Source organism: Lysobacter sp. F6437, from assembly GCF_052547215.1.
In genome coordinates this window covers 518860-632060 of record NZ_JBQWRB010000001.1, presented here as the reverse complement: position 1 = coordinate 632060, position 113201 = coordinate 518860, and the positions used below count along the sequence as shown (strand labels likewise).

Sequence of the window (113201 nt, the reverse complement as noted above, 5' to 3'; positions counted from 1 at the left end):
CGCGCACCGCCGCCAAGGGCCAGAAGCAGCACGTCTACATCGCGCTGAACAAGCCGGTTGGCGTGGTCTGCACCACCGAGTCCTCGGTCAAGGACAACATCGTCGCCTTCGTCGGCCACGAGCGCCGGATCTTCCCGATCGGCCGGCTCGACAAGGATTCAGAGGGGCTGATCCTGCTCACCAGCAACGGCGACATCGTCAACGAGATCCTGCGCGCCGAGAACAAGCTGGAAAAGGAATACCTGGTCGCGGTCAACCATGAGGTCACCCCCGAGTTCCTGCGCGCGATGGCCAGGGGCGTGCCGATCCACGGCCAGACCACGCTGCCGTGCAAGACCGGCAAGCTGGGGCGGTTCGGATTCCGGATCGTGCTGGTGCAGGGCTTGAACAGGCAGATCCGGTTGATGGCGGCCTACTTCAAGTTCCGGGTCAAGCAACTGGTTCGGGTGCGGATCGGCAACGTCAAGCTGGGGCGGCTCAAGATCGGCCAGTGGCGCAACCTGACCGATGCCGAGTTGCGCGGTTTGCTGCCCCAGCGCACCGACTGGTAAGCCGCCGCAGCCTGCATCCGGGCGTCACATCGCTGGCGATAAGGTCGGCCCATCCACAAGGGGTCGGTCCATGGAACTTGCGTTCGCGAAACGTCTCATTGCCGTCGCGGCGATGCTTGCCGCGGTGGCGGCCTGCGACCGCCCCGCCACCGGTAACGCCGACGCGGGGGCAGTCGCCACCACGCCTGCGGCCGTCGAAGCACCCGAAGTGGACCTGGGCGACGTCATCGAAACCACTTCCGACTACGTGATCGGCATCAGCTATCCGCAGTCGGCGGCCAAATATCCCAGGCTGGCCGCCGAACTGAAGGCGTATGCCGATGAAGCCCGTGCCGAGCTGATGCGCGCGGTCGAGGCACGCAAGCAGTCGCAACCTGCGGGCGAGGGCAGCGAAGGATCGGCGATGTACGACCTGTCGCTCACCTTCACCGAGGTCGTGGACACCCCGAAACTGGCGGCCTACGCGGCCGACGGCAGCATGTATACCGGCGGAGCCCACGGCATACCGTTGCTGGCGCGGTTTGTCTGGGTGTCGGAACAACAGCAGTTGCTGACCGCGGGGGCGCTTGTGCCACGGGCCGGGGACTGGGAGGCCATCGCAGGGTATGTGCGTGAACAATTGCACACGACCCTGTCCCAACGCATAGAGGCCGACGGGCTCGACCCGGCGGAACGCGCGGAACTCGCCCGGAGTGCCGGCCGCATGATCGATGACGGTACCGAAGTCGACCCGGCCAATTTCTCCCAGTTCGAACCCGTGGTGGGTGCCGATGGCAGGATCACCGCGATCCGCTTCGTGTTCCCGCCGTACCAGGTCGGGCCGTATTCCGACGGGATCCAGACCGCGGAGGTGCCGGCCTCGGTACTGCTGCCGCACGTGGCGCCCGGGTATCGCGGCCTGTTTGCCGAAGGTGCGGGCAGCGGCGGGGATCCCCGCACTGTGGCGGCTCCGGAGGATTCTCCGGCTTCCTGAGTCCCCTTCGCGGTCCTCCTGGGTGCCGCCACGAGCGTGGTTCCGGGAACGTTCCACCCGGCAATGAAAAAAGGCCGCCCGGATTGCTCCGGGCGGCCTTCTGTTACAGCTGCCTGCCGATCAGTTGGCGGGCTTTGGCGCGTCCTTCGGCGCGTCGGGCACCTTGGCATCGTCGGCGACCGGGGCGTTCAGGCCGCGGCGCTCCAGCAGCGGCTCGATCCGCGGCTCGTGGCCGGTGAAGTCGCGGAACAGCTGCAAAGCGTCCTTGCTGCCGCCCTGCGACAGCAGGCTGTCGCGGAAGTGGTCGCCGTTCTCGCGGGTCAGGCCGCCGTTGTCCTTGATCCAGGCCACGGTGTTGGCGTCCAGCACTTCCGACCAGATGTAGGCGTAGTAGCCGGCCGCGTAGCCGCCCATGATGTGGCTGAAGTACGGGGTGCGGTAGCGCGGCGGAACCGGCGCGAAGTCGGTGCCGTTGGCGACCATCGCCTTGGCCTCGAAATCCATCACCTTGTCCGGGGCGGGAATCGCGTCGGCGGCCAGCTGGTGCCAGCTCTGGTCGAGCATCGCCGCGCCGAGGTACTCGGTGGTGGCGAAGCCCTGGTTGAACTGGGCGCTGGCCAGCACCTTGTCCAGCAGTTCCTGCGGCATCGCCTCGCCGGTCTGGTAGTGCTTGGCGTAATTGGCCAGCACCGACGGCCAGTCGGACCACATCTCGTTGACCTGCGACGGGAACTCGACGAAGTCACGCGGCACGCTGGTGCCCGAGAAGTACGGGTACTCCACGTCCGAGAACAGGCCGTGCAGCGCGTGGCCGAACTCGTGGAACATCGTGGTGACCTCGTCCCAGGTCATCAGCGTCGGCTTGCCTTCGGCCGGCTCCGGAATGTTGAGGTGGTTGGCCACCACCGGCAGGTCGCCGGTCAGCCCGGACTGGTCGACGTAGGAGTTCATCCACGCACCGCCGCGCTTGGACTCGCGCTGGTACGGGTCGAAGATGAAGATGCCCTGCTGGCTGCCGTCCTTGTCGAACACATCGTAGACGGTGACGTCCTCGTGGTAGACCGGCAGGTCGGTGCGCTGCTTGAAGCTCAGCCCGTACAACTGGTTGGCGGCGTAGAACACGCCGTTCTCCAGCACGTTCTTCATCTCGAAGTAGGGCTTGAGCTGGTTCTCGTCGAAGTTGTACTCGGCCTGGCGGACCTTCTCGGCGTAGTACGCCCAGTCCCACGGCTGCAGCTCGAAGGTCGGCTCGCCTTTGGCGGCCTGTTCCTTGTCGATCATCGCCTGCAGCTTGGCGGCCTCGCGCTTGGCATTGGCGACCGCCGGCGGGGCGAGCTTCTGCAGCATGTCGTTGACGGCCTGCGGGGTCTGCGCGGTCTCGTCGGCGAGCACGTAGGCGGCGTAGGTCGGGTAGCCGAGCATGCCCGCCTTCTCGGCGCGCAGCTTGAGTACCTTGGAGACGATCGCGGTGTTGTCCCACTCGTTGCCGCGGCTGCCACGGGCGACCGATGCCTTGTGGATGCGCTCGCGCAGCTCGCGGTTCTCGAGGTAGGTGTTCGGCGGCTGGCCGGTGGTGTTCTGCAGCGCGATCACCCACTTGCCTTCCATGCCGCGGCTCTTGGCGGCTTCGGCAGCGGCGGTGATCGCCTGTTCGGACAGGCCATCGAGCATGGCGACGTCGTCGACCACGATCGCCGAGTCGTTGACCTCGGCCAGCACGTTCTGGCTGAAGGTGGTGCCCAGCGAAGCCAGCTCGGTGTTGATCTCTTTCAGGCGGGTCTTGTCGGCATCGGACAGCTTGGCGCCGGCGCGGACGAAATCGGTGTGGTAACGCTCGATCAGGCGCACGCCCTCGGGATCGAGGCCGAGGCCGTCGCGGCCGTCGTACAGCTTCTGGATGCGCGCGAACAGTTCCGGGTTCAGCGAGATGGCGTCGCTGTGCGCGGACAGTTTCGGCGCGTACTCCTCCTGGATCGCCTTGCGCGCGTCATTGGTATCGGCGCCGACCAGGCTGAAGAACACCGAGGCGGTGCGCGACAGGATCTCGCCGGACTTCTCCAGCGCGATGATGGTGTTGTCGAAGGTGGGCTCTTCCGGATTGGAGGCGATCGCCTCGACTTCCTTCAGGTGGTCGGCCATGCCGCGATCGAAGGCCGGGCCGAAATGGCTGTCCTTGATCTGGTCGAAGCGCGGGAAGTGCAGCGGCAGGGGGCTTTCGGTGAAGAACGGATTATCGGCCACGGCGGCGTCACCTTGGGAATCGGCGGCTTGGGCGTCGGCACTCTGGGTGCTGGCGTCGGTCTGGGTGCAGGCAACCAGGCCGGTGCCAAGGGCGACGGCAAGCGCAAGCGCGAGGGGATGCTTCATCGGACAGGGACCTCGTCGAGGGAATCGTTGGCGGAACCTCCAGCGTACCGTACGGCTGCCCCTGCCGCCCATGACGAAAGCCACGGGACTTCGCGGCGGGGTTCACGTGCCCGCCACCGCCGTCGCGGCAGGTTATGCAGTCTGTTCCCCCAGGAGTCCTCCATGAGCACGTCCCTGAGCAGTGTCATGACCCCCAAACCCGCCTGCTGCACCGCCGACACCTCGCTGGCCGAGGTCGCCAGGATGATGATGCAGAACGATTGCGGACAGATTCCGGTGGTCGAAAGCCACGAATCCGGCAAGCCCGTCGGCGTGGTCACCGACCGCGACATCGTCGTGCGGGTGGTGGCCGAAGGGCGCGAGGTCGGTTCAGCCACTGCCGCCGACTGCATGACCACGCCGGCCACCACGGTCGGGCAGGGCGCGTCGCTGGCCGATTGCTGCGCCGCGATGGAGCAGAACCAGATCCGGCGGGTGGTGGTGGTCGATGATGCGGGCGCGGTCTGCGGTATCGTCGCCCAGGCCGATATCGCCCGCACCGGCCGCGACGAGAAGACCGCCGAGGTGGTGCAGAAGGTTTCGCAGCCCACCAGTCACTGAGTCACGACCATGTCCAGCACGACCCCGCAAACCGTCCACGATTTCAGTGCCACCGACCTGGACGGCCAGCCGCGCACGCTGGACGAGTTCAGCGGCAAGGTGCTGCTGATCGTCAACGTCGCCTCGCAGTGCGGCTTCACCCCGCAGTACACCGGGCTGGAGAAGCTCTGGCGCGAATACGGCCCGCGCGGGCTGGTGGTGCTGGGTTTCCCGTGCGACCAGTTTGGACACCAGGAGCCGGGCGACGCGGACGAGATCCGGCAGTTCTGCTCGTTGCGCTACGACGTGAGCTTCCCGATGTTCGCCAAGGTCGAGGTCAATGGCGACGACGCCCATCCGCTATGGAAATGGCTGAAACGGGAGAAGGGCGGGATCCTCGGCATCGACGCGATCAAGTGGAACTTCACCAAGTTCCTGGTCGGGCGGGATGGACAGGTAATCAAGCGGTATGCGCCGAAGGATCCGCCGGAGTCGATGGTCAGTGATATCGAGGCGGCGCTGGCGTGACACGCCGTTGCGCGGGTCCGGCACCGCCGGCACGCCCTTGTAGGAGCGGCTTCAGCCGCGATCATGGAGTCGGCGCGCGCGACTGAAGGCTCACGGTTGTTGTAGGAGCGGCTTCAGCCGCGATCTGGAGTCGGTGCGGGCGCACGGTTTCCGATCGCGGCTGAAGCCGCTCCTACGAAAAGCCGCCCAATCGCGCTTGGTGATCAGGCGCCGCCTTTCGCCTTGGCGAATGCGGCGGCGAGGGCGTTGTTCGCTGGCGCAGCGGGCTGGCGGAGGTGGGGGCCTCGTGCGTTGCCGCGCCCACCGTCACGTGAACCACCGTCACGCGGCCTGCCATCCCGCGCTGCACCGTCGCGCGATCCGGTTCGGTTGTTGCGTGGGTCGACACGACCGCTGTCGCGGTCGGTGCGCTCGCCCCGCGGGGCCGGGGCACTGTCATCCAGCCGGCAGGTCAGGGCGATGCGTTTGCGCGGGATGTCGACCTCCAGCACCTTGACCTTGACCACGTCGCCGGCCTTGACCACCTCGCGCGGGTCCTTGACGTAGCGGTCGGCCAGCGCCGAGATGTGGACCAGGCCGTCCTGGTGGACGCCGATGTCGACGAACGCGCCGAACGCGGCGACGTTGCTGACCACGCCTTCCAGGAGCATCCCGACCTGCAGGTCCTTCAACTCTTCCACGCCGTCGGCGAAACGCGCGGCCTTGAACTCGGGGCGGGGGTCGCGACCGGGCTTTTCCAGTTCCTTGAGGATGTCGCGGATCGTCGGCACGCCGAACTTGTCGTCTGTGTACTGCTCCGGCCGGATGCTGCGCAGGAAGCCGGCATCGCCGATCAGCTGGCGCACTTCTCGGCCGCAGTCGCTCACGATCCGCTCGACCACCGGGTAGGCCTCCGGGTGCACCGATGAGGCGTCCAGCGGCTGCTCGCCGTTGGCGATGCGCAGGAAGCCGGCGCATTGCTCGAACGCCTTGTCGCCGAGCCGCGGCACCTTCAGCAGTTGCTTGCGGCTGGTGAACGCGCCGTTGGCGTCGCGGTATACCACGATGTTGCCGGCGACCGTCGACGACAGCCCGGACACGCGGGTGAGCAGCGCGGCGGAGGCGGTGTTGACGTCGACGCCGACCGCGTTGACGCAGTCCTCGACCCGGGCGTCGAGCGCGCGCGCTAGCCGGTGGCCGTCGACGTCGTGCTGGTACTGGCCGACGCCAATCGCCTTGGGCTCGATCTTGACCAGCTCGGCCAGTGGGTCCTGCAGCCGCCGGGCGATCGAGACCGCGCCGCGCAACGACACGTCGAGGTCCGGGAACTCCTTCGCGGCGAACTCGGACGCCGAGTACACCGACGCGCCAGCCTCGCTGACCACGATCTTCTGCATCTTCAGCTCGGGGGCGAGCTTGATCAGGTCGCCGGCCAGCTTGTCGGTCTCGCGGCTGGCGGTGCCGTTGCCAATCGCGATCAGCTCGACCGCGTGCTGCGCGCACAACTTGCGCAACACGTGCAGCGAGCCGTCCCACTGGTTGCGTGGCTGGTGCGGGAAGATCGTGTCGGTCGCGACAAGCTTGCCGGTGCGGTCGACCACGGCGACCTTGACCCCGGTGCGCAGGCCCGGGTCGAGCCCGAGCACCGCCTTCGGCCCCGCCGGCGCGGCCAGCAGCAAATCCTTGAGGTTGTCGCCGAACACCGCGATCGCCTCGGCCTCGGCCTTCTCGCGGGCCTGGCCGAACAGGTCCAGCAGCAGGTGCAGGTGCAGCTTGGCCTTCCATGCGAGGCGACAGGCGTTGAGCAGCCACGCATCGGCCGGACGGCCGGCGTCGCGGATGCCGGCGTGATGCGCGACCCGGCCCATCGCCTGCGCGTGGCCGGCCTCGGCATCGGCGCCTGGCTCCAGGTCGAGCACCACGATCTCCTCGCGGCGCGCGCGGAACAGCGCCAGCAGGCGATGCGACGGAATCTTCGCCAGCAGCTCGGCATGGTCGAAGTAGTCGCGGTACTTGGCGCCTTCGGCTTCCTTGCCCTCGACGACGCGGGCATGGATGCGGCCGACGTCCTGCAGCCATTCGCGCAACTCGCCGACCAGCGCCGCGTCCTCGCCCCAGCGCTCCATCAGGATCGCGCGCGCGCCTTCCAGTGCGGCCTTGGCATCGGCCACGCCCCTGTCGACGTCGACGAAGCCGGCGGCGAATTCCTCCGGCGTGAGCGAGGGGTCGGCCAGCAGGCCATCAGCCAGCGGCTCCAGCCCCGCTTCGCGGGCGATCTGCGCCTTGGTCCGGCGCTTGACCTTGTACGGCAGGTACAGGTCTTCCAGCCGCGCCTTGCTGTCGGCGGCCACGATGTCGGCGCGCAACTCGTCGGTCAGCTTGCCTTGCTCATCGATGCTCGCCAGCACCGCGGCGCGGCGGTCCTCCAGCTCGCGCAGGTAGGTCAGGCGGCCTTCGAGGTCGCGCAACTGGGTGTCGTCCAGTCCGCCGGTGACTTCCTTGCGATAGCGCGCGATGAACGGCACGGTCGCGCCCTCGTCGAGCAGGCCGATCGCCGCGCGGGCCTGTTCGGGTTGCGCGCCGATCTCGGCGGCGATGGTGCGGGCGATCTGGTCTGCCAGGGCGGCGGCGAGCGGGGCGGATTTGGACATTGCGATGTTCGACCTTGCGGAGTGCGGGGTCCCCGCCAGGCGGGGCCGGTCGATTGTGGCGATGCCGGACCGTGCCGGGAACCCGTTGACAGTCGCTATTTTTCGACGAACGCGCGTTCGAACACGTACTGCCCCGGCGTGCCGATCCGCGGCGCGGCGCTGAAGCCACGGCCATCGAGCAAGGCGCGGAAGTCCGCCAGCATCTGCGGGCTGCCGCAGATCATCGCGCGGTCGTGCGCGGGGTCCAGCGGCTCGATGCCGAGGTGCTGCATCATCTGGCCGGTCGCCATCATGTCGGTCATGCGGCCACGGTGGTCGCGACCCCCGTAGGTGAAGGCTTCCCGGGTCACCGCCGGGAAGTAGCGCAGCTTGTGGCCGATCACCTCGCCGAGGAACTCGTGGTGCGGCAGTTCCTTCTCTACGTAGTCGCGATAGGCCAGGTCGCGCGCATGGCGCACGCCCTGGCACAGGATCACGCGTTCGAAGCGCTCGTAGGTCTCCGGGTCCTTGATGATCGACAGCCACGGCGCGAAGCCGGTGCCGGTGCCCAGTAGGTACAGGTTGCGGCCCGGGTGCAGGTCGTGGATCAGCAGGGTGCCGGTTGGCTTGCGGCCCAGCAGGATGGTGTCGCCGGGCTTGATGTGCTGCAGCCGCGAGGTCAGCGGACCGTCGGGCACCTTGATGCTGAAGAACTCCAGCTGCTCCTCCCAGTTGGCACTGGCGATGGAGTAGGCGCGCAGCAGCGGCTTGCTGCTGCCGTCGGGCTGCTCGACCGGCAACCCGATCATCACGAACTGGCCGTTGTCGAAACGGAAGCCGGAGTCGCGGGTGGTGGTGAAGCTGAAGTAGTCGTCGGTCCAGTGGCGGACGTCGAGCACGGTTTCGGTGCCGAAGGCAGAGGACATGCTGGGTCGGGCAGTGCGGGGAACCGCCTATTTTAGCGGAGTGGCGGGGGAACGGCCGATGCCGGGCCAACGTCCCGTCGGGACGACCTTGCAATGGCGTCAGCGCGGCCCGCGTTCTTCGTGCGGCTTGGCGCGGCGGTCGCGCAGCAGGGCGCTGATAATGATAGTGATGCCCAGCCCCGCGCCGACCAGGAACAGCACCAGCGCGATCGCGGGGTAGCCCAGGAGGGTGGGGCCGGCGGTGTCGACCCGCATCATCATTGCCGAGGCGATGATCAACGCGGCGGTGACCACGCCGGCCGCGACCCGGTTGGCGATCTTCTGCAGCGCTTCGAGGATCTGCGAGTCCTCGAACCCGCACACGCGCACCTGCATGCGGTTGTCGGCCAGCAACGAGAGCACGTCCGACACTTTCCGCGGGGCCTCGCGCAGCAGCGCCTGCATCTCGATCAGTTCGCCGGCCAGGTTGGTTGGCGACAGCGACTTCTTCACTCGCGCGCGCATGACGTGTTCGAGGTGGTGTTCCACCACCTTCTTGACATCGAGGCCCGGGTCCAGCGCCAGGCACACCGATTCCAGTGTCAGCAGCGTCTTGCCCAGCAGGCTCAGCTCCGGCGGGGTGCGCAGGCCGCAGGCGGTGGCGATGCGGGTCAGGTCCAGCACCAGCCGGCCTTCCGACAGCGTTTGCGTGCCGCTGCGGATGGCATGGTGGGCGGCATAGCGGGAGACCAGCTGGCCGACCTCGCGCAGGTAGCTTTCCTCGTCGAAATCCTCCAGCCGGGTGCCCATCGCGATTGCTTCGCCGGCAACTTCTTCGCCGCGCCCGTCGACCGCCGCGAACAGCAGCTTCAACAACCGGTCGCGTTGCCGGGGCGGCACGTGCGCGACCATGCCGAGGTCGAAGATCGCCAGTCGCCCGTCGGGGGTGACCAGCAGGTTGCCGGGGTGCGGGTCGGCATGGATCTCGCCGTGCACGAAGGTCTGGTCGAGGTAGCCGCGCATCAGCGCTTCGGCCAGCTCGCCCATCGGCTGCTCGGTGCGGCGCACGCCGCTGATCCCGGTGACCTTGGTGCCGGTCACCAGGTCCATGGTCAGCACGCGCGTGCGGGTCAGGTCCCACACCGGGGCCGGCACCAGCAACTGCGGGTAGCCCTCGAAATGCCGGGCAAAGCGGTCGAGGTTCTCCGCCTCGGTGCGGTAGTCCAGTTCCGCCATCAGGGTCTTGCGGAACTCGTGGATCCAGTCGGCGAAGCGCAGCCGGCGGCCGAGGTCGGTCGCGTGGTCGACCCTGCCGGCGATCGAGGCGAGCGCGTCCAGGTCGGCGCGGATCTGTTCCAGCGCGTGCGGCCGCTGCACCTTCACCGCCACCTCGCGGCCGCCGCGCAGGGTCGCGCGGTGCACCTGCGCCAGCGACGCACAGCCCAGCGGCGTCTCGTCGAAGGTCACATAGGCCTGGCTCAGCCGCACGCCGAGTGCATCCTCGACGGCCTGGCGGATCACCGGGAAGTCGAGCGGGGCCACGTGGTCCTGCATGCGCTCCAACGCCGTCAGGTACTCGGGCGGAACCATGTCGGGGCGGGTCGACAGGGCCTGGCCGATCTTGACGAAGGTCGGGCCAAGGGCCTCCAGGTCGGTGACGAACTGCTCGGGCTTGCCGTCGGTCGGCACTGCGACGTCGTGCTCGACGGTCGCGGCATCCAGGTCGAGTCCGTTGAACACGCCGGCATTGCGGTACTTGAGCAGGAACTGCAGGATCTTCGCGGTACGCGCCATTCCGCTTTGCGCTGTATAGGCGTCTTTTAAGCGGGCGTCTTTTACGTATCCGTCGCCCGCGGGGCTGGAGTCAGTGGCGTCGGTGGCATGGGTCGGGTTCATCTCGCTCTGCACTCTGCTTTCCACGGGAATCACCGCAGCCTAGACGCAGGCGCGTCAACGTCGCTTCACTGCTCGTGCGGCACCATGCCCGCATGGCAACGGACGACACCGCCAAAGGCACGTTGTGGACCATCGGCCACTCCACCAGGCCGTGGGAGGTATTCCTGGACATGCTCGGCGACGCCCGCATCGGGGCATTGGTGGACGTGCGGCGGTTTGCCGGCTCGCGTCGCAACCCACAGTTCTCCGGCGAGACGATGGCGCGCGAACTGCCGACCGCCGGCATCGAGTATGTCGCCGCGCCCGACCTGGGCGGCCGGCGCAAGGCCGACCCCGATACCCACAACACCGCATGGCGAAATGCCAGTTTCCGCGGTTACGCCGACTACATGGAAACGCAGCCGTGGCAAGCCGCGCGGGATCGGTTGGCGAAGCGCGCCGCCGACAAGCGCGTGGCCATCATGTGCGCCGAAGCCCTGTGGTGGCAGTGCCATCGCGGGTTGATCTCGGACGACTTCAAGGTGCATGGCTGGGAAGTGATCCACCTGATGGCGCCCGGCAAGCAGGACACCCATCCGTACACCTCCGCCGCAAGGATTGTCGGCGGCAAGCTGGATTACTCGGCTCCCGAACCGCCGCAGCCTTCTCTGTTCTGAGGCACCGCAGCCGCGGATGCGCCGGCTATGGTGCGGCAATATTTCGTTGCGACCTGCGCATCTGCCCAGTCAAATTGATGAACGCGTGGAACCAATGCTTTCATCCCTTGCGGCTCACGGCTGCGTAACCGTGGCGGGCGTCTGCTAGTCGCATGACGCAGCACCCGCCGGTTCGCCGGCTCCCTCCCCCCAAGGAGTAACCACCGTGAAAAACCCGAACGAACAGAATGCTCCGCGCCAGGGCACCGGCCAGGACAAACAGCATCAGCAGGCCCAGGGCCAGGCCAGGGACCAGCAGCAGGGACAGGCGCAGCAGACTCGCGCCCAGCAGCAGGGCAACCAGAAGAACCAAGGTCAGCACGGACGCGACCAGCAACGTTGAGACAATCCACGCGGGTGGCTCGCTCGCGTGAGCAGATAGTTCTCCACAGGCGCCCCGGCCTTTCGACCGGGGCGTTGTTGCGAGCGGCGGTCCCGGGGCAGGGATGCAGCGTCGCAGGTCCGGCACCACAAATGGTCGGTCGCAACTCAAGCCGCCCGATAGCTGCGCCATCCCGACCGCAGCACCCGCCACGCCGATCCCAGGAACAACAACAGCAGCGCAGCGCCAATGAGCAGGTCCGGCCAGCCGGCGTCGAACCACCACACCCCGGCGGTTGCCAGCAGCACCGCACATCCCTCGTAGACATCGTTGCGCGAGCATTCCCACGCCGAAGCCATGTTGACGTCGCCGTGCCGGTACGGCGTCAGCATCCACAGGCAGACGCCATTGAAGGCGAGGTTGGCGAGCGCGGCGACGCCCATCGCCTCGAAGATCGGCACGCCCGGGTGCCTCAGTCGCCAGCCGATCTGCACCGCCACCGCTACCGCGGCCCCGAAGATCAACAGGCCCTTGAACAACGCGACCCTGGCCTTGGCGCGCCCACTGGCGCCGATGACCGCAAGGCTCAGCAGGTAGGTCAGTGCGTCGCCCAGATTGTCCAGGCTGCCCGACAGCAACGACGAGGAACCGCCGTAGATCGCCGCCGACAACATCATCGCGAACGTGGCGAGGTTGATCGCCAGCACGATCATCAGCACGCGGCGCTGCTTCGCCTGCATGGCGCGCAGGTCGACGGTACCGCTGCAGCAGGAATCGCCCATGTCAGGTCTCCAGGGTCTCGCGCGGCATATCCCCGTCGCGGTGCAGCCAACGGTACAGGGCGGGCAGCACCAGCAGCGTCAGCAAGGTCGAGGACACGATGCCGCCGATCACCACGGTTGCGAGCGGCCGTTGCACCTCCGAACCGGTGCCGACGTTGAACGCCATCGGCACGAAGCCCAGAGACGCCACCAGCGCGGTCATGAGCACCGGGCGCAGGCGGCCGAGCGCACCGTCGACGATGGCGTCGTCCAGTGGGATGCCCTGTTCGCGCAGTTTGCGGATGAACGCAATCATCACCAGACCGTTGAGCACCGCCACGCCCGACAGCGCGATGAAGCCGACGCCGGCGGTGATCGACAGCGGAATATCGCGCAACGCCAGGGCGACCACGCCGCCGGTCAACGCCAGCGGCACGCCACTGAACACGATGCCGGCGTCCCGCGCCGACCCGAACGCCATGAACAGCAGGCCGAAGATCATCACCAGCGTGACCGGCACCACGATCGCAAGGCGGTTTCTGGCCGAGATCAATTGCTCGAACGTGCCGCCGTAGCCGACCCAGTAGCCCTGCGGAATGTCGACTTGGTCGGCGATGCGCGTCTGCAGTTCGGCGACGAAACCGCCGAGGTCGCGGTCACGCACGTTGGCGGTCACCACCACGCGGCGCTTGCCGTTCTCGCGGTTGACCTGGTTCGGTGCGAGGACGGTCCTGATCGTGGCCACCTCGCGCAGGGGCACGGTCTGCGGTGGGTGGGTCGACCAGGCCGGATCGCGGCTGGACTCGTCGGCATTGGCCGTGGCGCCATCGCCGGGCAGGGGGATGGGCAGGTCAGCCAGCGCCGCCGGGTCCTTGCGCAGGTGCTCCGGCAGGCGCACCACGATGTCGAAGCGCCGGTCGCCCTCGAACAACTGGCTGGCGACCTGGCCGCCCACGGCCGTGGCGACGACCTGCTGCACGTCGCCGGGGTTGAGCCCGTAGCGCGCCAGTGCGGCCCGGTCCGGCACCACCGTCAGCAGTGGCAGTCCGGTGGCCTGTTCGGTCTTGACGTCCATCGCACCCTCGATCTGGCGCGCGACCGTCTCGATCCGTTCGGCGGTCTCCACCAGCGTGTCCAGGTCATCGCCGAACACCTTGATCGCGACATCCGCGCGCACGCCGGAAATCAGCTCGTTGAAGCGCATCTCGATCGGCTGGGTGAACTCGTAGTTGTTGCCCGGGACCTGCGCGACCACGGCCCGGATTTCCTCGATCAACTGCGTCTTGGGCTTGCGCGGGTCGGGCCAGTCCTCGCGCGGCTTCATCATCATCATGGTGTCGGCCACGTTCGGCGGCATGGGATCGTTGGCCACCTCCGCGGTGCCGATCTTGCTGAAGACCAACGCGACCTCGGGGATCTCCGCGACCGCGTTCTCCACCGCGATCTGCATCTTCACCGATTGCTCCATGCCGGTACCCGGAATGCGGATCGCGTGCATGGTGATGTCGCCTTCGTCGAGGCTCGGGATGAACTCGCTGCCCAGGCGCGTCGCCAGCAGGCTGCAGGCCGCCACCAGCACCAGCGCGCCGCCCAACACCCAGCCGCGATGGCGCAGCGACCAGCCCAGCAGCGGCGCATAGCGGCGCCGGCTCCACTGTATGACCCGGTTCTCCTTTTCCTCGACCCGGCCTTTCAGGAACAGCGCGATCGAGGCCGGCACGAACGTCAGCGACAGCACCATCGCACCGGTCAACGCCAGCACCACGGTGATCGCCATCGGATGGAACATCTTCCCTTCGATCCCGGTGAGCGCGAACACCGGCACGTACACCGCCGCGATGATGAACAGGCCGAACAGACTGGGGCGGATCACCTCGACCGTCGCCGCGGCGGTCAGGTCGGTGCGTTCCTCGTCGCTCATCACACGGCCGAGCCGGTGCTGCATGTCGCCAAACCGGCGCAGGCAGTTCTCGACGATGATCACCGCACCGTCGACGATCAGGCCGAAATCGAGCGCGCCCAGGCTCATCAGGTTGCCGGACACGCCGCCCCGCACCATGCCGGTCATCGTGAACAGCATTGCCAATGGAATCACCGCCGCGGTGATCACCGCCGCGCGAACGTTGCCGAGCAGCAGGAACAGCACCACCACGACCAGCAGCGCGCCCTCGACCAGGTTCTTGGAGATCGTCGCGATGGTGCGGTCGACCAGTTCGGTGCGGTCATAGACCGCCGTCGCCTCGACGCCCTCGGGCAGGCTGGCGCTGGCATTTTCCAGCCGGGTGGCCGCCGCTTGCGCGACCTCGCGGCTGTTGGCGCCGACCAGCATCGAGACGATGCCAAGCACGGTTTCCTCGCCGTTCTGGGTGGCCGCGCCGGTCCGCAGCTCCGGGCCTTCGCCGACGGTGGCGACATCCGCGACGCGGATCGGCAAGCCGTTGCGGCGATCGAGCACGATGCTGCCGATCTCCTGCAGCGCATGGCCGTCCGCTCCGCCGACCTGGCCGGGCACGCGCACCAGGTACTGCTGGCCGTTGCGCTCGATGTAGCCGGCACCGGTGTTCTGGTTGTTGGCCGCGACGGCCTCGACGATGTCCTGCAGGGTGAAGCCCAGCGCGACCAGTTTCGACGGGTCCGGGGTGATGTGGATCTGCCGCTCGTAGCCGCCCAGCGTATTGACCTCGGTGACGCCGGGGGTGTTGCGCATCTGCGGCCGGATCACCCAGTCCTGCAGCGTGCGCAGGTCGGTCGCGGTCCACGGCGTGCCGTCGGGCTTGCGCGCCTCCGGGTCGGCATCGAGCGTGTACATGAAGATCTCGCCGAGTCCGGTCGAGATCGGTCCCATCTGCGGCTCCAGCCCGTCCGGGATCTGCGCCTTGATCTGTTGCAGCCGCTCGGCGACCTGCTGGCGCGCGAAGTAGAGGTCGGTCCCGTCCTCGAACACCACCGTGACCTGCGACAACCCGTACCGCGACAGCGAGCGCGTGTAGTCGAGCCGCGGGATGCCGGCCAGCGCCGTTTCGATCGGGTAGGTGACGCGCTGCTCGGACTCCAGCGGCGAGTAGCCAGGCGCTTCGGTGTTGATCTGCACCTGGACGTTGGTGATGTCGGGGGTGGCATCGATCGGAAGACGGGTGAAGCTCCAGATGCCGATGCCGATCAATCCCAGCGTCAGCACCAGCATCATCCAGCGATGCCGGATCGAGAAACGGACGATCCGTTCCAGCACGCCGGCCTGGTGCGGGCCACGCTCAGTGCGCATGCTCGGCCCCTTCCTTCTCGATGTCGGCCTTGATCAGGTAGCTCTCGTCGACCACCACCTGCTCGCCCTTGCGCAGCCCGCCGGTGATCTGCACACGCTGCGCATCACGCGCGCCGAGTTCGACCGGCCGCGCCTGGTAAGTGTCGCCATCGCGCACGAACACGACTTCTTCGCCGTCCATGGTCTGCAGCGCCGACAGCGGCACCATCAGGTCCACCGGCTGCCGAGCGACCGTGATCCGCGCCTTGACCGCCGAGCCCGGCCGCCACAGGTCGTCGGCGTTGTCGATGGTGGCGCGGGCGACGGTGCTCTGGCTGGCGGTCGCGATGCCCGGCAGCACGCGTTCGAGTTCGGTTTCGACCGTCTTGCCGTCGCTCATGCGGGTGATCCGCACCGGCACGCCGGCACCGATGTGCTGGGCATCGGCGCCGAAGATGTGCAGGTCGACCCAAAGCTGCGAGAGGTCGGCGATCTCGAACAGCGGCATGCCCTCGGCCGCCAGACCGCCGACCGACGCGTGGCGCGCGGTCACCACGCCGGAGATCGGCGCGCTGACGGTGTAGTTGCTCAGGCTCTGGTTGCTTTCGATCGTCGCCAGCGGCTGTCCGGCGTGCACGGCGTCGCCGACGTTGGCACGCAGTGCACGGACCGGGCCGGCAAAACGCGCGGCAACTTCAGCCACGCGGCCGTCGATCGGCGTCAGCAGCCCCTGGACTTCGTGCTCGTCGGCGATCACGCCGGAGCCGACCGGAGCGACTTCGATGCCGGAGCGTTCGGCGATTGCGGCCGGGATGCGCGTGTTGGCGGCTTCGCCATGGCCAGCCTCTTCGTGGCCGTGTTCGTCTTGCGCTGCGTGCTCGTCGTGTCCGGCAGCCTCGACGTGGGCGTCGCCGTTGCCGCTCTCACCGCCGCAAGCGGCCAGCGCCAGGGTGAGCGCAAGCGCGCCGATCAGATGGACAGGCTTCACGGGTTGTCTCCTTGTTGGGGCTGCAGCGGGGTTCCGGCGATGAATGGCTGGCCGGTGAGCCGCTGGATTTCGATCAGGGCGCGCTGGGCTTCGAGCGCGGCGCCGAGTTGCTGCTTTCGCGCATCGGTGCGCTCAGCCTGCAGCGTGGCCCATTCCAGATAGCTGGTCGCACCGGCCCGGTACGCCTTCGCGGCGGCGGCTTCGGCTTTCGCCAGTCGCGGCAGCACATCCGCGCCGAGCCGCGTGACTTCCAGTTGCGCGACGCGGTAGCGGCCGTGGGCTTCGGCCAGCGTGGAGTAGAGCGACAGGCCCGCAGCCTCGCGCTCGATCTCCAGCGCGGCCAGTTCGGCGTTCGCGGAACGGATGGCGGGTGCGGCCCGGCCCGCGCTGCCCAGCGGGATCGAGATGCTGCCAATCAAGCCGAAGTCATCGCTGGCTTGCAGCCGGCGCACGCCGAGCTGCCAGTCGAGGTCCGGCGTGGCCTGGCTGCGGGCCAGTTGCAGCCGTGCCTCGCGGATGCGGCGTTCACCGACGAACTGCGCCAGCTCCGGTGTGCGCGACAGCCAATCGGCCAACACCGCGAACTCGGGCACCTCGGGCAGCGCCAGCGGATCGCTGTCCACCACCTCGAACGTGGGGGCACGTTCGCCCCATAACGCCGCCAGGTGCTGGCGGGCCGCCACTGCACGCTGTCGCGCGCGTGCCCGGTCGAGTTCGGCGCGGGCACGCGCGGCCTGCGCGGTGAACACCACCGACTCGGGCGAGGCGCCCGCCTGCAAGCGCTTGCGTGCCTCGGCGACAATGCGTTCGCGCTGGTCGATGTCGCGCTGCGCGATCGCGCCTTGCCGCCGAGCCGCGACGATCGCCACGTAGCGTCGCGCCACCTCGGCCAGCAGATCCAGCCGCTGCGCTTCGCGCTCGACCGCCAGCGTGTCGATCCGGCTTTGCGCGAGCGTCCGCCGCGCATCGAGCTTTCCACCGCGCTCCAGCACCGAGGCCAGGCTCAAGGTGATCTCGGCGCCGTCCAGGCCACTGGCTTCACCGGTGCCGAAAGCGTTCTCGACGCTGGCACCGGCGACCAGCGCCGGACGGAGTGAAGCACGGTCCAGCTCGGCTTGAAGCACTTCTCGACGGTTGCCGAACAGGCGCAGGTCGGGATGAGCCTCGGCGACGCGTTGCACGGCGTCGTCCAGGGTCAAGGGGTCGGCAGCGTGCGCGGGAAAGACCCCGGCACACACGGCGACAACCGCGGCGAGGGCCGCGAATCGAAAACGCATGGGGATTGCTCCGATTGTTCGATGTGACAGGTGCCGGCAACTGCCGGCGGCACGGTCACGCGGCTATCGGAGGCTTGAACGGCGAGGCGAGCCGCACCTGCGGCGGCATCGGTGTTTTCACGATCGCCAGGCGGCCATTCGCGGTTTTCGCGAGGATCGGCTTGAACACCTGCAGCAGGGCAGGGGTTGTACCGCAACAGTGGGCGAACTGCAGCAGCACGTGCAACGTCCTGTCCTCGCCGACGTCCTGCGCGCCAGTGGCTGCCGCATCCGCGTCGACGGCATCGGGCGCGTGGGCATGCGAACCAGCCGGGTCGTGCGCGAACTCGTGCATCTCACCGGCGGCCGCCATCACCGGTTGCAACACCAGGCCCAGCGCGAACATCCCCAGCACGACAACGCGCAGGAGCGGTAACCAGCGATGGGAAAGCAAACGGATCATCGCCGCACAGCGTACCCGCGGCCCGTCGTAATACAAAACTCCCTGACGGTGGCAACGGTTTGACAAACCAGCCTCGCAGGGCGGCTGCAGGCACGATATCGCCGGGCTTTCCGGTAGCAGAGGCCGCTTCAACTGATCTCGATCAAGGCGCGCTTCACCTGACGGCCGGAAGCTGTCTCCACCCCGGCACCGGCCGGGCATCGACAGGAGGCACCCCATGCTGTTTGAAGTGGAAGACATCAGCTGCGACAAGTGCAGCGACAAGATCGAGCAGGCCATCCGCGCCGCCGACCCGACCGCGCAGATCACCGTGAAGACCGACGAGAAGCGCGTGCGCGTGGAAGGGGTGCTGACCGCCGAGCAGGCGATGGCGGCGCTGGCGGCAGCGGGCTATTCGGCATCGGAGGCCGCGCCGCATAGCGGTGAGGGCAGCGAGTGCTGCGGCGGCTGCTCCTGAGTCTGGGAGCCTGACGTGTCGCGGCTGGCCGCACGCCGGCCCGACGCCGTGTTCCCCGGGGCGCAATGCCCCGGGCGGGGCGCCCCGTTAGAATGGCGACCCCACCGCCAAGCCGAAGCCAGCCGTGAGCCACACTGCAAGCCCGTCCGCCGTCCGCCAGTCCGTCACCATCCGGCAGGAGGACCTGATCCAGTCCATCGCCGACGCGCTGCAGTACATCTCGTACTACCACCCGGTCGACTACATCAAGAGCCTCGCTGCCGCCTATGAGCGTGAGGAGTCGGCGGCTGCGAAGGACGCGATCGCGCAGATCCTGATCAATTCGCGGATGTGCGCCGAGGGCCACCGGCCGATCTGCCAGGACACCGGCATCGTCACCGTGTTCCTCGAGATCGGCATGGACGTGCGCTGGGACGACGCGACGATGAGCGTGGAGGACATGGTCCACGAGGGCGTGCGCCGCGCCTACGCGCACCCCGACAACAAGCTGCGCGCCTCGGTGCTGGCCGACCCGGCCGGCAAGCGCATCAACACGAAGGACAACACGCCCGGCGTGGTCAACGTCAAGGTGGTGCCGGGCAACACGGTCGAGGTGATCGTCGCGGCCAAGGGCGGTGGCTCGGAGGCGAAGTCGAAGTTCGCGATGCTCAACCCGTCCGACTCGATCGTCGACTGGGTGCTCAGGACCGTACCGACCATGGGCGCCGGCTGGTGCCCGCCGGGCATGCTCGGCATCGGCATCGGCGGCACCGCCGAGAAGGCGATGCTGCTGGCCAAGGAATCGCTGATGGAGCCGATCGACATCACCGAGCTGCAGGCGCGCGGCGCGGGCAATCGCACCGAAGAGCTGCGGTTGGAGCTTTTCGAGAAGGTCAACGCGCTGGGCATCGGCGCGCAGGGGCTGGGCGGCCTGACCACGGTGCTCGACGTCAAGGTCAAGGATTACCCGACCCACGCCGCCAACCTGCCGGTGGCGCTGATTCCGAATTGCGCGGCCACGCGGCACGCGCACTTCACGTTGGATGGCAGCGGCGCGGTGATGCTCGACCCGCCGTCGCTGGAGGACTGGCCGAAGTTGACCTACAGCCCGCAGAACGCGCGCCGCGTCGATCTGGATTCGATCACGCAGGAAGACGTCGCGTCGTGGAAGCCCGGCGAGACCCTGCTGCTCAACGGCAACCTGCTGACCGGCCGCGACGCCGCGCACAAGCGCATCGTCGGGATGCTGGATGCGGGCGAGGCGTTGCCGGTCGACCTGCGCGGGCGCTTCATCTATTACGTCGGCCCGGTCGACCCGGTGCGCGACGAGGTTGTCGGCCCGGCCGGCCCGACCACGGCCACGCGCATGGACAAGTTCACCGGGCAGGTGCTGGCGCAGACCGGACTGCTGGGCATGGTCGGCAAGGCGGAGCGCGGACCGATCGCGCGCGAGGCGATCCGCGAGCACCAGTCGGCCTACCTGATGGCCGTCGGCGGCGCGGCGTACCTGGTATCGAAGGCGATCAAGGCCGCGCGCGTGGTGGCGTTCGAGGACCTCGGGATGGAGGCGATCTACGAGTTCACCGTGCAGGACATGCCGGTGACGGTGGCGGTGGATAGCACCGGTGCGTCGGTGCACGAGAGCGGGCCAAGGGAGTGGCAGGCGAGGATCGGGAAGATTCCGGTGGTGGTGGCCTGAGAGGCGCCGCGCTTTTTGTAGGAGCGGCTTCAGCCGCGATCGGATGGTTGGTCGCTCGTCCGACTCCCGATCGCGGCTAAAGCCGCTCCTACAATCGCTTCGCCAGGTCCTTCAGCTTCTTGCGGGTGGCGGCGTTTTGCAGGTAATCCGTAGCCAGTTTCTCCAGCGCGGCGATGTTGGTCGCGCTGACATCGTCGAGGTCGTCCAGCCCGGCCAGCAACTCGGCCTGCATGCGGAAGTAGCCGTCGCCGACCAGTTGCCGGGCGATGTAGTCGACCGAGTCGGTGTTGCCGTCGAACAGCACGTCGATGATCGGCACCGCCCATTCCAGCGCGCCCCATTCGCGCGCGGACTGCAGGCTGATGGGGCGGGTGCGCTCGCCGGTGCCGACCGACAGCACCACGAGGTCGCGGCTGTTGTCGACGCGGCGGTCCTTGCGCATCGCCTCCGCGATCGCGCAGGCGGTCGGGTTGTTGGCGACCACGCCACCGTCGATCAGGGCGTGGCCGCGGCCGCTGATCTTCATGGCGTGGGCGGGGAAGTAGGTCGGCGCGGCGCTCGAGGCGCGGCAGACCTCCCACACAGGCAGGTCGCGATGCGCGGCGTTGAAGTTCTTGAACATCACCGGCTTGCGCGAAATGGTGTCGTAGCTGGTGACCAGCGTCGGCATCTGCAACTGGCCGAACGTGGTCTTGCCGAAGACCTTCTTCAGTACCTTCTCCAGCCCCTTGGCGTCGTAGCGGGGCGCGGACGGGCCGGCGCTGAAGAACCGTCCGGCGCGCGACCACAGGCGTTCGGCCATGCCGGGGAATATCTCGTGGCGCTGGGCGCGGTAGAGCTCGCAGATGGTGGCGGGCGACAGGCCGATGCCGAGTCCGCAGGCGACGATGGCGCCGGTCGAACTGCCTGATACCAGGTCGAAGTTCTTCAGCAGGCCGGGCTTGCCGGCCGCGAGCAGGGCGTCCTCGACCCCGCCCAGCCAGATGCAGCTGACCAGCCCGCGGATGCCGCCGCCGTCGAGCGAAAGGATGCGTCGTGCCTGCATGGCCGCGTCTCCGTGCCGGGGGATGTCCCGAGCCTAGCGCGGCCGCGTCGCAGATGCCGGGACGCGCTGCCTAGAACCACTCCAACAGCGACACGCCCAGGCCGATGTAGGTGGCCCGGTGGTCGTAGTCGATCAGGCTCTCGCCGTAGCCGTCGAACACCTGCAGATGGCCGCGCAGGGTACGGGTGAGCGGGAAGCCCCAGTCCAGTTGCACCGCGCCGCGGGAGTCCTCGCCGCCGCGCAGCGAATGCCGCGCCATCAGCGAGAATTCGTGGCCGCCACGGGTGTAGACCAGGGTGGCGTCGCCGCGGCCGATGTAGTTCTCGATGCCGGGGTTCTCGTCCTCGTCGCCATCGGAAATGCGCCACCAGGGGCGCAGCATCAACGCCCAGTTGTCGCGGTCCAGACCGACGTTCACCACCACCCGGTTCCAGCTGCGCGAGAGCGGGTCGGCGCGGCCGTTGGACTGGTGGTTGATGCCCACGCCGAGCATCCGGCCGCGCCAGCCGCCCAGGCTGTAACCGTTGCGGAACACGAGCATGACTTCGGGCTCGTAGTTGGTTTCGCGGAACGGCCGGGAGTTTTCGCTGTTGTAGACCTGCCAGCGCGAGGTCTGGGTGTAGCCCATCCAGATGTCGCCGTTGTCGCCGAACAGGTTCTCCACCGCCTTGGTCTTGAAGCTCAGCTGGAACTTGGCCTCGACATCGCTCAGCGATCCAGTTTGCGGCGGCATGTCGGGGTTGGAGGAGGTGGGCTGTTCGTTGGGGTCGCTGTTCCAGAACGCGGGCAGCAGGTACACCGGCTTGTAGGCGCGGAAGTTGAACGTGCCGAGCTTGGAGTCCTTGGCCAGTTCCCAGCGGCTGTCGAGCAGGCCGCCCTTGCCGGCGTTGGCGATGCTGGCGTTGAGCGAGGCGGCCCCGTGCTCGGAACCGAACAGGTCGCTGACCACGCGACGGGCGCGTTCGCCGGTGGGCAGGGACTTGCGATCCAGCTTCCGGTACTCGGCGACGGCCTGCTTGAACTCGCGGGCATCGGCGGCCTGGGCGTCGGCCTGCTTCGGGCTGGTGCCCTCGCGCTTCATCGCGGCGTCGTAGCAGGCCAGCCGAGCGGCGTCGATTTCGACCGCGGTGCATGCCTCGACGGTCGCGGGCCTGGCTTCCTGGGCATGCGCCGGCGCGACCGCCAGCACCAGCACCAGCGCGGTGGCGACGGGAAGCAGGGGGAGCATGTCGGCGCGGTGGCGTGCAGGTCGTGTCATGCAGTCACCTTACAGCTGCGATTTGATCGGCAACAACACCCGCTCCGCGAGCTTCTCGGTCCACGGCCGGTTGCCCCATGTCTCGTAGGTGTAGCGCTTGGTGGACTCGAGGTCGCGTTCGAACACCGCGGTCATCTGCGCGGCGAACGCATGGTCGTAGATGTTGAGGCTGGCCTCGTCGTTGAGCCGGAACGATCGGATGTCGAAATTGGTCGAGCCGACCGACACCAGTTCCTGGTCGATGATCAGCAACTTGGTATGCATCATCGTCGGCTGGTATTCGTAGATCTCGATGTCGTTGCGCAGCAGCGGGCCCCACGTGGCCTTGGAGGACATCCGCACCGCGTCCGAATCGATGTGCTTGCCCGGCAGCATGACCCGGACCTTGACCCCGCGTTTACGGGCCGCGAGCAAGGCATGCATGATCAACTCGTCGGGCACGAAATAGGCGGCGGCAAGGTCGATGGACTGTTCCGACGCGGCGATCGCCATCAGGTACATCAGGTGCATGCTCTCGCTGCCGCCGGCGGGCGAGGCGATGAACAGGTGCGCGTCCATCTCGCCCACGGGCTGCAGTGGTGGAAAGTATTTCGGGCCGTTGAGGACCTCGCCGGTGGTCTTGATCCAGTTGTCGTTGAACGCGGCCTGGATCTGCGCCACCGCCGGTCCCTCGATGCGGAAGTGCATGTCGCGCCAATGGTCGGGGTCCTGCGCGTCGCCGCTCCAAAGGTCGGCGATGCCGACCCCGCCGGTGAAGCCGATCCGTCCGTCCACCACCAGCAGCTTGCGGTGGGTGCGGTTGTTCATGCGGCCCAGGTTGTACCAGTGCAGCGGACGGTAGCGCTCCAGCTCGACGCCGGCGTCCTCCATCTGGTCCAGCAGTCCCTGGTCCATCTTGATGCTGCCGACCCAGTCGACAGTGACGTGCACGGGGATGCCGGCGCGTGCACGTTCGGACAGGGCCTCGGTGAATTCCTCGCCGATCTCTCCGGACCAGTAGATGTAGGTCTCGAAGGTGATCGAGACCTGGGCGCCGCGGATCGCCTCCAGCATCGCCGGGAAGATCTCGTCGCCGTTGTCGAGGGCGGTGACCTCGTTCCCGGGCAGTACCGATGGCCCCATCATCACCGACATCTCGCGCCGGAATTGCGGGTCGCCGATCGCGTAGTGGTGGGTGACAGTGCGCTCGAGCTTTTTCTCGGGCGTGGCGAAGTTGATCGCGACCACCACCACCACGATGGTGGCAAGGATGGTCCCTACGATGATCCAGGTCATGCGCTTTCGACTCCAGCGTGGCATGGGCGTCCCCCGTTCAGGCCCGATACTGTCGCCGCGACGGCACGACAGCGATGTGAAAACGTGCGGTCTATACGAACCAGGCGAACGCGAACAGCCCCAGCATCGCGAACGCCAGCCCGATCTTCAGGACGGTGCCGAACAGGATCCCCAGCCACGTGCCGAAGCCGACCCGGGCGGCCTTGCGCACCTCGCGGCCATGGATCAGCTCGCCCGCCAGCGCCCCGATGAAGGGACCGGCCAGAAGGCCGATCGGCCCGAAGAACAAGCCCGCGAACGTCCCGACCACCGCACCCACCAGGGCCAGCTTGCTCGCGCCGACGCGCTTGGCGCCCATCGCGGTGGCCAGCAGGTCGATGCCGATCGACAACACGGTCAGCACGCCCAGCAGCAGCAACATCCAACCGCCGACCTGCTCGAAGCCGCCCGCCCAGGCCGCCAGCAGCATGCCGCCGAAAACCAGGGGCAGGCCGGGCAGGGCGGGCAGCACGGTGCCGGCCACGCCGACCAGGATCAGGATGCCGGCAAGTACGTAGTACAGGGTCTGGATGTCCAAGAGGTCAGGTCCGTTGAAGGGTGGTTCGGGCAATCCTATCCCCAATAAAAAACCGGCCCGCGTAAACGGGCCGGTCTTCGGGGTCAGTCAGGTGGCCAGCACTCAGCGGGCGATCACCTGGCCATTGGAGACGCGGACGGCGGAGCCGACCTGCAAGCCGTTGACGTTGTTCATGGTGACCGTGGTGGTCCGACCGTTGTCCATGCGCACCTGCACGTTGTACTTGCGCTGGTTGGCGTTCTGGATCGCGTTGCCGGCAACGGCACCTGCGACCGCGCCCGCGACGGTGGCGGTGTTGCGGCGGCCCTTGCTGTCGTCATCGGCCAACTCGCGGCCAGCGGCTGCGCCGACCAGGCCGCCAAGCACGGCACCGGTCGCGTTGGGCGCGCGGCTCTGGGTGTCGATCGGCTGGATGCTGGTGATCACGCCGCAGTCGTAGCAGCTGGCCGTGGTGTTGCCGTAAGAGTTGCCGGTACCGTAACCGGTGCCAGCCGAGCCGTAACCGCCGGTTGCGCAGCCTGCCAGCGCGAGCATGCCGGCGGCAGTGGAGGCGATTGCAAGCTTGTTGAAGCGGTGGGTGATGTTCATGCGGATCTCCTGTCGGGGCACGGTGGCGTGGTTGCCATGCGCGGAACGCTAGGCGGTGTCCCGTGAACAACCGATCAATCGCGGGCCGATCCGTTCAGCCCCGGAAATCCTGATGGCAGGCCTTGCAGGCCTCTCCAATCTTCTTTGCCGTCGCACCCAGGCCTTCGCAATTGAGTGGCGGTTGCGCCAGCGCGGCATCGAGCGTGGCGCGCATCTGACTGGAGTGCTTGACGAAGCGCTGGTCGTCGCGCAACTCGGGGAAGGCCGGCTCGAGGTCGTTGGCCATCGTGCGCAGCGTCTGCAGGTGCGGCAGGCTGTCGGTCGCGCCGCAGCGGTTCTGTTCGATCCCCGCCTTGATCTGGCCCATGTGCCACGACTGCACGTGCATCACGCTCTCGTGGAAGTGGTCCTTGCGCGCCTCGATCGCGCGCAGGGCCATGACCGTGCAGATGGCGCCGATCACCAGTCCGAGCAGCAGCAGGGCGATGTATTTCGCGCCGTTGCCGTGCGGCTGTGGAGCGTGGGACTGGGGATCGCTCATGGTCGGGTCTCCGTCGAAGTTGGCGGAAACATAGCATGTGGCCGGCGACACGCTGGCGGCCAGAAATGCGGGCCGCGCTTACAATGGACGGCATGGACACAGCCGCCCTTGACCCCATCCTGCAAGCGCGTTTCGCCGGTATCGACCGTCTCTACGGCGCGGGGGCGCTGGCGCGACTGGCCGGGTCGCGGGTTGCGGTGGTCGGCATGGGCGGGGTGGGCTCATGGGTGGTCGAAGCCCTGGCGCGCAGCGGCGTCGGCCACCTGGCGTTGATCGATGCGGACGACATCTGCGTATCCAACAGCAACCGCCAGTTGCCCGCGCACGAAGGCCAGTTCGGCCGGCCCAAGGTCGAGGCGATGGCCGAACGCTGTCGTGCGATCAACCCGCTGGTCGACGTGGTGGCGGTGCCGAGCTTCCTGGTCGCCGGCAACCTCGGTGAACTGCTTGCGCCGGGATACGACCTGGTGCTGGATGCCTGCGACAGCTTCCGCAGCAAGGTCGAACTGATCGCCTGGTGCCGGCGCCGCAAGCAGCCGCTGGTAGTGTGCGGCTCGGCGGGCGGGCGGATCGACCCGACCCTGGTCCGGGTACGCGACTTGTCGCGCACCGAGCACGACGCGATGCTGGCGCTGGTCCGCAAGAAGCTGCGCGGCGAGTTCAACTTTCCCAAGAGTCCGCAGCGCTACTTCGGCGTGCCGGCCGTGTACTCATTGGAAAACGTGCGCTACCCGCAGGCTGACGGCAGCGTTTGCGGCTTGCGCCCGCAGGTGGCGGGCGACGCGGCGCTGAAGCTCGATTGCGGCGGTGGGCTCGGCGCGGCGACGCACATCACGGGGGCATTCGCGTTCGCGATGGCGGGCAAGGCGCTGGAGTTGTTGCTGAAGCCGCGCATGGCGTCCGCGACACCGGAGGTGTGAGGCCGAACAGGCGTTCGGCGTTGGCGGAGGTGGCGGTGGCTACCTCGGACGGCGTGACCCCGCGTAGTTGCGCGATGGTTTCCAGCACCACGGCGAGTCGCGCGGGCTCGTTGCGCTGGCCGCGGATCGCCGCGTCGGGCTGGTCGGGGGCGTCGGTCTCGAGCAGCAGCCATTCCAGCGGCATCGTCGCCGCCAGTTCGCGCAGGCGGCTGGCGCGTTCGTAGGTCACCGGGCCGCCGAGCCCGAGCATGAATCCCTGATCCCACAACTGTTCGGCCTGCTGGCGGCTACCGGAGAAGCTGTGGACCACGCCGCGCAACGGGCCGATCTTGCGGATCGCAGCGGTCACCGCGTCCACCGCACGGCGTGCATGCACGATCACGGGCAGGTCGAACTCGCGGGCGAGTTGCAACTGGCCTTCGAAATAGATCGACTGTGCGGCGGGATCGAGGTCGTCGACGAAATAGTCGAGGCCGCATTCGCCGATCGCTACCGGGCGTTCGCGTTCCAACCATGCGCGCAGCTCGACGAGATGCGCCTCGTGGTGTTCGCCGAGAAACATCGGGTGCAGGCCGTAGGCCGGAAACAGGCCGTCGTGGTCGGCGCAGACATCGCGAAGCTTCGGCCACGACGCAGCGGTGACGGCAGGCACGACCTGTCGACGTACCCCGGCCTCGCGCGCGCGTTCGACCACCTTCAGACGGTCGGCATCGAATTCGCCGGCATCGAGATGGCAATGACTGTCGACCAGCAAGTCGACCGCTCCCGCACCCATCGACTCAGCGCCGCGGCTTGGTGCGGCCTGCTTCACCCTCGATCGGCTCGCGATCCGACCCCTTGCGGTCCTTGAGGTTGGCCAGCAGCAGGGTGCCCAGGCCCAACAGGATCTCGTCGACGAACGGGATCATGTCGGGCACGAACACATTGACCACGAACACCAGCGCGGTGACCTTGAACAGGGTGGGGTAGCGCAACTTGCGCGCCCAGCCGAGCAGCGGGAGCAACATCGGGTTGGCCATGGGCGGTCCTCGGTAAATGCGATGCCGATTGGGCATTAGTGATACGCCAATCACGCTAACACGGTGTGTTTGTTTACTCGGGCGACAGTGTTCGTTAAAAAATTGGCAACCCGTTCAGGTTGGCGGTGGTGCAATGCAGCCAACCGAAAAACCGGGCATTTCCCGCCGAGGAGGCTACCCATGAACAAGAACATGATTGCTGTTGCATTGGCGTCGCTGGTCGTTGGCGGCGTGGCTGTAGCCGCGTACCAGGGCTTCCAGAACGATCCACAGGAAAACGCGCCCGGTACCAACCCGGAGCTCGCTGCCGGCCTTGATGGTGACTTCGCCGCCGACGGCAGCATCGGTGGTGTCGAATTCGCCGACGTGGTCGGGGTCGAGCCGGTCAAGGAGGAGCAGGAGCTCTTCGCCACCGTGATCGGTACCGACCCGGTGCGCGAGACCAGCACCACCTCCACGCCGCGCCAGGTCTGCGAGGACGTGGTCGTGCAGGATCGTGCCCCCGAGCGCGATGGCAACGTCGGCGGCACCGTCGTTGGTGCCATCATCGGTGGCGCGCTGGGTAACCAGGTCGGCGGTGGCAACGGCAAGAAGGCCGCGACCGTGGCCGGTGCGGTGGCCGGTGGCTACGTCGGCAACCGGGTCGACCGCAACCACGTGGGTGGCCAGGTCACCCAGCGGGTCGAGACCAACTGCCGCACCGTATCTGACACGTCGCAGTCGTCCACGGTGGTGGGCTACGACGTGACCTATCGCAACCCGGACGGCACCACGGGCAGCATGCGTACCGGCAGCAAGCCGGGTGAGCGCATCTCGCTGGGCACCGAGGACCAGGTCGTCGGTTACGACGTGACCTACAGCTACAAGGGCCAGGAGCAGACCGTGCGTCTCGACGAGCGCCCGACCGGCGATCGCCTGCCGGTGATCGACGGCGAGGTGGTCACGCAGACCGCTTCGGCCGACGTTGACGCGACTACCAAGGGCTGAACCATCAGTTGATGTATCACGAGGGGCGGGTCTGATCCCGCCCCTTTTTTTGTCTGTTGTCGCGACGTCAGCCGGCGGTGGCCGTGGCGTCTTTTGTCGCCTGCGCAGCCGTCGCCTCCGAGTCGGCGATGAAAGCCCGCACCTGCGTCTCCAACACTGGAAGCGGCACCGAGCCGAGCGCCAGCACCATGTCGTGGAAGGCCTTGATGTCGAAGTCGGCGCCCAGTGCCTGTTCCGCCTCGCCACGCAGGCGAACGATCGCGAGTTCACCGAGCTTGTAGCTCAGCGCCTGCGCCGGCCACGAGATGTAGCGGTCGACCTCGGTGGTGACCTCGTGCTCGCTCAACGCGGTGTTGTCGCGCAGATAGGCCAGCGCCTGCTCGCGGGTCCAGCCCTTGGCGTGGACGCCGGTGTCGATCACCAGCCGGCAGGCGCGCCACATCTCGTAGGTCAGGCGGCCGAATTGCTGGTACGGCGTCTCGTAGATGCCCATCTCCTCGCCGAGCTTCTCCACATACAGGCCCCAGCCTTCGCCGAACGCGGAAATATAGGTGTTGCGGCGGAAGTCGGGCAGCGTGTCCTGCTCCTCGGCAAGCGCGCCCTGCAATGCGTGGCCCGGCGAAGCCTCGTGCAGGGTCAACGCCGGCAGGTTGTAGAGCGGACGCGACGGCAGGTCGTAGGTGTTGAGCCAGTAGGTGTTGCTGCCGCCGCGGCCGGCGGTCCAGAACGGCGCGATCGCCGGCGGCACCGGGACAATGGTGAAGCGCGCGCGGGGCAGGGTGCCGATGTAGTCGCCGACCACCGCGTCGACGCGCTTGGCGATCCATGCGGCGTGGTTGAGCAACTCCTGCGGCGTCTTGGCGTAGAACTGCGGGTCGGTGCGCAGGAAGTGCAGGAACTCGGGGAAGCTGCCTTCGAAACCGGTCTGCTCGATCACGTCGTCCATCTCGGCGCGGATGCGCGCGACCTCGTCCAGGCCGATCTGGTGGATCTCGTCGGGGCCGAGGTCGAGGGTGGTGTATTCGTGGATCTGCTGGCGGTACCAGGCCTCGCCGTCGGGCATCTCGGAAGCGCCCAGCGTAGTGCGCGCCTGCGGCACGTACTCCTCGCGGAAGAAGGTCAGCAGCTGCTGGTGGGCGGGGATGACGTGGTCGGCGATCGCGTTGCGGGCGTCGGTTTGCAACTGTTCCCTCACATCGGCGGGGATCGTCGTCGGAAGGTTCTTGAACGGTTCGTACAACTCCGAGGCGGTCGGGTCATCGAGTTCGGCCACCATCGCGATCGAGACATCGCGGCCGTCGAGTACCGCGCGCGGCACGCTGAAGCCGCGCGCCAGGCCGGCCCGCATGTTGGCGATCTGCTCATCGAAATAGCGCGGCACGTCGGCCAGGCGGTCGATGTAGGCGCGGTACTCCTCGGCCGACTCGAAGTCGCCGCGCGCCATGAACGACAGGTTCGACCAGAACGAGGAGTCCGAATTGAACGGCATCTCGTAGCTGCGGAAGCGGACCTCGGCAGCGAGGTTCTCCAGCTGCGGGCGGTACACCGCGAGGTGGATGCGGTTTTCCGGCGACAGCTTGGCCGGGTCGATCGCGTCGAGTTTGGTGAGCACGCTCTCCCACATCGCCAGCCGCGCGGCCTGGCTTTCGGCGTCGACCGCGGGCAGGTGGTGCAGCGGTGGTGCGTCGCTGTCCTCGTCGGCCATGCCCAACTGCTGCTCGCGCCAGGCCCATTCGCGCTCGTGGATGGCCTGGAAGCGGCGGTCGGTTTCGGAGAGGGTGGCCTCGGCGGCATCGGTTCCGGCGGTCGTGGCGGATGGCGTGGCCTGCCCGGAGGCGGCGACCGGTGCGGCGGCCAGGGCGAGGTGGGCGGCGATCAGGACGGACAGGACGGTCTTCACGGGCATCTCCACGGATGGAATTGCCGCATCTTCGCATCCCTGCCGCACGGGGCTCGTGCCGGAGTTGGTGGTTTCCATCGCCCCGGCTGTGCATGTCCCGCGTGGCGGGTGCCTTCGCGTCGACGACCGCCTTACAATGATCGTTTTCCCACGTTCGAGTCGACCATGGCCCTGCACCCCTACGATCTGTACGACGTCCGCTCCCTGCTCAGCGAAGAGGAGCGCGCGGTGCAGGACACGGTGGCGCGGTTCACCGATGAGCGCGTGCTGCCGATCATCGGCGACGCCTTCGACCAGGGCCGGTTCCCCAAGGAACTGGTGCCGGAGATCGCCGAGCTCGGCCTGCTCGGTTCCACCCTGCCGGAGGAGTACGGCGGTGGTGGGCTCAACGCGGTGTCCTACGGCCTGATCTGCCAGGAGCTGGAGCGCGGCGACAGTGGCATCCGCAGCTTCGTCAGCGTGCAGTCTTCGCTGTGCATGTACCCGATCTTCGCCTACGGCTCGGAGGAGCAGAAGAAGCGCTGGCTGCCCGACATGGCCGCCGGCAAGGTCATCGGCTGCTTCGGCCTGACCGAGGCGCACGGCGGTTCCGACCCGGCCAACATGAAGACCAACGCCAGGAAGGACGGCGGCGACTGGATCCTCAACGGCTCCAAGATGTGGATCACCAACGGCAACCTGGCCGACATCGCAATTGTCTGGGCACAGACCGACGAGGGCATCCAGGGCTTCGTGGTCGAGAAGGGCATGGCGGGTTTCGCCGCGCAGGAGATCAAGCACAAGATGTCGCTGCGCGCGTCGGTGACCTCGTCGCTGTTCTTCGACAACGTGCGCGTGCCCGAGGCCAACCGCCTGCCGAACGTCAAGGGCCTCAAGGGTCCACTCGGCTGCCTGACCCAGGCTCGCTACGGCATCACCTGGGGCCCGATCGGTGCGGCGATCGCCTGCCTGGACGAGGCGTTGAACTATTCGAAGGAACGCATCCTGTTCGACCGCCCGGTGGCGGCGACGCAATCGGCCCAGCTGAAGCTGGCCGACATGGCGCGCCGGATCACGATGGCGCAGTTGCTGGTCGTGCAGTTGGGTCGCCTGAAGGATGCCGGCAACATGGCGCCGACCCAGGTCTCGCTGGCCAAGTGGAACAACTGCCGGATGGCGATCGACATCGCCCGCCAGTGCCGCGACCTGCTCGGCGGCGCCGGCATCACCACCGAGCACGTCGCCATCCGCCACGCGCTGAACCTCGAGTCGGTGATCACCTACGAGGGCACGGAGACCGTGCACCAGCTCGTGGTGGGTCGTGAACTGACCGGGATCAACGCGTTCTAGAGCCGCCCCACCCAATCCCCAGGAACTTTCGCCCATGACCGTCGCGCCCCAACTCGGCCCTACGCTCGAAACCGAACGCCTGATCCTGCGCCCCCAGCAGCGCCAGGATTTCGATGGCTTCGCCGAACTGGTGGGCGACGAAGAGGCGGCGCGCTACATCGGTGGCCAGACGCCGCGTTCCGCCGCGTGGCGCAGGTTCCTGCAGATGCCGGGGGCCTGGGTGGTCCAGGGATTCGCGATGTTCTCGGTGATCGAGAAGGCCAGCGGCGAGTGGATTGGCCAGGCCGGTCCGTGGCAGCCCGAGGGTTGGCCCGGAACAGAGGTGGGCTGGTCGTTCAAGCGCTCGTCGTGGGGCCGCGGTTACGCGATGGAGGCGGCGACGGCGGCGATCGACTGGGCGTTCGACCATTTGCAATGGTCCGAGGTGATCCACTCGATCGATCCGGACAATCGCGCTTCGCAGGCGTTGGCCGAGCGGCTGGGTTCGACCAATCGTGGGCCGGGCCGGTTGCCGGCGCCGTTCGAAGACCATCCGGTGGAAATATGGGGGCAGACCCGCGAGCAGTGGGTCGCCCGCCGTTCCTTCCGTTAACCCCGCTCCGTCTTCCCGTAGGAGCGGCTTCAGCCGCGATCGGATGTCCGGTCGCCCCATCGATTTTCAGATCGCGGCTGAAGCCGCTCCTACAACAAGACAGCAACTGACCATGTCGATACTCCCCAACCGCATTCCGGCACGCATGAAAGGCCTCAACCGCGCCGAGATCTGCGACGTCAACTTCAGCGAATTCGTGCGGGACTGGGATGGCGAGGTCGACGCGGCTCCCGCGCCGCACGAACCGATCCTCGACGGCAGCGCGCTCGACGCGCAGGGTTTCAGCGAGCTGTTCGAGTCGCAGCTGATCAGCCGCCACCTCGACCTGATGGCGCGCGTGCTGCGGGTCCAGAACAAGGTCTTCTACACGATCGGCAGCTCCGGCCACGAAGGCAACGCGATGGTCGCGCGCGCGACCCGCCACACCGACCCCGCGTTCCTGCACTACCGCAGCGGCGGTTTCATGGCCGAGCGCTTCCGCAAGCTGCCGGGCATGGACCCGGTGATGGACTCGGCGTTGAGCTTCGCCGCCAGCAGCGAGGATCCGATCTCCGGCGGCCGCCACAAGGTCTGGGGCAGCAAGCCGTTGTGGGTGCTGCCGCAGACCTCGACGATCGCCTCGCACCTGCCCAAGGCGCTCGGCACCGCGATCGCGATCGAGACCGGCCGCCGCATCGGCTACGACCTGCCGATCCCCGACGACAGCATCGCGATCTGCTCGTTCGGCGATGCGTCGAGCAACCATGCCACCGCGCAGACCGCGTTCAACGCCGCCGCCTGGACCGCCTACCAGAAGCTGCCCGCGCCGGTGCTGTTCGTCTGCGAGGACAACGGCATCGGCATCTCGGTCAAGACACCGAACGGCTGGATCGAGCGCAATTTCTCGCAGCGTCCGGACCTCGACTATTTCTACGCCGACGGCCTCGACCTGGCCAGCGGCTACGCCGACGTGCAGCGTGCGGTCGAGCATTGCCGCAGGACCCGTCGCCCGACCTTTCTGCACCTGCGCACGACCCGGATCATGGGCCATGCCGGCACCGACTTCGAGATCGAGTGGCGTTCGATCGAGGAGTTGTGCGCGGTCGAGGCCAGTGACCCGTTGCTGCGTTCGGCGGCGATCGCACTGCAGTCGGGCCTGATGTCGAAGGACGAGGTGCTCGCGCTGTACGAGTCCACTCGCAAGCGTTGCTTCGCCGCTGCCGAAGAGGCCGACAGCCGGCCCAAGCTCGATCGGCTCGACGACGTCATCGCGCCGCTGGCGCCGTACACCCCGGCGGCGGTCAAGAAAGAGGCCGAGCGCGCCGACTACGCACAGCGCCGGCTGAAAGTATTCGGTGGCGAAGACAAGCTGCCCGAGCAGCAGGCGCCGCGCCACCTGGCGATCCAGATCAACAACGCCCTGCACGACACCTTCGCCAAGTACCCGGAAACATTGTTGTTCGGCGAGGATGTGGCGCAGAAGGGCGGCGTCTACACCGTCACCCGAGGCCTGCAGAAGGCGTTCGGCCCGCGCCGTGTGTTCAACACGTTGCTCGACGAAACCATGATCCTGGGCATGGCGCAGGGTTTCGCCAACGTTGGCCTGCTGCCGATCCCGGAGATCCAGTACCTCGCGTACTTCCACAACGCCGGCGACCAGCTGCGTGGCGAAGCGGCGTCGCTGCAGTTCTTCAGCAACGACCAGTACCGCAACCCGATGGTCGTGCGCATCGCCGGCCTGGGCTACCAGCGTGGCTTCGGTGGCCACTTCCACAACGACAACTCGATCACCGCGCTGCGCGACATCCCCGGGCTGGTCGTCGGCTGCCCGTCGCGCGGCGACGATGCGGTGACGATGCTGCGCACGCTGACCGCACTGGCGAAGGTCGATGGCCGGGTCGCGGTGTTCCTGGAACCGATCGCGCTGTACATGACCAAGGATCTGCACGAGGCCGGCGACGGCGGCTGGCTGACCGGCTTCCCCGCACCGGGCGAGGCGATGTCGCTGGGCGAGGGGCGCGTGTATGACGCGGACAACGACGACCTGGTGATCTTCACCTACGGCAACGGCGTGCCGATGAGCCTGCGCGCTGCGCGCCAGATCGAGCAGAAGCACGGCTGGAAGGCGAGGGTGGTCGACCTGCGCTGGCTGGTGCCACTCAACGAGGACTTCATCGTCGAGCAGGCGCGCAATGCCAAGCGAATCATCATCGTCGACGAGGGTCGTCGCAGCGCCGGCGTCGGCGAGGGCGTGATCACCGCGATCATCGAGGGCGGTTACGGCAAGCGGCCATTCCAGCGCGTGGTCGGCGTCGATACCTACACACCGCTGGCCGGCGCCGCGTTCCTGGTGATTCCCGGCGAGGAAGACATCGTCACCGCTGCGGATCGGCTGGCGGCCAGCTAGCTTCCAAGCGGCTGTCCGACTGGATTTTCTTCTTTTCGTAGGAGCGGCTTCAGCCGCGATCGGAAGTCGGTGCGGGCGAACGACTCCAGATCGCGGCTGAAGCCGCTCCTACAGGGGTAGGGGCGTCGCCGTTGTCAGCGGGCCAGGCCTTCCTTGATGGGAATGACACGCACGGCCCGTGCGTCGATCGACAACTCCGCCTCGTCGCGCCCGAGTGGCAACACCGCCAGTGCGAGGTGCCGGCTGTCGGCATCGGCGCTGGCGACCACGCTGCCGAGTGCGCGATCGCCGCCATGCACTTCCGCTTCGGGGAGCATCGGCGCATCCCCCTCCAGCAACACCAGCCCACGCTTCGCCTTGCCGAGGAAGTGGGTGCGCGCGACGATTTCCTGGCCCGGGTAGCAGCCTTTCTTGACGCTGAAGGCGCGTAGCCTTTCCAGCGACAGTTGTTGCGGGGTCCAATGCTCGATCTGCGAGGCCGGCAGGCGGGGCAGGCCATGCTCGAGGTCGAACAGTTGCCATCGCGCCTCGAATCCTCGGTCCCGCGCGCTGCGGGTAGCCACGACTGGGCCATGCTTAACGACCCGCAAGCAGCGTGGGCCACCCTCGGCGCCCATGTCGAGTTCCGTGCCGCCGTTTCCGTCATCGGAAAACGCGTTGCCGCTCGCCGCTTCCGGCGCCTCGAACGCTCCCGTCACCTGCAGGTCGTCGCGCACCTCGATGGTCACCTTGCTGCGGAACAGGAACCGCCTCAATCCTTCGGCCAGCGCAAACGCATCGGCATCGGGCACCAGCAGCCAGACGCGCTGTTCCGACCATTTCAGCAAAGCAAACAACGCGACCACGCGGCCCTTTGGCGTCAGCCAGCCGCTCCACTGCCACTGGCCGGGTTGCAAGCCGTTGAGATCGTTCATGAATTGGGCTTGCGCGAATGCCGCGGCATCGCGTCCGTCCATCGCGATCACTTGCTGTCCGGGCAACGGGAACACCGGGTTGGCCGGTGCTGGCGACTTGTCATGCATGGGGGCGGGAATTAAGCTTCATGGCTGTGATGATAGGCCAAACGACCCTCGATCCAGGTTCCACGACGCCCACCGATGCGGGTGCGGCGACGACAACCGGGCGGTCCGGCGAAAGCGCTGAAACAGCAACCGCGGATACGCCGGTCGCCGAGGAGTTCGGCGGGCGGGACGGTCCCGATCCCACCCGTTTCGGTGACTGGGAGAAGAATGGTCGTTGCATCGATTTCTGACCCGACTATCCCGCCCGACATCCTGCCGACACCAATTTCCAGATCCACTCCTGCCACGCGGCCCCGGCCGCCCCGCCGAGACAGCCAGCGCATGGCGAACAGCGAACGCCCCCGGTCCCCGCGACCACTCTCACCCCACCTGCAGGTCTACAGCTGGCAGGTGCAAATGGTGACCTCGATCCTGCATCGCGGCACCGGGATCGTCCTCGTACTCGGCAGCCTGTTGCTTGCCTGCGGACTGATGTCGCTGGCGGCGGGGCCGGAGCAGTGGTCCAGTTTCAGCGGTTTCGCGCGTTCGCCGCTGGGGTTCTTGGTCCTGTTCGGCTGGAGCTGGTCGCTTGCGTTCCATCTGGTCAACGGTATCCGCCACTTGCTGCAGGACGCGGGGCTGGGTTTCTCCATTGACAGCTTCGTCCGCAACAGCTGGATTTCGGTGTTTGGCAGCCTGGTGCTGACCGCGCTGGTGTGGGTCGTGGCGATGACGCAGTGGGGTGGCGCATGAAGGTCAACGACAACCTCCGCACGCCGCTCAAGCGCGCCCGTGGACTGGGCTCGGCCAAGGACGGAACCGGTCACTTCATCAATCAGCGCATCACCGCGATCGCGCTGGTGCCCCTGACGCTCTACGTGGTCGGGCTGGTGGTCTGGCTGATCGGTGCCGACTACGCCACCGTGCGCGTGACCGTCGCGCAACCGTGGAACGCGATCCTGCTGGTGGCGTTCCTGGTCGCCTCGTTCTGGCACGCCAAGCTCGGCATGCAGGTGATTGTCGAGGACTACGTCCACACGCCATGGCTTGCGGCTGTCTCGCAACTCGCCGTCATTTTCGTTTGCGCTCTCGCCGGACTCGCCAGCGTGCTCGCCGTCATCCGTATTTCGCTGGGAGCCTGATCGACAATGGCCGCTGCATCCAAGAATCCTGATTACAAGATCACCGAGCACGTGTTCGACATGCTGGTGGTCGGTGCCGGTGGCGCCGGCCTGCGCGCCACCTTCGGCCTGGCCCAGAAGGGGCTCAAGACGGCCTGCATCACCAAGGTGTTCCCGACCCGTTCGCACACCGTGGCCGCGCAGGGTGGCGTCGCCGCTGCGCTCGGCAACATGGGCGAGGACGACTGGCGCTACCACTACTACGACACCATCAAGGGCTCGGACTGGCTGGGCGACCAGGACGCGATCGAGTACATGTGCCGCGAGGCGATCCCGGCGATCATCGAGCTTGAGCACCAGGGCGTGCCGTTCTCGCGTACCGACGACGGCCGCATCTACCAGCGCCCGTTCGGCGGCATGACGACCAAGTACGGCGAAGGCCCGGCCGCGCAGCGTACCTGCGCCGCGGCCGACCGCACCGGCCACGCGATCCTGCACACGCTGTACCAGCAGTCGCTGGCGCACGACGCGCAGTTCTTCATCGAGTACTTCGCACTCGATCTGATCATGGACGCCGACGGCACCTGCCGCGGCGTGCTCGCGCTGGACCTGGCCGAGGGCACGCTGCACCTGTTCCGCGCGCAGGGCACGGTGCTGGCGACCGGCGGCTACGGCCGTGCATATTTCTCCGCGACCTCCGCGCATACCTGCACCGGCGACGGTGGCGGCATGGCGCTGCGCGCCGGCATCGCGCTGCAGGACATGGAGTTCGTGCAGTTCCACCCGACCGGCATCTACGGCGCCGGCTGCCTGATCACCGAAGGCGTGCGCGGCGAAGGCGGCATCCTGCGCAACGCCCAGGGCGAGCGCTTCATGGAGCGCTACGCACCGTCGGCCAAGGACCTCGCCTCGCGCGACGTGGTCAGCCGCGCGATGACGATGGAGATCCGCGAAGGCCGCGGCGTCGGCGAGCACAAGGACCACATGCTGCTCGACCTGACCCACCTCGGTCCCGAGGTCATCCACGAGAAGCTGCCGGGCATCGCCGAGTCGGCCCGCATCTTCGCCAACGTCGATGTCGAGAAAGAACCGATCCCGGTGATCCCGACCGTCCACTACAACATGGGCGGCATCCCGACCAACTACCACGGCGAAGTGGTGCAGTTGAAGAACGGCAATCCCGACGAAGTGGTGCCGGGCCTGTACGCGATCGGCGAGGCCGCCTGCGTGTCGGTGCACGGCGCCAACCGGCTGGGCTCCAACTCGCTGCTCGACCTGGTGGTGTTCGGTCGCGCGGTCGCCAACCGTTGCGCCGAGACGATCGTGTCCGACGCACCACAGCCCGACCTGCCGGTCGATGCCTGCGACGCCGCGCTGGAGCGCCTCGACAAGTTGCGCAACGCCAATGGCAGCACGCCGACCGCGGTCATCCGCGACAAGATGCAGCGCGCGATGCAGGCCGATGCCGCGGTGTTCCGCACCCAGGACACGCTGGAAGAGGGCGTCGCGAAGATCCGCGAGATCCACGCCTCGTTCGCCGACGTCAAGGTCAGCGACCGCTCGCTGATCTGGAACACCGACCTGGTCGAGACCTACGAATTGCGCAACCTGCTGGACCAGGCGCTGGCGACGATCGTCTGCGCCGAGAACCGCAAGGAATCGCGCGGCGCACACGCCCGCGACGACTTCCCGGACCGCGACGACGCCAACTGGCACAAGCACAGCCTGTGCTGGGTCGACGAGGCCGGCAACACCCGCATCGACTACCGCCCGGTGCACATGTACACGTTGAGCAAGGATGTCGACGTGGTGCCGCCGAAGAAGCGCGTGTATTGACCCTGTAGGAGCGGCTTCAGCCGCGATCTTGAACCGGTGCGAGCGACCGACTCGCCGATCGCGGCTAAAGCCGCTCCTACAAAACCCGCTTCGGCGGTGACGCAGGAAACAACGATGGCCGAATTCACCCTTCCCAAGAACTCGCAGATCCAGCAGGGCCGTCATTGGCCGGCGCAGGGCGCGAAGCAACCTCGCACCTTCAAGGTCTATCGCTGGAACCCGGACGACGGCATGAAGCCGCGCGTGGACACCTACGAGGTGGACATGGCGACCTGCGGCCCGATGGTCCTGGACGCGCTGATCAAGATCAAGAACGAGATCGACCCGACCCTGACCTTCCGTCGCTCCTGCCGCGAGGGCATCTGCGGTTCGTGCGCGATGAACATCGACGGCACCAATACGCTGGCGTGCACCAAGGCGATCGAGGATTGCGCCAAGGCCGACGTGCCGATCTACCCGCTGCCGCACATGGACGTGGTCAAGGACCTGGTGCCGGACCTGACCCACTTCTACGCCCAGTACGCGTCGATCAAGCCGTGGATCCGCACCCAGACCCCGGCGCCGACCGACCGCGAGCGCCTGCAGTCGCCGGCCGACCGCAAGAAGCTCGACGGCCTGTACGAATGCATCCTGTGCGCATGCTGCAGCACCAGCTGCCCGAGCTACTGGTGGAACGGCGAGCGCTACCTCGGCCCGGCGATCCTGCTGCAGGCCTACCGCTGGATCGTCGACAGCCGCGATGAGGACACCGGTGCGCGCCTGGACGACCTTGAAGACCCGTTCAAGCTGTATCGCTGCCACACGATCATGAACTGCACCCGGACCTGCCCGAAGGGGCTGAACCCGGCGCAGGCGATCGCCGAGACCAAGAAGCTCATGTTGGAGCGCCGGGCTCTTTGACCGGCGCCGACGACGCCGAGCTGCGCCGCCTGCGCTGGAAGTCCCGGCGTGGCATGCGCGAGCTCGACCAGTTGTTCGGTCGCTATCTCGACACCGAGTGGCGGCGGGATTCCGAGCCGCAGCGCGGGGTTTTCCTACGGTTGCTGGATTGCGAGGACGATAAGCTCTGGCACTGGTTCATGGGCCACGAGACCCCGTCCGATGCCGAACTTGCCGCACTGGTCCAGCGCATCCGCTCCCTGCCGGTTTGAGTGGCGCCCGTCGCGCTGGCTGATTGCCGCACTGTGCCTGCTTGCGGTGCTGGCCGCGACCTCGTTGCTGGCGTCCGACCTGCCGGGGCACGTGGCGTGGCCGCTGGCCGTGATCACCCTCGGCTACGGCACCTGGCTGGCGTACCGCGAGTCACGCCGCCAGCCGCGTGACGTGCTGATCCGCGACGAGGGTGCCGTGGTCGAGATCGACGGCGAGCGCGTCGACGACTTCCGGATCGATTGGCGCGGCGTACTGGCATTTGCCCACTGGCGCGACCGCGGGGGCAGGACGCATCGGCTGGCTTGGTGGCCCGATACCCTGTCGACCGCCAGCCGCCGTGAACTTCGGCTGGCCGCGCCGATCGAAACATCCCCGCGCGACCCGGCTTCGATGGCACCATAGAACGCTATGTTCAAACCAATTCCTGTTGCCATCGGCCTGCGCTACCTGCGTGCCAAGCGCCGTAACGGCTTCATCTCCTTCATCTCGCTGGCCTCGATCCTCGGCATCGCGCTGGGCGTCGCGGCGTTGATCACCACCCTGGCGGTGATGACCGGCTTCCAGCGCGAGATCCGCGACCGCATGTTGCAGATGGCCGCGCACGCGACCGTCAGCGCCCACGGCAACCCGATCACCGAATGGCAACGCGCCGTCGACCTGGCGCTGGCGGATCCGCGCGTGGCCGGCGCGGCACCCTACGTGGAGAAGGAAGCGCTGCTCAATGGTGCCCGCCAGCAACCGGCGTTCGTCCGTGGCGTGGTGCCGGCCGACGAGCGCACCGTATCCGTGCTCGGCGACAAGATGGTGTCCGGCGAGCTGGAATCACTGCAGCCGGGCAGCTTCAACATCATCCTCGGCCGCGAGCTTGCCGCCTGGCTCGGCGTGGGCGTCGGCGACGACGTGGTGATGATGCTGGCCGACGCACGCGGCTCTCCGATCGGCGCGCTCCCGCAGTTCAAGCGCTTCGCGGTCAGCGGGGTGTTCGAGGTCGGCTACAACGAATACGACCGCAGCATGGCGTTCGTGGACATGAACGACCTGCAACGCGTCTTGAGGATGGGCGAGGGCGTCACCGGCGTGCGCTTGAAGCTGCATGACATGAACCTGGCCTGGGATGTCGCGCGTGACCTGGCGCTCGACCTGGGCGGCGGCTTCGCGGTCAGCGACTGGACCACCGACAACGCCAACATGTTCCGCGCGTTGAAGATGGAGAAGACGATGATGGCGATCCTGTTGTCGCTGATCATCGCGATGGGCGCGTTCAACCTGGTGTCGTCCCAGGTGATGCTGGTGACCGACAAGCAGGCCGACATCGCGATCCTGCGCACGCTCGGCCTGAGCCCGCGCGGGGTGATGACGGTATTCGTGGTGCAGGGCAGCCTGATCGGCGTGATCGGCACCGTGCTCGGCGTCATCGGCGGCATCGTGCTGACCCTCAACCTGGAGCACATCCTGTTCGCGATCGAGAAGGTGTTCGGCGTGACCCTGTTGCCGGAGGACGTCTACTACATCACCGGCCTGCCGACCGAGCTGAAGACCAGCGACGTGATCGCGATCGCCGCGGTCGCGCTGGTGATGGCGCTGATCGCGACGATCTACCCGGCCTGGCGCGCGGCACGCACCCCACCGGCGGAGGCGCTGCGCTATGAGTGAGTCGATCAACACCAGCATCCCCGAGGCCGTGATCAGCTGCGACGGGTTGGGCATGGTCTACGCCGAAGGCAAGATGCGAACGCCGGTGTTCGACGGCCTGAACCTGGCTGTGGGCAAGGGCGAGACCGTTGCGATCCTCGGGGCGTCCGGCGCCGGCAAGAGCACCCTGCTGCACTTGCTCGGCGGCCTGGACACGCCGACCGCCGGCGAAGTCTTCGTCGCGGGCCGGAAGATGAGCGCGTTGTCCGACGCCGCACGCGGCTCGCTGCGCAACAAGGCACTCGGCTTCGTCTACCAGTTCCACCACCTGCTGCCGGAATTCACCGCGGTCGAGAACGTGATGCTGCCGGTGCTACTCAATGGCACCCACGTTCCCGACGCGCGCAAACGTGCGCAGGTGTTGCTGGAGTCCGTCGGCCTAGGGCATCGTCTCGAGCACAAGCCGGGCGAATTGTCCGGCGGCGAGCGCCAGCGTGCCGCCGTCGCCCGTGCGCTGGTCAACCAGCCGGCCTGCGTGCTCGGTGACGAGCCGACCGGCAACCTCGACGAGAAGACCGCGGCGACGGTGTTCGAGTTGATGCTCGAACTCAACCGCGAACAGCACACCAGCCTGGTCCTGGTCACCCACGATCGGCGCCTCGCGCGACGACTCGACCGGGTCCTGGAACTGCACGAAGGGAAATTGCGGGAAATCCCGCCCAGCGAGGCGTAAGCCATGAATGAAACGGCAGGGAAGCCGTTATCCCAACACCCGGCCGGAGTCGCCGGGGCTTGTCACCAGGCAGAAGCAGTGCCCCGGGCCGGTTGGTTGACGATCGCACCGTTCGGCACGGTCGCCGCACTGGCCTTGCTTGCGGGCGTCTCCGCCTGCCTGTGGTCGCCAGTGCTGGCACCGCGTGCGTTGCTGCTGGCGATGTTTGTACCCGGCGTCCTGTTGTGGTGGCGAGGGCGCGCGATCCGCTGGCTCGGTGTCGCACTGTTCGGCTTCGCATTGGCCGGGCTGCACGCCGGCCACGCGTTGTCGGTGCAGTTGCCGCTGGACTGGGAAAAGCGCGAGGTCACCGTCGAGGGGCGGGTGGTCGAGTTGCCCGAGCGCGAATCGCGTCGCACCGCCTTTGCGTTCCGCGTCGTCGACCGCGACGACCAGCCCGCGCCCTTGCGTGGACGCCTGCTGCAACTCTCCTGGTACGACGACTTCGACGGCACGGCAACCGGACGGGACCGTCTGCACGCGGGCCAGCGATGGCAACTTAGCGCTCGTGTGCGTGCACCGCGCGGGTTGCGCAATCCCGGTGGCTTCGACAGCGAGAAGCACGCGCTGGCACGGCGGCTGGCCGCCAGCGGCTATGTCCGCAATCCCGAAGCCGCACGTCTGTTGTCACCGGCCGAAGGCCTGCAGGCGTGGCGGGAGTCGATGTCAGCCCGGATCGAGACGCTGGTCCCGGACGGTGCATCGCGGTTCGTCCGCGCGCTGGCGCTGGGCGATACCCGCGGCCTCGACGACGCCGACTGGCACGTGCTCCGGGCCAACGGCCTGACCCACCTGGTGGCGATTTCCGGCTTTCACGTCGGCCTCGTGGCGGGCTTCTTCGCATTGCTCGTGGCAGGGACGTGGTGGCTGTTTCCGGCGCTCGGGCGCCGTTGCCCCAGACCCGTCGCGGCGGCCATCGCTGGCCTGCTCGGTGCCGCGCTGTATGCCGCGGTCGCGGGATTCGCGCTGCCGACCGTGCGTACAGTCCTGATGATCGCCGTGGTGGCCGGGTTGCGGGTGTCGCGTCGCAATGCCAGCACGTTCGACAGCCTGGCGCTGGCGGCGATCGCGATCCTGCTGGTCGATCCGCTGGCGGTGCTGGGCGCCGGCTTCTGGCTGAGTTTCCTGGGCGTCGCCTGGCTCTTGTGGTGCCTGCCGGGTGCAGGACGCAAGCCCGTCCGCGACCTCCTGTCGGCGCAGGGCGTCGCCACCCTCGGGCTGCTCCCGTTGAGCGTGGTGTTGTTCGGGCAGGCATCACTGGTCGGGCCGGTGGCCAACCTGCTGGCGGTGCCCTGGTGGAGCCTGGTGGTGGTGCCGCTGGCGCTGGTCGGTACCGCGCTTGAGAGCCTGCACGCGGGGTTGGGCGAGTGGCCATGGCGGGCCGCGGCATGGTGCTTCGAGCGCAGCTGGTCGTTGTTCGAGGCGCTGGCGGAGAGCGACCTGGCACTGTGGTGGCTGACCGAACCACGCTGGTTCGCGCTGCCATTGGCGATGATCGGTGCATTCTGGCTGCTGTTGCCGCGTGGCCTGCCGGGTCGGCCGCTGGCATTACTGTTATGGCTCCCGCTTTTGTGGCCGGACCGCAACCTGCCAGGACCCGGCGCGGCAGAACTGCAGATGCTTGATGTCGGGCAGGGACTGTCGGTGCTGGTCCGCACCGCAAACCACAGCCTGCTCTACGACATGGGTCCGGCGATGCCGGACGGTTTCGATGCGGGTGAACGCGTCGTCCTCCCGGCGCTGTACGCACTGGGAGTACGCAGGCTCGACATGGCGGTGGTCAGCCACGGTGACAGTGACCACGCCGGCGGCTTCGGGGCGGTCCGACGCGGTTTCCCGGTTGCGGCGGCCCGCGCGCCGGAGGGGGCGCCGGTGCCGGATACCGCATCGTGCGTGGCCGGGCAGGAGTGGCGCTGGGACGGGGTGGCGTTCCGGTTCCTGCATCCGCCGCCGTACTTCCCGTACTTGGGCAACGAGGCGAGTTGCGTGCTGCGCATAACGACCGCGCACGGCTCCGCCTTGCTGACCGGTGACATCGGCGAAGTGATCGAGCGTGACCTGGTGCGGCGCGCCGGCATCGATCCGGCCGCCTCGGTGCAGGCCGAGGTGGTCGCAATCGCCCACCACGGCAGTGCCAGCGCGTCCGATCCCGGGTTCGTCGCGGCGACCGGCGCACGGCTGGCACTGGTTTCCAGCGGCCATGGCAACCGGTTCGGCCATCCGAAACCGGATGTCACCGATCGCTGGCACCGCGCCGGTGCGGACACCCTGGATACGGCCGAGGGCGGGGCAGTCACCGTACGGCTGGATGACGGGGGACCACGGGCGGAAACGCGACGGCGCGCACACCCGCGCCTGTGGGACGCCGCGGCACGGGCGGGTCGGGCGCCGGCTGGGGAGTCGGCTGGGCTATCCTATCGGCCGGATTGAACCCCCTTCTGAAATCGGCCCCGGGCCGGAGGATTGCGCGTGCTGGAACTGGTCAAGGCCGGCGGTTGGCCGATGATCCCGCTGTTGATGCTCACCGTGCTGGCGCTGGCGATCATCATCGAGCGGGCCTGGACGTTGCGGCGGTCGGCGGTGGTGCCACCCCGACTCGGCCGGGAAGTCCGCACCTGGGCAGCGGGCGGCAAGCTCGACCCCAGCCACATCGAGTCCCTGCGCGCGACATCGCCACTGGGCGCATTGCTCGCCGCCGCGCTTGACGTGCGCCATCGCCCGCGCGACCAGATCCGCGAGCGCATCGAGGACGTCGGCCGCCATCTCGTGCACCGGATGGAGCGCTACCTCAACTCGCTCGGCACGATCGCCGCCGCCGGTCCGCTGCTCGGCCTGTTCGGCACCGTGGTCGGTATGATCCAGATGTTCCTCGGCATCCTCGACCACGGCATCGGCGACGTGAACCAGCTCGCCGGCGGCATCGGCAAGGCGCTGGTGTGCACCGCGACCGGCATGATCGTGGCGATCCCGGCGTTGATGGCGCACCGCTGGTTCCGCGGCCGCATCGCCGAGTACATCGTCGACATGGAGCACGAGGCGATGCAATTGCTCGACACCATCGAGACCCCGCCGGCCTCGGCGCAGGTCGCACCCGGCGCGCACGGCATCTCCCCGCCGGTGAGCGCGAGCTGACCGCATGCGCATCCGCGACCATCGCGCCGACGACGAGCCGGAGATCAACCTGGTCCCGATGATCGACGTCATCCTGGTGCTGATCATCTTCTTCGTGGTCACCGCGACCTTCGATGCGCGCTCGGTGATCCAGCTCGAGCTGCCACGCGCGACCGGCGAGCAGAGCGAGGCCGAGCAGGCGCTGGTGGTGCTGGTCAATGCCGAGGGTCGTTATTTCGTCGGTGATCGCGAGGTGCTGCGTACCGACATCGCGTCGCTCAAGGAGACCATCTCCGAAGTCGCCGGCAGCGAGCGCGACCGTCCGGTGATGCTGCGCGCCGATGCCCGCACGCCGTACCAGGCGGTGGTGACCGTCTACGACGCACTCGGCCAGCTCGGCTTCAACCGGATCATGAGTGCGACCGCGCCGCCGGCCGCGCCCGACGCGAGCCCAGGGGCCACCCAGTGACCCAGGCCGCATCGCCGTGGCAGGTCTATCGGCGGCTGATCCGGTTCGCCCGGCCGTACCGCTCGCTGCTGGTGGTGGCGGGTATCGCGATGCTGTTCGAGGCCGCCGCCGCCGCTGGTTTCACCAAGTTGATGGAACCGATCATCGACGAGACCTTCATCACCAGGGACACCAGCCTGAGCCTGCTGTTGCCGTTGGCGATCGTCGGCCTGTTCGTGTTGCGCGGCATCGCCGGCTACATCACCGACATGTGCATGGCGCGGTCGGGCCGCAGCATCGCCCGGGACCTGCGGGTGCAGGTGCTGGGCAAGTACCTGCGGTTGCCGGGGCTGCGCTTCGACAGCGAACCGGTGCCATCGATGCTGGTCCGTCTCGGGTCCGACAGCGACCAGGTCGCGCAGGCCGCGATCGACGCGATGAAAGTGATGCTGCAGCAATCGCTGCAGGTGATCGCGATGCTCGGCGTGATGTTGTGGACCAGCTGGCAGGTGACCATCGCGATCCTGATCATGGCGCCGCCGCTGGCCTGGGTCATGGACAAGGTCGGCAAGCGCTACCGGCGGATCAGCCACAAGATCCAGGAAAGCGGGGCGACGCTGATGCAGTCGGCCGACCAGGCCCTGGCCAACCAGCAGGAGGTCAAGGTCTATGGCGCCCAGGGCGTCGAGCTGAAGCGCTACGCGGGCCAGGCCGACCACCACCTCAAGCTCAGCCTCAAGGTCGAATCGACCCGCAGCATCTCCTCGGCGCTGGTGCAGGTGATGGGAGCGATCGGGCTGGCGCTGCTGCTGTTCTTCGCCGGTAGGGAGGCGATTGCCGGGCGGCTGGAGGCGGGCGGCTTCGTGGTCCTGATGATCTCGATGATGGCGGTCATCCCGGCGCTGAAGCAGCTGACCAACGTGCAGGGCATGTTGCAGCGGGGCGTGGCTTCCGCCGACCGCCTGTTCGACGTGATCGACGCCGACGACGAGGTCGACGACGGCAGCCGGCCGCTTGATCGCGCCCGCGGCGTCATCGAGTTCCGCGATGTCAGCGCGCGTTACCCGGGCCAGCAACAGGCGGCGCTGGCCGATGCCAGCTTCATCGCGAAACCGGGCACGGTCACCGCGATCGTCGGGCGTTCCGGCAGCGGCAAGTCGACCCTGATCAAGCTGATCCCGCGGTTCTATGAAGTGGAGTCCGGCGAGATCCTGCTCGACGGCCATCGCCTGCGCGAGTACAAGCTGGCCGACCTGCGCAGGCAGATCGCGCTGGTCGGCCAACAGGTGATGCTGTTCGACGGCTCGGTTGCCGCCAACGTGGCCTACGGCGAACTCGAACAGGCGCAACCCGAAGGCCTCGACCAGGCGATTCGCGGCGCCAATGCGATGGAGTTCGTCGAGCGCCTGCCCGACGGTACCGAAACCAGCATCGGCAGCAAGGGCGGGCGCCTGTCCGGCGGCCAGCGCCAGCGCCTCGCGATTGCCCGGGCGATGCTGAAGGACGCGCCGATCCTGATCCTCGACGAGGCCACAGCCGCGCTCGACACCGAATCCGAACGCCTGGTGCAGGATGCGCTCAACCGGCTGATGCCCGACCGCACCACGCTGGTGATCGCACACCGCCTGTCGACCATCGAACACGCCGACCAGGTGCTGGTGCTCGACGAAGGCCGCATCGTCGAGCGCGGCACACATTCCGAACTGGTGGCACGGGAGGGGCTGTACGCCCACCTGCACCGCATGCAGTTCCGCGAGGCCCAATGAACAACGCAGGTCCGGGATCCCGCCGCGAACACCAGCCAGCGTACTGGTACGGCGACGCGCCGGTACCGCTGGCGTCGCGCCTGCTCGCGTCGGTCTACGGCGCGGTGACCAGCGTGCGTCGCAAGCTGTACCGCGCAGGCTGGTTCCGCAGCCGGCATCCGGGCGTGCCGGTGGTGGTCGTCGGCAACATCACCGCGGGCGGCGCCGGCAAGACCCCGATGACGATCGCGCTGGTCGAGCGGTTGCGCAGCGAAGGCTGGACGCCCGGCGTGGCCAGCCGCGGTTACGGGCGCGCCGACATCGGTTCCGCGGTCTGGGTCGAGGCCGATACGCCGCCCGAGATCGGCGGCGACGAACCGGTGCTGATCGCTCGCCGCACCGGCGTCAAGCTGCGCGCCGACCGCGATCGCGCGGCGGCGGCCAAGGCCCTTGCCGAGGTGGGTTGCGACATCGTGATCTGCGACGACGGCCTGCAGCACTACCGGTTGAAGCGGGATATCGAGATCGAGGTGGTCGACGGCCGGCGCCGCTATGGCAATGGCCAGTTGCTGCCCGCCGGGCCGTTGCGCGAGATGCCGGAGCGGGGCGCCGACTGCGATTTCCGCGTCATCAACGTTGCCAGCATCCCCGGGGCGGCGGGCGCCAATGGCGGGGATACCGGCTTCGGCGAATGGCCGATGCGGCTGCACGCCGATCGCGCGATGCCGATCCTCGGCGGACGCCCGCGGGCGCTGGAGACCTTCTCCGGCCACCGCGTCCATGCCGTCGCCGGCATCGGCAACCCCGAACGTTATTTCGCAATGCTGCGCGCGCTCGGCATCGCGGTGGTTCCGCACGCTTTCGCCGACCACCACCGCTACCGCGCAAGCGATTTCGAGTTCGGTAGTCCGTTGCCGGTGCTGATGACCGAGAAAGACGCGGTGAAGTGCGCCGAGTTCGCCACCGACGCGTTCTATAGCGTCCCGGTGCGCGCGGAATTGCCCGAAGCATTCTGGATCTCCCTGCTCGACCGCCTGCAGGCCATCGACAGCCCCCGGTCGCCCCTGTAGGAGCGGCTTCAGCCGCGATCTGGAATCGTTTGCCCGTATCGGTTCCAGATCGCGGCTGAAGCCGCTCCTACAAGAGTCGGATCAGGTCGGAAGCGTGGCGGCCGTCATGTCAGAATCGCAGCCATGACCGCATCGTCCGATTTCGTAGTCGCCATCCCCGCGCGTTATTCCGCCTCGCGCCTGCCGGGCAAGCCGCTGCGGCTGCTTGCGGGCGAGCCCCTGGTGCTGCACGTCGCCCGTCGGGCGCTCGCCGCCGGTGCGCGCGAGGTCTGGGTCGCTGCCGACGACCCGCGCATTGCCGAGGCGCTGGATGGACATGGTGTACGGGTCGCGATGACCTCGGTGGATCACGTTTCCGGTACCGATCGCCTCGCCGAATGCGCCCGCATTGCCGGGTGGGACGATCACACCATCGTGGTCAACCTGCAGGGCGACGAGCCGTTCGCGCCCGCTGCCGGTATCAGTGCGGTTGCAGAGTTGTTGCGCGATAGCGGCGCGGAGATGGCGACACTCGCCGCGCCGGTCACCGACGTCGAAACCCTGCTGGATCCGAACGCGGTCAAGCTGGTGCGCGCCGACAATGGCGACGCGCTGTACTTCAGCCGCGCGCCGATCCCCTGGCCGCGCGACGCATTCGCTACCGATAGCGCCCGCATGCCCGAAGGCCACGCCTGGTTGCGCCACATCGGCATCTACGGCTATCGCGTGCGCTTCCTGCAGCGTTTCGCGGCGATGCCGGCGGGTCGGCTGGAACGGGTGGAGTCGCTGGAGCAGTTGCGCGTGCTCGAAGCGGGGCACCGGATCGCGGTCGGGCTGACCCCGGAGTTGTTCCCACCGGGCGTCGACACACCCGCGGACCTGGAACGCGCCGAAGCGAGGCTGGCCGGCCATGGCTGAACCGACGCGGCTGCTGATGGTCTGCCTCGGCAACATCTGCCGCTCGCCAACCGCTGAAGGGGTGGTGCGCGCCCGGATCGAGGCGGCCGGGCTCGGCGACGTGGTCGAGATCGACTCGGCCGGCACCGGCGACTGGCACATCGGCTGCAGCCCCGACCACCGGGCGGTCGCGACCGCCGCCGCACACGGCGTGGATATCGCCGGGCTCCGTGGCCGGCAGCTGTCGAGCCGCGATTTCGCCGCATTCGACTGGTTGCTGTGCGCCGATCGCGACAACCTGCGTAACGTGCGCGCACTGGCGCCCGACGCCGCGGCCCGCGACAAGGCGGTCCTGCTGCTCGACTGGGCCGGGGTGGAACCCGACGGCGAGGTTCCCGACCCCTACACCGGAGGGCCGGAAAACTTCGAGCAGGTCTGGACGCTGTTGGAGCGTGCCGCGGACGGCGTCGTCCGGCGCCTGCGGGATCACCGATAATCGACCGCATCCATGAGGTCGATGTGAGCACCCGCAGCAAACCATCCGAATTCGACGGCAAGGCCTTCGCCCGCGGGCTCAGCACCGCGCCGGGCGTGTACCGCATGATCGGCGCCGACGACAGCGCGTTGTACGTCGGCAAGGCCAGCGCACTGCGCAACCGGGTGTCCAGCTACTTCAACGCGACCCCGAAGTCGGCGCGCATCATGACGATGCTCAACCAGACGGCGCGCATGGAGGTCACCGTCACCCGTACCGAGGCGGAGGCGCTGATCCTCGAAAACCAGCTGATCAAGTCACTGAAGCCGCGCTACAACGTGCTGCTGCGCGACGACAAGAGCTACCCGTACGTGCTGATGACCAACGAGACCTGGCCGCGGATCGCGATGCACCGCGGCCCGCGTGCGGTCCCGGGGCGCTATTTCGGCCCGTACGCGAGCGTCGGCGCGGTGCGCGACACGCTCAACCTGATGCACAAGCTGTTCAAGCTGCGCAGCTGCGAGGACAGCGTGTTCCGCAATCGCTCGCGGCCGTGCCTGCAGCACCAGATCGGTCGTTGCAGTGCACCCTGCGTCGGACTGGTGCCACCGCGCGAGTACGACGAAAGCGTGCGCCGCGCCGCGCTGCTGCTGGACGGGCGCAGTGACGAGCTCACCGACGAACTGGGACGTTTGATGGAAGCGGCCAGCGCCCGGCTCGACTTCGAAGAGGCCGCGCGGCTGCGCGACCTGGTCAGCTCGATTCGCACCCTGCAGGCGCGCCAGTATGTCGATGGGCGCGCGGCCGACCTCGATGTGCTCGCGGTAGCGATGCAGGGCGCCGCAGCCTGCGTGATGCTGCTGGCGTTCCGCGACGGTCGCAACCTTGGTACCCGCGCGTTCTTTCCCCGGACCAACGGCAGTGAGAATCCGGAGGAAGTGCTGGCCGCGTTCGTGTCGCAGTACTACGGCGAGCAGATCCCGCCGCGCGAGATCGTGCTCGACCGCGACATTCCGGACCGGGGACTGATCGAGGAGGCGCTTTCGAGCGCCGGCGAGCGCAAGGTCCAGTTGCGCACCAGCGTGCGTGGCGAGCGCGCCGGTTACCTCGACCTGGCCCGTCGCAACGCCGAAATCACGCTCGCCAGCGAACGCACCAGCCACGCCGCGCAATTGGCCCGCGCCGAGGGATTGCGCGACTTGCTCGGACTCGACGCACTGCCATCGCGGATCGAATGCTTCGACATCAGCCACACCATGGGCGAGGCGACCGTGGCCTCGTGCGTGGTGTTCGACGCCGAGGGTCCGGTGCGCGGCCAGTACCGCCGCTACAACATCACCGGAATCGAGCCGGGCGATGACTACGCGGCGATGCACCAAGCGATCCATCGGCGTTTCCGGCGATCGGTGACGGCTGCGGCGGAGCTTGCCGCCAGTGCCGACGAAGCCACCAGCGAACAGCCCGCCGGCGCCAAGCGCGCCACCAGAGCCGCTGCGGTGCTGCCCGACATCCTTCTGATCGACGGCGGCGCGGGGCAGGTCGCGCAGGCGAGGGCGGTGCTGGACGAACTGGGGGTCGAGGGCGTCGTGCTGGTCGGCGTCGCCAAGGGACCGGCGCGCCGGCCCGGCGACGAGGAATTGCTGCTGCCCGGTATCGATGGAAAGCCGGGCCGCAGCGTCCGCCCCGGCGCGGAGTCGCCCGCGCTGCAACTGGTCCAACAGGTTCGCGACGAAGCGCACCGGTTCGCCATCACCGGGCACCGCGGCCGTCGCCAGAAGGCCCGCAACACCAGCCGATTGGAGGACATCCCGGGAATCGGTCCGCGTCGGCGCGCCAACCTGCTGCGCCATTTTGGCGGCCTGGCCGGTCTGAAGGCCGCCGGGGTGGAGGAAATCTCGCGTGTCGACGGGGTCAACGACGCCCTCGCCGAGCGCATCTATGCGACCCTGCACGGGTTGGATGCCGTCGAGGACGGGTCCCGCCAGGATGCGACACGGAGCGACAAATGAAGTTGACGGTACCGACCATGATCACCCTGCTGCGGATCCTGCTGATCCCGGTGCTGGTCCTGGTCTTCTACCTGCCGTTCAGGTGGACCAACGAAACCGCCGCTGCGATCTTCGCGATCGCCTCGCTCACCGACTGGCTCGATGGCTGGATCGCCCGCCGCTACGACCAGTATTCCGCGTTCGGCGCGTTCCTGGACCCGGTCGCCGACAAGCTGATGGTCGCCACGGCGCTGATGCTGACCGTGCAGGCGCACCCCACCATCTGGATGGCGCTGTGGGCCGCGGTGATCATCGGCCGCGAAATCGCCGTCTCGGCACTGCGTGAATGGATGGCCGAACTGGGCCAGCGGGCGAAGGTGAAAGTCGCCGCGATCGGCAAGGTCAAGACCATCGTGCAGATGGTCGCGCTGACCTGCCTGCTGTACCAGGACAACTTCATCGGCCTGCCGATCTTCGTCATCGGCGAGTGGCTGCTGGCGGCCGCGGCGCTGCTGACGCTGTGGTCGGGGCTGGCTTACCTGCGCGCGGCGTGGCCGACCCTGAAGGAAGACGCGCGACAGTAGTTGACAGTTTTCCCCGGATGCCTAAAATGGCGGCTCCTCAGCGGGAATAGCTCAGTTGGTAGAGCACGACCTTGCCAAGGTCGGGGTCGCGAGTTCGAGTCTCGTTTCCCGCTCCAGATTTCGCGCTCCGGTTCGCCGGAGCGGTTTTCGAAACAAACCCCGCTCGCGGGGTTTTGTTTTTTCCAGGGGTTGCCTCGTGCAACCGGCATCGCAGGCGGTATGCTTGCGGGGTGCGTCATCCGGCCGGGTGGCAGAGTGGTTATGCAGCGGACTGCAAATCCGCGTACGCCGGTTCAATTCCGACCTCGGCCTCCATTTTGAAAGCCCGCTTCGGCGGGCTTTTTCTTTGCGTAACGGTAGACTAGGCCGTGCTTGGTTGGGCACGCCCGGATGGCGGAACTGGTAGACGCAACGGACTTAAAATCCGTCAGCCGCAAGGCTATCCGGGTTCGATTCCCGGTCCGGGCACCAGCGCGATGACGCGCTTCGGGTAGGAGCGACGTAAGTCGCGAACGCACGGCGAAACCGGACATTGGCGCAATCGCGACTTACGTCGCTCCTACATTGGAGCCGATCGCGCTCCTGCCATGACGGCCCCGTCACCGCGTATCGATAAGGTTTGGACATGCTTCCAACCCTGCTCGCGCTCGTTCTGCCTGCTGCGCCTCAGATGGCTGCGCCGCCCGATTACGACGTGTCGGAATTCAACCGCTGCCTCGACGTGCTCGAACGCAAGGCCACGGGTGCCGGAGTGAACGAGGCGTTGTTCGACCTGAACGTGCGGTCGGTGGAGCCGGACACCTCGGTGCTGCGGTTGCTGGATGCCCAGCCGGAGTTCAAGACACCGATCTGGGACTACCTGGCCGGGCTGGTCGACGAGGAACGCGTCGCCGACGGCAAGGCGATGCTGGCGCAACACGCGGCGACGCTGGCGCGGGTGCAGCAACAGTACGGAGTTGACCCGGCAACCGTGGTCGCGGTGTGGGGCGTGGAGAGCGACTTCGGCCGTACTTCCGGCAGCCGGCCGTTGCTGCAGTCGCTGACCACGCTTTCATGCATGGGCCGGCGCCAGGAGTTCTTCCGGGGCGAGCTGTTCTCGACGCTGCGGATCATCCAGTCCGGCGACGTGGCGGCCGACAAGCTGGTCGGCTCATGGGCCGGCGCGTTCGGGCATACCCAGTTCATGCCTTCGACCTTCCGGCGCATCGCGGTTGACTTCGACGGCGACGGACGGCGCGATCTGGTCGGCAGCATTCCCGATGCGCTTGCGTCGACCGCCAACTACCTCGAGCGCTCCGGTTGGCGCAGTGGCGAGCCCTGGGGCTACGAAGTCCGGCTGCCGGCGGGATTCGACCTGTCGGTGAGCGGCCGGACGGAGCGGCGCCCGTTGTCCTACTGGACGGGCCGTGGAATTCGCCGTGCCGATGGCACTGCGATCGACGCTACATCGACACCGTCCGCGCTGCTGCTGCCGGCCGGTAGTGCGGGCCCGGCGTTCCTGGTGTTCAAGAACTTCGACGCGATCTATTCCTACAACGCGGCCGAGAGCTACGCGCTGGCGATCGCGCACCTGTCCGACCGGTTGCGCGGGCAGGGCGGGTTCGTGCAGGACTGGCCAACCGACGACCCGGGCCTGTCGCGAAGCGAGCGGCGTGAGTTGCAGACACTGTTGCTGCAACGCGGCCACGCGATAGGCGAGGTCGACGGCATCATCGGCAGCAACAGCCGCGCCGCGATCCGCCTGGAGCAGCAACGGCTGGGACTGGCGAGCGATGGCCGTGCCAGCCAGCGCCTGTTGCAGGCGTTGCGTGCCGACGCGCCAGCCGAAGCAACGGGAGCCACCATCCGCTAGGAGCCGGGCAGACCTGCTGCATCCACGCATGGCAGGTATCCTCGGGGACCGACCGAACCTGCGGGAGCCTGCATGTCGCGTTACGCCCTCTACATCCTCTGTGTCGTCATGGCCCTGCTTTCGGCGGTCATGACCCTGTGGCTGGACCGTGGATGGCTATGGGCACTGGTGGTGTTCGGCGCGCTGGCCGCGCTGGGTACCTGGGACCTGCTGCAACGGCGCAGCACCCTGCGGCGCAACTACCCGGTCCTCGCGCACTTCCGCTACGGGCTGGAGTCGATCGGGCCGGAGATGCGGCAGTACTTCATCCAGGCCGATACCGCCGAAGTCCCGTTCTCGCGATTGCAGCGTGCACTGGTCTACCAGCGGTCCAAGTCGGTCATCGATACCCGGCCTTTCGGCACCCTGCAGGACGTCTACGGCAACGACTACGAGTGGATCAACCATTCGATGGTGCCGACCCCGCATGGTGACCCCGACTTCCGCGTGATGATCGGCGAAAAGAGCGCACAGCCGTACTCGGCGAGCGTGTTCAACATCTCGGCGATGAGCTGGGGTTCGCTGTCGGCCAACGCGATCCGCGCGCTCAACAAGGGTGCCAAGGCTGGCGGCTTCTACCACGACACCGGCGAGGGCTCGATCTCGCCGTACCACCGGGAGCATGGCGGCGACCTGTGCTGGGAGATCGGTTCGGGTTACTTCGGTTGCCGCGACGAGCACGGCAACTTCAGCGTCGAGCGCTTCGTCGCCAATGCCACCGACCCGCAGGTCAAGCTGGTCGAGATCAAGCTGTCGCAGGGCGCCAAGCCGGGCCACGGCGGGGTGCTGCCGGCGCCCAAGGTGACCGAGGAGGTCGCCGCCACCCGCGGCGTGCTGCCGTGGGTCGATTGCGTGTCGCCGGCACAGCACAGCGCCTTTTCCACGCCGGTCGGGCTGCTCGAATTCGTCGCCGAACTGCGTCGGCTGTCCGGCGGCAAGCCGACCGGCTTCAAATTGGCGATCGGCCATCCCTGGGAATGGTTCGGCATCGCCAAGGCGATGAAGGAAACCGGGTTGTTGCCGGATTTCATCGTCGTCGACGGCGCCGAGGGTGGTACCGGCGCGGCCCCGGCGGAGTTCATGGACCATGTCGGCCTGCCGATGCACGAGGCGTTGATGCTGGTCCACAACACGCTGGTCGGGCTGGAGCTGCGCGATAACCTGCGCATCGGCTCGGCCGGGCGGATCACCAGCGCGTTCGACCTGGCGCGCACGCTGGCGATGGGCGCGGACTGGTGCAATGCCGGCCGCGGCTTCATGTTCGCGGTGGGATGCATCCAGGCGCTGGCCTGCCACACCGGCGAGTGCCCGACCGGCGTGGCAACCCAGGACCCGACGCGCTGGAAACACCTGGACGTGGTGGACAAGGCGACCCGGGTGCACAACTTCCATGACAACACCCTGCGGGCATTGCGCGACCTGCTGTGCGCGGCGGGGCTGAGCCATCCGCGCGAGGTCGGCCCCGAGCACATACTGCGTCGGGTGTCGCCGTTCGAGGTGCGCTCGCTGGCGGCGTTGTACCGCTTCCTTGAGCCGGGCGACCTGTTGAAAGGCATCCCCGACCACGCGGTGTTCCAGTCGTTCTGGGCGAGCGCGCGCAGCGATTCGTTCAGCGCACCGGCCAGGGCCACGAAGATGCGCGAGAGCAAATCGTTCTAGCCGGCGGCGGGTCGGCTCAGCCGGGACCTCAGTCCAGAAGGTCGAGCACGCGTTCCGGCGGGCGACCTATCACCGCCCGTCCACCGTGGACGAAGATCGGTCGCTCGATCAGGCGCGGGTGGCGGGCCATTGCGTCGATCAGCTCGTCTTCCGACTTGCCGGTGTCGGCCAGCCCCAGTTCCGCGTACTCGGCTTCACCGGTACGCAGCAGGTCGCGTGCCGGAAGGTCGAGCATCGCCAGCAGCCCGCGCAGTTCGTCGGCCGGGGGCGGGGTGTCGAGGTAGGCGATGACCCGCGGCTCGACGCCGCGCTCGCGCAGCAGTTCAAGGGTGCCGCGGGACTTGGAGCAGCGCGGGTTGTGGTACAGGCGGGTATCGTTCATCGCGGCGCCTTTTGGGAGGGGCGGAAAACGAAAAAAGCCGGCGTGCGGCCGGCCTTCTGTGCAGCTTGGTGGGCGGTGCAGGGATCGAACCTGCGACCCTTGCCGTGTGAAGGCAATGCTCTACCGCTGAGCTAACCGCCCGGTAATGCTGGCCGCGCAGTTTACTGGGCGGCTGGCGCGGCGGCAAGCCTCAATCGCGGAACCGGTCCACCAGCTCGATGTAGCGGCGCATCGCCTCGTCGCGGCTGGTGCCTGCAATCGCGGCCCAGGCTTCGTACTTGGCGGTGCCGACGAAATCGAAGAAGCCCGGCTTGTCGCCGCTGACGTCGCCCTCGGTGGCCTGCTTGTAGAGCGCATACAGCCGCAGCAGGTCCTCATTGCCGGGGCGTTCGGAGAGGCTCTGGACGTCGTGGGCGGCGCGTTCGAAGGCGGTCTTCAGGTCCGGCATGACGTTCCCCGCAACGTGCTGAGACGGGCATGACAGCACGCAGTGAAAGGTGGGTCAACCGCGTCAGAAGGTCCGGCACTGGATGAAGCGGACTGGATCGGCGCTGCCCGGCGGCGGCTGCAACTGCACGCGCGAGGTGCGCAGGAGTTGGCTGCGTTCCAGCACCGGGCAGATGGCATCGATCTGCTCCTGGCTGGCACCGGGCAGCAGTTGCACCAGCAGGGTCGAGCGGGTGGCCCAGCCGGCGCGTTCGATGCCGGGCAGGGTCGACACCGCCTGGGTGATATCGAGTCGCTCTTCGTCTTCGCTCGGTGCCGACTCTGGTTCCGGTTCCGGCGCATCGGCGCCGGTTGCCGAAACGGTCGCGGCTTCGGTTGCGGGCGGAGCGGCCGCTTGCTCTTGTAACACTGGCGCGGGGGCTGGCGTCACGCTCGACTCGCTATCCCCCGTCAGCAACATCGCCGCCGTCAGTCCCAATGCGAGCGCGCCGACCCAGACCAGTCCGGTGGTGCGCGCGACCTGTGCGTGGGCGCGCGCGACGAGGTCACGATGCAGGCTCGGCGGCAGCAACGGATCGATCAGTGGCCAGAGGGTGGCGCCATCCAGCAGTTCGATGCCCTGGTTCTGCTTGCGCGCATCGGGATCGACCCGCCCGAGGGTGGCGAGGATCCCGCCACGGGCATTGCTGCCACGTACCGCCCGGGCCAGCTCGTCGACCATCGCCGCGGTGATGCGGTAATTGACGCCTTGCTTGCAGCTGAGCAGCCAGGTCTGCCCATCCCGGTTGAGCAGAAGGTCGGCCTGCTGGCCGCGGTTGGCATCGGGCTCGATCCGGCTGGCTTCGAAACCCTGTTGCTGCAGTGCCTCGATCACGAACCGGGAGAACTCGCGCCAGCGCATGGCGGCCAGTGCACGCAGGCCACCGGTGGCGACCAGGTGCCGGCAATGGGTCGTCCATAACCAAGCGGTGATGCCGCCGCCAACTACGCCGGCGATGACGAGGGCGGTCACCACGAATGAAACTGTGAGCATGCGTCGGGTCTACCTGTCCGAGGTTCCGGAAAATCCGCCGGCAATATACGTGGAGCGCGGCGAATGTTAAGTGAGCCGGCGCACGCTCAGGAGAAACGTTCGCCGAGCACCCGCCGGATCTCCGCTTCGATCGGCCCCTTCATCGCGCCGAGCAGGAACCCCAACTGTGCGGTGACGTGCAGCTGCGAGGGCAGCAGGGCGATGCGACCTTCGATGCCGTTGCGGGTGAAGTCGAGGATGTCGCCGTTCCACTGGTAGACCACGCCGAAGCGTTCGACCAGCTTGTCGGCGACCTCCTGCACGGCCTGGCGCGCATGGCCGGGATTCATCGAGTGGGGGTGCTGGATGTCGATGCTGGCCATGGGAACTCCTGGGATGCGGTCGTGCGTATTGTGCGGTGCGCGGCGCCGGCATCAAAATCCGTGGGCGCGGGCGTGTCGTCGTGCTAGATTGCCGCGGCGTGGATGCCCTGAGACTGCGATTCCAAAACCGTGAGCGTGACGACCTGGTGCTGACCCCGGGCGTGCACGCCATTGGCCATGCCTCCGACGGCCGTCCGTGCCTGGTCGACCACCCCGATGACGCACTGGTGCAGTTCTGCATCGATCGTCGCGGCGCCTGGTTGCAATTGCGCGATAGCGCGCCGGGATTGCACGTCAACGGCCGTCCGGTGCGGCGGATGGCGATGCTGCGCGCCGGCGACAGCGTGCACATCGACGGCATCGAACTGACCTTGCTTGGCGCCGACCCGAGGCCGATGCCGCACAGCGTGCCGGATGTCCGTGCCATCGACAGCCGGGCGGTCCTGCGTGGCGTCGGCGGCCTGCACCACGGGCGTTGCTACAGCCTCGACCAGTCGCGCGAGATCGGGCGACTGGTCGAATGCGACATCCGCATCGACGAACCCACCTTCGCCGAACGCCACGCGCGGCTGGAGCCGCACCAGGATGGCGTGGTGCTGCGTGACCTCGGATCCGCCGATGGCACCGTGGTCAACGGCCATTCGGTGCGCGACGCGCTGTTGCGCCCCGGCGACCAGGTCGCCTTCGGTGCCCAGCACCGGTTCGTGCTGGAGTCGCCGTTGTCGGGCGCACCGGCGGCGGCCCCGGTGCTGCCGATGGACGAAGAAATCGAGTTCCGGTCGCCCAGCGAACCCGCACCATCACCCATCAACTCGTCGATGCGCCGGTTGCCATGGCTGTTGCTCGCCGCGTTGCTGCTGGCCGGCGCGCTGACCCTGCTGCTCCTGTACGGCGTGCGATAGCCGGCGACGCGCCGGTTGGTTGCGGATGCAACCATGTCCGCGGGTCGTGGTGCACTGCGGCATACTGCCGGTCACGCTCCTCGGAACCACCCGAATGTCCCGCGCGTTCAACTTCAGTGCCGGTCCCGCGACCCTTCCCGAATCCGTGTTGCGGCAGGCGCGTGACGAGTTGCTGGAATGGCGCGACGCGGGCGCTTCGCTGGTCGAGTTGAGCCATCGCGGGCCCGAGTTCATGCAGGTCGCCGCCGAAGCGGAAGCCGACTTGCGGACCCTGTTGTCGATTCCGGACGACTATGCGGTGCTGTTCCTGTCCGGTGGTGCCACGACCCAGCAGGCCCTGGTCGCATTGAACCTGGCGTCGCCGGGACAGGCTGCCGATTACGTGGTCACCGGCCATTGGGGCAGGACCGCGTTGAAACAGGCGACGCCGTATGCCGAGGCGCGCGTGGTGGCCAGCAGCGAAGCCGGCGGTTTCCGCGACATCCCGGCGCGCGGCGACTGGCGGTTGTCGGCGGACGCGGCCTATGTGCACTACACCGCAAACGAGACCATCCATGGCGTCGAGTTCCGCGAGGTGCCGGACGTGGGTGCGGTGCCGCTGGTCGCCGACTTCAGTTCCAGCATCGCGGCCGAGCCGATCGACGTGTCCCGGTTCGGGATGATCTACGCCGGTGCGCAGAAGAACCTCGGTCCGGTCGGGGTCAGCGTGGTGATCCTGCGGCGCGACCTGCTCGAGCGCGCGGGCCAGCCACGCGCGCCGATCTTCGACTATGCCGCCCACGCCAAGGCCGGCTCGATGCTCAACACCCCGCCGAGCTTCAACTGGTACCTCGCCGGGCTGGTGTTCAAGTGGATGCTGGCCGAGGGCGGGGTGGCGGAGTTCGCCCGCCGCAACGCGCGCAAGGCCGCGCTGCTGTATGCCGCGATCGACGGTTCGGGCGGGTTCTACCGCAACGAGGTGGCACCGGCGGCGCGCTCGCGGATGAACGTCCCGTTCTTCCTGCACGACGATGCGCTGGATCCGGTATTCCTCGACGAGGCGCGGGCGGCCGGGCTGATCTCGCTCAAGGGCCATCGCGCACTGGGCGGCATGCGCGCGTCGATCTACAACGCGATGCCGGAGGCGGGCGTGCAGGCGCTCACAGGCTTCATGCAGGCATTCCAGGGGCGGCACGGCTGATGGCTACTTCCAGTAAAACCGGTTCCACCAAGGCCGGTCCCGATCTTGCCGACCTGCGCGAACGCATCGACGGCATCGACCGAAGCATCCAGGAACTCATCGCCGAACGCGCGCAGTTCGCCGGGCAGGTCGGCCGCGCCAAGGGCAAGCTGGCGGCCGCGGTCGATTACTACCGGCCCGAGCGCGAGGCGCAGGTGTTGCGGCGGGTGGTCGACCGCAACGACGGCCCGTTGGGCGACGACGTGCTGGTGCGGTTGTTCCGCGAAATCATGTCAGCCTGCCTGGCCCAGCAGGAGCCGCTCAAGATCGGCTTCCTCGGGCCGGAGGGCACTCACTCGCAGCAAGCGGTGTACAAGCATTTCGGCCACTCGATCCACGGGTTGCCGCTGGGCAGCATCGACGAGGTGTTCGGCGAGGTCGAGTCCGGCGCGGCCGACTTCGGCGTGGTGCCGGTCGAAAATTCCACCCAGGGCACGATCCAGTCGACCCTCGACATGTTCCTCAGTTCGCAGGTCAAGATCTGCGGTGAGGTCGAATTGCGCGTGCATCAACATCTGTTGTCGCGCAGCGGCCGGATCGAGGATATCGAGCGGGTCTATTCGCATCCGCAGTCGTTCGCGCAGTGCAAGGCGTGGCTGCGCCAATACCTGCCCGATGCCGAGAAGATCCCGCTGGCCAGCAATGCCGAGGCCGCGCGTCGTGCCCGCAACGCCGACGACGCGGCCGCGATCGCCGGCATCAGCGCCGCCAACGTCTACGGGCTCAAGGCAGTGGCCGGGCCGATCGAGGACCGGCCCGACAACACCACGCGGTTCCTGGTGCTGGGGCGCGAGCTGTTCCCGTCGTCGGGCAACGACCGTACCTCGCTGCTGATCTTCATCAAGGACCAGCCCGGCGCGCTCCACCACGTGCTGGCGCCGTTCGCACGGCACGGACTGAGCATGAACCGGATCGAGTCGCGACCCGGCCACACCGGCCGCTGGCAGTACGCGTTCTTCGTCGACATCGGCGGCCACGTCGAACAGGACGCGGTGTGCGCCGCGCTGGACGAGCTCGCGGAGTTCGCCCAGGAGGTCAAGGTGCTCGGCTCGTACCCGGTCGCGATTACATGAGCGTCGCGCCAGTCGACCCGTCCCTCGATTTCGAATCCCGCGCCACGCCCGGTATCCGGCGCCTGCGCCCCTACGATCCCGGGCACGATCTGGTGGCGCTTCGCCAGCGCTTCGGCACGGACCTGCTCGAACTCGGGTCCAACGAAAATCCCTACGGCCCGTCGCCGGCCGCGCGCGACGCCATGCTCGGGCAACTGGATGCATTGCATCGCTACCCGGATCCGCTCGGAGCCGGCCTGAAGCGGGCGCTCGCCGCGACCCACGGTGTCGACCCCGCGCAGATCCTGCTTGGCAACGGCTCGCACGAGTTGTTGATGCAACTGGCGCAGGTGTTCGCCGGCGCGGGCGACGAGGTGGTGTTTTCGCAGCATGGGTTCGCCGTGTTCGCGATCGCGACCCGGGCCACCGGCGCAACCGCCCGCATCGTCGATGCACTGCCGCGCGACGCCGCCATGCCACTTGGGCACGATCTCGATGCGATCGCCGACGCCATCACGCCCGCGACCCGGCTGGTCTACTTGGCGAATCCCAACAATCCGACCGGCACCTGGTTCGGCAGGGTCGCGCTGGAGGCGTTCATGACGCGCGTGCCGACCGGGGTGATCGTGGTGATGGACGAAGCCTACGCGGAGATGGCCGACACCGACGCCGACTGTGCTTGCGCGTTGCCACAGCTGGCGACGCATCCGAACCTGCTGCTGACCCGCACCTTCAGCAAGGCCTACGGGCTGGCCGGCTTGCGGGTGGGTTACCTGGTCGGTGCGTCGGGGCTGGTCGCGGTGATGGAGCGCATCCGCGAAAGCTTCAACGTCAACGGACCCGCCCTGGCCGCATGCGAGGCCGCGCTCGGTGATACCGCGCACCTGCAATGGGCCAGCGAACGCAATGCCGAACAACGTACCGCCCTGACAGATGCACTGCGTGCGCGCGGGCTGGCGGTGTTGCCGTCGCAGACCAACTTCGTGCTGGCCGAGTTCGGTCCCGGTACCGCCGGCATCGAGACCGCTTTGATCGAGCGCGGCGTGGTGCTGCGGCCGATGGGCGGCTACGGCCTGTCGGAATGGCTGCGCATCACCGTCGGTAGCGCCGACGAGAACCGGCGCCTGCTGGCCGTGCTCGACGAGGTGCTGGCATGAGCGGCGGCTCGCGCGACTGGGTTGCTGCTCCGGGGCGCCCGTTGCGTGGGCGCATCCGGGTGCCGGGCGACAAGTCAATCTCGCACCGCGCGGTGATGCTGGGTGCGCTTGCCGAAGGCACCACCGAGATCCACGGCTTCCTTGAAGGCGAGGACACCCGCGCCACCGCCGCCATATTCGAACAACTGGGTGTCCGCATCGAAGCCCCCGCCGATACCGACCGCGTCGTCCACGGCGTCGGCTTACACGGCCTGCGCGGCAGCGGGCAGCCGCTCGACTGCGGCAACGCCGGCACCGGCATGCGGCTCCTGGCCGGCGTGCTTTCGGGGCAGGCGTTCGACAGCGCATTGATTGGCGATGCATCGTTGTCGAAACGGCCGATGCGGCGCGTCACCGAACCTTTGGCGCTGATGGGCGCGAGGATCGAGACGGGCGTCCAGGGCGTGCCGCCACTCCGCATCCGTGGTGGCCAGTCGTTGCGCGGCATCGACTACGCGCTGCCGGTCGCCAGCGCGCAGGTGAAGTCGGCATTGCTGCTGGCCGGCCTGTACGCGAGAGGTCCGACCACAATCCGCGAACCGCACCCGACCCGCGACTACACCGAACGCATGCTCACCGCGTTCGGCTGGCCGATCGAGTACGGGCCCGGTCACGCGCGCCTCAACGGCGGTCACCGGCTGCGCGCCACCCGCATCGACGTTCCTGCCGATTTCTCCTCGGCCGCGTTCTTCCTGGTCGCGGCCAGCGTGGTGCCGGGCTCGGAATTGCACATCGACGCGGTGGGGATGAACCCAAGGCGCACCGGCCTGCTGCGGGCGCTGCAGTTGATGGGCGCCGACATACGCGAAGAGAACCCGCGGGAGCAGGGGGGCGAACCGGTCGCCGACCTGGTGGTCCGCCACGCCGCGCTGCATGGGATCGAGATACCCGAAGCGCTGGTCCCGGACATGATCGATGAGTTCCCGGCGTTGTTCATCGCCGCGGCTTGCGCCGATGGTCGCACCGTCGTTCGTGGCGCGGCCGAATTGCGGGTCAAGGAGTCCGACCGTATTGCCACGATGGCTGCGGGCTTGCGGGCACTTGGCGTGGTGATCGAGGAAACACCCGATGGCGCGGTGATCGACGGCCGGGCGGGCAGTGAAGTCCTGTTCGACGCGGGCGGGATCGAAAGCCACGGCGACCACCGCATCGCGATGAGTTTCGCCATCGCCGCGCAACTGGCGCGGGGCGAGGTGCGCATCCGCGATACAGCAAACGTCGCGACCTCGTTCCCCGGCTTCGAGGTATTGGCGGCTCGAGCCGGAATGGCGCTACAGGCCGTGTCCCCGTAGGAGCGGCTTCAGCCGCGATCTGCAGTCGGACGAGTGACCGGTTTTCCGATCGCGGCTGAAGCCGCTCCTACAGGATCGGAAGAGGGCGGGGGTCAGCGATTCGGCTCGAACGAAATCGGCACCACCACCGTGCCCACCGTCGGCTGGCCACCGACCATCGCCGGGTGGAACCGCCAGCGCTCGACCGCATCGACTGCGGCGCGGTCCAGCAGTCGCGAGCCGCTGCCATCGGCCACCTCGACCGAGGTTGGCACCCCGTCGGGGCCAATCGCTGCCCGCACCAGCACCGTGCCGCGGTCGCCGCGACGCAATGCCCGGTTCGGGTACCGCGGTGGCGGGGTGCGTCCGGCGATCGGGCGCGGCTGGGACGCCGGACTCGACGCAGCGGGTGCCTCGGGCGGCGGCGGTGCCGCGGGCGCGGACGGTGGCGGTGGCGGCGTGGTCTCGACCAGGCGCGGCTCGTCGCCGTCGTCCGACGCCGGTTCGGTCCCGGCACTCCGCTGTCCCGGCTCCAGCCCGCTGGCCTCACCGTCGCGCGCAGGCAACGGAGTGGGCAGCGGATCGTAGTCCGGCGCCGCCGCGGTCGGCGGGGCATCGCCCACGCGGTAGAAGTCCTCGCCCTTGCGGCCGCCCGACCAGACCAGCGCAAACAGCAGGAACCCGGCGACGATGGCGCCGAGGATCCACCACAACGCGCGGCGCGACGGCCGCCAGGCGGCGAGCTTGGACGAAGGACGGTGCGGAGCGGGCGAGGGCGTTGACATGGGCGGATCGATGGTGGCCAGAGCCGCATTGTGCACACAGCGGGTCGAACATCGCCAAACCCGCGCCCATCGACAGCGATTCCACGCGATAATTGCCGATCAGATCACTCGAAACGATGCCGATATGCTCGACCCGAACCTGTTGCGCCAGCAGCCCGCCGAACTCGCCGTGCAATTGCGCGAGAAGCGCGGCTTCGACCTCGATGCCGCTGCGCTGGAAACGCTGGAGACCGAGCGCAAGCAGATCCAGGTCCGCACGCAGGAACTGCAGAACCTGCGCAACACCCGCTCCAAGGCGATCGGCCAGGCCAAGGCCAAGGGCGAGGACGTCACGCCGCTGCTGGCCGAGGTCGCCGGTTTTGGTGACGAGTTAAAAGCGAGCGAAACGCGGCTGGACGTGATCAAGGCCGAACTCGACGCGATCGCGCTGGGCCTGCCGAACCTGCCGCATGAATCCGTCCCCGCCGGCAAGGACGAGGCCGACAACGTCGAGCAGCACCGCTGGGGCACGCCGCGTACGTTCGATTTCGAGGTGAAAGACCACGTTGAACTCGGCGCCCGCAACGGCTGGCTCGACGGCGACACCGCGGCCAAGCTCAGCGGCGCGCGCTTCACCGTGCTGCGCGGCCAGCTGGCCCGGCTGCACCGTGCGCTCGCCCAGTTCATGCTCGACCTGCACACCAACGAACACGGCTACGAAGAAACCAGCGTGCCGTTGCTGGTCAACGCCGAGAGCATGCAGGGCACCGGCCAGTTGCCGAAGTTCGAGGACGACCTGTTCGCGACCGCGATCGGTGACGCCGCCTCTGCCAGCAGCCGGCGCTACCTGATCCCGACCTCCGAAGTGCCGCTGACCAATATCGTCCGCGACGAGATACTCGACGACGCCGCGATGCCGCTGCGCATGACCGCGCACTCGATGTGCTTCCGCGCCGAAGCCGGTGCCTACGGCCGCGACACCCGCGGGATGATCCGCCAGCACCAGTTCGAGAAGGTCGAACTGGTCACCATCGCCCGGCCCGGGGAGTCCTACGCTGAGCACGACCGCATGACCCGCTGCGCCGAAGTGGTGCTGGAGAAGCTGGGCCTGCCATACCGTCGCGTGCTGCTGTGCAGCGGCGACATGGGTTTCTCCGCGACGAAGACCTTCGACCTCGAAGTCTGGCTGCCCAGCCAGGACACCTACCGCGAGATCTCATCGGTCTCCAACTGCGAAGCCTTCCAGGCCCGCCGAATGCAGGCCCGCTGGCGCAACCCCGCGACCGGCAAGCCCGAACTCGTCCACACCCTCAACGGCTCCGGCGTCGCCGTCGGCCGCGCGTTGATCGCCGTGATGGAGAACAACCAGAACGCCGACGGCAGCATCAGCGTCCCCGAAGTGCTGCGCCCCTACATGGGTGGCCTGGAAAAGATCGCGTAGCACCGATTTCCGGCTTCCTTCGGCTTCTCCGGCTTTCTCCGGCTTTTCGTAGGAGCGGCTTCAGCCGCGATCGGAGAGTCGGTTGCACGCACCAACTCCAGATCGCGGCTAAAGCCGCTCCTACAACGGCCCGCGGAGTGCCGGCGACTCCCCAGACCCTCTACGCAGCCTCGCAGATCGGTTCCACAATCGACTCCCGCGCCGCCGCCATCGCCTCGGCCCGATGCTGCGGCGACATCGCCACGCCCTCGGCCCGCACGAACTCCACATCCGTGATCCCGAGGAACCCGAACAGGAACGTCAGGAACGGCTCCTGGAAATCACTCGGCGCCCCGCTGTGCACGCCACCGCGGCCGCTGGCGATCACCAGCTTCTTGCCACCGGCCAGTCCTTCCGGCCCGTTCTCGGTGTAGCGGAACGTCGTCCCCGAGACCGTCACCCGGTCGATCCACGCCTTCAGCGTCGACGGGATCGCGAAGTTGTACATCGGCGCCCCGATCACCACCACGTCGGCCTCCAGGAACTGCTTCAACACCTGCTCCGCGTCGGCCACCTCGGCCGGGTCGGCCTTGGCCAGCGAGCGGCCGGTCAGGTGCGGCACCGGGTTGGCGTCGAGGTCGCGGTATTGCACCTGCAGCCCCGGCACGCGGTCTTGCCAGCGGGCGACCACCGCGGCGGTCAGCTCGCGGGTAACGGAATTGGCGCCGAGCGCGCTGGAATCGATGTGCAACAGTTTCATGGTGGACCTCGTCGAAGTAGGGCGGCAGCGCCGCGTCGAGGACCACGTTAGGTCGTTGCGTAATCAGGATAAACCCGGTCTAATATCACGCTACGTTCTGTTTCTGGAATTATCCCGATGCACGACCTCAACGACCTCTACTACTTCGCGATGGTGGTGGACCATCAGGGCTTCGCCGCCGCCGAGCGCGCCCTGGGCATCCCCAAATCGCGCCTGAGCCGCCGCATCACCCAGCTCGAGACCGACCTTGGCGTGCGCCTGCTGCAGCGCTCCACGCGCCGGTTCGCGGTGACCGACGTCGGCACCAGCGTCTACCGCCACGCCCAGTCGATGCTGGCCGAGGCGCAGGCCGCGCACGAAGTGGTCGACCGCCTCAGCGCCGAGCCGCGCGGCGTGATCCGGGTCAGCGTGCCGGTCGGCACCGCCCAGCAGCAACTGCCGAGACTGCTGCCCGAATTCCTCGCCCGCTACCCGCAGGTGCGCGTGCAACTGCAGGTCAGCAACCGCCGCGTCGACGTCATCAACGAGGGCGTCGACATCGCCCTGCGCGTGCGCAGCAAGCTCGACGACGACGGCAGCCTGGTGATGCGCAGCTTCGGCCAGATCCAGGAACTGCTGGTCGCCAGCCCCACCTACCTGCGCAAGATGGGCCGCCCGGCCAGCCCCGACGACCTCGCCGAACACGTCACCCTGAGCATGCACGAGGACGAAGTCCGCCAGCGCTGGGAACTGCATGGCCCCGACGACGAGGTGCGGAAGATCGACCTCAAGCCGCGCGTCGCCGGCTTCGACTTCCCGATGCTGATGTCGCTGGCCACCCAGGGCGTCGGCATCACCATGCTGCCCGAGACCATCTGCGCCGAAGCCGTGCGCAAGGGCGAGCTGGAAGTCGTGCTGCCCGAATGGCGCCTGCCGCAGGGCATCTTCCACGCCGTGTTCGCCTCGCGCCGCGGCATGCTGCCGGCGGTGCGGGTGTTCATCGACTTCCTCGCCGAGAAGCTGCCCGACCTGGTCGAATCCGCCCGGCTGGGCTGCAGCGACATCAAGGGCAAGGCCTGCACCGAGGCCGAGCTGGAAGCCTTCAAGCGCTGAGCGGAGCCGCCCCCGGCATGCGAGAATGTCGCCCGCCGCGTGCAACGCGCGGCGCGAAGCTGCATACGGAGAGATGGCCGAGCGGTTTAAGGCACCGGTCTTGAAAACCGGCGAAGGGTCAAACCTTCCGTGGGTTCGAATCCCACTCTCTCCGCCATTTGGCCCGCAGTGATGCTGCCTTCATGGCTGCTCGAACTACTCGGAAAGTAGCGGGTTGGTTCGGTAATAGGACGTTTGTCGTCTCCTAAGCGATCGCAAGCTATTCGCTCATTCCCGTTGTTGCGCCAATTGTTTCTACGGCATCATCGACGCGCAGCAGATATTGCTGCCGGAATGGGTCCAAGGGGAGCGACGACATGCGTTTGGAAGCAGTCAGCATTATCAATTTCCGCTGCTATGGGGAAGACGTTCGCGTCGAGCTCGACGATCTGACGACATTTGTCGGTCGTAACGACATCGGCAAATCGACCATCCTGGAAGCTTTGGAAATCTTCTTCAACGGGGATCTCGTCTCCATGGAGCAAGGGGATGCACACGTTCACAACGCCGACAAAACCGTCTCAATCACCTGCGAGTTTTCGGATCTTCCGCCCACGCTAACCTTGGACGCGGGCGCTGAAACTTCCTTGGCCGACGAATTCCTGTTGGCCAAGGATGGGCGGCTGAAGATCCGGAAGACCTTCGATTGCGCAAGCAAGAAGCCGTCCGCAGAGGTCTTGGTCATCGCCAACCATCCCACCGCGGCCGACTGCGGCAATCTTTTGGAGTTGAAAGAGAAAGAGCTTCAGAAAAGAGTCAAAGACCTCGAACTGGAAGTGGCGCTGAAGGGTAATCCAGGCATGCGACGCGCCATCTGGGCCGCCGTCGGCGATCTTCAGCTCCAAGAGGTCGCTATTCCTGTGGGCAAGTCCAAGGAAGATGTGAAGCGAATCTGGGAGCAGATCGAGCCGCACCTGCCCATGTTCGCTCTGTTCCAAAGCGATCGGAGTAGCCGAGATTCCGACGACGAGGTCCAAAGTCCTATGAAGGCTGCCGTGGCGGCGGCAATCGCAGAGGTTCAGGATGACATAGCGCGCATCCAAGCCAAGGTGCGTGAGAAAGCAGAGGAGATTGCGCAGAACACGCATGCTGCGCTTGCCACGATCGATCCGAACCTTGCCAGTGAACTGATTCCTCAGTTCAACCCACCCACTGCAGCCAAATGGCAGGGGTTGTTCTCCCTTGGTTTGAACACCGACGACGGTATTCCCCTGAATAAACGGGGTAGCGGCGTACGGCGATTGGTCTTGGTTAGTTTCTTCAAGGCCGAGGCTGAGCGTCGCCTCACGTCGAGCGCCAAACGCAGCATCATCTACGCCATCGAGGAGCCGGAGACTGCGCAGCACCCGAACAACCAGCGCATCCTTATCGACTCGTTCAAGGCACTGTCAGAAGATGCAGGTTGCCAAGTGCTCTTGACCACCCATAGCCCCGGCTTCGCCTCCTCGCTGCCTCAAGAGAGCATCCGCTACGTTTCGCGCCATGCTGATACCAAAAAGCCTCAGATCCAATCCGGGGTCGACGTATTCGGCCAAGTTGCAGAAGCGCTAGGCGTGACCCCGGACAGCCGCGTTCAAGTGTTGGTGTGCGTCGAGGGTCCCACCGACGTCTTGGCGTTGAAGGCCCTGTCCAATGCACTGCATCAAGCCGATGCGACCCTGCCCAATCTCTCATCTGATGAACGCCTAGCCTTCGTTGTCCTCGGCGGTGGCACGCTGGAGCATTGGGTCAACCAGCACTACTTGCGCAGTCTCAACAAACGTGAGGTGCACATCTATGACGGTGACGTGCCTGACTATGCTGAATATGCAAGGAAGGTCAATGAGCGGGCGAACGGTTCATGGGGGGTGGTAACGACCAAACACGAGATTGAGAGCTACCTCCATAAGGACGCAATCTCAATGGCGTTTGGCTTCGAGATCGAGGTCACTGACCATCCGGTGGCGGGCAAAGCAACGCCCAAAGTCTTTGGGGAAGCATTCGCAGCCCACGTTGGACATGCAAATCCGCTCAAAGACTCCAAGGCGAAAAAGAAGCTTGCCCAACAGGCTTTCCCTTGCATGACAGCCGTAATGCTGGATGAGCGAGATCCAGACGGCGAGGTCCGCGGCTGGTTCCGTCGCTTGGGCGACATGCTGGCGTAGGTACGGGTAGGACGGCACTTCCCGATGGGGCAGGAGGTAGATGCCTGCTTCTGGACGTAAGCAGACTCGGGCCACGGTTTTATCCGGACACCCGCAAGTGGCGATTGTCGATTCCAGCCCCGACCATTCGTCATACCGCGCACAACCCCTGAAAAGGCCATCGCCATGACCCGCATGATCTTCGTAAACCTCCCCGTCGCCGACCTCGCCGCTTCGATGGCCTTCTACGAGGCGCTGGGCTTCAAGAACAATCCCCATTTCACCGACGACACCGCCGCCTGCATGGTCTGGAGCGAGGCGATCAACGTGATGCTGCTTACCCACGACAAGTGGCGCACGTTCACCAGTCGTCCGATCCCGCCTTCGACCTCCAGCGAAGTGCTGCTCGCGATTTCGCTCGACAGCCGCGAGGCGGTCGATGCGATGAACGCGGCGGCGGCCGCGCATGGCGGCGCTGCGGACATCAACCCGAAGCAGGACCTGGGCTTCATGTACAACCGCAACCTGGCCGACCCCGATGGCCACGTCTGGGAAGCGATGTGGATGGATCCGTCGGCCATTCCAGCGGGGTAGGCGGGCAACGGCGCCAGGATGCAGGGAGACGGCCGAGCGACGTCAGGCGCCGCGCTGCTCCTTTTCCCGTGCCATCCGCTCGCGCACGCCACCGTCGACGCCGCGGCCGGAATCCATCGGCTCGTACAGCGTGCCGGTCGTGGGTGGGGCCGGGGGCGCGTCCTCGATCTGCCATTTGTGCGCGACGTCGGCCGACATCCGTTCCGACAGGTTCGGCGTGAGCTTGTGCGAGGTGTACGACGCCTTCGCCTTCCAGCCGACGGCCAGTTCCTCGTGCGGGTCCAGCGCGATGCCGACGATCGCGTCCACCACCTCGGCCGGGTCGTCCATCGCCGCCATCCGCGGGGTGCCGCCGCTGTAATTGGCGGCGTGTTCCCACCACGGGGTGTCGACCGCCCAGGGCATCACGGTCGCGACCTTGATGCGCTCCTGTCCGTCCAGCCGCAACTCCTCGTTGAGCGCGCGGCCCAGGCTCAGCACGCCGGCCTTGGAGGCCGAGTACGACGCCTGGTACGCCAGCGGGACTTCGCTGTCGATCGAACCGATGTTGACCAGGGTGCCGTGGCCCTGCGCGCGGAACTGGCGCACCGCGACGTGGCTGCCGTAGATCAGGCCTTTCAGGTTCACGTCGATGACCCGCGCGTGGTCGGCCAGCGGGATGTCCCAGAACGGACCGAGCGCGCCGATGCCGACGTTGTTGATCCACACGTCGATGCTGCCGAACCGTTTGAGCGTCGCGGCGGCCAGCGCCTCGACATCGTCGGGCCGGCTGACGTCGGTTGGGATGGCCAGTGCGGTGCCGCCGGCGGCCTGCGCTTCGGCGGCGACTTCTTCGAGCAGCCCGCCGCGACGGGCCGCGAGCACGACATTTGCTCCCTGCCTGGCCAGCTGCAGCGCGGTGCCGCGACCCAATCCGCTGGAGGCGCCGGTAACGACGAAGGTCTTGCCGCGGATGGAGGTGCGGTCAGGCGGGATGTTCATGGCGTGCTCCGGTGGGGTCCGCAGGTAGATTGCGACCGCCGGCATGGTGCGCCAGTGAAATGTCATTCCTGAAGGACAGCAGGGCCTCGGACAACGGGCCCATGGGACTGTTACCGGTCGAACAAGGCGTTGATCGAGCCGTAGTCCAGCGTCTTGCCCGTGGCATCGGCACCTTGCAGGAAGCTGCCCGCCAGCCCGGCCACGTAGTCCATCGCCGAAATCGAAATCGCCGCGCCGGCACTCAATCGCCGCACACCGAGCGCTTCCAGGTCCCGGGCGCTCGGCAGGCCGGGGCGGCTCATGATGTTGACCGGCAATCCGGCGTCGGCGACGACGCTGCGGATCTCATCGGCGTCGGCCAGACCGGGTACGAAAAATCCGTCGGCACCGGCATCGCGATAGCGTTTCGCACGCGCGAGGGTTTCGCCGACGCGCCGGTCCTCGCCGACAAGTCCGCGCAGGTAGACGTCGGTACGGGCATTGACGAACAGGTCGACGCCGCGTTCGGCGGCCATGCGCTTGATGTGTTCGATCTTGGCCGCGAGCAGGTCGGGGCTGTCGGCGCCGTCCTCGATGTTGATGCCGACGGCGCCGGTGTCGATCACGCGGGCGACGTTGTCGGCGACGGTTGCGGGGTCGCTGGCGTAGCCGTCCTCGAAGTCGACGCTGAGCGGCACGCGAATCACGCGGGCGATGCTGGCGGCGGTATCGATCAGCCGCTGCACCGGCAGATGGCTGCCATCGGCGTACCCATTCGCCCAGGCCACGCCGGCACTGGTGGTGGCGATGGCCTTCGCGCCGAGGCTTTCGACCAGGCGGGCGCTGCCGGCGTCCCAGGCGTTGGCGAGCAGCAGTAGGCCGTGCTGGTGCAGCTGGCGGAAGGTGGCGGCGTGATCGGTGCTTGTCATGGTGCGGTTCCGGCGTGGGGTGGTGGTGGCCGAGGATTCCATGCCGCCGGTCAGCGTACTCGCCGTTTTCGGACAGCAACGCCGGACGCTGTTACCAGATCAGGTCATCCGGGACTTCGAACTTCTTGTAGAACTCGTCGTCTTCGTCGTTGCCGCCGGTCTCGGGCGCGCGTGCGTTGTCGAGCACGATCATTGCCGCATCGCGCGCGTAGACCTTGTCGGCGGCGGGGCGGGGGATCAGTTCATGGCCCTGGTCGTGGCGGACGATCACCAGCGCGCCCTTCGCCAGTTGCGTGCGTTGCGCGTCGTCGACCAGCAGGCGCTTGATTTTGCCGTCGTCGTTGAAGGCGTAGGCGATCTCGCCGTCGCGCTTGAGCTTGTTGGCCTCGACGATCTGGCGGATCTGCGCGCGGGTCTCGTTGGCGCGGGCCTGTGCGTTGCGTTCGGCGGCCAGGGCGCGGTCGCGTTCGGCACGCTCGGCCTGCAGTTGCCGGGCATCGACCTTCGGTGTGTCGGCAGCCGGCGCGGGCTTGCCGTGGCGCTGCTTGGTCTGCTCGCGGACGATCTGCGCGGCCTTGCTCTTCTTGACCAGGCCTGCCTTCAACAATTGATCCTGCAGGGGATTGCGCATGCGAGTCAGTCGCTTCCGGTCGCCGTGGCCGCGGCGCCGGCGGCCGCGTTGGCGTCCCATTGCCGCAGGGCCGCCTCGATCGCGTCGATGCCGCTCGCGGCGGCGTTGGCGTCGAGTTGGGCGAGGGTGTCGCGCTCGCTGTGGATCACGTGCATGACCTTCGGCGTGGTCTCGGGCTTGGTTCCGGCGTAGGCGGCGAGGATCGCGCCGATCTCGTCCTGGCCGACCAGCGAGTACGACACCGCGGGCCAGCCCGCCTTGAGGAACGCGCGGTGGTCGGTCGGCGGGTACTGCTCGCCGGCGGACAGGTGCAGGCCGGCGGCGTTGGCGGCGGACTGGCTGGCGCCGACCAGCGGGTGCGCCGGGTCGGGGGTCATCATCCACACGGTGTCGCCCCAGCCGAACACGTCGAAGTTGACGTACTGCGCGGGGGCCGGGCCGCCCTTGGCGACGTAGGCGTGGGCGCCGAGCAGGCCGCGCTCCTCCTGGTCCCAGAACGCGATGCTGACGCGGTGGTTGGCAAGCGGCTGCTGCTTGAAGCGCTCGGCCAGCGCCAGCACGACGGCGCTGCCGGACGCGTTGTCGGTCGCGCCCTTGCCCTCGCCGACGCGGTCGGAGTGGGCACCCAGCAGAAGCAGCGGGGCGCTGGCGTCGCCGCTGACCTCGGCGATCAGGTTCTGCCCGGGGCCGTGTTCGCTTTCGAATGTTTCGCCGGTCCACGCCAGGCCGAGCGACTTCAGTTGCTGCTCGATGGCGTTGCGGCGCCCGGCGTTGTCACCGGCGGCGGCGATCGCTTCGACATCGGCCAGCCAGGCCGTCGCGGCGTCGCTGGCGGGCTCGGGCGCGGCGGTTTCGACAGTGGTGGTGGCGTCGTCGGTGGGCGATTGCGCGCAACCGCCGAGCAGTGCGAGCGAGACGGCGAGGGCGAGATGGTGGTGGACGCGCATGCGGAAATCCCCTGGGTCGAGCAGGAGAGTGTGCCCGAGGCGGCCGGTCGCGTGCACGTGCCTTCGGTTGCGCCATATGGGTCGCCCGCTAAACTGCGCCGCAGGGGGCTTGCCAGGGAGGGAAAGGGATGACCATCAGAGTGTTCATCGTCGAGGATCATGCGCTGGTACGTGCCGGCATGCAGATGATCCTGTCCGGTGAAGTGGATATCGAAGTCGTGGGCGAGGCCGCCAATGGCGAGACCGCGTTGCCGTTGATCCGTACGCTGCGCCCGGATGTGGTGCTGTGTGATTTGCACCTGCCGGGTATCAGCGGGCTGGAAGTGACCGAGCGGGTGCTTGCGGGCGATCACGGTACGCAGGTGGTGATCGTCTCCGCGCTCGAGGACGGGCCGCTGCCGAAGCGTCTGTTGCAGGCGGGTGCCTCGGGCTACGTCGGCAAGGGGGGCGATGCCGGCGAGTTGTTGCAGGCCGTGCGTGATGTCGCCGGAGGGCGGCGTTTCCTCGCCACCGGCATCGCAAAATATCTGGCGCTGGCCGGGCTGGGCGGTGGTGCCTCGCCGCTGGACGAACTGACGCAACGCGAGCTCGAGGTCGCGTTGCTACTGGTGCAGGGCCTGAGGCAGGAACAGATCGCCAGGCAGCTGAGCCTGAGCCCGAAAACGGTCAATACGCACAAGAGCCGGCTGTTCGAGAAGTTGAACGTCGGCGACAACATCGCGCTGGCGCGGCTGCTTGGACAGTACGGGATGATCGAGCCGGCATTGGCGCTGTAGCGGGTTGCAGGTACAAAAAAAACGGGCCGCGAAATGCGGCCCGTTTTCTATTGCGGCTGGATGCGGTCAGGCGTCCTGGTTGCGCCTGGCGTCCGCGTCGTTGTCCGCGTGCTGGCCGTGGACCGCGGCGTCGGCCGGCGACGACACCGGCTCGGCGTCGAACAGGCTGGCGGTACGCGGCTCGGACGGAGCGCGCGTGTCGCTGCCGTTGGTGCCGTTGGCGACCGGCGCGTCCGGTGCCTGCTCGACATCGGCGCTGCGCTGCGGCTTCACCGGCTCGACCGGCTCGGGCTCGACCATTGCGGCGTCGTCGACCGGCTCCGGCTGGGGCACGACGGTGTCTTCGACGACCGCGTTCTCGACCGGTTCGGCATCGACCACGGCGGTCTCGACGACGGTCGGCTGGGCGGGCGTTTCCGGCTTGGCCGGGACGTCGCGCGGCTCCGGCGCGGCCTGGACCGCGGCTTCGGCCGGGGACGGCACGGGTGCGGCTTCTACCGGGGGCGTCGGCTGTGCTTCGGCGTCGACCACGGCGGCTTCCGGCTTGGGCGCTTCCGGCTTCGCGGCTTCAGGCTTGGCGGCTTCCGGTTCGGTGGCGACGACCGGGGCCGGAGCGGTTTTGGCCGGAACCGGTTGCGCGTCAGCTTCCGTCGCGTCGCTCGTCACGGCGGCCGCCGGGATGGCAGCGGCTGCGGCGGTTGCGGGCGTCGGACGGGCCGGCTTGGCGGCCGGGGCGCCTTCGTCGTCGAAGTCGAACTCCGGCTGCGAACGGCTGGCGACCGGCTTGGCGTCGGCGTCGCTCTCGCCCTCGTCGAGCAGCGAGGTATCCGGCGCCTGGCCTTCGGCTGCGGCGTTCTCGCCGCCGCCACGACGACGGCGACGACCGCCGCGACGGCCACGACGGCGACGGCCGGTGCCTTCGCCCGATTCTTCCTCGGTATCGCCGGAAGCGGACGCGTTGCTGCTCTGCTGTGCGTTCTCGGCGACCGCGGCGGTCTGGCTCGCGGCCTGCTCGGTGGCCTTGGCGTCGGGCGCAGCGCCCTCGGCCGCGGTCACCGCGACTGCGGTCACGGCTGCGGCGTCGTCGGCCGGCTTGGCGGTGTCGCGGGCAGGCCGCTCGCCGCGCGGCGCACGCGGTGGGCGTGGCGCGCGCTCGGCCTGATCCGCCGGCTTGTTGCTGTCGGCGTTGGTGGCGACGTTGTCGGCCTGCTGGGCGCGGGGCTGCTTCTGCCGGCCCTGCTTGCCGCCGCGACCGGTCTTGGCCGGAGCCTCCTGGTTGGAGGCGGCCGGGGCCGGATCGGCCTTCGACTGCGCGGGCTGGGAGGCGCCATTGCCACGACGCTGCTCGTCGCGACGGCCACCATCGCGGCCATCGCGGGCCTGCTTGCCGCCACGGCGCTGGCCGTTGCGGTCACCGCGCTCGCCACGTGCGTTACGCTCGCCACGGTCACTGCGGTTGCCGCCGTCCTTCGAACGCGAGCGCGAACCCGCGGCCGGCTTGGCTTCGGCCGGCTCGCTGCCACGGAAGAACCGCATGATCCGCTCGACCACGCCGATCGAATGGGTCGGCGCGACCACGACGGGCGTCGGCGCCACCGGGGCGGCGGCTTCGCGCGGCTCGCGCAGCGGCGCCGGCTGGGCCGGCTTGACGTTGGTGACGATCGGCGCCGCCGGGATGTTCAGGTGGGCCTTGGTCAGCGAGTGGGTCGGCAGCTTGCGCGGGGTGCCGCGGTGGTAGCTCGGCTTGCTGGTTTCCTCGCCCATCTCGTTGTCGCGGATGCGCGTGACCTCGTAATGCGGGGTGTGCAACTGCTCGTCGGCGACGATCACGATCGGCGCGTCGTGGCGCTGTTCGATCTCGGCCAGTGCACGGCGCTTCTCGTTGAGCAGGAAGGTGGCGATCTCGGTCGGCGCCTGCACCAGCACCTGCCCGGTGTTCTCCTTCATCGCGTGCTCTTCGGCGACGCGCAGGATCGACAGCGACAGCGACTCGACGCTGCGCATGCGGCCGTGGCCCTCGCAACGCGGGCAAACAATCTGGCTGGACTCGCCCAGGCTCGGACGCAGGCGCTGGCGGCTCATTTCAAGCAGGCCGAAGCGCGAGATGCGGCCGACCTGCACCCGCGCGCGGTCCTGCTTGAGCGCGTGCTGCAGGCGGTTCTCGACCTCGCGCTGGTGGCGATTGGACGACATGTCGATGAAGTCGATCACCACCAAGCCGCCAAGGTCACGCAGGCGCATCTGGCGGGCCACCTCTTCGGCGGCCTCCAGGTTGGTGTTGAACGCGGTCTCCTCGATGTCGCTGCCCTTGGTCGCGCGCGCCGAGTTGACGTCGACCGCGGTCAGCGCCTCGGTCTGGTCGATCACCAGTGCGCCGCCGGACGGCAGGCGGACCTCACGCTCGTAGGCGTTCTCGATCTGCGACTCGATCTGGAAGCGGTTGAACAGCGGCACGTCGTCGGTGTAGTGCTTGAGTTTGCGCAGGTTGTGCGGCATCACCTGTTCGACGAAGTCGCGCGCCTCGGCGTACATCTCGTCGGTGTCGACCAGGATCTCGCCGATGTCCGGGCGCATGTAGTCGCGCAGGGCGCGGATGATCAGGCGCGACTCCTGGTAGATCAGGAACGGCGCGGGCTTGGTCAGCGCAGCCTCGGCAACCGCCTTCCAGACCTGCAGCAGGTAATCCAGGTCCCATTGCAGCTCTTCGGCGTCACGGCCGACGCCGGCGGTGCGGATGATCACGCCCATGTCGTCGGGGATGGTCAGCGCGTCCATCGCCTTCTTGAGCTCGGCACGGTCCTCGCCCTCGATCCGGCGCGAGACGCCGCCGGCGGTCGGCGAATTCGGCATCAGCACCATGTAGCGGCCGGCCAGCGAGATGAACGTGGTCAGGGCGGCGCCCTTGTTGCCGCGCTCTTCCTTGTCGACCTGGACCACGACTTCCTGGCCTTCGCGCAGCAATTCCTTGAGGCCGGCCTTGTTGTGGTCGACCCCGGCCTGGAAGTAGTCGCGGGAGATTTCCTTCATCGGCAGGAAGCCGTGACGGTTGCCGCCGTACTCGACGAAGGCGGCTTCGAGCGACGGCTCGAGGCGGGTGATCTTGCCCTTGTAGATGTTGGACTTGGTCTGTTCTTTCGACGGTTGCTCGATGTCGATGTCGTACAGGGTCTGGCCATCTACGGTCGCCACGCGCAGTTCTTCTGCCTGCGTCGCGTTGATCAGCATGCGTTTCATTGTTGCGTTCCTCGCGCGCTCGAACCGCGCGGAACGCCTGGCGTTTCGCTTCTGGACAACCGGGTCCCGCCTTCGCGACGGCTGCAGGAGGGGCTCCGGAGAGCGACATCCCTGCGCACGCTGGCGTGACCTGACAATTTTCCAGCGCTACAACACCACGGCGGGCCGCGGGAGCGCTTGCTTGTTGCATTCCTAAACTTTCGGGGCCGGCGACCGCGTCCGGCAAAATCTGCCTTGGCGTCGCTCGGGGCGTATTCATCACAGGCGGTTTGACCCGCCGGACGAGGGTCGGTTCCGCCGGACCGTCGCTGCTAACATGGCTGTCCCGAGGACAGTGGTCAGGCGCGGGCCGGAATCGCAGGCCGGGCTTTTGGCCCTTGCCCCCGGTTTGCAGCGTCTGGACGCGGCGGCGGGGACAACTTCCTGCGAAATCAAAACCTTATCTCGCGTCGCGAGTGTATCAGATAACCCTTTGCGGATGACCCATTCAGCTACCAAATCCGGCGGTGAGAACCGCACCGGCGCCCGTGTCGTGCGGGTGCCCGACGATCGCGCCGGCCAGCGGCTCGACAATTTCCTGCTGGGGCAGTTAAAAAGTGTTCCCAAGTCGTTGATCTACAAGTTGATTCGTTCTGGGCAAGTGCGGATCAACGGCGGCCGGGCCAAGGCCGAACGCAAGCTTGAGGGCGGCGAGGAAGTCCGGATCCCGCCGGTGCGTCTCGCCGAGGCCGGAGACAGGGCCATGCCACCGGCCGGCTTCATGAATGTGCTGGACGCGGCGATCGTCTACGAGGACGCGCGGCTGCTGGCACTGAACAAGCCGTCCGGGGTCGCCAGCCACGGCGGCAGCGGGATCAGTTTCGGTGCGATCGAAACCCTGCGGGCGCTGCGCCCGAACCAGTCGCTGGAACTGGTACACCGGCTCGATCGCGACACTTCGGGGCTGCTGATCGTCGCCAAGAAGCGCTCGGCGCTGACCGAAATGCAGATGCTGATGCGCGAGGGCAGCAGCGGTGGCACCGGTTTCCGCAAGCGCTACCTGGCGCTGCTGGGCGGGCGGATGCCCGACGGGGTGATGAGCGTGGACGCGCCGCTTCATGTCGGGCTGCGCCAAGGCGGCGAGCGCCACGTGCAGGTGGTCCGCGCCGGCAGTACGGCCGGCAAGCCGTCGTTGAGCCATTTCCAGTTGCTGGAGCGCCGTGGCGGGCAGTCGTATTGCGAAGTGCGGATCGAGTCCGGCCGCACCCACCAGATACGCGTGCACGCACAGCACATCGGCCACGCGGTGGCGGGTGACGACAAGTACGGCGATTCGGCGGTCAACAGGAAGCTGCGCGAACAGGTGGGATTGAAGCGGCTGTTCCTGCACGCGTCGACGCTGGAGTTCGCGCTGGATGACGGCAAGACGCCGTACCTGCTGAATGCGCCGCTGGCCCCGGAGTTGCTCGACGTGCTGGATCGGCTTGTGTAGGAGCGGCTTCAGTCGCGATCCGGCGTCGGCACGGGCGAACGGTTTCAGATCGCGGCTGAAGCCGCTCCTACAGGGGCGAATCGGAGGTGGTACTCAGCGCTGCTCGTCCAGTCGGAAGCACATGTCGGGGCGCATCGTCGGCGGGGTGAAGGTCACCGGGACGCGCAGGTCGGTGGATACCGGCTCGCCGTTGCGGGTCGCGGGCCGGAAGGTCCAGCCTTCAACCGCAGCCATGGCGGCCTGGTCCAGCGCCGGCTGGCCGCTGCCGTTTTCCACCCGGATGGCGGTCGGGTGGCCGTCGATGCCGATCTTCATGATCAACTGCACGGTGCCACCGATGTCGTCGCACGCCAGTTGAGCCGGGTACTCGGGCGGCGGGGTGTCGACGGCGAGGGGTTGTGTCGGGGCGACCGCCGGGGTCTGGATCGGCGCTTCGCAGCCGGCCAGCAGGGTGGCGCCGAGCAGCAGGCCGAAAACGGACGCGTTTCCGGTGGCGCGGCGGACGTTGGCATTCAACAGGTGTCGGGTCATAGCCTTACTCCGTCAGTGATTCGGCCTTGGCCGCGCAGATGAAGTCGTTCTCGCTCAGTCCGCCGACATCGTGGGTCGAGAAGCGCACCACGCAACGGTCGTAATGCACGCTCAGGTCGGGGTGGTGGTCTTCGCGGTTGGCGATGAAGGCCAGCGCGTTGACGAAGGCGATGGTCCGGTAATAGTCGTCGAACCGGAAGGTCTTGCTCAGCGCGTGGCCGTCCTCGACCAGCTCCCAGCCGGGAATCTCCGGCAGCAACTCGCGCACGCGGGCCTGGGGCAGCTTGTGTTCGCTGCCACGGCGGGCGATGCAGTGGGCACGGGAAAGCGGAATCAGGTCGGTCATGGCGGTTCCTTTGCGGCGGGCGGCGACTGAACGGATTGCAATCGACCGCGGTCGGGCGGGATGGTTGCCCACTGGTATAGCGCGCAGCCCGTTAGAATAGCGGCATGATCCAGATTTCCGAATCCGCCCAGACCCATTTCCGCAAGTTGATCGAACGCGAGGCCCTGCCGGGCCTGGGCGTCCGGTTGTCGGCAGTGCACCCGGGCACCCCGCGCGCCGACGTGCGGCTGGAGTTCGCCGAACCGGGCGACCTGCTAGGCGACGAGTGGGCGATCGACTGCGACGGCTTCACGCTGTGGCTGGAAGCGGCCAGCGTCAATTACCTCGACAGCGCGGAGATCGACTACGAAGTGCAGGCCACCGGCGGCCAGTTGCAGATCCGCGCGCCGAAGATCAAGGGCGTGGTGCCGGGCGAGTCGGCGTCGCTGGTCGAGCGCGTGCATTACCTGGTCGAAAACGAGATCAACCCGCAGCTGGCGCAGCATCGCGGCAGTGTCGCGGTGCAGGAAGTGACCGCCGACGGGGTGGTGGTGCTGCGTTTCGGCGGTGGCTGCCACGGTTGCGGCATGGCCGACGTCACCCTCAAGCAGGGCATCGAGAAGACGTTGCTCGAGAAAGTGCCCGGGGTGACCGCGGTGCGTGACGCGACCGACCACGACAGCGGCGCGGCGCCCTATATCAGCCGGGGCTCCGCGGCCTGACCGCGGCCACGCGTCGCCGATGGTTTCAGCCGACGCCCTGATCCACGCCATCCAGCGGCGCATGCAGCTGGTTTCAAGGCAATGGCGTCGTCCACCGGGGGAGTTCCCGCCCGGATGGCAGCAATGGTTCGACGCGATGCATAGCCGGCGCGGCGCGATCCACGGCGCGAGCGCCCAGGCGATCGTCGACGTCCTTGCGCAGCGACCGTTGTCGACCCCGCCGGGACGCGTCGGTGAACTGACCCGCTGGCAGGCTTTTGGCACGCTGTGGCGGCAGGAGTGGAATCCACCGGAATCCGGTGATGAGCGCCGTTGGCATTGGCTCGCCGCGGGTACTTCCGTCGCGTGGCACCTTGCGCTGCTGGTGTTGCTGGGATGGCTGCTGTACCTGGACCTCACCCGCGTCGACAGTCCACCGTCGAAGGGTGAGGAGATGGTGGTGGTGCAGATCGAGTACGTCGGTGAAGGCACGCCGGAGGAAGTCGGTGGCGGTCCCGCACCGGAACCGGTCGAACAGGTCGAGCCGGACCGTCCCGTCGATTCCCGCCCTCCGTCACCTGTCGTGGCCAGTGAAACCGAGCCCGTCCCGGAACCGGCGCCGGCCAGCACGCCGCTTCCCGATGTCGCGGTGTTGCCCGCGGTTGTGCAGCCATCCGCGTTGCAGGTGCCCCCCCAGCAGGTAGTGCAACGTGAGATCCCGCAACCGGAGCCGAGCCCGGTCGTCGTCCAGCAACCGCTGGCGGTGAGCGAGCCGGTGCCCGACCGGAGCGAGGAATTCGTGTTGCCGGCAACGACCACTCGGATCGAGGCGCCCGCGATCCGGATGCCCGAGCTGACCGCGCCGACGCCCAGCGTGGAGGTTGTCGAGATCGCGCGCGTGCCGCGTCCGGTCGTATCGGCGCTGCCGCCGAGACCCGCACGGCAACCCGTGCTGCAGGCGACGGTGCCCGAGGTCAACGTGCGGGAGATTGCGGTGCGCGAGCAACCGGCGCCTCCACGTCCGCCAACGCCGGAAGTCCGCTCGCGCGACGTGATCGCGCCGCCGCTGGTCGCGACGCCACCGGAGGTGCGCGAGCGCGAAATACCGTCGCCACCTGCACCGACGCCCCCGGCGCCGGCAGCCCCTGAGCCGGTCGCATCGATACCGGCACCTGCAGCTGCAGCGCCTGCCGAGCCCGCAGCGGAGAAGCCCGCTCCGGTCGAGCCGGTCGTCACCGCCGGCCCGGAAGAGACTCCTGCCCCCGGCGCCTGGCCATCCCCGGAACGTGCCGACGACTGGGGTGCGGCCGAACGTGACAAGCCGGGCGCCCAGCGTGGCGAGCCGCCCGGCCTGTACGACAGCGACGGCAGCGTGCGACTGGCGGAAACGCCGGGCTCGGCTTCACCGGGCATGCCGCCGGGCACGATCACCGAGGAGATCGCCGATCTCGACCGCGCGGGCACCTGGTTGCGGCGTCCTCCGAACGACTACGAGCCGACCGCGTTCGACCAGTACTGGCGGCCGAACGAAAGCCTGCTGGAAGAGTGGGTGCGCAAGAGCATCAACACCATCCGCATCCCGATTCCCGGCACCAACAAGTACATCGAGTGCACCACCGTGTTGCTGGTCATGGGTGGTGGCTGCGGCATCGGCGATCCCAACCTCAACGAGCAGCCCGCGACCGCACGTCCGCCACCGGATGTCCCGTTCAAGCCGGAACTGCAGGAAGGCAACGGCAGCGTGCCGCCGCCGGCGGGATGACATGCAGTTCGACCCGGTAACCGCCCAGCAAAAAGCCCGCACGATGCGGGCTTTTTGTTCATCGCCGGCGGGCAGGCCCGCTGCGTGATGCGACTCAGTCGTGGGCGCCGTGCAGGGTCACCAGTCCGCTGTCGCGCGTACCGAAATACGCCGCCAGGTCGGCGATCTGCTGGTCGGTCAGGGCCTTGGCCTGGCTCGACATCAACGCGTGCTGGCGGTCGCCGTTGCGATACGCCTGCAGCGAGTGCCCGATGTAGTCGGCGTACTGGCCACCGATCGTCGGGTAGGTCGGGTCGATCGGCGCGGTGCCTTCGGCGCCATGGCAGTCGACGCAGGACTGGCCGGTGGCCTCGCCCTTGGTGCTGGCCAGCTTCTCGCCGGCGGCGATGTTGCCGTCGGGCAGCCCGGCCGACGACGAGGTCGGGGCGGCATGTCCGGGGGCTTCGGCGTGTTCGGCGGGCGCTTCGGAGCCCGAGCAGGCCGACAGCACCAGCGCGGTGGCGAGCAGGGCAGGGGCGATGGCGAAGTTGCGGATCGTCATGGGCGTCTGCTCACTCACTTCAGGGTGGAAAGGAAGGCGGCGATGTCGGCGATGTCCTGCTCGGAAAAACTCTCCGCCTGGGCCTGCATCGTCGGATGCTGGCGACTGCCCTGCTGGTAGGCAGTCAGGGCGTCGTGCAGGTACCGCTCCGATTGCCCGCCGAGCTTCGGCACGTGGTAATTCGGATAGGCGTTCTTGTAACCGACCACGCCGTGGCAACCCTGGCAGGTGTAGGTCAACTGCAGGCCACGCTCGGCGTCGCCGGTCACCGCGGCTGGAGCGGCGGGCGCGGCGACGGGCGCCGTGTCCTGGGCCATGGCCGGGGTGGCCAGGATGGCAGTGGTAAGCGCCAAGGCGGCGATCGTCAGCGGTCGCATCATGTCGTAGTCCGCAATCTCTGGTAGCTGGAAGTCTGGTTGGCGGCGGCTCGCGTTTGCGATTGCCACGCGCAATCCCGGCAGTATAGCTTGCGACTCCGCCGCAACGAAGTAGGCGCATGCAGCAGGGCCGGATGGGGGCCTCGTTGCCGTTGGTTTCCCGGCCGATGGCCCGCCCGCCTCGAGTCAACCGGCAGTCAATCGGCAGTCAACCGGCAGTCAACCAGGTACCGGTGCCAGCGTTCACCATTACCTTCGGCGCATGGGGATCGAGTGCGCCGGTGATATACCTACATACAACACCGGCATACGTCCGGGAAACACCACGCCTGCAACCTTTCCACTGGGGTCCACTCGATGCGTCACCACCATTCCAGCCGCGCGCGCGGTCACGTCCGTACTGCCACCATTGCGCTGTCCTGCCTGCTGGCATTGGCGGCTTGCAAGGGTGGGGATCCTGCCGACGGCGCGGGCAAGCCGGGCGAGAAAGAAGGCCCCGAGGCGGTTCCGGTCGAGGTGTCCGCAGTCGTGCAGCGGCCGGTCGCGGCGAGCTATACCGGCACCGCACCGCTCGAAGCGCCCGCCGAATCGCAGGTGGTCGCCAAGACCTCCGGCGTGGCGTTGCAGGTGCTGGTCGAGGAGGGCGACGTGGTGCGCGCCGGTCAGGTGCTGGTCCGCCTGGATTCGGCACGCGCCGAACTGCAGGCCGCGCAGACCGCCGCGCAGATGCACAAGCTGCAGAACCAGTTCGCGCGGGCCGAGAAGTTGGCCAGCGAGCAGCTGATCGCTGCCTCCGACTACGACCAGATCCGCTACGACCTGGCCAATGCGCGCGCCGCCAACCGGCTGGCCAACCTTGAGCTGTCGTATGCCAACGTCAAGTCGCCGATCAGCGGCGTGGTGGCTTCGGTCAGCCCGAAGCCGGGCAACTTCGTGCAGATCAACACTCCGATCGTGCGCATCGTCGACACTTCCGAACTGGAGGCCGTGCTCAACGTGCCCGAGCGCGAGCTGGCCACGATGAAGCAGGGCCTGCCGGTCAAGTTGAAGGTCGACGCGTTGCCCGGACGGACGTTCGAAGGCGTGGTCGACCGCATCTCGCCGGTGGTGGATTCCGGCAGTGGCACGTTCCGGGTCATCACCACGTTCGACAGCCAGGGCCTGTTGCAGCCGGGCATGTTCGGTCGAATCGGCATCGACTACGACCAGCGCGCGAATGCGACGGTGGTGCCGCGCACCGCGTTGCTGGAGGGTACGGACGACGCCGCGGTGTTCGCGTTGCGCGACGACAAGGTCGCGCGTGTGCCGGTGAGGCTCGGTTACATCGATGGCGAGTGGGCCGAGATCCGCGAGGGCCTCAAGCTCGGCGACCGCGTGGTGGTGGCCGGCAAGAGCGCGTTGCGCGATGGCAGCGAAGTGACCGTGGTCGGCGAGCCGGCAGGGGAGGTCGCCGACACCAAGCTGGCCAACGGCGAGCCGGCGAAGGCCCCGCAGCCCGCCGCAACCAACCAGTAAGGGCAGGACTGCCGTGAGCGACGCCAAGGAACCCACGCCGCACGCGCCCGACGCGCATGCGCCGCGCAACTTCAACCTGGTCGAATTCTCGACCCGCCGCCGGGTCACGGTGGCGATGGTCACGATCACCTTCCTGCTGTTCGGCCTGATCGCGCTGAGCAACCTCAAGGTCAACCTGCTGCCCGACCTGAGCTACCCGACCCTGACCGTGCGCACCGAGTACACCGGAGCGGCGCCGTCGGAGATCGAGACCCTGGTCAGCGAGCCGGTCGAGGAGGCCGTCGGCGTGGTCAAGGGCCTGCGCAAGCTGAAGTCGGTCTCGCGCACAGGCCAGAGCGACGTGGTGCTGGAGTTCGCCTGGGGCACCGACATGGACCAGGCCAGCCTGGAGGTGCGCGACAAGATGGAAGGCGTGCAGTTGCCGCTCGAAGCCGAGCCGCCGGTGCTGCTGCGTTTCAATCCGTCGACCGCACCGATCCTGCGGATTGCCCTGTCGGCCAAGGCCGATGGGGACGCAGAGCGCCAGCTGACGCTGCTGCGTCGTTACGCCGACGAGGACCTCAAGAAGAAGCTTGAACCGGTCGAGGGCGTGGCTGCGGTCAAGGTCGGTGGCGGCCTGGAAGACGAGATCCAGGTGCTGATCGACCAGCAGAAACTCGCCCAGCTCAACCTGCCGATCGATACCGTGATCCAGCGCCTTGCGCAGGAGAACGTCAACGTTTCCGGCGGCCGCCTGGAACAGGGGTCGCAACGCTACCTGGTGCGCACGGTCAACCAGTTCGCCAGCGTCGAGGAGATGCGCGAGATGCTGGTCACCACCAGCAGCGGTGGAGACAACGCGGCGCAGGATGCCGCCGCGCAGATGGCGCGTGTCGCCGCCGCCAGTGGATCGGCCGACGCGATGGCCGCGGCGGCGTCGGTGCAGAGTGCGTCCTCGGGCGATTCGTCGGCCGTGGCCGGCGGCATGCCGGTGCGGCTCAAGGACGTCGCCACTGTCACCCAAGGCTACAAGGAGCGCGAGGCGATCATCCGCCTCGGCGGCCAGGAAGCGGTCGAGCTGGCGATCTACAAGGAGGGCGACGCCAACACCGTCGCGACTGCCGACGCACTGCATGCGCGGCTGGAGCAGATCCGCGAGCAGGTGCCGCCGGAGTTCGAACTGACCGTCATCGAAGACCAGTCGACCTTCATCCGCCACGCCATCAGCGACGTCAAGAAGGACGCGGTGATCGGCGGCCTGCTGGCGATCCTGATCATCTTCCTGTTCCTGCGCGACGGCTGGAGCACGTTCGTGGTCGGGCTGTCGTTGCCTGTGTCGATCATCACCACGTTCTTCTTCATGGGCCAGTTGGGCCTGAGCCTCAACGTGATGTCACTGGGCGGCCTGGCGTTGGCGACGGGTCTGGTGGTGGACGACTCGATCGTGGTGCTGGAATCGATCGCCAAGGCGCGCGAACGCGGGCTGGGCATCCTGCAGGCGGCGATCGCCGGTACCCGCGAGGTCAGCATGGCGGTGGTCGCATCGACCCTGACCACGATCGCGGTGTTCCTGCCGCTGGTGTTCGTCGAGGGCATCGCCGGCGAGCTGTTCCGCGACCAGGCGCTGACCGTGGCGATTGCGATCGGCATCTCGCTGGTGGTCGCGATGACCCTGATCCCGATGCTGAGCGCGCTCAAGGGGCGGCCGCCGATGGCCTTCCCGGAAGAGCCGGCGCATCCGCAATGGCAGCCGACCTCGAAACTGCAGAAGCCGTTGGCACTGGCCGAGCGCGGTGTCAGCGCAGGCGCCCGCGGTGGCTTCTTCGGGATTGCATGGGTTGTTGTGAAGTTGTGGCGCGGACTGGCTGCCGTGGTAGGGCCGGTGATGCGCAAGGCCAGCGACATCGCGATGGCGCCGTACCACCGCGCCGAACGCGGGTACCTGAGGTTGCTACCGGGTGCGTTGGGTCGTCCGTTCCTGGTGCTGGGAGCGGCCGCGACGGCGTTCGTGTTGACCTTGCTGCTGGTGCCGATGCTGGGCGCCGACCTGATCCCGCAACTGGCACAGGACCGGTTCGAGATGACGGTCAAGTTGCCACCAGGCACGCCGTTGGCCGAGACCGACAAGCTGGTACGCGAGTTGCAGCAGAAGCACGCCGACGCCCCCGGGATCGAGTCGCTGTACGGCGTCAGCGGTAGCGGCACGCGGCTGGATGCCAGCCCGACCGAAAGCGGCGAGAACATCGGCAAGCTGACCGTGGTGATGGCCGACGGTGGCAGCGAGCAGGTCGAGGCGCAGACCACCGAGCGCCTGCGCGAAACCATGGATGCGCACCCGCGCGCGCAGGTCGATTTCAGCCGCCCGGAGTTGTTCAGCTTTTCCACGCCGCTGGAGATCGAACTACGCGGCAGCGACCTTGAAGCTATCGAGGTCGCCGGCCAGAAAATGGCAGCGTTGCTGCGCGGCAATGCGCACTACGCCGATGTCAGCTCGACCGTGGAGCAGGGCTTCCCGGAGATCCAGATCCACTTCGACCAGGAGCGGGCGGCCGCGTTCGGCCTGACCACGCGCCAGGTCGCCGACGCGGTGGTCAAGAAGGTGAAGGGCGAGGTCGCCACGCGTTACAGCTTCCGCGACCGCAAGATCGACGTGCTGGTGCGCGCCAGGCAGTCGGACCGCGCCTCGGTCGATGACATCCGCAACCTGATCGTCAACCCCGGCAGCAGTCGCCCGGTGCGCCTGTCATCGGTGGCCGAGGTGGTATCGACAACGGGTCCGAGCGAGATCCACCGGGCCGACCAGGAGCGCGTCGCGATCGTCTCGGCCAACCTGCGCGACATCGACCTGGGCAACGCGGTGCAGGAAGTCCGGCAGATGGTGGCGGACAGTCCGCTCGGCGCCGATGTCGACATGCACATTGGTGGCCAGGGCGAGGAACTCGCGACTGCGGTGACCTCGCTGCTGTTCGCGTTCGGGCTGGCGATCTTCCTGGTGTACCTGGTGATGGCCTCGCAGTTCGAGTCGCTGCTGCATCCGTTCGTGATCCTGTTCACCATCCCGCTGGCACTGGTCGGTGCGGTGCTGGCGTTGCTGTTGACCGGCTCGCCGGTGTCGATCGTGGTGTTCATCGGCCTGATCCTGCTGGTCGGGCTGGTGACCAAGAACGCGATCATCCTGATCGACAAGGTCAACCAGTTGCGCGAGGCCGGCGTGGCCAAGCGCGAGGCGCTGGTCGAGGGTGCGCGCTCGCGCCTGCGGCCGATCGTCATGACCACGATGTGCACGCTGTTCGGCTTCCTGCCGCTGGCGTTGGCGTTCGGTGCCGGTGCCGAGGTGCGCTCGCCGATGGCGATCACCGTGATCGGCGGGTTGCTGGTGTCGACCCTGCTGACCCTGGTGGTGATCCCGGTGGTGTACGACCTGCTGGACCGGCGTGCCGACGAGTACTACCGCGAGCGCGGTCGCCTGGCCGCGGCGCAACTGGACCGGTCTGCCGGTGACGAGGCCGGGTACGCCTGATGAGCATCGCCGAACTCAGCCTCAAGCGGCCGGTCACCACGATCATGCTGTTCGTGTCGATGTTCGTGATCGGCCTGATCGCGGCGGTGCGGTTGCCGCTGGAAGCGTTGCCGGCGATCTCGTTCCCGGGCGTCTTCATCAACCTGCCGTACCCGGGCTCGACGCCCGAGGAAGTCGAGCGGATGGTGCTGCGCCCGGCCGAGGAAGCGCTGGCCACCATGAGCGGCCTGAAGCGGTTGCAGGGCACCGCGCGTGCCGACGGCGCGACGGTGTTCGTGGAGTACTCGGACTGGGACACCAATGTCCAGATCGCCGCATCGGAAGCGCGCGAGCGCCTCGACGCGATCCGCGACGAGTTCCCCGACGACTTCCAGCGCTACTTCGTCGGCAACTGGTCCAGTTCCGACGAGCCCATCCTGGAAATCCACCTGGCCGGAACCAACGACCTGAGCCAGGCCTACGACCTGCTTGAACGCGAGTTCCAGCGACCGCTCGAGCGCGTCGACGGCGTGGCCAAGGTCGAGATCGGCGGGGCGCCGCCCAACGAGGTCGAGATCGCGATCGATCCCGACCGCCTGACCGCGCACGGCCTCAACCTCAACGAGCTGACCTCGCGCCTGCAGTCCGTCAACTTCTCGATGGCCGCGGGCGAGATCGAGACCAACGGCAATCGCCTGCGCGTGCAGCCCGTCGGCGAGCTGCAGGACCTCGACCAGTTGCGCGAGCTGGTGATCAACGACGCCGGCGTGCGGCTCGGCGACATCGCCGATATCGAACTGACCAAGGAACGCATGAGCACGGGCCGCCAGCTCGATGGCCGCCCGTCCGTGTCGCTGGACATCTACAAGGAGCGCGAGGCCAACCTGGTCGATGTCTCCAGCCGGGTGCTGCAGGAGCTCGAGCGCATCCGCAGGCAACCGGCGCTGGAGGGCGTCGACGTCAAGGTCGACGACAACCAGGGCGAAGAGGTCACGACCTCCCTGCTGGAACTGGCGGAGGCGGGCGGCGTCGGCCTGGTGCTGTCGATCGCGGTGCTGTTCTTCTTCCTGCGCCACTGGCCGTCGACGCTGATGGTGACGCTGGCGATCCCGATCTGCTTCGTGATGACGCTCGGCTTCATGTACTTCGCCGGCGTGACCCTCAACGTACTGTCGCTGATGGGCCTGCTGCTGGCGGTCGGCATGCTGGTCGACAACGCGGTGGTGGTGGTGGAGAGCATCTACCAGGAACGCGAGAAGATGCCGGACCAGCCGATGCAGGCGTCGATCGTCGGCACCCGCAACGTCGCCATCGCGCTGTCGGCGGGCACGCTGTGCCACTGCATCGTGTTCGTGCCGAACCTGTTCGGCGAGACCAACGACATCAGCATCTTCATGTCGCAGATCGCGATCGCGATCTCGGTGTCGCTGCTGGCCTCGTGGCTGGTCGCGGTCAGCCTGATCCCGATGCTGTCGGCGCGGATGAAGACACCGCCGGCCGTGCGCAACGAGAAGGGCGTGATCCATCGCCTGCAGCAGCGCTATGCACGCTTCCTGCGCTGGACCCTCAACCACCGTGGCTGGAGCGTGCTGGGCATCCTGATGATCATCGCGATCAGCCTGGTGCCGATGACCCAGACCAAGATCGAGATGTTCGGCGACGGTGGCGGCGACGAGGTCGAGATCTTCTACGAGTGGGACGACAGCTATACCCGCGAGCAGATGGCCGCCGAGGTCGCGAAGGTCGAGCAGTACCTCGACCGCAACCGCGAGCGTTTCCACATCGTCCAGGTCTATTCGCAGTACCGCGAACAGGGCTGGGCCGAGACCGAGATATCGTTCGACGAAACGGTGGAGGATCCCACCACGATCGGCGAGACCATCGGCAAGGAGCTGCCGAAATCGGCGCGCGCGGAACTGGTGGTCGGGCGCAGTGGTCGCGGCGAAGGTGCCGGCGGCAAGGTACAGGTCGAGCTGGTGGGTGACTCCACCGAGACCTTGAACGCCTTGGCGACCGACATCGTGCCGATCCTGGCGCGCAACCCCGAGCTCACCGACGTGCGCGTCGACACCGGCGACCAGAACAGCGAACTGAAGATCCGGGTGGATCGCGAGCGCGCCGCGTCGTTCGGCTTCAGTACCGGGGACGTCGCGCAGTTCGTGTCGCTGGCGCTACGCGGCGCGCAGCTGCGCGACTTCAAGCGCGAGCAGACCGAGGTCCCGGTCTGGGTGCGTTTCCAGGGTGCGGAGAACTACGGCGTCGAGGACATCGCAAGCTTCACCGTGCGGACCGCCGACGGACGTACCGTGCCTTTGATGGCGATGGTCGATGTCAGCGTGCAGCCTGCCGCGACCCAGATCCGCCGGACCAACCGCCAGACCCGCGTGACCATCCTGGCCGGCCTTGCCGGCGAGACCACCGTGCCAGATGCGCGCAAGGTGATGGAGCAGACGATGGAGAGCGTCGCGTTCCCGCCCGGCTACGGCTACACGTTCGATGGCAGCGCGTTCGAGAACGAGTCCGAAGCCGAGCAGCAGATGCTGTTCAACCTGGTCATCGCGCTGGTGATGATCTACGTGGTGATGGCGGCGGTGTTCGAGTCGCTGCTGTTCCCGTCGGCGATCATGAGCTGCGTGCTGTTCTCGGTATTCGGCGTGTTCTGGCTGTTCTGGCTGACCGGCACCGCGTTCTCGGTGATGTCCTTCATCGGCATCCTGGTGCTGATGGGCGTGGTGGTGAACAACGGCATCGTGATGATCGAGCACATCAACAACCTGCGACGACGTGGGCTGTGCCGCACCGACGCGCTGGTCGAAGGCAGCCGCGAGCGGTTGCGGCCGATCATGATGACGATGGGCACGGCGATCCTGGCGATGGTGCCGATCGCCCTCAGCGACACCCAGGTGCTGGGCGGGCTGACGTACTTCCCGATGGCCCGCGCGGTGGCCGGCGGGCTGGCGTTCTCGACGGTGGTCAGCCTGCTGTTCCTGCCGACGATCTACGCCATCCTCGACGACCTGCGCAACGGCTCCGCGCGGATCGTGCGCAAGGCACGTGGCGCGGATGGAATCGCGGTCGGCGAGCCAGGCCACGCCTGACCGGGACTGCCCGGCGGACCAACCCGCCGGGTAGTTCAGAACAGCGTATGCAGCATTTTCGCACCGCCGATCCATACCCCGATCGCGGTGCCCAGGCTGGTCAGGAAGAAGTTCAGCAACACCCGCGCGACCCGGTTGCGCCACCAGCCGCGCACGCTCTGCACGTCGTCGCGCAGGGCCATGAAGTCGGCATAGGTCGGCTTGCGCAACCAGGCTTCGGTCAGCGCGCTGAGCGTGCCGGAGGCGAGGGCGGGGTGCAGCGGGGTGATCGGCGAGGCGAGGAAGGCGACCACGATGCTGAGCGGATGGCCGCCGGCGACCGCGCATCCGATCGCGCCCAGCACGCCGGTGGCCAGCACCCAATGCAGCAGCAGGTCGGAGCCGACGTCGATGCCGCCCTGCCAGAAACCCCAGGCAAAGCCGCCCACGACGAATGCCGCCAGCACGATGGTGAACCACGGGATGTCGCTCTTCTTCGGCAGTGCCTCGAGTTCCTCGCGCACCTCGATGGCCGCTCGCGTCTCGTCGCGCAGGTGGCGGGCGAGTCCCTGCAGGTGGCCGGCACCGACCACGGCCAGGACTTCACGGGCGCCGTCGCTGTTCGTGTCCTCGCGAATTTCGCGCAGGCGTGCGGCCATGTAGCGGTCGCGCTCGGCGATCACGGTCTCGTAGACGGCCGGGCTCTCGCTGGCGAACTCGCTGAAGCTGGCCTCCAGCATGTCGCCCTGCTTGAGCTTCTCGATGTCCTCGGCGCCGACGTCCTCGGACGCCAGCAGCGAGGCGAGCAGGCCGCCGCCGAGCTTGGCCCGGCCCCAGAATCCCAGCCGTGCCGAGGCGCGCTTGAAGGTCAGTCCGACCTCGCGGTCGATCAGGTGCACCGGCAGTCCGCGTTCGCGTCCCTCCAGCGCGGCCAGCTTGAGTTCCGCGCCGGGTTCGATATCGAGCTGCTCGGCGAGCCGGCGCTGGTAGGCCGACAACGCCAGGTTGGCCGCGAACATCGCGGTGCGGCCGCTGCGGATGACCTGGATGAGGTTGAGGTTGGCCAGCGCATCGGGTTCGGTCAGCGCCTGCAAGCGCGGCGCGTCGAGCTCGACCGCCACCGCGTCGTAGTTGCCGCTCGCGATCGCCCCGCGGACCGCGTCGACGCTGGCGCTGGACACGTGGGCGGTGCCCAGCAGCGTGTAGCGCACGCCGTCGCGTTCGACGATTGCGTGGGGTTGGCCATGCAGCGCCGGGTCCGTTGCCAGGTCCTCAGCCATGGTGGCGCACCGACATGGCGGGGACGGTCGGATCAGGTCGGGGTCGAACGATTGCAAACGGCATTGATGGCGGCTTCCGGGCGCATCGACGTGCGCAAACGGCTCAGCTTAGAGCTTGCCCGGGGGGCCGGCAAACCGTGCGGACGGCGGGATTCAGGCAACGCCAAGGGCCAGGTCGGGTGATGACACCAGGCGTTCGCCCACCGCCTGGCCGCTCAGGAATGCCAGCGCGGCGGCGATGACCTCGGGGTCGTCCAGAATCCGGTGGTGCCCCAGCCCGCGAGTACTCAGCAGGCGGGCGCGGTGCCAATAGCGCGCCCAGCGCTCGCCTTCCGACCACGGAACCTCCCGGTCCTCGAGGTCGTGCACGATCAATGCCGGTCGGTTGATGGCCGGGGCGTTGTGTTCGGCCTGGAAGTCGGCGAAGCGTATCGACAGGCGTTCCTCGAACAACGCGAACATCCGGCGGCGCAGGTGTCCGGACAATCCGATCATTTGTGCGAAGCGACGCCCCGCGTCGATCGGGTCCGCGGCGGGCGCGACCAGCACCGCGCAGTCGGCCTGCAACCCGCGCGCCAGCGCCATTCCGACCGCGGCGCCACCGAGCGAATGGCCGATCACCGCTGCCGCCGGGCCGTTGTGGCGGCCGATTTCGAGCAGGTGCCGGGTGAACTCCAGCAGGTTGCTTTCGCTGCCGTCGCTGCGCCCGTGCGCGGCCTGGTCGAACGCGACGACCGCATAACCCGCCGCGCGCAACGGCGCGACCCACGGCAGGATGCGCGCCCCGTGGCTGGACCAGCCGTGGGCGAACAGCACGTAGGGTTGCTGCGCAGGGTCGCCCCACGTGTAACGGGCGATCGACGTGCCGTCGCTGTCGATCGCATCCAGTCGTGCGTCACCCGTGGGCGCCTCCCGGCCTCGCCGATTTGAACCGGGGTAGGGCGTGCAGAACAGCTTCGAGGCTCGGTTGACGGTGGTCTTCGGCGCCAGCCAGCCGCCTAGGCGAAAGCTCCAGCGCAACAGCTTCCACCGGATAAAAGATCGAACGATCGTGCTTATTTTGGACGATGGTCTGGGCATGGCGGTTCTCGCTGTCGTTTCAGTGGCGGGCGCTGGTGCCGATCAGGCGCTCGTACGCACGCAGGCCACGAGCCTGCGCCACGTCGAAGCCGTACAGGCCGGCGTCGTGGTGGACCAGCAGTGGCAGGGCGTATATCTCGAACACCAGTTGCTCGACGTCGGTGTCCGCGCGAAGTTCACCGGCGTCGATGGCGAGCGACACCGCGTGGGCGAGCGCCTGCCGCCATTGGCGGTCCTGCTGCAGCAACTGGTCGCGTTGCGGTCCAGGGCGGTCGTCGTACTCGCTGACGGCGGCCAGGAACAGGCAGCCGCCATCGTCTTCGTGGCGGACCCAGTCGAACCACTGCTCGATGATCTTCCGCAGGCGGGCCAGGCCGCGCGGCTGGCGCAGGGCCGGGTGGAACACATGCGCCACGAAACGCTGCGCGGCGTCCTCCAGCACGGCCAGTTGCAGTTCCTCGCGCGAACCGAAGTGCGCGAAGACACCGCTCTTGGACATGCCCACGGCATGTGCGAGTGCGCCGATCGACAACCCCTCCAGGCCCGCCGAACAGGCGATGGCATAGGCGTGGTCGAGGATGGCCTCGCGGGTTGCTGCACCCTTGGACGTGGCGGCTGCGACTGACATGCCCGGAAAATAGCACGTCCGTTCGGTTTATTTCCGCCGTTCGTCGGCGCTGGCCCCGGAGGACCGGAGTCGCTAGTCGCGGTAACGCTTCAGCAGGTCGCCATAGGCATCGATCCGACGATCGCGCAGGAACGGCCAGATCCGCCGCACGTGCTCGCTGCGCTGCAGGTCGACCTCGGCCATCAGGATCTCCGGCTCTCCGCCCGCCTCGGCGAGGAATTCGCCCTGCGGTCCCAGCACATGGCTGTTACCCCAGAAATCGATGCCGGAGGCATCCAGCGGGGACGGCTCGTGCCCGACCCGGTTGCACGACAGCACGGGCAGGCCGTTGGCGACCGCGTGGCCGCGGTGGCTCAGGACCCATGCGTCGCGCTGGCGATTCTTCTCGGCCTGGTCGTCATCCGGGTCCCAGCCGATCGCGGTCGGGTACAGCAGCAGTTCGGCGCCGGCCAGCGCCATCAGTCGTGCGCCCTCCGGATACCACTGGTCCCAGCAGACCAGCACGCCGAGGCGGCCGACGGAGGTGTCGATCGGCTCGAAGCCGAGGTCGCCCGGGGTGAAGTAGAACTTCTCCTGGAAGCCCGGGTCGTCCGGGATGTGCATCTTGCGGTACTTGCCTGCGGTGCTGCCGTCGGCGTCGAAGACCACCGCGGTGTTGTGGTAAAGGCCGGCCGCGCGGCGTTCGAACAGCGAACTGACCAGCACCACGCCGTGCTGCTTCGCCAGGCGCGCAAGGCGATCGGTGCTTGGGCCGGGGATCGGTTCCGCAAGGTCGAATTCGTCGACGCATTCGTGCTGGCAGAAGTAGGCCCCGTTGTGGAGTTCCTGCAGCAGCACAAGCTTTGCCCCCTGTTTCGCGGCCTCGGCCACGCGCTGCTCGATAACCGACAGGTTGGCGTCGGCATTGCCGGGGCCCTGGTCGATGATGGCGCGCTCCTGGATCAGGGCGACGGGCAGGGTTCTGTTCTTCATGGCCGAATCCGGGTGTTGGCCGCCGCAGGGAAAGCGCGGCTGGACGACCACGGTCGCATGGGCGCCGTGGCCGGAGGGTCAAACGGCGACGACGCCGTCGGGAAGCTGCATGGTGATGCAGTGCAGGCTGCCGTTCTGCCAGATCAGCGACCGGCAGGGCACGGGGACGATCTCGCGGTCCGGGAAGGCCTTGGCAAGCATCGCGGCGGCCTCGTCGTCGGCAGGGTCGCCATACGCCGGCATAAGCACCGCGCCGTTGATGATCAGGAAATTGGCGTAGCTGGCGGCGAGGCGCCGGTCCTGGTCGATCACCGGTTGCGGCCATGGCAACGGGAACAGGCGGTAGGGCATGCCGTCGCGCGTGCGCAGCGAAGCCAGCTCGGCGGCCATGGCCTGCAGTTCCGGATGGTGTGAGTCGGTCGGGTCGTCGCAGGCCTGGTAGACGATGGCGTCAGGTGTGGCGAAGCGGGCGAGGGTATCGATGTGGGCGTCGGTGTCGTCGCCTTCGAGGTAGCCGTGGTCGAGCCAGAGCACGCGGTCCTGATGCAGCCATTTGGCCAGCCGGTCGTCGAGGGCCTCCCGGCTGACGGTGGGGTGGCGTTCGTGCAGGCACTTCCAGGTGGTCAACAGCGTGCCGGCACCGTCGGTTTCTATGGCACCACCTTCCAGTGCGAAATCAATTGCTTGCCGATCATTTTTCGCAAACGTCTTTAGATCGTCCAGCGTTTCCACCAGCCGATCGTCGCGCCCGGCCTCGAACTTGCCGCCCCAGCCAGTGAACCGGAAATCGAGCAACCGGAAACCATCCTTGCCACGCAAGGTGATCGGGCCCGAATCGCGCAACCAGGTGTCGTCGTACTCCACTTCGATGAAGCGCACCCGCTCCATGTCGATCCGAGCCGACGACAGTCGCGCACGCGCATAGGCCTGCACGTCGTCATCGGCGACGCACACCAGTACCGGCTGGAAGCGGGTGATCGCCGCGACCAGCGCGATATAGGTTTCCTCGACCTCGCCGAGCCGGTCGGCCCAGTCGGTGTCGGCGTGCGGCCACGCGATCAGGATCGCGGACTGGGGTTCCCACTCCGCGGGAAAGCGCAGGGATTCGCTCATGGTTACCTGTGTCAGAGAATAGGAGGCTTCGGGCCGATTTCCGTGGCGTCGGCCTTGTTGGCGACGACGTCGATCACCCGGGTATTTTCGAAGTAGACGGTGAACGCCGGATAGACCCAGCGGTTGATCGTCGGCCACTGGCTCTTCTGGCCGCCGCGCGGGTCCATGCGCTGGGCCGGCGCGCCGTGGCGGGCCTCGACCTGCGCCATGCTCTGGCCGCGGGCGGGCAGGGTGGCGGGATTCTCTTCCTGCACCCGCTCGATCAGCAGGGTCTCGGCCGAGACGGGGCCGGCGAGGGCCAGCGTGGCGAGCAGCGGAAGTGCGGCGAGCAGCGTGTTGGTGGCTTTCATGTAGTTCCCCTTTCCCCTTGGCAAGGCCCGGATTGTAAGCACGGGCTGCGTACCTGGGCAGCGCACGCGCGTCACGAACCCGGATGTTTCTTCGGCTGCATGGGATTTTTCCGCGCCCCATAAGCAGGAAAGCCGCCCGGAGGCGGCTTTCACGGCGAAGCGCAATCGCGCCCGGTGACTTGGCGCTGGCGCGCCTTGTACACGATGGATCTCAGCGCTGGCGCGCCTTGAACCGCGGGTTCGACTTGCAAATCACGAAGACCTTGCCACGACGGCGAACGACTTTGCAGTCGCGGTGACGGGTCTTCGCCGACTTCAGGGAGTTCACGACCTTCATGATCTAGCCTCGGCAACAGGAAAAAGTAGCAAGCCCGCTATTCTAGCGGCAGTTTGCCAGCCGGATCAAGCGCTTGCGTGGATTATTCCGGGTCGGGGGCATCAGCCTCCACCAGACCGCGGGCTGCCCGCCGCCAGCGCCCATAATAAGGCCATGACAATGACCGACGACCAACCCATCCCCGTACTCACCATCGACGGCCCCTCCGGCTCCGGAAAGGGCACCATCAGCCGCCTGGTCGCGCAGCGCCTGGGCTGGCATTACCTCGACTCCGGGGCGCTGTACCGCGCGATCGGGGTGGCTGCCGGCTGGGCCGACATCGACCTGTCTGACCCCGCCGCCCTGGTCCGGTGCACGTTCGATACCGAGATCGCGTTCCGCGACGACGGCAGTGAGTTGCGGGTGCTGGTCAATGGTAGTGACGCCACGGACGAGTTGCGCACCGAGACAGCCGGCGCAGCGGCTTCGGCGATCGCCGCGATCCCCGAGGTGCGGGCCGCACTGAAAGCCCGCCAGCGCGCGTTCCGGCAGCCGCCCGGGCTGGTCACCGACGGCCGCGACATGGGCACCGTGATCTTCCCGGACGCGGGCCACAAGGTGTTCCTTGACGCCAGCGCCGAGGAGCGGGCCGAAAGACGCTATAAGCAGTTGAATGACAAGGGGGTTTCCGTTACATTGGCTGGTCTGCTGCGGGAGATCCTGGCCCGTGACGCCCGCGATGCCAATCGTGCGGTGGCTCCGTTGCGGCCGGCCGAAGACGCCGTCCACATCGACACCACCGGCCTAGGCATCGACGAGGTGGTCGAACGCGTGCTGGCGTTGTTGCCGTCCCGCGGGGCTTGAACCATTCGCAGCAGACCGAGCCCTGACCGCAATTCCGCGGCAGGAAACCAACCGACACATGGTGCAGTTCCATCGCACCACATAACGGGTGGGTCGACCACGCGCTGCCACGCAGCCGGTGCGACCCGTGTGTTCAACCGGATATTTTCCAATGACCGAATCATTTGCAGAGCTGTTCGAACAGAGCCAGGAGTACCTGGCCAAGCTGAAGCCGGGCGCGATCGTCGTCGGCACCGTCGTCGAGGTCCGTGGCGACGTGGTGGTGATCAACGCCGGCCTGAAGTCCGAAGGCATCGTGCCGATCGAACAGTTCCGTAACGACGCCGGCGAGATCGACGTCGCAGAGGGCGACCAGGTCAAGGTCGCGCTGGACTCCATCGAGAATGGCTTTGGCGAGACCGTGCTGTCGCGCGAGAAGGCCAAGCGCGCCATGGTGTGGGACGAGCTCGAGGAAGCCCTCGAGAAGAACGAGACCATCACCGGCCGCATCAGCGGCAAGGTCAAGGGTGGTTTCACCGTCGACATCAAGGACGTCCGCGGCTTCCTGCCCGGCTCGCTGGTCGACGTGCGCCCGGTGCGCGACTCGACCTACCTGGAAGGCAAGGAACTCGAGTTCAAGCTGATCAAGCTGGACCGCAAGCGCAACAACATCGTCGTCTCCCGCCGTGCGGTGGTCGAGAGCGAGCATTCGGAAGAGCGCGAGCAGCTGCTCGAGAAGCTGGTCGAGGGCGCGGTGCTCAAGGGCGTGGTCAAGAACCTCACCGACTACGGCGCGTTCGTGGACCTGGGTGGCATCGACGGCCTGCTGCACATCACCGACATGGCCTGGAAGCGCGTGCGCCATCCGTCCGAAGTCGTTGAAGTCGGCCAGGAGATGGACGTCCGCGTGCTCAAGTACGACCGCGAGCGCAACCGCGTCAGCCTCGGCCTCAAGCAGCTGGGCGAGGATCCGTGGGACAACATCGCGCGCCGCTACCCGGCCGACACCCGCGTGTTCGGCAAGGTCTCCAACGTCACCGATTACGGCGCGTTCGTCGAGATCGAGCCGGGCGTGGAAGGCCTGGTCCACGTGTCCGAGATGGACTGGACCAACAAGAACGTCAACCCGTCCAAGATCGTGCAGGTCGGTGACGAGGTCCAGGTCATGGTCCTCGACGTCGACGAGGAGCGTCGCCGCATCTCGCTGGGCATGAAGCAGGTGTCGTCCAACCCGTGGGAGACCTTCGCGGTCCTGCACAAGAAGGGTGACAAGGTCGAAGGCCAGATCAAGTCGATCACCGACTTCGGCATCTTCATCGGCCTGGACGGCGGCATCGATGGCCTGGTCCACCTGTCCGACATCAGCTGGAACACCACCGGCGAAGACATCGTGCGCGAGTTCAAGAAGGGCGACACGCTGGAAGCCGTGGTGCTTGCCGTCGATCCGGAGCGCGAGCGCATCAGCCTCGGCGTGAAGCAGATGGAGCAGGACCCGTTCGGCCAGTACATGGCGTCGAACGCGCGTGGCTCGATCGTCACCGGCAAGGTCAAGGAAGTCGACGCCAAGGGCGCGACGATCGAACTGGCCGACGGCATCGAGGGCTACGTGGCGGCCCGCGACATCTCCAAGGAGCGTGTCGACGACGCCAGCAAGGTGCTCAAGGTCGGCGACGAGATCGAAGCGCGTTTCATCGGCATGGACCGCAAGGGCCGCACGATGCAGCTGTCGATCAAGGGCAAGGACGAGGCGGAGATGCAGGAGGCCGTGGCCGACTACAACCGTTCCTCCGCGGCTTCGGCCGACGCCGCCAGTGGCACCACCAAGCTGGGCGCGCTGCTGCGCGAGCAGCTCAACAACAAGTCCGAGTAAGTTCCGGACCCGCTGTTTGATGCACGCTGCAACGCTGTAACAAGGGGACGGCCCGGCTTCGGCCAGGCCGTCCTTTTTTCTGCCAGGCATTTTCAGCTGGCCATATTCGAGTTGCCGTCCCGCCCATGACCAAGTCAGAACTCATCGAGATACTTGCCCAGCGCCAAGCCCACCTGAAGGGCGAGGACGTGGATCTCTCGGTGAAGGCGCTGCTGGAGATGATGGGTGGGTCGCTGGCCGACGGTGAGCGGATCGAGATCCGCGGATTCGGCAGCTTCTCGCTGCACTACCGTCCGCCGCGCCTGGGGCGCAACCCCAAGACCGGGGAATCGGTTGCGTTGCCCGGCAAGCACGTTCCGCATTTCAAGCCCGGCAAGGAATTGCGCGAACGCGTCAGCGACGCGATGCCGCTGGACGAAACCGACTGAGGTCCGATCCACCGCTGCCCTGCGTTGCAGGTCGGCTAAGCTATTCGCCGAACAGGGAGCCGTCCGGAGACCGCCATGCGTTTGATCCGTTTTCTCGTCGCCATTGCCTGTCTTGCGGTCGGCGCTGTCGTGGGCGCACTCAACCGCCAACTGGTTTCGATCGACCTGGGCGTGACGCATATCCCGACCAACCTCGGCGTCGCATTGATCGTCGCGCTGTTGCTGGGGGTGCTGATCGGCGGACTGGCCATTAGCGCCAGCCTGGTGTTGCCGCTGCGTCGCCGCCTCGCGCGCGCGGAACGCCAGCAACGCATCGAACCGATTACAACCCCACCTTCCGGGACCTGAGTCGTGGCCTTCATCAACGAGTGGTTCTGGTTTTTCCTGCTGCTGCCGATCGCGGCTGTCAGCGGATGGGTGATCGGCCGCCGCGGCGGCGAACGCCATAGCGACACCCAGGTCAGCCGGTTGTCGACGACCTACTTCCGCGGCCTCAACTATCTTCTGAACGAACAGCCCGACAAGGCGATCGAGCTGTTCCTGCACATCGCGGAACTGGACAAGGACACCTTCGAGACCCAGGTCGCGCTCGGCCACCTGTTCCGTCGGCGTGGCGAGGTCGATCGCGCGATCCGGCTGCACCAGGCGTTGGTGCAGCGTCCCGGACTGAGCGATCCGCAGAAGGTCCAGGCACTGCTGGCACTGGGCGAGGACTACATGCGCTCGGGGTTGCTGGACCGCGCCGAGACGGTCTTCAGCGACCTGGTCGACCTCGACATGCGCGCGCCGCTGGCGCTGCGCCACCTGATCAACATCTACCAGTCCGAGCGCGACTGGACCAAGGCGATCGAGAACGCGCGGCGCTACGAGGCCGCAACCAGCGAGCCGATGGGCAAGCTGATCGCGCAGTTCGAATGCGAACTGGCCGATCGCCATAGGGCCGCCGGCGATCCCGACGCGGCCCGCGCCGCGGTCGCCCGCGCCTACGAGGCCGATGCCAACTCGGTCCGCGCCGGCATGCTTGAAGGCCGGCTGGAGATCGAGGCAGGCCGTGATGCCGGTGCCATCCGCGCGTTCGAGCGGGTGGCGCGACATGATCCCGATTACCTGCCGGAGGTCCTGCCGGCGCTGTTGTCGAGCTACGAGCGCGTCGGCGACACCACTGGCGCGCGCGCGTTCCTGGCCGAAATGTGCGAGCACTACCGCGGCATCGCGCCGGTGCTGGCGTTGACCCGCATGGTCGAATCCACGGACGGCGTCGCATCGGCCCGGGCGTATCTCGCCCAGCAGCTCAAGGACCGGCCATCGGTACGTGGCGAGGCGGCGTTGATCGACCTGACCCTGGCCGAGGGCGCCGACCCGTCGGCGACCCTGCACGACCTCAAGCACATCACCGACCAGTTGCTGGTGCGCAACCCGAGCTACCGCTGCAACCGCTGCGGCTTTGGTGCGCGCAGCCACCATTGGCAATGCCCCAGCTGCAAGGAGTGGGGCACCATCAAGCCGCTGTTGAACTACGCGGTGGTCTGAGCGGGATGCTGGCGTGGTTGATCCTGCATTCCGGCATCGCGGCGACCGGGACCTGGCTGGCGCGCCGCTACGCGTTGCAGCGCGACCTGCTCGACCACCCCGGTGAGCGTCGCAGCCATGCGGTCGCCACGCCCCGCGGTGGTGGCATAGCGATCGTGTTGGCGCTGCTGGTTGCCGCGGTGGCACTGGCGTTGCGTGACCCGTCGCAAGGCCTGCTACTGGGCGCGTTCGCCATCGGCATCGCACTGGTGGCCGGGGTCGGAATGGTCGATGACCATCGACCGTTGCCGCCGTGGATTCGCCTGCTGGTGCATGCCGTGGCCGGAGCGCTCTTCGCGCTTGCCATCCAGTACGTGTTCGACCAGCCATGGCTGTCGTTGTTGGCCTTCGCGGCGACGGTGGCGCTGACCAATATCTGGAATTTCATGGACGGCATCGACGGCATCGCGGCCAGCCAGGCATTGCTGCTCGGTATCGCGCTCGCTTCGATGGCCACCGGAAGTTGGATGCTCGTTGGACTGGCCCTCGCGGCTGCATGTGCGGGCTTCCTGCCGTTCAATTTCCCACGCGCACGGATATTCATGGGCGACGTGGGCAGTGGCGCAATCGGATTCGCCATCGCCGGGATCGGCGTGGTGGCCGCTGGGGCGCAAGGACTCGACGCAGCGTGGTTGCTGCTGCCGCTGTCCGCGTTCCTGGTCGACGCAGGGTTTACACTTGCGCGCCGCATCTTGCGCGGCGAGCGCTGGTGGCAACCCCACGTCCAGCACGCCTACCAGGCATGGGCGCGACGCCGCGGTCACGCCGTCGTCACGCTCGCTTATGTCGCATGGACAGTGTTGGGCCTTGTTGCGATGACCGTGTTTCGCGGATCTTCCACGGTTTTCATGCTGGCGTTTTGCATGGCGTGGTATCTGTTCGCGACCGTGGCGTGGTGGGCCTTGCAGCACTGGGAGCAGCGGCCCGCAGAGCCGGGCGAAGAAGAATGAAAAAGGATAGCGAATGAGGACGTGGCGGGACCGTTGGTCGAGTGGATTGCCGCGCATGGCGGTCGTGCTGCACGACCTCGCAATGGTCTGGGTGGTCTGGCAGGGATTGCATCGGCTCCGTTTCGGCGTGATGCAGAACCCTCCGAGCATGGCGTGGTGGTCCACGGAGATCGTCCTGGTACTTGCTGCCCAAGGGCTCGTGTTCTGGCAGGTCGGCCTGTATCGCGGGTTGTGGCGGTTTGCGAGCGTTCCCGACCTGTGGAACATCTTCAAGGCCTGTGCGCTCGGCCTGTTCGCGATCGTGCTTGGCCTGTTCCTCTACAACCGTCTCGACATGGTGTCGCGCACCGTGCTGGTGCTTTACCCGATGGTGTTGATGGGCCTGCTCGGGGCGCCGCGCCTGCTGTATCGCGCATGGAAGGACAGCAGCGTGGAGCAGGGCGACCAGGCGTCGGTGCGCATCCTGATCCTCGGTGCGGGGCATTCCGGTGAAGCGCTGGTCCGCGACCTGCGTCGATTCGGCAGCTACCAGCCAGTGGGTTTCCTCGACGACGCGCCACGCCTGCGTGGGAGCAAGGTGCAGGGCGTGCCCGTGCTTGGCAAGGTCGATGACGTGATCGAGATCGCGCGCGAAACGGCGGCGCGGTTGCTGGTGATCGCGATGCCGTCGGCCGATGCCGATGCCATGCAGCGTGTCGTTGTCGCCTGTGAGCGCTCCGGGCTGCCGTTCCGGATGGTGCCGCGCCTGCGCGACGTGCTCGAAGGCCGGTCGCTGCCCGGCGAACTGAAGGAAGTCGCGATCGAGGACCTGCTCGGTCGCCAGCAGGTCCTGCCGGACTGGAAGGCCATTCGCGGGTGGCTGGGCGCGCGCTCGGTGCTGGTGACCGGTGCCGGCGGGTCGATCGGTTCGGAACTGTGTCGCCAGTGCGCGCGCCACGGCGCCCGGCGGATCACCCTGGTCGAACGCGACGAACTCGCGCTGATCACTGCCGAAGCCAACCTGCGCCGTGACTTCCCCGACCTGGAGTACCTGCCGGTGCTCGGTGATTGCGGCGACCCGGCGGTCATTTCCTATGCACTCGACGCCGCTGCACCCGAAGCGGTATTCCACGCGGCAGCCTACAAGCACGTTCCGTTGCTTGAAACGCAGTTGCGCGAAGCGGTGCGCAACAACGTGCTGGCGACCGAGGCCCTGGCCCGGGCCTGCCGCGAAGCCGGCGTCGGCACCTTCGTATTGATTTCCACCGACAAGGCGGTCGACCCCGGCAACGTGCTGGGCGCGACCAAGCGGTTGGCGGAAATGGCCTGCCAGTCGCTTGCCGACCAGCGCGGTACGCGGTTCGTGACCGTCCGCTTCGGCAACGTGCTCGACTCGGCCGGTAGCGTCGTACCGCTGTTCCGCGACCAGATCCGCAGCGGCGGGCCGGTCACGGTGACCGACCCTGAAGTCACCCGCTATTTCATGACGATCCCGGAAGCCTGCCAGCTGATCCTGCAGGCTTCGGCGATCGGGACGCACGAGGCCATCTACACCCTCGACATGGGCCAGCCCGTGCCCATCCGGCTCCTGGCCGAACAGATGATCCGGCTCGCCGGCAAGCAGCCCGGTCGTGATGTCGCGATCACCTACACCGGCCTGCGCCCCGGCGAGAAGTTGCACGAGACCCTGTTCCATGCGGACGAGCGATACCGCGCAACCGCCCACCCGAAGATCCTGCAGGCGGAGCCGCGCGCGATCGCCGCGCGCGAGATCGAGGTCGGTGTGCAGCAGTTGCGCGAAGCCTCGGACCGCTACGATCGAACCACCATGGGAACGGTGCTGCGCGCGCTGGTCCCGGACTTCAAACCCGTCGGCACCCACACCCCGCAGTTGCCCGAAGCCACCACGGTGGTCGCGTTCCCGTCACGATCCTCAGTCCGGAATCCTTGATGTCTCCACGTATCCGCAAGGCCGTGTTCCCCGTGGCCGGCCTTGGCACGCGCTTCCTTCCCGCCACCAAGACCGTCCCCAAGGAAATGCTGCCGATCATCGACCGGCCGCTCATCCAGTACGCGGTGGACGAAGCGATCGAAGCCGGTTGCGACACCCTGGTCTTCGTCACCAACCGCTACAAGCACGCGGTGGCCGACTATTTCGACAAGGCCTACGAGCTGGAACAGAAGCTCGAGCGGGCCGGCAAGCAGGAGCAGCTCGAGCTGGTCCGCAATGTCCTGCCAAAAGGGGTGCGCGCGGTGTTCGTGACCCAGGCGGAAGCACTCGGGCTCGGCCACGCGGTGTTGTGCGCGAAGCCGGTCATCGGCGACGAACCGTTCGCGGTGATCCTGCCGGACGACCTGATCTGGAACCATGGCGATGGCGCGTTGAAGCAGATGGCCGACGCGGCCGAAGCGACCGGCGCGAGCATGATCGCGGTGCAGGATGTCCCCCGTGAGGCGACCGGCAGCTACGGAATCGTCGCGACGGAGTCCTTCGACAAGCGCCAGGGCCGGATCAGTGCCATCGTCGAAAAACCCCGGTCGGAGGATGCGCCGAGCACGCTCGCGGTGGTGGGGCGCTACGTCCTCAATCCGCGCATCTTCCATTGGCTGGAGACCACGGCGCCAGGCGCCGGCGGCGAGATCCAGTTGACCGACGCGATCGCGGCGCTGCTGAAGGAAGAGGCCGTGAACGCGTTCCGCTTCCAGGGCACGCGCTTCGATTGCGGCACCCATCTCGGCCTGATCGAGGCGACCATCCGCTACGCACTCGACCACGAGAAACTCAGCGATGCCGCGCAGCGCCTGATGCAGGATGCGCTGAAGGAACTGGGCGTCACCGAACTGGAGTAGCTCGATGGCGCCGTCCTACTACCGCGCGACGCTGCCGGAAAGGCGATCGTTCGCGCCGCTGGACGGTCCCGGCGAGGCGCGTGTCTGCGTCATCGGCGGCGGCTTTGCCGGCCTCAACACCGCCCTTGGACTCGCGGAACGCGGGGTTCGCGACGTGATCCTGCTGGAAGCCGGGCGGATCGGACATGGCGCCTCGGGTCGCAACGGAGGATTCGTGTTCGGTGGGTTCTCGCGTGGCGAGGATGCGTTGCTGCGCGAGTTGGGCCCCGGGCGGGCGAGGGCGTTGCACCGGGGCACGCTGGATGCAGTGGAGCTGATCCGCAACCGTATCCGCAAGTATGCGATCGATTGCGATCCGGTCGAAGCGGGCGTGATCTGGGCCAACTGGTTCCGTGACCCCGGGGTGCTCCGCGCGCGTCAGCGGCTGCTTGCTGACCACTTCGGGGTCGACTGGGAATGGTTGCCTCGCGCGGAGTTGCGGCAACTCATCCACACCGATCGTTACGGCGATGCGCTGCTCGAACGCCAGGGTTTCCACTTCCATCCCCTCAAGTACGTCGAGGGCCTGGGCAGGGCCGCAATGGCTGCCGGGGTCGCGGTGCACGAGGAGAGCCCGGCCACCGGGCTCGATCGCGTGGGCGCCAGGTGGCGGGTCCGAACGGCTGACGGCATGATCGACGCGGACCAGGTGGTCCTGGCCTGCGGCGGCTACCTTGCGGGCCTGCGCTCGAAGGTCGACGCCGGAGTCATGCCGATCGCGACCTATGTCATGGTCACCGAGCCGCTGGGCGCGCGCATGGACGAGGTGATGAGTACGCGGTCGGCGGTCTACGACACCCGCTTCGCGTTCGACTATTACCGCCCGTTGCCGGACAGCCGGCTGCTGTGGGGAGGACGGATCTCGGTGCTCGACCGCTCGCCCGACGCCGTCAAGCGGTTGCTGTATCGCGACATGCTCAAGGTCTTTCCGCAGCTTGAAGGCGTTGGTATCGACCATGCCTGGTCCGGGTTGATGAGCTACGCGCGTCACCAGATGCCGCAGATCGGCCGTATCGATGACGGCCTGTGGCTGGCGCAGGCGTTCGGCGGCCATGGCGTAGCGCCGACCACGTTCGCCGGCGAGGTGGTTGCCTCCGCGATCGCGGAAGGCGACACCCGCTGGCGCGAGTTCAGCGACTACGGCCTGGTGTCGGCGCTGAAGCCAGCCGGCTTCGTCGGAGCGCAGCTGAGCTACTGGTGGGCGGAGGCGAAGGACGCGTGGAAAGCGGCGACCGAACGCAACTGACCCCGATGGCCGGCGAAGTGTAGGAGCGGCTTCAGCCGCGATCGGGAGTAGCACGAGCGACCAACCATCCGATCGCGGCTGAAGCCGCTCCTACATCCACCCGAGGTCCAGTAGCAGGGCCGGGCACATGAAGTGCCCGGCCCACGGTGCGCCTCTAGAGCGCCTCGAACACGCCCGCCGCGCCCATGCCGGTGCCGATGCACATCGTCACCATGCCGTACTTCTGCTGCTGCCGGCGCAGGCCGTGCACGATCGTCGCGGTACGCACGGCGCCGGTCGCACCGAGCGGGTGACCGAGCGCGATCGCGCCGCCGAGCGGGTTGATCTTCGACGGGTCCAGCCCGCAATCGCGGATCACCGCCAGCGACTGCGCAGCGAACGCCTCGTTGAGCTCGATCCAGTCGAGCTGGTCCTGGGTGATGCCGGCCTGCTTGAGCGCCAGCGGGATCGCCGCGATCGGCCCGATGCCCATCACCTCCGGACGCACGCCGGCGACCGAGAAGCTGACCAGTCGCGCCAGCGGGGTCAGCCCGTAGTCCTTGATCGCCTGCTCCGACGCAAGCAGCACCGCACCGGCGCCATCACTCATCTGCGAACTGTTGCCGGCGGTCACGCTGCCGCCGAACTGGCCGTTGCGGAACACCGGCTTGAGCTTCGCCAGGCCCTCGATGGTCGAGCCCGGACGCGGGCCTTCGTCGGTATCGACCAGCCGCTTGCGCAGTTGGATCGTATTGCCGGCGAGGTCGGGCACGTGCGACATGACCTCCAGCGGGCTGATCTCGTCCTTGAACGCGCCGGCCTCGATCGCCTTCAGCGCCTTCAGGTGCGACTCCAGCGCGAACTGGTCCTGGTCCTCGCGCGAGATCTTCCACTCCTCGGCGACCTTCTCGGCGGTGATGCCCATGCCGTAGGCGATCGCGACGTGGTCGTCCTTGAACACGCTGGGCGACAGCGCGACCTTGTTGCCCATCATCGGCACCATCGACATCGACTCGGTGCCGCCGGCCAGCATCAGGTCGGCCTGGCCGAGGCGGATCTGGTCGGCCGCCAGGGCGACCGACTGCAGGCCCGACGAGCAGAAGCGGTTGATCGTCTGCGCCGGGATCGTATGCGGCAGGCCCGCCAGCAGCACGCCGATACGCGCCACATTCATGCCTTGCTCGGCCTCGGGCATGGCGCAGCCGATGATGGCGTCGCCGATGCGGTTGACGTCGATGCCCGGCGCCTGCGCCAGCACGGCCTTGAGCACGTGGGCGAGCATGTCGTCGGGGCGGGTGTTGCCGAACACGCCGCGCGCCTTGCCGACCGGGGTGCGGGTGGCGGCGACGATGTAGGCGTCTTGAACTTGCTTGGTCATGGAGTCACTCCAGATTCGATGGGGTTTTCCGACACATGGATGTGTCGGCGCGGCGTCGCGAAGCGGCGTCGCGGCCATTGGTGAAAACCACGCTTTTCGCCAAGGGCGAAGAAGTCGCGGCAGGATGCCCGATCTTCTTCACCACTAATTCCGCAGCGGCTTGCCGGTCTTGAGCATGTGCGCGATGCGCTCCTGGGTCTTGGGCATCTGCGCCAGCTCGACGAAGTGCTGCCGCTCCAGCTTCAGCAGCCACTCCTCGTCGACCACCGAGTGCCGGTCGACCTCACCACCGCACAGCACGGTGGCGATGCGGGTGGCGATCTCGTAGTCGTGCTGCGAGATGAAATAGCCCTCCAGCATGTTGACCAGCAGCATCTTGAAGGTGGCGATGCCGACGTCGCCGGCAACCCGGATACCGCGCGCGGGCAGCGGCGGACGGTAGCCGCACTCGGCCAGCGCACGGGCCTGGGCCTTGGCGACGTGCAGGAGTTCGAATCCGTTGAACACCACCACGTCGTCCTTGCGCGCCAGCTGCAGGTTCTTCGCCTCAACCGCCGAGGTGGAGACCTTGGCCATCGCCACGGTCTCGAACACGGTCTTGAGTTCGGCGAACACGTCACCGTTGGCACCGGCCGCGTCCGAGGCGCGCACCGCCAGCTCCTTCAGGCCACCGCCGGCCGGCAGCAGGCCGACGCCGGCCTCGACCAGGCCGATGTAGCTCTCCAGCCCCAGCACCGTCCGCGCCGAGTGCATCTGGAACTCGCAACCGCCGCCCAGCGCCAGCCCGCGCACCGCCGCGACCACCGGCACCAGCGAATACTTGATCGCCATGCTGGTGCGCTGGAAATTCTCGACCATCGCCTCGAAGCCCTTGACGTCACCGGCCTGCAACAGGCCCAGTGCGCCGGCCAGGTCGGCACCGGCAGAGAACGGCTCCTTCGGCTGCCAGATCACCAGCCCGCGGAAGTCGCGCTCGGCGATCCGCACCGCTTCCTGCAGGCCGTCGAGTACATGGTCGTTGACCGTATGCATCTTGGTCTTGAGGCTCACGACCGCGATTTCGTCGCCTTCGTCGGCCCACATGCGCACGCCGTCGTTCTCGAACACCGTGCGGCCCTGCGAGGCCTTCTCACCCAGCAGCGCGTCCGGGAAGCGCTGGCGCGCGTACACCGGGTTGGACGAGCGCGGCACCATTGCGTCGCGCGCCGGGCTGTAGCTGCCGGCGTTGGAGTGCACGGCCTCGCGGCCGTCGAACACCCAGTCCGGCAATTCGGCGTTGCTCATCGCCTCGCCGGCGACGATGTCCTCGGCGATCCAGTCGGCGACCTGCTTCCAGCCCGCGGCCTGCCAGGTCTCGAACGGACCGACCGACCAGCCGTAACCCCAGCGCATCGCAAAGTCGACCTCGCGGGCGGTCTCGGCGATGTCCTTGAGGTGGTAGGCGCTGTAGTGGAAGGTGTCTCGGAAGCAGGACCACAGGAACTTCGCCTGCGGGTGGTCGGACGCGCGCAGCGCGGCGAACTTCTTCGCCGGGTCGCGCTCCTTAAGCAAAGCGGCAACCTCGGAGTCGAGCTCCGGGTTCGACGGCCGGTAATCCTGCGCCTTCAGGTCGAGGACGAGGATGTCCTTGCCTTTCTTGGTGTAGACCCCGGCGCCGTTCTTGGCACCGAGCGCGCCTTTCTCGACCAGCCCCGCGAGCCATTTCGGCGCCTTGAAATACTTGTGCCACGGGTCGTCGGGCAGGGTGTCGGCCATGGTCTTGATGACGTGGACCATGGTGTCCAGCCCGACCACGTCGGCGGTGCGATAGGTCGCCGACTTCGGCCGGCCGATCGCCGGCCCGGTCAGCGCATCGACGGTGTCGAAGCCGAGCTTGAACTGCTCGGTGTGGTGCATCGCCGCCAGCATCGAAAACACGCCGATGCGGTTGCCGATGAAGTTCGGGGTGTCGCGCGCGATCACCACGCCCTTGCCGAGGGTGGTGGTCAGGAAGGTTTCCAGGTTCGCCAGCACCGCCGGGTCCGTGGCCTTGGCCGGGATCAGCTCGGCCAGGTGCATGTAGCGTGGCGGGTTGAAGAAGTGCACGCCGCAGAAGCGCGGGCGCAGCGCCTCGGGCAGCACGTCGGCGAGCTTGTTGATGCCCAGCCCGGAGGTGTTGCTGGCCAGTACCGCGTGGTCGGCGATGTGCGGGGCGACCTTCCTGTAGAGGTCCTGCTTCCATTCCATCTTCTCGGCAATCGCCTCGATCACCAGGTCGCAGCCGTCCAGCAGGTCGAGGCCGGTCTCGTAGTTGGCGGCGACGATGCGCCTGGCCAGGGTCTTGTCGGCGAGCGGGGCAGGGTTGAGCTTGGCCAAACCCGCGATCGCCTTGTTGACCACGCCGTTCGGGTCGCCGTCCTTGGCCGGCAGGTCGAACAACACCGTGTCGACGCCGGCGTTGGTCAGGTGGGCGGCGATCTGCGCGCCCATCACGCCGGCGCCGAGGACGGCCGCACGGCGTACAAGTAGTTTCTCGGACATTTTCAGTAACTCCTTGATAAATTTGTTTTTTGTCGAAGGATGTGGGCGACTCAGCTCTTGAAGCCCGCCGCCGCAAACCGGATCAACTCGCGCGCCGCGCGCTCCCGGTGGGCCTTCTCGGCCGTGCCGGTCGGCCGCTTGATCAGGCCGAAATCGGCCATCGCGTAGGTCAGCGCGCCGGCCAGGAAGTCCAGCCGCCAGTACAGCTCTTCCTTGCTCAGCGCAGGCACGCAAGCGGCGATCGCCTTGGCGAATTCGCGCAGTACGTGGCCGTAATGATCGGACAGGAACTTGCGCAGGCTGTCGTTCTTTTCCGCATAGGCGCGTGCGACGACCCTGACGAATGCCGCGCCGCCGTGGCGGTCCTGGGCGATGGCCAGCGCAGGCTCCACGAATGCGGCAAGGATCGGCTCGAGTTCGCCCGGATGCTGCTCCAGCGCGGCCTTCAGCGCCGACAGCCGGTGCGCGCTCATGTCGTCCATGCGGCGCCGGAAGACCTCGTTGACGAGGTTCTCCTTGCTGCCGAAGTGGTAGTTGACCGCGGCGATGTTGACGTCGGCGCGGCTGGTGACCTGCCGCAGCGAGGTGCCGCTGAAGCCGAACTGGGCGAACAGGTCCTCGGCGGCGCCGAGGATGCGGTCCTTGGTGGAGAAGTGGGTGGTAGCGGCCATGGTCGTCCGGAAGGTTGGGTGCCCCGCGCCAGCGGGTTAATCAAACGCTTGTTTGATGCTACGGCCGTGCAAGGGGACCCGTCAACGCGGGCGTCGGCATGAACCGCAAAAACAATGCGCCGTGGCACTGCAAAACCGCATGACGATCCGGTAGTATTACCGCAGCCATATCGGCTAAACCCGCGTCCCGACGCGGGTTTTTCTGTTATCCTCGGGCGCGAACCCAGGCAATTAAGGGTCGCGGCCCGCCTACCCGGAGATATCCCATGGCGCTGGAGCGCACCCTGTCCATCATCAAGCCCGACGCCGTCGCCAAGAACGTCATCGGCGAGATCTACACCCGTTTCGAGAAGGCCGGCCTGAAGGTCGTCGCCTCGAAGATGAAGCACCTGTCCAAGGCCGAGGCCGAGGGTTTCTACGCCGTCCACCGCGAGCGTCCGTTCTTCAACGCGCTGGTCGAGTTCATGATCTCCGGCCCGGTGATGATCCAGGCGCTCGAAGGCGAGGGCGCGGTGCTCAAGAACCGTGACCTGATGGGCGCCACCAACCCGAAGGAAGCCGCCGCCGGCACCATCCGCGCCGACTTCGCCGACAGCATCGACGCCAACGCCGTGCACGGCTCGGACAGCCTCGAGAACGCCGCGAACGAGATCGCGTACTTCTTCCCGGCGACCGACGTCTACGCGCGCTGATCGATTGAACCAGAAGCCATGACCCGCACCCGCGACACCATCGACATCGCCCTTGCCGACGCTTCAACCGAAGCCGGCGCCGCGAAGCCGTGGGCGGCGTCCGTGCGGGACACGGCCGGCAATGCCGCGGCGGGGTCGAAGACGAATATCTTCGACCTCGACCGCGTCTCGCTGGAGGACTTCTTCGAGAACGTCCTCGGCGAGAAGCGCTACCGCGCGCACCAGGTGATGAAGTGGATCCACCACCGCTACGTCACCGACTTCGACGACATGACCGACCTCGGCAAGGCGCTGCGCGCCAAGCTGCACGAGTACGCCGAAGTCCGCGCGCCGATGGTCCTGCTTGAGAAGCCCTCCACCGACGGCACCATCAAGTGGCTGATCGGCATGGACCCGAGGAACGCCATCGAGGCGGTCTACATCCCCGACAAGGGCCGCGGCACGCTGTGCGTGTCCAGCCAGGTCGGCTGCGCGCTCAACTGCACGTTCT

The 113201-nt window shown here is 67.5% G+C and carries 104 protein-coding genes and 5 tRNA genes (2 of these 109 only partly in view); 64 read left to right on the top strand and 45 right to left on the bottom strand.

Annotated features, from left to right (window positions below; all coding sequences use genetic code 11):
* Positions 1–551, top strand: partial view of a pseudouridine synthase gene (locus ACT9F5_RS02820; protein WP_445118407.1) — the 3' portion only. 163 nt of this gene lie to the left of the window's left edge; 551 of the gene's 714 nt are visible here — the last part of the coding sequence; its start codon lies beyond the left edge, outside the window; the stop codon is at positions 549–551.
* Positions 552–621: 70 nt separating this feature from the next.
* Entirely contained in the window at positions 622–1524 is a 903-nt protein-coding gene (locus ACT9F5_RS02815; RefSeq protein WP_445118406.1) for a PdaC/SigV domain-containing protein, read from the top strand.
* Positions 1525–1644: 120 nt separating this feature from the next.
* Here the strand turns inward: ACT9F5_RS02815 and ACT9F5_RS02810 are convergent, their stop codons facing one another.
* The gene (locus ACT9F5_RS02810; RefSeq protein WP_445118405.1) at positions 1645–3891 is read right to left on the bottom strand and encodes a M3 family metallopeptidase; all 2247 of its coding nucleotides are present in this window, start codon (positions 3889–3891) and stop codon (positions 1645–1647) included.
* 162 nt (positions 3892–4053) lie between these two features.
* Between ACT9F5_RS02810 and ACT9F5_RS02805 the strand changes: the two genes are divergently transcribed.
* Together ACT9F5_RS02805 and ACT9F5_RS02800 are read left to right on the top strand one after the other, a co-directional pair.
* The gene (locus ACT9F5_RS02805; protein WP_445118404.1) at positions 4054–4491 is read left to right on the top strand and encodes a CBS domain-containing protein; all 438 of its coding nucleotides are present in this window, start codon (positions 4054–4056) and stop codon (positions 4489–4491) included.
* Positions 4492–4500: 9 nt separating this feature from the next.
* Positions 4501–4998 carry a glutathione peroxidase gene (locus ACT9F5_RS02800; protein WP_445118403.1) on the top strand — a complete coding sequence of 166 codons (498 nt, stop codon included), beginning with the start codon at positions 4501–4503 and terminating at the stop codon, positions 4996–4998.
* A gap of 203 nt (positions 4999–5201) precedes the next feature.
* Here ACT9F5_RS02800 and ACT9F5_RS02795 read toward each other — a convergent pair whose 3' ends face one another.
* From ACT9F5_RS02795 to ACT9F5_RS02785, 3 genes are all read right to left on the bottom strand, one after another.
* Positions 5202–7628 (bottom strand): Tex-like N-terminal domain-containing protein, encoded by a 2427-nt coding sequence (locus ACT9F5_RS02795; RefSeq protein WP_445118402.1) that lies wholly within the window; start codon positions 7626–7628, stop codon positions 5202–5204.
* Positions 7629–7723: 95 nt separating this feature from the next.
* Positions 7724–8533 carry a ferredoxin--NADP reductase gene (locus tag ACT9F5_RS02790; RefSeq protein ID WP_445118401.1) on the bottom strand — a complete coding sequence of 270 codons (810 nt, stop codon included), beginning with the start codon at positions 8531–8533 and terminating at the stop codon, positions 7724–7726.
* A 99-nt stretch (positions 8534–8632) separates the two neighbouring features.
* Entirely contained in the window at positions 8633–10420 is a 1788-nt protein-coding gene (locus ACT9F5_RS02785; RefSeq protein WP_445119483.1) for an AarF/UbiB family protein, read from the bottom strand.
* An 80-nt stretch (positions 10421–10500) separates the two neighbouring features.
* Here ACT9F5_RS02785 and ACT9F5_RS02780 point away from each other — a divergent pair, with 80 nt between their 5' ends.
* Together ACT9F5_RS02780 and ACT9F5_RS02775 are read left to right on the top strand one after the other, a co-directional pair.
* A complete protein-coding gene (locus ACT9F5_RS02780; protein ID WP_445118400.1) occupies positions 10501–11064 on the top strand; it encodes a DUF488 family protein in 564 nt (187 codons plus the stop codon).
* A gap of 205 nt (positions 11065–11269) precedes the next feature.
* Positions 11270–11446: a hypothetical protein gene (locus ACT9F5_RS02775; protein ID WP_445118399.1), complete on the top strand. Its 177-nt coding sequence runs from the start codon at positions 11270–11272 to the stop codon at positions 11444–11446.
* Positions 11447–11592: 146 nt separating this feature from the next.
* On the opposite strand, the gene ACT9F5_RS02770 is transcribed toward ACT9F5_RS02775, so the two are convergent.
* From ACT9F5_RS02770 to ACT9F5_RS02750, 5 genes are read right to left on the bottom strand one after another with little or no spacing between them, the layout of a single operon-like run.
* A complete protein-coding gene (locus ACT9F5_RS02770) occupies positions 11593–12207 on the bottom strand; it encodes a cation transporter (protein ID WP_445118398.1) in 615 nt (204 codons plus the stop codon).
* A 1-nt stretch (position 12208) separates the two neighbouring features.
* Positions 12209–15415: a CusA/CzcA family heavy metal efflux RND transporter gene (locus ACT9F5_RS02765; RefSeq protein ID WP_445119482.1), complete on the bottom strand. Its 3207-nt coding sequence runs from the start codon at positions 15413–15415 to the stop codon at positions 12209–12211.
* A 22-nt stretch (positions 15416–15437) separates the two neighbouring features.
* A complete protein-coding gene (locus tag ACT9F5_RS02760; RefSeq protein WP_445118397.1) occupies positions 15438–16415 on the bottom strand; it encodes an efflux RND transporter periplasmic adaptor subunit in 978 nt (325 codons plus the stop codon).
* Positions 16412–17692, bottom strand: a complete 1281-nt coding sequence (locus tag ACT9F5_RS02755; protein ID WP_445118396.1) for a TolC family protein — start codon at positions 17690–17692, stop codon at positions 16412–16414. The genes ACT9F5_RS02760 and ACT9F5_RS02755 overlap by 4 nt, the downstream gene beginning before the upstream one ends.
* A 55-nt stretch (positions 17693–17747) precedes the next feature.
* The gene (locus tag ACT9F5_RS02750) at positions 17748–18134 is read right to left on the bottom strand and encodes a hypothetical protein (protein WP_445118395.1); all 387 of its coding nucleotides are present in this window, start codon (positions 18132–18134) and stop codon (positions 17748–17750) included.
* A gap of 217 nt (positions 18135–18351) precedes the next feature.
* Here ACT9F5_RS02750 and ACT9F5_RS02745 point away from each other — a divergent pair, with 217 nt between their 5' ends.
* Together ACT9F5_RS02745 and ACT9F5_RS02740 are read left to right on the top strand one after the other, a co-directional pair.
* Positions 18352–18591 carry a cation transporter gene (locus ACT9F5_RS02745; protein ID WP_445118394.1) on the top strand — a complete coding sequence of 80 codons (240 nt, stop codon included), beginning with the start codon at positions 18352–18354 and terminating at the stop codon, positions 18589–18591.
* 124 nt (positions 18592–18715) lie between these two features.
* Complete coding sequence (locus ACT9F5_RS02740; RefSeq protein WP_445118393.1) at positions 18716–20269, top strand: FumA C-terminus/TtdB family hydratase beta subunit; 1554 nt, start codon at positions 18716–18718, stop codon at positions 20267–20269.
* An 88-nt stretch (positions 20270–20357) separates the two neighbouring features.
* Here ACT9F5_RS02740 and ACT9F5_RS02735 read toward each other — a convergent pair whose 3' ends face one another.
* From ACT9F5_RS02735 to ACT9F5_RS02710, 6 genes are all read right to left on the bottom strand, one after another.
* Entirely contained in the window at positions 20358–21314 is a 957-nt protein-coding gene (locus tag ACT9F5_RS02735) for a patatin-like phospholipase family protein (RefSeq protein WP_445118392.1), read from the bottom strand.
* 70 nt (positions 21315–21384) lie between these two features.
* Positions 21385–22572 carry a phospholipase A gene (locus ACT9F5_RS02730; protein ID WP_445118391.1) on the bottom strand — a complete coding sequence of 396 codons (1188 nt, stop codon included), beginning with the start codon at positions 22570–22572 and terminating at the stop codon, positions 21385–21387.
* A 9-nt stretch (positions 22573–22581) separates the two neighbouring features.
* A complete protein-coding gene (locus ACT9F5_RS02725; RefSeq protein WP_445118390.1) occupies positions 22582–23847 on the bottom strand; it encodes a phospholipase D-like domain-containing protein in 1266 nt (421 codons plus the stop codon).
* A 91-nt stretch (positions 23848–23938) separates the two neighbouring features.
* The gene (locus ACT9F5_RS02720) at positions 23939–24424 is read right to left on the bottom strand and encodes a DUF456 family protein (RefSeq protein WP_445118389.1); all 486 of its coding nucleotides are present in this window, start codon (positions 24422–24424) and stop codon (positions 23939–23941) included.
* 102 nt (positions 24425–24526) lie between these two features.
* Positions 24527–25012 (bottom strand): glycine zipper 2TM domain-containing protein, encoded by a 486-nt coding sequence (locus ACT9F5_RS02715; protein ID WP_445118388.1) that lies wholly within the window; start codon positions 25010–25012, stop codon positions 24527–24529.
* 94 nt (positions 25013–25106) lie between these two features.
* Complete coding sequence (locus ACT9F5_RS02710) at positions 25107–25553, bottom strand: hypothetical protein (RefSeq protein ID WP_445118387.1); 447 nt, start codon at positions 25551–25553, stop codon at positions 25107–25109.
* Positions 25554–25645: 92 nt separating this feature from the next.
* Between ACT9F5_RS02710 and ACT9F5_RS02705 the strand changes: the two genes are divergently transcribed.
* Positions 25646–26473, top strand: a complete 828-nt coding sequence (locus ACT9F5_RS02705) for a ThiF family adenylyltransferase (protein WP_445118386.1) — start codon at positions 25646–25648, stop codon at positions 26471–26473.
* Here the strand turns inward: ACT9F5_RS02705 and ACT9F5_RS02700 are convergent.
* A complete protein-coding gene (locus tag ACT9F5_RS02700) occupies positions 26385–27248 on the bottom strand; it encodes a TatD family hydrolase (RefSeq protein WP_445118385.1) in 864 nt (287 codons plus the stop codon). The two genes, ACT9F5_RS02705 and ACT9F5_RS02700, sit on opposite strands and share 89 nt — an antisense overlap.
* A 4-nt stretch (positions 27249–27252) precedes the next feature.
* On the bottom strand, positions 27253–27492 hold the full coding sequence (locus ACT9F5_RS02695) for a DUF6116 family protein (RefSeq protein WP_445118384.1): 240 nt from the start codon (positions 27490–27492) through the stop codon (positions 27253–27255).
* Positions 27493–27672: 180 nt separating this feature from the next.
* On the opposite strand from ACT9F5_RS02695, the gene ACT9F5_RS02690 reads away from it, so the two are divergent.
* Entirely contained in the window at positions 27673–28479 is an 807-nt protein-coding gene (locus ACT9F5_RS02690) for a glycine zipper 2TM domain-containing protein (protein ID WP_445118383.1), read from the top strand.
* Positions 28480–28546: 67 nt separating this feature from the next.
* Here the strand turns inward: ACT9F5_RS02690 and ACT9F5_RS02685 are convergent, their stop codons facing one another.
* Entirely contained in the window at positions 28547–30367 is a 1821-nt protein-coding gene (locus tag ACT9F5_RS02685) for a DUF885 family protein (protein WP_445119481.1), read from the bottom strand.
* Positions 30368–30544: 177 nt separating this feature from the next.
* On the opposite strand from ACT9F5_RS02685, the gene ACT9F5_RS02680 reads away from it, so the two are divergent.
* The 3 genes from ACT9F5_RS02680 (at position 30545) to ACT9F5_RS02670 (ending at position 34686) form a co-directional block, all read left to right on the top strand.
* Complete coding sequence (locus ACT9F5_RS02680; RefSeq protein ID WP_445118382.1) at positions 30545–31708, top strand: acyl-CoA dehydrogenase family protein; 1164 nt, start codon at positions 30545–30547, stop codon at positions 31706–31708.
* Positions 31709–31742: 34 nt separating this feature from the next.
* A complete protein-coding gene (locus tag ACT9F5_RS02675) occupies positions 31743–32300 on the top strand; it encodes a GNAT family N-acetyltransferase (RefSeq protein WP_445118381.1) in 558 nt (185 codons plus the stop codon).
* Positions 32301–32412: 112 nt separating this feature from the next.
* Positions 32413–34686: a thiamine pyrophosphate-dependent enzyme gene (locus ACT9F5_RS02670; protein ID WP_445118380.1), complete on the top strand. Its 2274-nt coding sequence runs from the start codon at positions 32413–32415 to the stop codon at positions 34684–34686.
* Between the two features lie 134 nt (positions 34687–34820).
* Here the strand turns inward: ACT9F5_RS02670 and ygfZ are convergent, their stop codons facing one another.
* Positions 34821–35708, bottom strand: a complete 888-nt coding sequence (gene ygfZ, locus ACT9F5_RS02665) for a CAF17-like 4Fe-4S cluster assembly/insertion protein YgfZ (protein ID WP_445118379.1) — start codon at positions 35706–35708, stop codon at positions 34821–34823.
* 20 nt (positions 35709–35728) lie between these two features.
* Here ygfZ and ACT9F5_RS02660 point away from each other — a divergent pair, with 20 nt between their 5' ends.
* The 23 genes from ACT9F5_RS02660 (at position 35729) to ACT9F5_RS02550 (ending at position 56047) form a co-directional block, all read left to right on the top strand.
* On the top strand, positions 35729–35938 hold the full coding sequence (locus tag ACT9F5_RS02660) for a DUF1674 domain-containing protein (protein ID WP_445118378.1): 210 nt from the start codon (positions 35729–35731) through the stop codon (positions 35936–35938).
* Between the two features lie 91 nt (positions 35939–36029).
* Positions 36030–36440 (top strand): succinate dehydrogenase, cytochrome b556 subunit, encoded by a 411-nt coding sequence (gene sdhC, locus ACT9F5_RS02655; protein ID WP_445118377.1) that lies wholly within the window; start codon positions 36030–36032, stop codon positions 36438–36440.
* Positions 36437–36829 (top strand): succinate dehydrogenase, hydrophobic membrane anchor protein, encoded by a 393-nt coding sequence (sdhD, locus tag ACT9F5_RS02650; RefSeq protein WP_445118376.1) that lies wholly within the window; start codon positions 36437–36439, stop codon positions 36827–36829. The genes sdhC and sdhD overlap by 4 nt, the downstream gene beginning before the upstream one ends.
* Positions 36830–36835: 6 nt before the next feature.
* Positions 36836–38644 (top strand): succinate dehydrogenase flavoprotein subunit, encoded by a 1809-nt coding sequence (sdhA, locus tag ACT9F5_RS02645; protein ID WP_445118375.1) that lies wholly within the window; start codon positions 36836–36838, stop codon positions 38642–38644.
* Positions 38645–38758: 114 nt separating this feature from the next.
* The gene (locus ACT9F5_RS02640) at positions 38759–39544 is read left to right on the top strand and encodes a succinate dehydrogenase iron-sulfur subunit (protein WP_445118374.1); all 786 of its coding nucleotides are present in this window, start codon (positions 38759–38761) and stop codon (positions 39542–39544) included.
* Between the two features lie 53 nt (positions 39545–39597).
* Positions 39598–39795, top strand: a complete 198-nt coding sequence (locus tag ACT9F5_RS02635) for a succinate dehydrogenase assembly factor 2 (RefSeq protein WP_445119480.1) — start codon at positions 39598–39600, stop codon at positions 39793–39795.
* Positions 39746–40198 carry a hypothetical protein gene (locus tag ACT9F5_RS02630; RefSeq protein ID WP_445118373.1) on the top strand — a complete coding sequence of 151 codons (453 nt, stop codon included), beginning with the start codon at positions 39746–39748 and terminating at the stop codon, positions 40196–40198. Before ACT9F5_RS02635 ends, ACT9F5_RS02630 begins: the two co-directional genes overlap by 50 nt.
* Before the next feature lie 6 nt (positions 40199–40204).
* Positions 40205–41449, top strand: a complete 1245-nt coding sequence (locus ACT9F5_RS02625; protein ID WP_445118372.1) for a lipoprotein-releasing ABC transporter permease subunit — start codon at positions 40205–40207, stop codon at positions 41447–41449.
* Entirely contained in the window at positions 41442–42161 is a 720-nt protein-coding gene (lolD, locus tag ACT9F5_RS02620; RefSeq protein WP_445118371.1) for a lipoprotein-releasing ABC transporter ATP-binding protein LolD, read from the top strand. Before ACT9F5_RS02625 ends, lolD begins: the two co-directional genes overlap by 8 nt.
* A gap of 78 nt (positions 42162–42239) precedes the next feature.
* Positions 42240–44630 (top strand): DNA internalization-related competence protein ComEC/Rec2, encoded by a 2391-nt coding sequence (locus ACT9F5_RS02615; protein WP_445118370.1) that lies wholly within the window; start codon positions 42240–42242, stop codon positions 44628–44630.
* Between the two features lie 39 nt (positions 44631–44669).
* A complete protein-coding gene (locus tag ACT9F5_RS02610) occupies positions 44670–45332 on the top strand; it encodes a MotA/TolQ/ExbB proton channel family protein (RefSeq protein ID WP_445118369.1) in 663 nt (220 codons plus the stop codon).
* 4 nt (positions 45333–45336) lie between these two features.
* Positions 45337–45780 carry a biopolymer transporter ExbD gene (locus ACT9F5_RS02605; RefSeq protein ID WP_445118368.1) on the top strand — a complete coding sequence of 148 codons (444 nt, stop codon included), beginning with the start codon at positions 45337–45339 and terminating at the stop codon, positions 45778–45780.
* Positions 45777–47525, top strand: a complete 1749-nt coding sequence (msbA, locus tag ACT9F5_RS02600) for a lipid A export permease/ATP-binding protein MsbA (RefSeq protein WP_445118367.1) — start codon at positions 45777–45779, stop codon at positions 47523–47525. The genes ACT9F5_RS02605 and msbA overlap by 4 nt, the downstream gene beginning before the upstream one ends.
* On the top strand, positions 47522–48574 hold the full coding sequence (gene lpxK / locus ACT9F5_RS02595) for a tetraacyldisaccharide 4'-kinase (protein WP_445118366.1): 1053 nt from the start codon (positions 47522–47524) through the stop codon (positions 48572–48574). The genes msbA and lpxK overlap by 4 nt, the downstream gene beginning before the upstream one ends.
* Positions 48575–48697: 123 nt before the next feature.
* Positions 48698–49471: a 3-deoxy-manno-octulosonate cytidylyltransferase gene (gene kdsB, locus ACT9F5_RS02590; RefSeq protein ID WP_445118365.1), complete on the top strand. Its 774-nt coding sequence runs from the start codon at positions 48698–48700 to the stop codon at positions 49469–49471.
* Positions 49464–49946 carry an arsenate reductase/protein-tyrosine-phosphatase family protein gene (locus ACT9F5_RS02585; RefSeq protein WP_445118364.1) on the top strand — a complete coding sequence of 161 codons (483 nt, stop codon included), beginning with the start codon at positions 49464–49466 and terminating at the stop codon, positions 49944–49946. Before kdsB ends, ACT9F5_RS02585 begins: the two co-directional genes overlap by 8 nt.
* 23 nt (positions 49947–49969) lie before the next feature.
* Positions 49970–51934, top strand: a complete 1965-nt coding sequence (gene uvrC / locus ACT9F5_RS02580; protein ID WP_445118363.1) for an excinuclease ABC subunit UvrC — start codon at positions 49970–49972, stop codon at positions 51932–51934.
* Positions 51931–52497, top strand: a complete 567-nt coding sequence (pgsA, locus tag ACT9F5_RS02575) for a CDP-diacylglycerol--glycerol-3-phosphate 3-phosphatidyltransferase (protein ID WP_445118362.1) — start codon at positions 51931–51933, stop codon at positions 52495–52497. Before uvrC ends, pgsA begins: the two co-directional genes overlap by 4 nt.
* Before the next feature lie 40 nt (positions 52498–52537).
* A tRNA-Gly gene (locus ACT9F5_RS02570) sits at positions 52538–52613 on the top strand.
* A gap of 125 nt (positions 52614–52738) precedes the next feature.
* A tRNA-Cys gene (locus ACT9F5_RS02565) sits at positions 52739–52812 on the top strand.
* A gap of 69 nt (positions 52813–52881) precedes the next feature.
* Positions 52882–52968 (top strand) — tRNA-Leu (locus ACT9F5_RS02560).
* Positions 52969–53116: 148 nt separating this feature from the next.
* Complete coding sequence (locus tag ACT9F5_RS02555; RefSeq protein ID WP_445118361.1) at positions 53117–54349, top strand: lytic murein transglycosylase; 1233 nt, start codon at positions 53117–53119, stop codon at positions 54347–54349.
* A 72-nt stretch (positions 54350–54421) separates the two neighbouring features.
* Positions 54422–56047 (top strand): glutamate synthase-related protein, encoded by a 1626-nt coding sequence (locus ACT9F5_RS02550; protein ID WP_445118360.1) that lies wholly within the window; start codon positions 54422–54424, stop codon positions 56045–56047.
* Between the two features lie 28 nt (positions 56048–56075).
* Here the strand turns inward: ACT9F5_RS02550 and arsC are convergent, their stop codons facing one another.
* The 5 genes from arsC to ACT9F5_RS02525 all read right to left on the bottom strand — a co-directional run bounded on the left by arsC (position 56076) and on the right by ACT9F5_RS02525 (position 58271).
* Positions 56076–56429 (bottom strand): arsenate reductase (glutaredoxin), encoded by a 354-nt coding sequence (gene arsC / locus ACT9F5_RS02545; RefSeq protein ID WP_445118359.1) that lies wholly within the window; start codon positions 56427–56429, stop codon positions 56076–56078.
* A 66-nt stretch (positions 56430–56495) separates the two neighbouring features.
* A tRNA-Val gene (locus ACT9F5_RS02540) sits at positions 56496–56570 on the bottom strand.
* Positions 56571–56619: 49 nt separating this feature from the next.
* Complete coding sequence (locus ACT9F5_RS02535) at positions 56620–56877, bottom strand: acyl-CoA-binding protein (RefSeq protein ID WP_445118358.1); 258 nt, start codon at positions 56875–56877, stop codon at positions 56620–56622.
* 63 nt (positions 56878–56940) lie between these two features.
* Positions 56941–57909 carry a restriction endonuclease gene (locus ACT9F5_RS02530; protein WP_445118357.1) on the bottom strand — a complete coding sequence of 323 codons (969 nt, stop codon included), beginning with the start codon at positions 57907–57909 and terminating at the stop codon, positions 56941–56943.
* 86 nt (positions 57910–57995) lie between these two features.
* On the bottom strand, positions 57996–58271 hold the full coding sequence (locus ACT9F5_RS02525; RefSeq protein ID WP_445118356.1) for a polyhydroxyalkanoic acid system family protein: 276 nt from the start codon (positions 58269–58271) through the stop codon (positions 57996–57998).
* A gap of 98 nt (positions 58272–58369) precedes the next feature.
* Between ACT9F5_RS02525 and ACT9F5_RS02520 the strand changes: the two genes are divergently transcribed.
* From ACT9F5_RS02520 to aroA, 5 genes are all read left to right on the top strand, one after another.
* A complete protein-coding gene (locus ACT9F5_RS02520; RefSeq protein ID WP_445118355.1) occupies positions 58370–59173 on the top strand; it encodes an FHA domain-containing protein in 804 nt (267 codons plus the stop codon).
* 94 nt (positions 59174–59267) lie between these two features.
* Positions 59268–60353 carry a 3-phosphoserine/phosphohydroxythreonine transaminase gene (serC, locus tag ACT9F5_RS02515; RefSeq protein ID WP_445118354.1) on the top strand — a complete coding sequence of 362 codons (1086 nt, stop codon included), beginning with the start codon at positions 59268–59270 and terminating at the stop codon, positions 60351–60353.
* Positions 60353–61465 carry a prephenate dehydratase gene (gene pheA / locus ACT9F5_RS02510; RefSeq protein WP_445118353.1) on the top strand — a complete coding sequence of 371 codons (1113 nt, stop codon included), beginning with the start codon at positions 60353–60355 and terminating at the stop codon, positions 61463–61465. Before serC ends, pheA begins: the two co-directional genes overlap by 1 nt.
* Positions 61462–62601 (top strand): histidinol-phosphate transaminase, encoded by a 1140-nt coding sequence (gene hisC / locus ACT9F5_RS02505; RefSeq protein WP_445118352.1) that lies wholly within the window; start codon positions 61462–61464, stop codon positions 62599–62601. The genes pheA and hisC overlap by 4 nt, the downstream gene beginning before the upstream one ends.
* Positions 62598–63932, top strand: coding sequence for a 3-phosphoshikimate 1-carboxyvinyltransferase (gene aroA, locus ACT9F5_RS02500; protein WP_445118351.1), 1335 nt, complete (start codon positions 62598–62600; stop codon positions 63930–63932). The genes hisC and aroA overlap by 4 nt, the downstream gene beginning before the upstream one ends.
* A gap of 92 nt (positions 63933–64024) precedes the next feature.
* Here the strand turns inward: aroA and ACT9F5_RS02495 are convergent, their stop codons facing one another.
* On the bottom strand, positions 64025–64696 hold the full coding sequence (locus ACT9F5_RS02495) for a TonB family protein (protein WP_445118350.1): 672 nt from the start codon (positions 64694–64696) through the stop codon (positions 64025–64027).
* Positions 64697–64820: 124 nt separating this feature from the next.
* Here ACT9F5_RS02495 and serS point away from each other — a divergent pair, with 124 nt between their 5' ends.
* Complete coding sequence (serS, locus tag ACT9F5_RS02490) at positions 64821–66116, top strand: serine--tRNA ligase (protein WP_445118349.1); 1296 nt, start codon at positions 64821–64823, stop codon at positions 66114–66116.
* A gap of 160 nt (positions 66117–66276) precedes the next feature.
* Here serS and ACT9F5_RS02485 read toward each other — a convergent pair whose 3' ends face one another.
* On the bottom strand, positions 66277–66855 hold the full coding sequence (locus ACT9F5_RS02485; protein ID WP_445118348.1) for an NAD(P)H-dependent oxidoreductase: 579 nt from the start codon (positions 66853–66855) through the stop codon (positions 66277–66279).
* Between the two features lie 117 nt (positions 66856–66972).
* Between ACT9F5_RS02485 and ACT9F5_RS02480 the strand changes: the two genes are divergently transcribed.
* The 4 genes from ACT9F5_RS02480 to ACT9F5_RS02465 all read left to right on the top strand — a co-directional run bounded on the left by ACT9F5_RS02480 (position 66973) and on the right by ACT9F5_RS02465 (position 70703).
* Positions 66973–67947, top strand: a complete 975-nt coding sequence (locus ACT9F5_RS02480) for a LysR substrate-binding domain-containing protein (RefSeq protein WP_445118347.1) — start codon at positions 66973–66975, stop codon at positions 67945–67947.
* Between the two features lie 67 nt (positions 67948–68014).
* Positions 68015–68104, top strand: a tRNA-Ser gene (locus ACT9F5_RS02475).
* 199 nt (positions 68105–68303) lie between these two features.
* Positions 68304–70130 (top strand): AAA family ATPase, encoded by a 1827-nt coding sequence (locus ACT9F5_RS02470; RefSeq protein WP_445118346.1) that lies wholly within the window; start codon positions 68304–68306, stop codon positions 70128–70130.
* A 165-nt stretch (positions 70131–70295) separates the two neighbouring features.
* Positions 70296–70703 carry a VOC family protein gene (locus tag ACT9F5_RS02465; RefSeq protein ID WP_445118345.1) on the top strand — a complete coding sequence of 136 codons (408 nt, stop codon included), beginning with the start codon at positions 70296–70298 and terminating at the stop codon, positions 70701–70703.
* Positions 70704–70745: 42 nt separating this feature from the next.
* Here the strand turns inward: ACT9F5_RS02465 and ACT9F5_RS02460 are convergent, their stop codons facing one another.
* From ACT9F5_RS02460 to ACT9F5_RS02445, 4 genes are all read right to left on the bottom strand, one after another.
* The gene (locus ACT9F5_RS02460; protein ID WP_445118344.1) at positions 70746–71684 is read right to left on the bottom strand and encodes an SDR family NAD(P)-dependent oxidoreductase; all 939 of its coding nucleotides are present in this window, start codon (positions 71682–71684) and stop codon (positions 70746–70748) included.
* 110 nt (positions 71685–71794) lie between these two features.
* On the bottom strand, positions 71795–72592 hold the full coding sequence (locus tag ACT9F5_RS02455; protein ID WP_445118343.1) for an isocitrate lyase/phosphoenolpyruvate mutase family protein: 798 nt from the start codon (positions 72590–72592) through the stop codon (positions 71795–71797).
* Between the two features lie 91 nt (positions 72593–72683).
* The gene (locus ACT9F5_RS02450; protein WP_445118342.1) at positions 72684–73223 is read right to left on the bottom strand and encodes a DUF2058 family protein; all 540 of its coding nucleotides are present in this window, start codon (positions 73221–73223) and stop codon (positions 72684–72686) included.
* Between the two features lie 5 nt (positions 73224–73228).
* Positions 73229–74170, bottom strand: coding sequence for a M28 family peptidase (locus ACT9F5_RS02445; protein WP_445118341.1), 942 nt, complete (start codon positions 74168–74170; stop codon positions 73229–73231).
* Positions 74171–74298: 128 nt separating this feature from the next.
* Here ACT9F5_RS02445 and ACT9F5_RS02440 point away from each other — a divergent pair, with 128 nt between their 5' ends.
* Positions 74299–74946, top strand: coding sequence for a response regulator (locus ACT9F5_RS02440; protein ID WP_445099629.1), 648 nt, complete (start codon positions 74299–74301; stop codon positions 74944–74946).
* 66 nt (positions 74947–75012) lie between these two features.
* Here the strand turns inward: ACT9F5_RS02440 and rne are convergent, their stop codons facing one another.
* Entirely contained in the window at positions 75013–78180 is a 3168-nt protein-coding gene (gene rne / locus ACT9F5_RS02435) for a ribonuclease E (RefSeq protein WP_445118340.1), read from the bottom strand.
* A 478-nt stretch (positions 78181–78658) separates the two neighbouring features.
* On the opposite strand from rne, the gene ACT9F5_RS02430 reads away from it, so the two are divergent.
* Positions 78659–79651 carry an RluA family pseudouridine synthase gene (locus ACT9F5_RS02430; protein ID WP_445118339.1) on the top strand — a complete coding sequence of 331 codons (993 nt, stop codon included), beginning with the start codon at positions 78659–78661 and terminating at the stop codon, positions 79649–79651.
* A gap of 93 nt (positions 79652–79744) precedes the next feature.
* On the opposite strand, the gene ACT9F5_RS02425 is transcribed toward ACT9F5_RS02430, so the two are convergent.
* Both ACT9F5_RS02425 and ACT9F5_RS02420 read right to left on the bottom strand, forming a co-directional pair.
* The gene (locus ACT9F5_RS02425) at positions 79745–80182 is read right to left on the bottom strand and encodes a TonB family protein (protein ID WP_445118338.1); all 438 of its coding nucleotides are present in this window, start codon (positions 80180–80182) and stop codon (positions 79745–79747) included.
* A gap of 4 nt (positions 80183–80186) precedes the next feature.
* Positions 80187–80528, bottom strand: coding sequence for a 4a-hydroxytetrahydrobiopterin dehydratase (locus tag ACT9F5_RS02420; protein WP_445099633.1), 342 nt, complete (start codon positions 80526–80528; stop codon positions 80187–80189).
* 104 nt (positions 80529–80632) lie between these two features.
* On the opposite strand from ACT9F5_RS02420, the gene ACT9F5_RS02415 reads away from it, so the two are divergent.
* Together ACT9F5_RS02415 and ACT9F5_RS02410 are read left to right on the top strand one after the other, a co-directional pair.
* Positions 80633–81229 carry an NfuA family Fe-S biogenesis protein gene (locus ACT9F5_RS02415; protein ID WP_445118337.1) on the top strand — a complete coding sequence of 199 codons (597 nt, stop codon included), beginning with the start codon at positions 80633–80635 and terminating at the stop codon, positions 81227–81229.
* A gap of 19 nt (positions 81230–81248) precedes the next feature.
* Complete coding sequence (locus ACT9F5_RS02410; protein ID WP_445118336.1) at positions 81249–82970, top strand: hypothetical protein; 1722 nt, start codon at positions 81249–81251, stop codon at positions 82968–82970.
* Between the two features lie 94 nt (positions 82971–83064).
* Here ACT9F5_RS02410 and ACT9F5_RS02405 read toward each other — a convergent pair whose 3' ends face one another.
* Both ACT9F5_RS02405 and ACT9F5_RS02400 read right to left on the bottom strand, forming a co-directional pair.
* Entirely contained in the window at positions 83065–83511 is a 447-nt protein-coding gene (locus tag ACT9F5_RS02405) for a c-type cytochrome (RefSeq protein WP_445118335.1), read from the bottom strand.
* Between the two features lie 14 nt (positions 83512–83525).
* Positions 83526–83888 (bottom strand): c-type cytochrome, encoded by a 363-nt coding sequence (locus ACT9F5_RS02400; protein WP_445119479.1) that lies wholly within the window; start codon positions 83886–83888, stop codon positions 83526–83528.
* Positions 83889–84245: 357 nt separating this feature from the next.
* On the opposite strand from ACT9F5_RS02400, the gene ACT9F5_RS02395 reads away from it, so the two are divergent.
* The 3 genes from ACT9F5_RS02395 (at position 84246) to ACT9F5_RS02385 (ending at position 91979) form a co-directional block, all read left to right on the top strand.
* The gene (locus tag ACT9F5_RS02395) at positions 84246–85403 is read left to right on the top strand and encodes an efflux RND transporter periplasmic adaptor subunit (RefSeq protein ID WP_445118334.1); all 1158 of its coding nucleotides are present in this window, start codon (positions 84246–84248) and stop codon (positions 85401–85403) included.
* Positions 85404–85479: 76 nt separating this feature from the next.
* The gene (locus ACT9F5_RS02390) at positions 85480–88902 is read left to right on the top strand and encodes an efflux RND transporter permease subunit (RefSeq protein ID WP_445119478.1); all 3423 of its coding nucleotides are present in this window, start codon (positions 85480–85482) and stop codon (positions 88900–88902) included.
* Positions 88902–91979 (top strand): efflux RND transporter permease subunit, encoded by a 3078-nt coding sequence (locus ACT9F5_RS02385; protein WP_445118333.1) that lies wholly within the window; start codon positions 88902–88904, stop codon positions 91977–91979. The genes ACT9F5_RS02390 and ACT9F5_RS02385 overlap by 1 nt, the downstream gene beginning before the upstream one ends.
* Before the next feature lie 35 nt (positions 91980–92014).
* Here the strand turns inward: ACT9F5_RS02385 and ACT9F5_RS02380 are convergent, their stop codons facing one another.
* From ACT9F5_RS02380 to ykgO, 7 genes are all read right to left on the bottom strand, one after another.
* Entirely contained in the window at positions 92015–93238 is a 1224-nt protein-coding gene (locus tag ACT9F5_RS02380) for a TraB family protein (protein ID WP_445118332.1), read from the bottom strand.
* Positions 93239–93391: 153 nt separating this feature from the next.
* Positions 93392–94258 (bottom strand): alpha/beta fold hydrolase, encoded by an 867-nt coding sequence (locus ACT9F5_RS02375; protein WP_445118331.1) that lies wholly within the window; start codon positions 94256–94258, stop codon positions 93392–93394.
* 79 nt (positions 94259–94337) lie between these two features.
* Positions 94338–94946 carry a TetR family transcriptional regulator C-terminal domain-containing protein gene (locus ACT9F5_RS02370; RefSeq protein ID WP_445118330.1) on the bottom strand — a complete coding sequence of 203 codons (609 nt, stop codon included), beginning with the start codon at positions 94944–94946 and terminating at the stop codon, positions 94338–94340.
* Between the two features lie 72 nt (positions 94947–95018).
* Positions 95019–95918, bottom strand: a complete 900-nt coding sequence (locus ACT9F5_RS02365; protein ID WP_445118329.1) for a nitrilase-related carbon-nitrogen hydrolase — start codon at positions 95916–95918, stop codon at positions 95019–95021.
* A 78-nt stretch (positions 95919–95996) separates the two neighbouring features.
* A complete protein-coding gene (locus ACT9F5_RS02360; protein ID WP_445118328.1) occupies positions 95997–97031 on the bottom strand; it encodes an agmatine deiminase family protein in 1035 nt (344 codons plus the stop codon).
* An 11-nt stretch (positions 97032–97042) separates the two neighbouring features.
* The gene (locus tag ACT9F5_RS02355) at positions 97043–97381 is read right to left on the bottom strand and encodes a hypothetical protein (RefSeq protein ID WP_445118327.1); all 339 of its coding nucleotides are present in this window, start codon (positions 97379–97381) and stop codon (positions 97043–97045) included.
* Between the two features lie 211 nt (positions 97382–97592).
* Entirely contained in the window at positions 97593–97718 is a 126-nt protein-coding gene (ykgO, locus tag ACT9F5_RS02350) for a type B 50S ribosomal protein L36 (protein ID WP_445099645.1), read from the bottom strand.
* Between the two features lie 159 nt (positions 97719–97877).
* Between ykgO and cmk the strand changes: the two genes are divergently transcribed.
* The 9 genes from cmk (at position 97878) to ACT9F5_RS02305 (ending at position 107471) form a co-directional block, all read left to right on the top strand.
* Entirely contained in the window at positions 97878–98561 is a 684-nt protein-coding gene (gene cmk / locus ACT9F5_RS02345; RefSeq protein WP_445119477.1) for a (d)CMP kinase, read from the top strand.
* A 151-nt stretch (positions 98562–98712) separates the two neighbouring features.
* Positions 98713–100410, top strand: coding sequence for a 30S ribosomal protein S1 (gene rpsA / locus ACT9F5_RS02340; RefSeq protein ID WP_445118326.1), 1698 nt, complete (start codon positions 98713–98715; stop codon positions 100408–100410).
* Between the two features lie 125 nt (positions 100411–100535).
* Entirely contained in the window at positions 100536–100838 is a 303-nt protein-coding gene (locus tag ACT9F5_RS02335) for an integration host factor subunit beta (RefSeq protein ID WP_445118325.1), read from the top strand.
* 75 nt (positions 100839–100913) lie between these two features.
* Positions 100914–101186 carry a lipopolysaccharide assembly protein LapA domain-containing protein gene (locus ACT9F5_RS02330; protein WP_445118324.1) on the top strand — a complete coding sequence of 91 codons (273 nt, stop codon included), beginning with the start codon at positions 100914–100916 and terminating at the stop codon, positions 101184–101186.
* Positions 101187–101189: 3 nt separating this feature from the next.
* Positions 101190–102368, top strand: coding sequence for a lipopolysaccharide assembly protein LapB (gene lapB, locus ACT9F5_RS02325; RefSeq protein WP_445118323.1), 1179 nt, complete (start codon positions 101190–101192; stop codon positions 102366–102368).
* A gap of 8 nt (positions 102369–102376) precedes the next feature.
* Entirely contained in the window at positions 102377–103357 is a 981-nt protein-coding gene (locus ACT9F5_RS02320) for an MraY family glycosyltransferase (RefSeq protein WP_445119476.1), read from the top strand.
* Between the two features lie 13 nt (positions 103358–103370).
* Positions 103371–105287: a polysaccharide biosynthesis protein gene (locus tag ACT9F5_RS02315; RefSeq protein WP_445118322.1), complete on the top strand. Its 1917-nt coding sequence runs from the start codon at positions 103371–103373 to the stop codon at positions 105285–105287.
* Positions 105287–106186 (top strand): UTP--glucose-1-phosphate uridylyltransferase GalU, encoded by a 900-nt coding sequence (gene galU, locus ACT9F5_RS02310; RefSeq protein ID WP_445118321.1) that lies wholly within the window; start codon positions 105287–105289, stop codon positions 106184–106186. Before ACT9F5_RS02315 ends, galU begins: the two co-directional genes overlap by 1 nt.
* Positions 106187–106190: 4 nt before the next feature.
* Positions 106191–107471 carry an FAD-dependent oxidoreductase gene (locus tag ACT9F5_RS02305; RefSeq protein WP_445118320.1) on the top strand — a complete coding sequence of 427 codons (1281 nt, stop codon included), beginning with the start codon at positions 106191–106193 and terminating at the stop codon, positions 107469–107471.
* Between the two features lie 154 nt (positions 107472–107625).
* Here the strand turns inward: ACT9F5_RS02305 and ACT9F5_RS02300 are convergent, their stop codons facing one another.
* The 3 genes from ACT9F5_RS02300 to ACT9F5_RS02290 all read right to left on the bottom strand — a co-directional run bounded on the left by ACT9F5_RS02300 (position 107626) and on the right by ACT9F5_RS02290 (position 112019).
* A complete protein-coding gene (locus tag ACT9F5_RS02300) occupies positions 107626–108828 on the bottom strand; it encodes an acetyl-CoA C-acyltransferase (protein WP_445118319.1) in 1203 nt (400 codons plus the stop codon).
* Between the two features lie 144 nt (positions 108829–108972).
* The gene (locus ACT9F5_RS02295; protein WP_445118318.1) at positions 108973–111348 is read right to left on the bottom strand and encodes a 3-hydroxyacyl-CoA dehydrogenase NAD-binding domain-containing protein; all 2376 of its coding nucleotides are present in this window, start codon (positions 111346–111348) and stop codon (positions 108973–108975) included.
* A gap of 50 nt (positions 111349–111398) precedes the next feature.
* Positions 111399–112019, bottom strand: a complete 621-nt coding sequence (locus tag ACT9F5_RS02290) for a TetR family transcriptional regulator (RefSeq protein WP_445099655.1) — start codon at positions 112017–112019, stop codon at positions 111399–111401.
* Positions 112020–112285: 266 nt separating this feature from the next.
* Between ACT9F5_RS02290 and ndk the strand changes: the two genes are divergently transcribed.
* On the top strand, positions 112286–112711 hold the full coding sequence (ndk, locus tag ACT9F5_RS02285; RefSeq protein ID WP_445118317.1) for a nucleoside-diphosphate kinase: 426 nt from the start codon (positions 112286–112288) through the stop codon (positions 112709–112711).
* An 18-nt stretch (positions 112712–112729) separates the two neighbouring features.
* On the top strand, positions 112730–113201 hold the beginning of the coding sequence (gene rlmN, locus ACT9F5_RS02280; RefSeq protein ID WP_445118316.1) for a 23S rRNA (adenine(2503)-C(2))-methyltransferase RlmN. It continues 782 nt past the right edge of the window; 472 of the gene's 1254 nt are visible here — the first part of the coding sequence; it begins with the start codon at positions 112730–112732; its stop codon lies off the right edge, out of view.

Bases quoted from the DNA above. Each gene is read 5' to 3' on its own strand.
- serC (WP_445118354.1), top strand. From the start codon at position 59,268: ATGTCCCGCGCGTTCAACTTCAGTGCCGGTCCCGCGACCCTTCCCGAA.
- ACT9F5_RS02315 (WP_445118322.1), top strand. From the start codon at position 103,371: ATGAGGACGTGGCGGGACCGTTGGTCGAGTGGATTGCCGCGCATGGCG.
- ACT9F5_RS02420 (WP_445099633.1), bottom strand. From the start codon at position 80,528: ATGACCGACCTGATTCCGCTTTCCCGTGCCCACTGCATCGCCCGCCGT.
- ACT9F5_RS02410 (WP_445118336.1), top strand. From the start codon at position 81,249: ATGGTTTCAGCCGACGCCCTGATCCACGCCATCCAGCGGCGCATGCAG.
- lolD (WP_445118371.1), top strand. From the start codon at position 41,442: ATGAGTGAGTCGATCAACACCAGCATCCCCGAGGCCGTGATCAGCTGC.
- ACT9F5_RS02445 (WP_445118341.1), bottom strand. From the start codon at position 74,170: ATGCGCGTCCACCACCATCTCGCCCTCGCCGTCTCGCTCGCACTGCTC.
- ACT9F5_RS02300 (WP_445118319.1), bottom strand. From the start codon at position 108,828: ATGACCAAGCAAGTTCAAGACGCCTACATCGTCGCCGCCACCCGCACC.
- arsC (WP_445118359.1), bottom strand. From the start codon at position 56,429: ATGAACGATACCCGCCTGTACCACAACCCGCGCTGCTCCAAGTCCCGC.
- ACT9F5_RS02405 (WP_445118335.1), bottom strand. From the start codon at position 83,511: ATGACGATCCGCAACTTCGCCATCGCCCCTGCCCTGCTCGCCACCGCG.
- ACT9F5_RS02670 (WP_445118380.1), top strand. From the start codon at position 32,413: ATGTCGATACTCCCCAACCGCATTCCGGCACGCATGAAAGGCCTCAAC.
- ACT9F5_RS02730 (WP_445118391.1), bottom strand. From the start codon at position 22,572: ATGACACGACCTGCACGCCACCGCGCCGACATGCTCCCCCTGCTTCCC.
- ACT9F5_RS02780 (WP_445118400.1), top strand. From the start codon at position 10,501: ATGGCAACGGACGACACCGCCAAAGGCACGTTGTGGACCATCGGCCAC.
- ACT9F5_RS02585 (WP_445118364.1), top strand. From the start codon at position 49,464: ATGGCTGAACCGACGCGGCTGCTGATGGTCTGCCTCGGCAACATCTGC.
- ACT9F5_RS02635 (WP_445119480.1), top strand. From the start codon at position 39,598: ATGCGCGAGCTCGACCAGTTGTTCGGTCGCTATCTCGACACCGAGTGG.
- pgsA (WP_445118362.1), top strand. From the start codon at position 51,931: ATGAAGTTGACGGTACCGACCATGATCACCCTGCTGCGGATCCTGCTG.
- ACT9F5_RS02370 (WP_445118330.1), bottom strand. From the start codon at position 94,946: ATGTCAGTCGCAGCCGCCACGTCCAAGGGTGCAGCAACCCGCGAGGCC.
- ACT9F5_RS02335 (WP_445118325.1), top strand. From the start codon at position 100,536: ATGACCAAGTCAGAACTCATCGAGATACTTGCCCAGCGCCAAGCCCAC.
- ACT9F5_RS02530 (WP_445118357.1), bottom strand. From the start codon at position 57,909: ATGCTCACAGTTTCATTCGTGGTGACCGCCCTCGTCATCGCCGGCGTA.
- ACT9F5_RS02640 (WP_445118374.1), top strand. From the start codon at position 38,759: ATGGCCGAATTCACCCTTCCCAAGAACTCGCAGATCCAGCAGGGCCGT.
- ACT9F5_RS02810 (WP_445118405.1), bottom strand. From the start codon at position 3,891: ATGAAGCATCCCCTCGCGCTTGCGCTTGCCGTCGCCCTTGGCACCGGC.
- pheA (WP_445118353.1), top strand. From the start codon at position 60,353: ATGGCTACTTCCAGTAAAACCGGTTCCACCAAGGCCGGTCCCGATCTT.
- ACT9F5_RS02450 (WP_445118342.1), bottom strand. From the start codon at position 73,223: ATGCGCAATCCCCTGCAGGATCAATTGTTGAAGGCAGGCCTGGTCAAG.
- ACT9F5_RS02380 (WP_445118332.1), bottom strand. From the start codon at position 93,238: ATGGCTGAGGACCTGGCAACGGACCCGGCGCTGCATGGCCAACCCCAC.
- sdhC (WP_445118377.1), top strand. From the start codon at position 36,030: ATGGCGAACAGCGAACGCCCCCGGTCCCCGCGACCACTCTCACCCCAC.
- ndk (WP_445118317.1), top strand. From the start codon at position 112,286: ATGGCGCTGGAGCGCACCCTGTCCATCATCAAGCCCGACGCCGTCGCC.
- ACT9F5_RS02680 (WP_445118382.1), top strand. From the start codon at position 30,545: ATGGCCCTGCACCCCTACGATCTGTACGACGTCCGCTCCCTGCTCAGC.
- ACT9F5_RS02630 (WP_445118373.1), top strand. From the start codon at position 39,746: ATGCCGAACTTGCCGCACTGGTCCAGCGCATCCGCTCCCTGCCGGTTT.
- ACT9F5_RS02625 (WP_445118372.1), top strand. From the start codon at position 40,205: ATGTTCAAACCAATTCCTGTTGCCATCGGCCTGCGCTACCTGCGTGCC.
- ACT9F5_RS02365 (WP_445118329.1), bottom strand. From the start codon at position 95,918: ATGAAGAACAGAACCCTGCCCGTCGCCCTGATCCAGGAGCGCGCCATC.
- ACT9F5_RS02440 (WP_445099629.1), top strand. From the start codon at position 74,299: ATGACCATCAGAGTGTTCATCGTCGAGGATCATGCGCTGGTACGTGCC.
- ACT9F5_RS02400 (WP_445119479.1), bottom strand. From the start codon at position 83,888: ATGCGACCGCTGACGATCGCCGCCTTGGCGCTTACCACTGCCATCCTG.
- sdhD (WP_445118376.1), top strand. From the start codon at position 36,437: ATGAAGGTCAACGACAACCTCCGCACGCCGCTCAAGCGCGCCCGTGGA.
- ACT9F5_RS02805 (WP_445118404.1), top strand. From the start codon at position 4,054: ATGAGCACGTCCCTGAGCAGTGTCATGACCCCCAAACCCGCCTGCTGC.
- ykgO (WP_445099645.1), bottom strand. From the start codon at position 97,718: ATGAAGGTCGTGAACTCCCTGAAGTCGGCGAAGACCCGTCACCGCGAC.
- ACT9F5_RS02790 (WP_445118401.1), bottom strand. From the start codon at position 8,533: ATGTCCTCTGCCTTCGGCACCGAAACCGTGCTCGACGTCCGCCACTGG.
- ACT9F5_RS02470 (WP_445118346.1), top strand. From the start codon at position 68,304: ATGCGTTTGGAAGCAGTCAGCATTATCAATTTCCGCTGCTATGGGGAA.
- ACT9F5_RS02455 (WP_445118343.1), bottom strand. From the start codon at position 72,592: ATGACAAGCACCGATCACGCCGCCACCTTCCGCCAGCTGCACCAGCAC.
- rne (WP_445118340.1), bottom strand. From the start codon at position 78,180: ATGAAACGCATGCTGATCAACGCGACGCAGGCAGAAGAACTGCGCGTG.
- ACT9F5_RS02415 (WP_445118337.1), top strand. From the start codon at position 80,633: ATGATCCAGATTTCCGAATCCGCCCAGACCCATTTCCGCAAGTTGATC.
- ACT9F5_RS02290 (WP_445099655.1), bottom strand. From the start codon at position 112,019: ATGGCCGCTACCACCCACTTCTCCACCAAGGACCGCATCCTCGGCGCC.
- ACT9F5_RS02725 (WP_445118390.1), bottom strand. From the start codon at position 23,847: ATGACCTGGATCATCGTAGGGACCATCCTTGCCACCATCGTGGTGGTG.
- ACT9F5_RS02330 (WP_445118324.1), top strand. From the start codon at position 100,914: ATGCGTTTGATCCGTTTTCTCGTCGCCATTGCCTGTCTTGCGGTCGGC.
- ACT9F5_RS02395 (WP_445118334.1), top strand. From the start codon at position 84,246: ATGCGTCACCACCATTCCAGCCGCGCGCGCGGTCACGTCCGTACTGCC.
- ACT9F5_RS02495 (WP_445118350.1), bottom strand. From the start codon at position 64,696: ATGTCAACGCCCTCGCCCGCTCCGCACCGTCCTTCGTCCAAGCTCGCC.
- ACT9F5_RS02660 (WP_445118378.1), top strand. From the start codon at position 35,729: ATGGCTGTGATGATAGGCCAAACGACCCTCGATCCAGGTTCCACGACG.
- ACT9F5_RS02710 (WP_445118387.1), bottom strand. From the start codon at position 25,553: ATGAGCGATCCCCAGTCCCACGCTCCACAGCCGCACGGCAACGGCGCG.
- ACT9F5_RS02755 (WP_445118396.1), bottom strand. From the start codon at position 17,692: ATGCGTTTTCGATTCGCGGCCCTCGCCGCGGTTGTCGCCGTGTGTGCC.
- ACT9F5_RS02465 (WP_445118345.1), top strand. From the start codon at position 70,296: ATGACCCGCATGATCTTCGTAAACCTCCCCGTCGCCGACCTCGCCGCT.
- ACT9F5_RS02795 (WP_445118402.1), bottom strand. From the start codon at position 7,628: ATGTCCAAATCCGCCCCGCTCGCCGCCGCCCTGGCAGACCAGATCGCC.
- ACT9F5_RS02770 (WP_445118398.1), bottom strand. From the start codon at position 12,207: ATGGGCGATTCCTGCTGCAGCGGTACCGTCGACCTGCGCGCCATGCAG.
- ACT9F5_RS02480 (WP_445118347.1), top strand. From the start codon at position 66,973: ATGCACGACCTCAACGACCTCTACTACTTCGCGATGGTGGTGGACCAT.
- aroA (WP_445118351.1), top strand. From the start codon at position 62,598: ATGAGCGGCGGCTCGCGCGACTGGGTTGCTGCTCCGGGGCGCCCGTTG.
- ACT9F5_RS02525 (WP_445118356.1), bottom strand. From the start codon at position 58,271: ATGGCCAGCATCGACATCCAGCACCCCCACTCGATGAATCCCGGCCAT.
- rpsA (WP_445118326.1), top strand. From the start codon at position 98,713: ATGACCGAATCATTTGCAGAGCTGTTCGAACAGAGCCAGGAGTACCTG.
- ACT9F5_RS02430 (WP_445118339.1), top strand. From the start codon at position 78,659: ATGACCCATTCAGCTACCAAATCCGGCGGTGAGAACCGCACCGGCGCC.
- ACT9F5_RS02695 (WP_445118384.1), bottom strand. From the start codon at position 27,492: ATGGCCAACCCGATGTTGCTCCCGCTGCTCGGCTGGGCGCGCAAGTTG.
- hisC (WP_445118352.1), top strand. From the start codon at position 61,462: ATGAGCGTCGCGCCAGTCGACCCGTCCCTCGATTTCGAATCCCGCGCC.
- ACT9F5_RS02360 (WP_445118328.1), bottom strand. From the start codon at position 97,031: ATGAGCGAATCCCTGCGCTTTCCCGCGGAGTGGGAACCCCAGTCCGCG.
- galU (WP_445118321.1), top strand. From the start codon at position 105,287: ATGTCTCCACGTATCCGCAAGGCCGTGTTCCCCGTGGCCGGCCTTGGC.
- serS (WP_445118349.1), top strand. From the start codon at position 64,821: ATGCTCGACCCGAACCTGTTGCGCCAGCAGCCCGCCGAACTCGCCGTG.
- ACT9F5_RS02605 (WP_445118368.1), top strand. From the start codon at position 45,337: ATGCGCATCCGCGACCATCGCGCCGACGACGAGCCGGAGATCAACCTG.
- ACT9F5_RS02690 (WP_445118383.1), top strand. From the start codon at position 27,673: ATGAACAAGAACATGATTGCTGTTGCATTGGCGTCGCTGGTCGTTGGC.
- ACT9F5_RS02385 (WP_445118333.1), top strand. From the start codon at position 88,902: ATGAGCATCGCCGAACTCAGCCTCAAGCGGCCGGTCACCACGATCATG.
- ACT9F5_RS02305 (WP_445118320.1), top strand. From the start codon at position 106,191: ATGGCGCCGTCCTACTACCGCGCGACGCTGCCGGAAAGGCGATCGTTC.
- ACT9F5_RS02295 (WP_445118318.1), bottom strand. From the start codon at position 111,348: ATGTCCGAGAAACTACTTGTACGCCGTGCGGCCGTCCTCGGCGCCGGC.
- ACT9F5_RS02700 (WP_445118385.1), bottom strand. From the start codon at position 27,248: ATGGGTGCGGGAGCGGTCGACTTGCTGGTCGACAGTCATTGCCATCTC.
- ACT9F5_RS02550 (WP_445118360.1), top strand. From the start codon at position 54,422: ATGTCGCGTTACGCCCTCTACATCCTCTGTGTCGTCATGGCCCTGCTT.
- ACT9F5_RS02800 (WP_445118403.1), top strand. From the start codon at position 4,501: ATGTCCAGCACGACCCCGCAAACCGTCCACGATTTCAGTGCCACCGAC.
- ACT9F5_RS02460 (WP_445118344.1), bottom strand. From the start codon at position 71,684: ATGAACATCCCGCCTGACCGCACCTCCATCCGCGGCAAGACCTTCGTC.
- ACT9F5_RS02745 (WP_445118394.1), top strand. From the start codon at position 18,352: ATGCTGTTTGAAGTGGAAGACATCAGCTGCGACAAGTGCAGCGACAAG.
- lpxK (WP_445118366.1), top strand. From the start codon at position 47,522: ATGAACAACGCAGGTCCGGGATCCCGCCGCGAACACCAGCCAGCGTAC.
- ACT9F5_RS02715 (WP_445118388.1), bottom strand. From the start codon at position 25,012: ATGAACATCACCCACCGCTTCAACAAGCTTGCAATCGCCTCCACTGCC.
- ACT9F5_RS02675 (WP_445118381.1), top strand. From the start codon at position 31,743: ATGACCGTCGCGCCCCAACTCGGCCCTACGCTCGAAACCGAACGCCTG.
- ACT9F5_RS02425 (WP_445118338.1), bottom strand. From the start codon at position 80,182: ATGACCCGACACCTGTTGAATGCCAACGTCCGCCGCGCCACCGGAAAC.
- cmk (WP_445119477.1), top strand. From the start codon at position 97,878: ATGACCGACGACCAACCCATCCCCGTACTCACCATCGACGGCCCCTCC.
- ACT9F5_RS02485 (WP_445118348.1), bottom strand. From the start codon at position 66,855: ATGAAACTGTTGCACATCGATTCCAGCGCGCTCGGCGCCAATTCCGTT.
- ygfZ (WP_445118379.1), bottom strand. From the start codon at position 35,708: ATGCATGACAAGTCGCCAGCACCGGCCAACCCGGTGTTCCCGTTGCCC.
- kdsB (WP_445118365.1), top strand. From the start codon at position 48,698: ATGACCGCATCGTCCGATTTCGTAGTCGCCATCCCCGCGCGTTATTCC.
- sdhA (WP_445118375.1), top strand. From the start codon at position 36,836: ATGGCCGCTGCATCCAAGAATCCTGATTACAAGATCACCGAGCACGTG.
- ACT9F5_RS02750 (WP_445118395.1), bottom strand. From the start codon at position 18,134: ATGATCCGTTTGCTTTCCCATCGCTGGTTACCGCTCCTGCGCGTTGTC.
- ACT9F5_RS02705 (WP_445118386.1), top strand. From the start codon at position 25,646: ATGGACACAGCCGCCCTTGACCCCATCCTGCAAGCGCGTTTCGCCGGT.
- ACT9F5_RS02815 (WP_445118406.1), top strand. From the start codon at position 622: ATGGAACTTGCGTTCGCGAAACGTCTCATTGCCGTCGCGGCGATGCTT.
- ACT9F5_RS02355 (WP_445118327.1), bottom strand. From the start codon at position 97,381: ATGAAAGCCACCAACACGCTGCTCGCCGCACTTCCGCTGCTCGCCACG.
- ACT9F5_RS02735 (WP_445118392.1), bottom strand. From the start codon at position 21,314: ATGCAGGCACGACGCATCCTTTCGCTCGACGGCGGCGGCATCCGCGGG.
- ACT9F5_RS02535 (WP_445118358.1), bottom strand. From the start codon at position 56,877: ATGCCGGACCTGAAGACCGCCTTCGAACGCGCCGCCCACGACGTCCAG.